This is a genomic window from Serratia proteamaculans, from assembly GCF_004684015.1.
Taxonomy (GTDB): Bacteria; Pseudomonadota; Gammaproteobacteria; order Enterobacterales; family Enterobacteriaceae; genus Serratia; species Serratia proteamaculans_F.
This window is the reverse complement of the sequence record NZ_SRIA01000019.1, coordinates 630474-739524: the sequence shown is the minus strand read 5'-3', so window position 1 is coordinate 739524 and position 109051 is coordinate 630474. Positions and strand designations below refer to the sequence as shown.

Below are 109051 nucleotides of genomic sequence, written 5' to 3'. Positions count from 1 at the left end.
ATAAAGTACGAAGCCTCATGCGAAAGCATGGGGCTTTTTGCTTTTTCCGCTATAAATAAATTGCCGCTATTCCATTCAATTTTCATACCACTCTTCAATGTGCATCACATAAATCCCGCTATATTCTTCGCCCGCTATTTGTTTTAATCGCTAACTAAATACTAACAATTAAATTACATTTAAACAGCAGGACGCCGACTTCACGGTTTATCTGGCTCGGAGAATATAAAATGACAGAAACAACCTCGGCCATTGAGGATGGAGGGGCCGCCGATCTGGCGGTTCAGGACAAAAAGAAACGTATTTTCGCGATTGTTGGGGCTTCATCAGGGAACCTGGTGGAGTGGTTTGATTTTTACGTCTATTCCTTCTGTTCTATCTACTTTGCCGCCTCGTTTTTCCCCGCCGGCAACAGCACCACCCAGTTGCTGCAAACGGCCGGTGTATTTGCCGCAGGTTTCTTCATGCGGCCAATAGGTGGCTGGTTATTCGGTTATATTGCCGATAAGCATGGCCGTAAAAACTCGATGCTGATCTCGGTCTGTATGATGTGCGCCGGATCGCTGGTGATCGCCTGTTTACCGACCTATGAGTCGATCGGCAGTTGGGCACCAGTGCTGCTGCTGGTTGCCCGCCTGTTCCAGGGGTTGTCGGTTGGCGGTGAATATGGCACCAGTGCTACCTATATGAGCGAGGTAGCTGTAAAGGGGCGGCGCGGGTTCTATGCATCATTCCAATATGTCACGCTGATTGGCGGCCAACTGCTGGCGTTGCTGGTTTTGGTGGCGCTGCAGCAAATCCTCTCTGCCGGCGAACTCAAGGCCTGGGGCTGGCGTATTCCTTTTGCGATAGGGGCAGTATTGGCCGTTGTGGCGTTATATCTGCGTCGTTCGCTGAATGAAACCTCCGATGCTAAAACCCGTAATCATAAGGATGCCGGTTCGCTGAAAGGGTTGTGGAAGAACCGTAAAGCCTTCCTGATGGTGCTGGGCTTTACCGCCGGTGGTTCGTTAAGTTTTTATACTTTTACTACCTATATGCAAAAATATCTGGTCAATACTTCGGGAATGGATGCCAAGCTGGCCAGCGCTATTATGACCGGGGCCCTGTTTATCTACATGCTGATGCAGCCGTTGGTTGGGGCATTATCGGACAAGATTGGTCGCCGTAGCTCAATGCTGATCTTTGCCTCCTTCGCCACCATACTCACAGTACCTATTCTGTTAACGTTGAAAAATGTCAGCAACCCTTATGCAGCATTTGGTCTGATCGTACTGGCGTTGTTTATTGTCAGTTTTTATACCTCGATCAGTGGGTTGCTGAAAGCCGAGATGTTCCCGCCGGAAGTGCGGGCGTTAGGCGTTGGTCTGTCTTATGCGGTGGCTAATGCGATGTTTGGCGGCTCTGCCGAATATGTCGCTCTGTCGCTGAAGTCATATGGCATAGAGAATGCCTTCTTCTGGTATGTTTCCGGCATGTGTCTGCTGGCGTTGATCGTTTCGCTCCGCTTGCATCGCAAGGGGAAAGAAATCCAACTGTGAATCAGCGGGTGACGTGGTACAGGCTATACCCCGTGGCCGCCCCCGCCACATCCCAGGCAAAATCCTTCCAGCTCCAGCCAGTGCCGCCTTCGCGACTGTCATACAGTTCTTTGGCGGCACCCAGGCCGATCGAGAACATCAGGCCAAAGCTGCGGCTGCGGGCTTCACTCCAGTTTTGATGATCGCCATAAGCGGCACCGGCGGCGGCAAAGGCAGCGGAAGAGACAAAATGCTGCGCCTTGTCTTTTCCGGTCCAGCTGTCATTTGCCCAATGGGTGCAACCACTGGTGAACAGGACAAGGGGCAGCACAAGCAGACAGTGGAGTGGGCGCATAATGAAAACATCCTGTTGTCATGGCTCATAAAAAACCCCGGCATGGGCCGGGGTCTGCGATAGCAAAATTATAGCGCGCTTACAGTATACGGCTAATCAATCGGTCGATACGGATACGGCGCAGACGACGGATCAGCTTACGCACTTTGATCGGATACTCCTGGATGCTTTGCAATTCCAGATAGTGCCCTACCACGGTGGTATGAGTACGGATGCACTCCAGCTCTTTATGCCGCTGTTCACGCATTTCCTGCTGGGGATCGTGGATCAGAATGGCATTTTCCAGATCCAACCGCCAGGCGCGTGGGTTGAGGTTATTACCGGTAATCAACTGCCATTCGTCATCCACCCACATGCCTTTCAGGTGATAGCTGTTATCGCCGTCTTTCCACAGGCGAACAATCAACTGGCCGGTATCGATATAACGCTGCAGACGGCTAAGAAAGCGTCGCAGGTTGATTTCGTACAGGTAAGGCAGCGCGCCGATAATTTTAAATGGCTGATCTTCCGGAATATAGAAGTCATTAGCGGTTTTATCACCGACAATGATTTCCACCTGCTTGCCCTGGCGTAGCAGATAGATGATATTGCGCACCAGCAGCGCCGGCAGGTTGAAGTAGGGGGTGCACAGCGTCAGTTTCTGATCGGCGCTGGACATCAGGTGGTGAATGGTTTTATTCAGAATGCTTTGTTTGCCCAGCCCAACCAGCGGAGTTACCGCCAGCTCATCGTTGCCGGCGTTGTTGCGAAACTGATAGCCGGCACGGCGAAGGCCGAAACGGAACAGGCGAGTTTCGTTTTTGATCTCAGGGCTTTTCGGGCGATCGTCACGATCCAGACGCTGTACGGCACCGGCGGTCAGCAGATGCTGCTTGATGTAATCGACCAGGGTATTGGCCAATTCACCGTTAGTGATTAGTTGGTAGCGATCGTAACGGTATTTTTCATGCTGATGCAGGTAAACGTCATTGATACTGGCACCGCTGTAAATCACGGTATCGTCGACAACAAAACCTTTCAGGTGCAACACGCCCAAGGCTTCACGGGTGTTGACCGGTACGCCGTATATCGGCACCGGCAGCCCCGGATGCTGGTCTGCCATTGAGCAGTACCAGTCGGCGTTGGTATTGGCGGCCGCGGCGCCGATGCGCCCACGCTGGGCACGATGCCAGTCGACCAAAATGCAAATCTCCAGCTCCGGACACCGCTGCTTCGCCTGATAAAGTGCGTTGAGAATATCGCGCCCGGCGTCGTCGTGCTCCAGATACAGAGCGACCAGATAAATACGTTGGGTGGCGTTAGCGATTAATTCCAGCAGGGTGGCGCGGTAATCAGACGGCGTGTACAAAGTGCGTACATCAGCTACCGTCTGAGGGAGTTTGGGCAGTTGTGCAAGGTGTTGTTGATGTTTGCTACGTTTAAATTTTGACAACATCACAGTGCGCTTCTTCTCTCATGATTAGATGGCCTGAACGCCAAATACGGAAAAACAATAAATCGAATAATCGGGCGATAATACCACTAGTTGCCTCGATTGTGCGTATGTTTTGGCGTTAAGTGGTGGATTCGTAGCGCATTGCGACACAGGTCACTGCGCTTCCTCCGCCAGCAGCGGCAGGGTCAAATTGACGATACCGTCCTCGAGCTGCACATCGATACCAAAGCCCAACCGCTGCGCCAGTCCGATCATTCCGCGGTTGTTCGGCATGGTGATACCGGTCAGACGAGTCAACCCATGGGCTCGGGCATAGGCGATCATTTTTTCCAGCAGTTGGCGTCCCAGACCGAGTCCTTTCAGGTCAGAACGCACCAGCACGGCAAATTCCGCATCGGTATTGTCCGGGTCGGACAGGGCGCGCGTTACGCCGATGATCTGTTCATCACGTACTGCGACAAAAGCCATTTCTCGATCGTAGTCGATCTGCGTCATGTTAGCCAAATCGTCATGGGTAAACTCGTTGATCTCACTGAAGTAGCGATAGTAGAGATCTTCCTTGGTCACGCGATCGATAAAGTGTTTCAGCGCCGGCTCATCTTCCGGCAGGATCGGCCGGAACAGGCATTGCGAACCGTCTTTCAACCCAATGGTTTCTTCCAGCTCATGGGGATAAGGACGGATCGCCAGCCGCGCCTGCGGGTCACCCACAAACGGGGCAAGCTGCATGGATACATCCAGCAGGGTGAACTCGCTGCCGGAAGCCAGTACCGGGTGGATGTCCAGACGAGTGATTTCCGGGCAGTCGAGGATCAGATTGGAGACTTGTACCAACAGGCGGCTCAACCCGGGAATATCCAGCGGCCTCAGGGCGCTACGCCCGCGGATTTTTCCTCCTTTTACCGCCTGCAATACCAGATAGCGCGCCAGCGCCATATTCAGCGGCGGCAGCGCCACCGCGACCTGATTTTCCTGCCGCCATTCGATGCCCCCTTCGCCCAGCATGATCAATGGGCCAAAAATGGCATCCTGTTCCACCGCAATACGCAGCTCTTGTGCCCCGGCGCGGTTGGCCATGCTCTGCACCAGCAAGCCGTGGATACGTGCCTGCGGGTAGGTGCGCTTCACCCGGTCAAGAATAGCTTCTGCGGCACGCTGCACTTCGGTCGCGGTGCGCAAATAGAGCATCACGCCCTGCACTTCAGACTTGTGGGGAATATCCGGCGAACGCAGTTTCAGGGCTACCGGGTAGCCAATTTGTTCGGCGATATGCACCGCTTCGGCGCTGTCCTCGGCAATCCAGGTTGGCAGCGTGGTCAGGTCATAGGCCTGCAGAATCGATTGCACCTCGTGGGTATCGAGTTGCGTAGCGCCTTCGGCCAGTGCCTGTTGAATCAGCCTATGAGCATCAGCGGTGTTGGCGGTCAGGCCGACCGGGAGCGCCGGGGTTTCTTTAAGCTGTTTCTGATTACGGCGGTATTCCACCATATGCATAAACGCGGTCACCGCGCCTTCCGGGGTACGATAGGTGGGGATGCCGGCTTCGGTGAACAGCCGCCGGGCTTCCTGCGAAGAATATTCACCGCACCAATTGGTGAGCAGCGTAATGCGTTTGCCACGTGGGTGTTGTCGCACTGCCTCGATAATACGTTCGGCGGTAATGGTGCCCGGAGCTGCCGCGCTTGGGGCATGGATCAGCAGCAAGGCGTCGTAGTCATGGCTGTCGAGCAACGTTTTAACCGCCACCAGATAACGTTGCGGTGTCGCGTCATCACGCAGGTCAATCGGGTTGCCCGCGAGGATAAACTCGGGCAAAGCCTCGCCAAGCTGTGCCAGGATCTCGTCCCCTAACTGCGCCAGCTTGCCATTGCGGCCCAGCAGCTCGTCCAGAGCCATAGCGGCCGGTGCGGCTCCGTTGCTGACGATCATCAGTCGCTCGCCGCGCAGTGGGTGCATATGGCTCAGGGTCTCTACTGCGGAGAACAGCTCATGGGTATCCTGCACACGCAACAAACCGGCGCGCTGAATAGCGGCATCGTAGGCGGCATCCAGCCCCTGCTGGCTGTTAAGCAATAACTGAGCCTGCTGGCTGCGGCCGCTTTTGACCACCAGAATCGGTTTGTTACGTGAGGCGCTGCGCGAGGCGGATAAAAAGCGCCGTGCATCGCTGATGTTTTCCAGATACAGCAGGATGGCGCTGGTCTTACTGTCGCGTGCCAGAAAGTCCAGCAGGTCATCGACGTCAATATCCAGACTGTCGCCCAGCGCGATAAAATAGGAGAAGCCAACCTCACGCTGTTGCGCCCAGTCAAGAATGGTATTGGCCACGGCGGCGGACTGGGAAATAAACGCCAGCTTGCCTTTGAGAATGGGAACCGGTGAGAAACTGGCGTTAATGCCTTGCCACGGCGCCAGCAGGCCCAGGCTGTTTGGGCCCAGCAGGCGCATCGAATAACGCTGCGCGCAGGCTTTCAACTCAGCGAACTGTTCCGGCGGGGAGGAGAGCACAATGGCGGTTTTACAGCCGCGCTTGCCGAGATCTTCAATCAATGCCAGGTTGCGCTGCGCATGGGTACAGAGTATCGCCAGATCGGGGCTGATGGGCAGGCTGGCGACGTCCGGGTAGGCCATCACGCCGCACACCGCCTTGTAGCGCGGGGTGACCGGCATCACCGGGCCGTTGAAACCGCCGGCCAGCAGGTTGCTCATCATCAGGTTACCGGCGCGGCCGGGCTGTTGTGAAGCGCCGAGAACGGTAATCGATTTAGGACGTAAAAGCGCTTCTAACCCTCGCTGGCTCATGCACGGCTCCTTTAGGCAACGTTACGCCTGATTCTAGGCGGTTTGCGACGGCTTTGCTGTGACCGGTGCCTCCGGGCGGGTAGGTTTTCCTGCCAGATACTGTTGACGGAAATAGTGAAAATGCTCGGCCAGCCCGTCGGCGGCGGCCAGATCCCCGGCCTGCTGCAACAGCGCTGCCGCGACTTCGGCTGTGCAGTGCTGCTCGGTGCGGCTGGCTTCGCGCAGTTGGTAATTCGAAGCGGCGGTCACATTGAGTGAAAACACCGGAAACTGATTGAGGTACGGGCTTTTACGGAACATTTTGCTCGCCTCGGTCCAGGTGCCATCGAGCATAATAAACAGCGGCGGTTTGCCACCGGCAGGCAATTCGCTGAACACCGGGCGCTCGGGCGCGGCATAGGACGCGGGAAACACCACGTAAGGCTGGCGCTCGGGATCGTTAATCGCGGCCAGCAGGGCAGGGTCAACCTCGGTGCGCGACCAAAGAAATGCCTGGGTTTCCGGCAGAATATCGGCGATCAGTCGGCCGGTATTGCTCGGTTTCAGCGGTTCTGCACCAAACATAATCAGGCAAAAACGGCTGGCGGCAGGCTGTGGCTGGATAGTGTCACACAGGCAGTTTTTATGGGGTAGCAGGCAGCCCTGACAACGCGGTACGCGGTTGCCACGCGCCAGAAAAGGGCGGGTAGAGCGTTCCAGGCGAAATTGGCGCAGGCGAAGGACGGCGTTGTCGGTCATAAAAGTCTCGGGGAAAACCGCTATTGTAACGCAGAAAAAAGCCCGACGGGAGCGTTCGGGCTGGATTGAGTCACGGCGGTGTCGCGGGCAATGGGCAACACCGCCTATTGAAAGGCGACGGGTATAGACTTTCTGCGTTAAACTAGTTCATTGAGCCAGTTATCGAACGGCGTTTTCGGCATGGCGCCGTTAAGCATATCGACCATTTTCCCTTCGCGGAACAACATGATGGTCGGAATGCTGCGGATGCGGAAACGGGCGCTCAGTTCGGGTTCCGCCTCGGTGTTGACTTTAACGAAGCGAACTTTGCCGGCGCGCTCTTCGGCGACGTCTTCAAAGATCGGGGCAAAACTGACGCAAGGGCCGCACCACGGTGCCCAAAAATCGACCACCACCGGCAGGCCATCTTGCAACAACGAGTCCAGTGTGGCAGCGGTGGCGTTGATCACCTCGCCGTCAAAGAGCGCATGGCCGCAACGGCCGCATTTCGCGCCGTCAGCCACTCGTTCTTCAGGCACGCGGTTGGTGGCATTACAAGCTGGACAAACTGTATTCATGATGACCTCGGATACGGTGAAAGCACGACATACCGCACTCGGGTTGCGGATATGTATCTTTAATGCTGCTTATTATCGTTAAAAGTAGGGCAATGAACAAAGAGGTTTGTTCGATGAATACGATAGTTGTTAGCTTTTAGCGCAAGTAGGTGGCTTAGCACCCCAACATCAGGTAATCTTCGCGCCCTGCGCGTTGGTGGAGAAGAAAATGAACGATTCATTTAGTGGCAAGAACGGTAAAGTTAAAGTGATGTACGTCCGCAGTGACGACGACAGCAACAGCGACGACCGTAACAAGAATAAGCGTCCGGCCGGCAAAGGCCGTCCGGCAGACGGTGCGCGCTCTTCGGGCCGTACCGGTCAGGACAAGCCGCGCGGTAATAACGATCGCCGTGGCTCTGGCTCTGATTCCCGCCGCAGTGAAAGCGATCGTCCTCGCCGTCCAGCGCAAACTGAAGACCGTGGCGGTTATGATTCGCCGTGGAAAACCGTGTCACGTGGCCCTGAAGAAGAGCCGGCGTTTGATCACGGCGGTATCAGCGGCAAGAGTTTTATCGATCCAGAACAGTTGCGTCGTCAGCGTGCGGAAGAAACCCGCGTTTACGGTGAAAACGCCTGTCAGGCCCTGTTTGCCAGCCGTCCGGATGCTATCGTCCGTGCCTGGTTCGTGCAGTCGGTCACGCCACGTTTTCGTGAAGCACTGCGCTGGATGGCGGCAAACCGCAAAGCCTATCACGTGGTGGATGAAGAAGAGCTGGCCAAAGCGTCCGGCACCGAACACCACGGCGGCGTCTGCTTCCTGATTAAAAAGCGTCAGGGTCTGGATGCGCAAACCTATCTGAAAGAAGCCCCGGCGAAAGACTGCGTGCTGGCGCTGGAAGAAGTAGGCAACCCGCACAACCTGGGTGCTATCGTGCGTTCTTGCGCTCACTTTGGCGTTAACGGCGTATTGTTGCAGGATCCGGCGGTGCTGGAATCTGGCGCAGCGGTGCGTACGGCTGAAGGTGGCGCGGAGCATATCAAGGCCATTAACGCCGATGACTTCCTGTCGGTGCTGGATACCTTCCGCAAGGCGGGTTACGCCATCGTCACCACTTCGAGCCACAAAGGGACTCCATTGGCGCAGGCTAAACTGCCGGCCAAAATGGTACTGGTACTGGGTCAGGAACGTGACGGTCTGAGCGACAGTGCCTGGCAGCAGGGCGACATGAACGTGTCTATCGGCGGTACCGGCAAGGTAGAAAGCCTGAACGTATCGGTCGCGACCGGTATTTTGCTGGCTGACTGGTGGCGTCAAAACCAGGCCTAATATACCCGTCGCCTTTCAAGCTGCAGCGTTGTTACCTGCTTTGGTTCTGTAGGGTGCGAATATATTCGCACCGAATAACACGGGCGCAGCATGCAGCGCCCCTACAATTCCTGGGGATGAGTGAGTTGGTCGCCTAGCTGCAACTTGAAATTCATAGGGTATAGGGTCAAGAATAAAAAAACGGGCGCCCTGGGGCGCCCGTTTTGCTTTCTAATGATTAGTGAGCGCCGCCGCCCCCACCGCCAGAGCTGAATGGCGGTTTCGCCACCCAGACCAGCGCCAGCAGGATCAGGAACACCCCAGCCGACAGCCAGAATATCTCGTTAGCCGAGATAATCAGCCCCTGCGCGGTGATCTCGTTGGCGATATAGGCCGACGCCTGCTGCTTGCTCATGCCAATCTGTTCCAACTGCCGGTACATCTCTTGCGACTGCGGGCTGTAAGGGTTCACAAATTCCGCCAGCTGCGAGTGATGCTGCGATTCACGCTGAGTCCACAGCGTGGTGGTGATCGAAGTCCCGATCGACCCCGCCAGCGTACGGGTAAAGTTCGACAGGCTCGACGCCGCGGCCATACGCTCCGGCGGCAGGCCGGACAGCGTAATGGTGGTCAATGGCATAAAGAAGCAGGCGATGGCGAAGCCCTGAACAAACTGCGGCCACGCCGAAGCGCCAAAGTCCATTCCCGGTTCAAACGTATAGGCGCGCCAGTAGAAGCACACGGCATACATAATGAAGCTGAAGGTCACCAGTCGTCGCATGTCGAGCCGGTTACCGAACTTGCCGATGATCGGCGACAGCAATACCGGTATCAACCCGATAGGTGCCGAAGCCAGCCCCGCCCAGGTGGCGGTATAGCCATACACCTCCTGCAGCAGCTGCGGCAATAGCACGATAGCGCCGAAATACAGCATATAGGCCAGGCTGATACACAGGCAGCCGACGGTAAAGTTGCGTGACTTGAACAGCGACAGATCCACCACCGGGTGGTCGTCCGTCAGTTCCCAGATAATCAGGAACACCAGCGCCACCACCGCCACTACCGTTAGCACTATTATTTCGGTGGAGTTGAACCAGTCCAGCTCCTTACCCTGATCGAGCATCACCTGCAGCGAACCAATACCGACGATCAACAGCACCAGGCCGATGGTGTCGATCGGTTTGATCTCGGTTTTGGTTTCCCTGCCTTTCAACGTCGACATCGCCACCAGGATCACCACGGCGCCAATCGGAATGTTGATGAAGAAGATCCAGCCCCAGTGATAGTTATCACTGATATAACCGCCGAGGATCGGCCCGAATATGGGCGCGACGATCACCGTCATTGACCATAGCGCCAGGGCCATCGCTCGCTTGGCGGGCGGATAGTTGTTCAGCAACAGACTTTGCGACAGCGGGATCAGTGGCCCTGCGACCACGCCCTGGATCACGCGGAAGAAGATCAGCATGCCCAGGCTGTTGGAGATGCCGCACAGCCAGGAAGCGAGCACGAACAGAGCGGTGGACCAAAGGAACAGCCGCACTTCACCGATGCGCTTCGCCAGCCAGCCGGTGATCGGGATCGAGATAGCGTTCGCCACGCCAAACGAGGTGATCACCCAGGTACCCTGCGAGTTGGAAGACCCGAGGTTACCCGCGATGGTCGGGATCGCCACGTTGGCAATGGTGGAGTCCAGCACCTGCATAAAGGTCGCCATGGCGAGCGCGACCGTCATCCAGGCGAGCTGGGCACCTTCAAGCGGTTTCTGTGCCAAGGTAGCCTCCCACGCGCTTAGCCGGCATTCGCATGGATCACGTCGGCGATCATCTGGTTAACCGGTGCCAGGTTTAACGCCAGGGCGTCGGTCTGATACAGCGGCTTGTCACGCACCACGTCAGACAGCACTCGGCCGTCCAGGTTGGTGGTGTCAACTTTCACCAGCGTCGACAGCCCGATACGCAGCGGATGATCGGCGATTTGCTTGGCATCGAGCTCAATACGTACCGGCAGGCGCTGAACCACCTTGATCCAGTTACCAGTAGCATTCTGCGCAGGCAGCAGTGAGAAGGCGCTGCCGGTGCCCATATCGATACCGACCACTTTGCCGCTGTACACCACGTCGTCACCGTAAATGTCACTGACCACGGTGGCCGACTGACCGATGCGCATATTGGCGATCTGGGTTTCTTTAAAGTTGGCGTCCACCCAAATGTGATCGGCAGGCACCACCGCCATCAGCGGGGAACCGGCGGCGATTTGCGCGCCAACCTGTACGCTGCGACGGGATACATAGCCGGTGATCGGGCTGATGATCTTGGTACGCTGCAACGCCAGCCAGGCGTCACGCATTTGCGCAGCGGACTGTTGGATAGCCGGCTGTTGCTCCAGCGGGGTGTTCAGCACCATCGCCTGGTTGGCGTTGTATTGCTGAACCGCCACTTCCAGTGCTGCTTTGGCGCTGTCGACCGCATCACGCGCATGTTGCAGTTCTTCACGGCCGATAGCGTCAAGGCTACCCAGCACCACGCGGCGCTTCAGATCGTTCTCCGCCTTGCTCAGGTCAGACTTGCGCAGGGCAATGTTGGCCTGATACTGCTTGCTGTTGATGATCAGCTGGTGGGTCTGACGCACGCTGTTGGCCAGGCCGGTTTTGGCGCGTTCAAGCGCCTGTTCGGCATCGGTCGGATCCAGCGTGAGCAGCACATCCCCCTGCTTCACGTAGTCGGTATTGTCGAAGTTGACGCTGTTAACGCTACCGTTCACCTGGGCCATGATCTGCACCTGGTTACCGGACACGTAGGCGTCGTCCGTTTCCTGATGATGACGCAACACCAGGAACCAATACACTAAATATGCCACCCCAATAACAATGAAAATAACCGTCATCAACAGCAGCCAAAACTTGCGCTGCTTCTTTTTGCCGACAGGTTGTGGCGGGGTCTGAGTCTCCGCGCTTGCGCTCATGGTGTTCTCCAAGCTCTCTATTTTATTATGCTTTTGAATCCGCAGCGACCGGGGCCTGATAGCCACCGCCCAGCGCACGGATCAGTCCTATCTTCGCCTGCAGCAAGTTGCTGTTGGCATTCAGTTCCGCCTGTTGCTGCTGCAAGAGCTGCGTCTGGCTGGTTAACAACTGGTCGCGCCCGATAATCCCTGCCTGGTATCGAGCGTTAGCGACGCGGTACACCTGTTGCATCGATTGGGACGCAGATGCCGCCTGCAGCTGCTGTTGCGCAGTGCTTTGTTGGACGGTGATGGCATCGGCAGTTTCCTGCACGGCATTCAGGATGGTTTGGTTATAGGACTCCACCGCCTGGTCATACAGCGCGGACTCCTCACCCAGCTTGCTGCGCAGCGCACCGGCGTGGAAGATCGGCAATGAAATCGCCGGTACCACGTTCCAGGCCTGGCTGGCCGCTTCAAACAGATTCGGGCTGGTGCCACTGGTGTTGGTGGTCGTCAGGCCGGCAAAGGCTGAAATGGTCAGGCTGGGGTAAAATTCTTTGCGGGCGGCGCTGACGCGTTGGTTATAAGACTCCACCAACTGACGCTGCGCAGCGATATCCGGGCGTTTGCCCAGCAGATCGGCGGTCAGTTCACCTTTTGGCGCCATCAGATTACTGGCGGGCAGCGCCACCGGACGCAGATGCTGCATCGCGTTCGGGCCCTGGCCGGCCAACGCGGCCAACTGGTGTCTTAGTTGTTCAATTTGCGATTGCAACTGCAGGATCTGCTGCTTGGCACCGTCGGCCTGCGCCTGGCTTTGTTGCGGAACATCAACGCCGGTGATACCGGCTTTATATTGTTGTTGGCGCAAATCTGTCAGGCGTTGGTTGTTGTCGACTTCCTGCTGCAGCAGTTTTTCCAGCGCGAAATTGCTCTGCAGCTGGAAATAGGCGGAGGCCACCGAGCTGGTCAGCGTCAACGCAGCCTGTTCCTGCTCGGCGCGGGCCGCATCGACCTGCGCCTTGGCGGCGTTAACCTGATTGCGGTATTTACCCCACCAGTCAAATTCATAGGCCAGGTTCAGCCCCAGCGAGTTGGAGCTCTCGTAGATCGGCTGATGTGGGTAGCCCAATCCCAGGTTGACGTTCTGCGGAATTTTCTGGCGGTTGCTGCTGGCGTTCAGATCCAGATTCGGGCCGTTGGCTGCACTGGCTTCACCCACCACGCTTTGTGCTTCGCGCACGCGTCCGGCGGCTTGTCTCAGCGTCGGTGAGCTTTGCAGCGTCTGGGTCATCAGGCTGTCGAGCTGCGGATCGTTGAGCGAACGCCACCACTGCGGGCTAACGTTCAACGAGCTGACTTTCGGCTGTGACAATTGCAGGCTCTGCGAGTCCATCAGGGTGGATTGCGGAGCAATATTGTCGGTAGAAGCGCACCCGGCTAGCAGCAATACGGCGAACAGCGGGGTGAATCTCCAGTTAAACGGGGATCGCATAGTAGGTTACCTGAACAGAAATTATTGGGATAACTGTCCTGAAACTTCCATCTGGTCCAGACGCGTTAACAGCTTGCGTGTCAGCTGTTCAAGCTGTTGCTGTTCATCATCGTTCAGCGTGGACCACAGGAAATGCAGACATTTGTGCTGCGGTGGCAGCAATTGGTTGAGAAACTCTTCGCCCTGCGGCGTCATGTGCAAATGCAGGCAGCGACGGTCATGGTCGCTTTCCCGGCGCTCAATCCAGCCGCGTTTTTCCAGTTCATCGGCAATCCGCGTGGCATTGGTGCGTGACGAGCCCAGAGCAGAGCTTAGCTCAGAAGGCTGGATGCTGTGATTCTCCTGCGCATCCAGAGTAATCAGCGCCATAAACAGTGTTTCGTTAATCCCTTGTGCCTTGAGCATTTTATTGCGATTTTCCAATAGCTTGCTTTGCATGTGCATGCACAGCCGGGTCAGCAGAATTTCCTGATAAGGAAAATCTTTCTGACGTTTTGCGCGGAAATTAAGCATTTGTTCAATGGGAGTAAACGAGCTTTCCATAATTTGGGGCCTCATTAATTTCGTTCGAGATAGTAACGATAGTGATTAATAATGTAAATCTTCAGCCGTGCGAATAATTTAGCAATTCGTGTCATTTGTAAGTTGTTTGTCAACGCCCGATCGGCGAGCAACTGCTCAGCATGGGAGTGACGGACAAAATCAAAGGCTGGCTGGAGCGAGAATCATAAGTATTTTTAACGTGATGCCAAAGGCGAGCGCACCGCTCAACGTCGACAAAATGATGCTTTTGCTACGGTAAAAGCACAGTCCCAGGGCAGCGAAGCCGACCAGCGTCGGCCAGAGCTTGTCCGGTTCACGCATCACTATCGGCGTGCTGGATACCACCAACAGTGCACAAATGGAGGCGATACCAATGCTGTCGAGCAACAGCGCGGTTTTACCGCGTTTAATGCCCGGTTGGGCACGCGCCGGTGCCAGGCGTAAGGGCAAGTAACGGAACAGGTAATTAGCACAACCGACCACCAGGCCAATCACCACCACATCAGTGTTCATCGATGGCCTCCGTTGCGGTGGGTTGGAACAGGGCGGCAATACAGCCGGCGCTGATGCCGGCCAAAATGGCGACGGGAATCGAAAACAGCACCACGCCAAGCAGCGCGCCAGCCAGTGCGGCTGCGATGGTCAGGCTTTGTGGGCGTCTGAAGGCCGCCAGCAGGAAGCTGAGGAACAGCGCAGGCAGCATAAAGGACAGCGAGGCTTCAATCACCGGGTATTGTTCCAGCGGTCCATTACCGAACAGCGCACCGATGGCAGTGCCCGCTACCCATGACAGCCAGGAGCACAGTGAAATACCGAGCATCCAGTTTTCGCTCCAGCTGCGGTTATTACGCATCAGTTTGGCGGTTGCGGCGGCAAACACCTCGTCGGTCAGGCCAAAGGCCCAGAGTGCGGTTTTACCGCGGGACATGCGTGTGACGATGCGATGGCGCAGAGCGGGGCCATACAGCAGGTGCCGTATATCCATGGCCATGACGGTCAGCGCGGAAACCCACAGCGACATGCCGGCGCTTAGCAGGGCGGTGATCACGAACTGGCTGGCACCCGCATAGATAATGCAGGAAAAGAAGATGCTTTCCAGCGGGGAGAACCCCAGCTTAACGGCGCTCAGGCCGAAAGCAAAAGCCACCGGCACATAGCCGATGACGATCGGTAAACTGTCGACGATGCCGTGGGTGAAGGTAGAACTGACGGCAGGGGGATTGAGACTTTCTGCAGCTTGGCTTTGCATTTTTATTAGTGTCGCAGGACAGAGATCAATAGTTCATCTGCAGAACATTACCAGAGAGTAAGTAATGTTTATACCCTGCGCCGCTAATAAATTCCTGAAATTACTATTCGCTTGCTAATCAGATTGCTGCCGGGCCCTGCGGATCGTGGTGCCTGCCACACCACCAGGTCAACAGATTCAGCAGGCACAAAATGCCTCCTGCAGCCGCAACGCCAACCCAGCCGGCATGTTGATAGGCAGAGGCGGACAGCAATGAACCCAGCGCCCCACCGATAAAGTAGCTGGTCATATAGCCGGCGGTCAGACGGTTGCGCGCTTCCGGCATAATGCGGTAGATCACGCTCTGATTGGTGACGTGCACGGCTTGTACGGCCAGGTCGAGGATCAGAATACCGGCGATTAATGCCCACAGGGATTGTTTAGCGAAAGCGATGGGTATCCACGAAAGCAGCAACAGCACCAGGCCCACGCTGGTGGTTAACCCGGCTTTGCCCTGATCCGCCAAATGTCCGGCACGTGAAGCTGCCAGCGCACCGGCAGCGCCGACCAGGCCGAACATACCGATCACCCCTTCGGAATAACCAAACGGCGGAGCTGCCAGCAAGAAGGCCATCGAGGTCCACAGCACGCTGAAATTGGCGAACGACAGCGCCCCGAGTATTGCGCGGGTGCGCAGCAGCGGAGTACCGCAAAACAGGGTGAAAATCGATTTCAGCAACTGCGGGTAATTCAGCCCCGAATGCTGCTTGTAGCGCGGCAGTGCGCGCCACAGGATCAGCGCCATCAGGATCATCAGTACGCTGGCAACCCAATAAATGGTACGCCAGCCACCGATTGACGCCAGCGCTCCGGCCACGGTGCGTGCCAGCAAAATGCCGAGCAGCAGGCCGCTCATGATAATGCCGACGGTTTTACCGCGTTTTTCCGGGTGTGCCAGGGTGGCGGCCAGCGGCACCAGGATCTGCGCCACCACCGAGAACAGCCCGGTAAGCGCGGTGCCGAGGATCATCATCGGCAAGGTGGTGGAACTGGCGGTGATCAGCATACCGCCCGCTGCCAGCAGCGTCATAAAGACGATCAACCCACGGCGTTCAAACATATCGCCTAGCGGCACCAGCAGCAGCAGGCCAACGGCGTAACCTAATTGGGCGGCAGTGACGATAAAACCGGCCTGATTAACCGACAGGTTAAAATTCTGGGCGATGGTTTCCAGCAGTGGCTGGGCGTAATAGTTACTGGCGACGGCCAGGCCAGTGGCAATGGCGATCAGTACGATCAGCGCCGGGCTAAGACCCGATTGTGAATGTTGTTGGCTCATGGTTTTTAATCACAGGGAGAAGTGGGGCGAAGTATCGGGCAAGACAGCGGGTTAAACCAATGTATAATTTTCATTTGATTAATCTCATTTTGCGATAGATGCCATGAACCTGAAACAGATCCGCTTTGCGTTGGCAGTGGCCGAAGAACAGAGTTTTACCCGGGCGGCACAGCGTTGCCATACGGTGCAATCGGCGCTGAGCCACCAGATAGCCAAACTGGAGGAGGAACTGGGCTGTGCATTGTTTGAGCGTACCTCACGCCGGGTCCGTCTGACCACCGCCGGGCAGGCATTTATCCAGCCGGCACAACGGTTGTTGGCAGCGAAGCAGGCGCTGGTGGAGGAGGTTGTTGCTGCCAGCGGCACGGTATCCGGCACCCTGACCATTGGCACCATTTCAACCATAAACGCGATTGATCTGACCGAGAAGTTGGGCAATTTCCATCGCCACTATCCGGCGGTGAATATTCGGCTGTATGTGGGCATGAGCGAGGAACTGCTGGAAGATGTGCGCCAACAAAAAACCGATGTGGCGTTCGTCGGCATTTGGCCGGGAGATATCGATATGCTGCCGGTGTCGCATCGCCAGCTAACCGATGAGCCGCTGGTGGCACTGGTGGCGACGCAGCATCCACTGGCCAGCCGTCAGCGGGTCAATCTGCAAACCCTGTCCGAGGTGCCGCTGGTGGATTTTTACAGCGGGACCGGTGCCAGGCGTCAAACCGACCGCGCATTTCAGGCAGCGGGCATCAAGCGGCATGTCAGTTTTGAAATTGATCATATTGAATGGCTGGAGAATTTGGTGCGGCGTGGCCTGGCGGCAGGCATTGTGCCGATCTCGACGGCGCAGCGTTTGAGTTCGCTGGTGTCGATTCCGATTGAGGACGGCCCGCGACGGCAGGTGTACTGCGTATGGCCGCCGTTGTTGTCCAGGACCGCCGAGCGATTTTTGCAATTTAGCGGGATAGATATTGCTGAATGAACAGAGCAGGGGCGCAGCGGTAGACTGCGCCCCTTTTGCGATTACTTCTTCGCGGCTTCGGCGGCGGTTTTCACCCAACCGTCAAAGGTGGCCTGATGTGCTTTGATCCAGCCATTAACATGGTTCTGGATATCGGCTTCGGACGCCTGACCTTCATGCATACGCAGGTTCTGCGCATTCACGTCGCTAATCGGCAGCTGCATGATGGCAAACAGCTTGGCGGCTGCCGGGTTGGCCTGCGCCCATTGTTTGTTGGCGACGATGCGCATCACGCTCACCGGGAAACCATAGTTGGCACCATTAGGCAACTTGGTGTCGATATCTTTCTGACTACCAGGCAGGGAGGAGAAGGGAACTTGCAGCCAAACCACATCGCGACCCGTGACCAGTACGTCACTGAGCCAATAAGGGGTCCAGGTGTAGTACAGGATGGGTTTGCCTTCCTTGTAGCGGGTAATGGTATCGGCGACCATTGCCGCGTAGTTACCCTGGTTGTGTTCGACGGTTTTATCCAGGCCGTAGGCCTTGATCTGGTGATTAATCACCGCTTCACAACCCCAACCTGGCGTACATCCGGTCAGATCGGCCTTACCGTCGTCGTTGGAGTCAAACAATTTGGCAATTTTGGGATCTTTCAACTGCGCAATGTTGGTGATGTGGTACTTATCGGCGGTTTTCTTGTCGATCAGATAACCCTGCGCGGCGTTGTTTACATAAATGCCTTCGCGATAAAATTTGGCATCACCGCCGGCGGCTTTGTATTGATCGTTGTGCAGTGGCTGCCAGTTCACGGCCATGAAGGTCGCGTCGCCAGAGGCGATTGAGGTATATGCGACGTTATAGTCCACTTCACGGGGGTCTTTGACGTCATAGCCCAGTTTTTCCAGCGCCTTGCTGACCAGCAGCGTCTGGAAGGTTTCTTCAGAGATGGTGCTTTGCACCGGCTGAACGCTAATGCCTTTACCCGGCAAGTCCGCGGCGGAAACCGCCTGTGAGCTAATCAATGTAGTGAGGGCAACCGCCCAGATTCCTGTAGTGCGCATAGTGAAATACCTTTTTATGTTATGAAGCCGGGATTTCCGGCACGTCGGGATTATTTCGCTGCCGCCGCAGCGGTGCTGACCCAGCCGTCAAAAGTGGCCTGGTGGGCTTTAATCCAGCCGTCTACGTGGCGTTGTATATCGTCGGCGCTGTTCTCACCCTTGTGCATACGCAGGTTTTGCGCATTCACATCTGCCAACGGCAGCTTCATGATGGCGAACAGCTTGGCGGCCGCCGGGTTGGCCTGCGCCCACTGCTTATTGGCGACAATATGTTCGTTATTGACGAAGAAGCCGTAATTTTTGCCGTTCGGCAACGCGGTATCCTTGTCTTTCAACGAACCAGGATTGGTGGAGAACGGCACGGTCAGCCAGACCACATCGCGACCGGGCACCAATTCGTCGCTGACCCAGTACGGCGTCCAGGTAAAGTACAGTACCGGCTTACCCTGTTTGTAGCGGGTCAGGGTGTCGGCGATGATGGCGGCGTAGTTGCCCTGGTTTTGGGTCACCGTATCGCTCAGACCATAGGCCTTGATTTGGGTGTTGATCGCACTGCCGCACACCCAGCCAGGCTCACAACCGGCCAGATCGGCCTTGCCGTCACCGTCGGCGTCAAACAGCTTGGCCAGCTTGGGATCTTTCAACTGCGAAATATCGCGGATGTGATATTGGTCAGCGGTTTTCTTGTCGATCAGATAGCCCTGTGCCGCATTAGTGATATAGGCACCCTGGCGATAAAACTTTTTGTCGCCACCGGCACTTTGGTACATGTCGGTTTGCAGCGGGTCCCAGTTCACCGCCATGTAGGTGGCGTCACCGGAGGCGATAGAGGTGTAGGCAATGTTGTATTCCACCTCGCCGGTCGGCTGGACGTCATAACCCAACTTGGTCAGGGCGCGGTTAACCAGTTCGGTCTGGAAGCTTTCTTCGGCGAGGGTGCTTTGCAAGGGTTTAACCGTGACGCCTTTGCCGGGAAGTTCGACGGCGAACGCCTGTGTGCCAAGCAATGAAGTCAGGGCCAAAGCCCAAATTCCTGTCGAGCGCATAGTGGTTCCTTCGATTTTATGAGGCTGTCGCTGCCCCCGACATGCAGGCCGGGGGCGGGGCGATTAAGGCTTTTTGATGAAAGGCCGGGCGAACAGACCGATGGGGCCATGTGCGTACCAACGGCCCATGCCCTTGCTGCGGCGATCGCGCCCCAGCGACTGGGTGAGACGGTCGAGAATAATTGCCAGGATCACAATCCCGACCCCGCCGACCGCGGCCAGTCCCATATCGAGGCGGCCAATGCCGCGCAACACCATTTGGCCCAGACCGCCCACGGCGATCATCGAGGCGATCACCACCATCGACAGCGCCAGCATCAGCGTTTGGTTTACCCCGGCCATAATGGTCGGCATCGCCAGTGGCAACTGCACTTTAAACAGCAGTTGGCGCGGACTGGCACCAAAGGACTCGGCGGCTTCGATCAGATCTTCCGGCACCTGCTTAATGCCCAGAATGGTTAGCCGGACGATTGGCGGCAGGGCGAAGATAATGGTGACCACCACGCCCGGTACGTTACCGATACCGAACAGCATGACGATTGGCACCAGATAGACGAAGGCCGGCGTGGTTTGCATGGCGTCCAGCAACGGCCTTATGACCTTGCCTGCGTGCTTGCTGCGTGCCAGCCAGATGCCGAGCGGCAAGCCGATGACGATACAGAAGAACAGGGCGGTCAATACCAGCGCCAGCGTCACCATGGCCTGCGACCAGGCACCAATCGCGCCGATGGCAATCAGCGAAACCAGCGTGGCGGCACCCATACCGAGGCTGGAAAGCTGCCAGGCAATCAGCGAGAACAGCAAAATGGCGATCGGTGCCGGCATGCCCAGCAGCAGTTGTTGAAAACCGCTGAGGATAAAGTCGACCGGGACGCGGACCCCCTGGAACAGCGGGCGAAAGTGCATTACCAGCCAATCAATGCCGTGGGTTACCCAGGAGTCAAACGGCACCCAGGTTTTGTGGAACGGATCCAGCAGGTTGAAATGCTCCGGCTGGGCCGGTGCGCTGTTTAGCCAATCGGAACCCTGAGCAGCCTGACTGGCGGCGTCATGGCTTGCCGGTGGCGGCGCGCTCGACCAGGCATCGCCGGCGGGAGCCGCTGAATTTGCAGCGTCAGTGGCCGGTGCGGCACTGGCCCCGGCGTCGGCAGGCGCAGTGGCCCATGGATCCTGGGTAGTATCACTCATTGGTTGGGCCCTCTTTATCCAGGGCCTGCAATAGCATGGCCTTGGAAATAATTCCGATATAGTTATTTTCTTCGCAGACCACAGGTACCGCGCAAGGCGCCAGAGCGACCAATGAAATCAGTTCGCTTAGCGGCATGTCGGCCGGAACCGGGGCGGGGGCTTCCAGCAGGGCGTCATCCAGCGTTTGGTTGGCCGCCAGCGCCTGCTTGAGTGAATCTACCGACACCACGCCGATAAATTTCTTTCCGCGTTCAACAACATAACCATAATCGCGGTCTTCATCGCGCAGCAGCTGCAACGCCGAGCGCGGACCAAAACCGGGGGTTTTACGAATAAGCGCTACCGGACGACGCTTGGCGATATCCTTGGCGCTGAAAACATGACTGACATCGACGCCACGGAAGAAGGTGCGCACATAATCGTTGGCCGGATTATTTAATATTTCCTCCGGCGTACCGACCTGAATCACCTCACCGCCCTGCATTATGGCAATGCGATCGCCAATACGCATAGCTTCGTCCAGATCGTGGGAAATAAAGACGATGGTACGCTGATGTTGGGCTTGTAATTTAACCAGTTCATCCTGCATTTCGGTACGAATTAATGGATCAAGTGCTGAGAAAGCTTCATCCATCAATAATATATCCGGATTATTCGCCATAGCGCGGGCTAATCCAACGCGCTGACGCATCCCACCGGAAAGTTCATCGGGATAAGAATGAGCATAATTCTCCAGCCCGACCTGACGCAGGGCCTCCAGGGCTTTTTCCTGACGTTCCTGCGGCGGAATACCGGCTAATTCCATACCGAATGCGGTGTTATTCAGTACATTCATATGTGGCATTAATGCGAATGACTGGAACACCATGCTGATCTTATTACGGCGCACGGTGCGCAGCGCGGTGTCGGATATTTTCGATATATCCTCACCATCAATCAGCACCTGCCCGCGGGTGGGTTCTATCAGACGATTGAGAAGGCGTACCAGGGTGGATTTTCCGGAACCGGAAAGGCCCATGATGACAAAAATCTCGCCTTCTTCAATGGCCAGAGAGGCGTCTTTTACGCCCAGTGATAACCCGGTTTTTTCAAACAGTTGATCTTTTGTCAGACCTTTCTCAATCAGTTTGAATGCGCGATCCGGATGTTCGCCAAATATCTTATACAGGTTCTTTACTTCGAGTTTAATTGCCATGCAATTTGCTGTTTCCTCTGATGAATTATCAAACGATAAAAAATGTCCCAATAGAAAATAATAGTCCCCTATACCCTAACACAGTGAATATCTGAGACAACCCTCAATGTCCGATGAATGGGATATTAGCGATTTACATCAACATTTCGATTGGTTATGGTAGTGGGGTGGATATTCAATTATTTGAATCTACTATTTGCCTTAAATGCTTGGTTTTAAGTAAAAATAATCCTGCTGCATTAATGCTATTATTTCCCCGCTTGGTGCTGAGTTCAGACAATAAAAAACCCGACCATAGGCCGGGTAAAAGTCATCAGTATTTCATTAATTTCAACGACAGGTGCCGATATCGAGGGGATATCGCCGCAGTCATATTATCCGCTTAATATGACAGGCAGATGTCAGATTAAACCTTGCGATACAGGCGGCGCGGATGGCCGATATTGCCGTACATCATCTCTACGCGCACGAACTGGATAGCGACGCAATATTCCAGATAACGCCGGGCGGTGGTTTTGCTGATACCCACCTGTTTGACCACGTCTTCCACCGCGTGCGCAGCCTCTGGCTGTTCGATAAACAGCGCCTGTACCAACTCCAGCGTGTTGGTTTCAATGCCCTTGGCACTGGGCTCGCTGGAGAACTGTTTGGATTGCAGGTTATACAGCGCGTCGACGTTGCTTTGGTCGATCACCTTAAAGGTACGCTGGGTTTGAACAAACTGCATAAAACGCTCCAGCGAGTTGCGCAGCCGCTTGTAGGACACCGGTTTGATGATGTAGTCGAAGGCACCGTTGCGGATCGCCTGGCTGCAGGTATTCATATCGCTGGCGGCGGTAATGAAAATCACCGAACAACCGGGGTTTTTCACCGTAGCTTCTTCCATCAGTTCGATGCCCTGGCCGTCCGGCAGAAAGTTATCCAGCAGGATCAGGCGTGGTTGGTGGGCGTTGACTTTGACCCTGGCCTCGGCCAGCGTGGCGGCATAAGCCACCACCCGCAGAGCAAAGTTCTGCTCAATAAATTCGGCGTGCAGCGTGGCCAACTGCGGCTCATCTTCCACGATCAAAACGTCCAGTGCTTCTGGTTGCATCATTCGGGTGCTCGAAACGGGTTATAAGGTTTTAGGGATAAATAAAGAAAAAATGGCCCCGTGCGGCTCGTTGTCCGACACTTCTATGCTGCCATGGGCCTGCGCCACGTGGCTGGCGACCAAATGCAAACCAATGCCGTGGTCGCCTTTATCATCTTTGGTGGTGATGCCTTGCTCGAACAGCGTGTCACGCACCTCGGCTGCGATGCCGGTACCGCGATCGGCCACCTCAATCACCAGCTCATTGCTGTTATCGCTAATATAGAGTTCTACCGCTTCGTGTGGCTCGGCGCAATGCAGCGTAGCGTCTACCGCATTATCCAGCAAATTGCCGATGATCGACATCAGTTCGGTTTCATTCAGCGCCGCCGGGATTTGCCGTAGCTGACAGGCGGGATCGAAGCGCAGCTCAACGCCTTTTTCCCTGGCGCTGGAGTACTTGCCCAACAGCAAACCACAGAGCGCCGCCGAGCTGAAACGCTGCGAAATAAAGTCGAGAATTTCTTGCGCGCCTTCCGATTGAGCTTCCACATAGCGGATTGCCTCATCGTAGCGCTGCATATGCAACAGCCCGGCCAGAGTGGCAGTCCAGTTAAGCTGCTCATGGCGCATGATGCGCAGGTTGTCCGCGTAGCGTTTGACCTGGCTGAGCTGGCTGCTCAGGGTATTGATGTCGTTCTTGTCGCGGAAGCTGATCACCCAGCCCTGCAACTCTTGTTCCTGCATGATACGTACCCGGCTGGCGATCACCCGCACGTGGTTAAAGCGACAAACCTCGTCGTGGGTGTCGTGCCCCAACTGGGAAGCGCCGAAGAAGTCCGGCTGCGACTGGATAATCTCGCCGATTTCACGGCCCATCAGAGCGGCAGCAGGTTGGCGCAGCTCCAGCAGTTCGCGCGCGGCGTGGTTAATGGTGATGATCCGCAGTTGCGGGTCGACGGCAATCACCCCTTCATAGATGGCTTCCAGCAAGGCCTTTTGCTGACGCACCAGCAGTGCGATTTCTTTGGGTTCCAGCCAGAACATCTGGCGTTTTAAATTCTTCGACAGCAACCAGGAAAAAACAAACAGAGCGATTAATAACAACACAATCGAACCGACGATTTGCGTCAGGGTTCTGGCATTCAGATTGTCGATATGGGATTTCAGATAACCAACCGAAACAATGCCGATGACGTTATTATTGTCATCCATAATCGGTGCTTTACTGCGCAATGAAATACCGATGCCGCCTTTGCGGATGGAAATAATACTTTTCCCTTCCAGCACTTCTTTATTATCGCCGCCGACCATTGGGGTACCGATGCGGTTGGCGTATTCGGAATGATAAAGGTGCCGGGTTTGCTTATCGCCGATGACGATATAGCTGGCATCGCTGCTGGCGCGTATTTTTTTCATCAGAGCGGCAATTTTCACCGGGTCGTTTTGTTCCACTGCGGTGACCAGCGAAGGGATCAGGGCAATCTCCCGAGCCTGCACCTGCGCCCGCGCGCCAAGATCGCGATGCAACTGGGCATCGAGCTGGTAGTAGGTGTAAGCGCCAATAAAGGTTAACAGCACGCAGGAGAAGGCGACCAGGCACAGGAACAGTTTGATTTGAAATGAGAGTTTGATGCGCATGGCCTGGGGTTCACCCTGAGAGTTCCTGAGCGCTTACCCTATCATGAGTCGCCGTTAATGTAATATTGCGCCGGATCAACTTGTGATCGCAGCCACGGGTTTATTCTTGGCGGGTCGCCGCATGCGTGACTGCAATAAATGTAATAAGTTTTAAAGTTAAAATAGCATTAACACCATTAAAACCGCGCTCTATTTTACATAACCTCAATTAACACCATAGAAACCATAACCACCATTAAAAACCCTTTTTTATTTTGAACAAAATCACAGCAGATAATCCGTGCGTTTCTCTATGATGGCTGAACAAACTAATAAGAGGCCAGATTATGAGCACAACCGATGATTCTTACCTCGTCGCCAAAGACAAAGCAGCTGAAATACCGCTGCGTGAAAAATGGTGGCGCATACTGGATACTTACAAAGTAGGGATTATTCCGTTGCCGTTCTTCGTTCTGGCCGGCGTGCTTATTTTACTCGATTGTCTGGAAGGGAAATTACCCAGCGATATCGTAGTGATGGTCGCTACCTTGGCCTTCTTCGGTTTTGCCTGCGGCGAGTTTGGCAAACGTCTGCCGCTGATTGGCAAAATGGGAGCCGCAGCGATCTGCGCCACCTTTATTCCTTCCGCGATGGTGCATTACGGCCTGCTGCCGGATGTGGTGGTGGAGTCGACCACCAAATTCTATAAATCGACCAATATTCTGTATCTCTATATCTGTTGCATTATCGTCGGCAGCATTATGAGCATGAACCGCCAGGTGTTGATCCAGGGATTCCTGCGCGTCTTCGCACCGATGCTGTGCGGTGAGATTGTTGGCATGCTGGTGGGCATGGCCGTTGGCATGGCTCTGGGGCTGGAACCCTTCCAGATTTTCTTCTTCCTGATCCTACCGATCATGGCCGGGGGCGTCGGTGAGGGCGCTATCCCGCTGTCGATGGGCTACGCGGCGATCCTGCATATGGACCAAGGGGTTGCACTGGGCCGCATTCTGCCAATAGTGATGCTCGGTGGCCTGACCGCGATTGTTCTCGCTGGCTTGCTGAACCAACTCGGCAAACGCTATCCGCACCTGACCGGCGAAGGCAGCCTGATGCCCAACAAGCAGGGCGACAGCGAGATGAGTGCGGTGGATAAATTCAGTGGCAAGGTGGATGTCAGCACCATTGCCTGTGGCGCACTGTTGGCTATCTTGCTGTACATGGTAGGGATGTTACTGCACCGCATGATTGGCCTGCCGGCACCGGTCGGCATGCTGTTCGCCGCAGTGGCGGTGAAGCTGGCGCACGGCGTGTCGCCACGTATTCAGGAAGGTTCGCAGGTGGTGTATAAGTTCTTCCGCACGGCGGTGACTTACCCGATTCTGTTTGCCGTCGGCGTGGCTATCACCCCGTGGCAGGAACTGGTTGATGCCTTCACTCTCCAAAATCTGGTGGTGATTGTCAGCACCGTTTGCGCGCTGGTGGCGACCGGTTTCTTCGTCGGTAAAAAAATTGGCATGCATCCGATCGACGTAGCGATTGTCTCCTGCTGCCAGAGTGGGCAGGGCGGTACCGGCGATGTGGCCATCCTGACCGCAGGTAACCGCATGTCGCTGATGCCGTTTGCCCAAATCGCCACCCGCATCGGCGGCGCGATTAACGTCTCTCTCTCTTTATTAGTCCTGGCCAAATTCTTCGTATAAACAAAAAAATCAGTTTTCTTTGCCTTTCCCCGCCCCCGCGGGGATTTTTTTTGCCTGTGTCATCGCTCTTCCGGGCAGGCTCTGGGTTTTGCGTCAATACTTAGCGCTGCCAAATTTACAATAAGGAGTCGTTATGTTCTGGAAACGTTACCTGCTGGGGGCGGCATTGGCCGTCATGTCGCTGCAAACTCTGGCCGCTGCGCCACAGGTGAAAACCCCCGCGCCGGGTTTTTATCGCATTATGCTGGGTGGTTACGAAGTCACAGTATTGTCCGATGGCATCATCCGTTTGCCGGTGGATAAACTGCTGTTGAACAGTTCGCCAAAACAGATTGAAACTGCGTTGGTCGAGCACCATCAGGGCTTACCGGTCGTCACCTCGGTCAATGCCTATCTGATCAATACCGGCAGTAAACTGGTGTTGATTGATACCGGTGCCGGCCAGTTGCTGGGGGACGGATTGGGCAAACTGATTGCCAACCTGAAGGCTGCCGGTTATCAACCGCAGCAGGTGGACGAAATTTATCTGACGCATATGCATCCGGATCATCTCGGTGGCTTGACGCAAAATGGCCGGGCGATGTTCCCGAATGCTCTGGTGCGAGTCAGTCAGCAAGACGCCGATTTTTGGCTTAGCGCGAGTCAATTAAAGCAGGCGAAGCCCGAAGACAAGGCCGGGTTCGAAAAGGTCATGGCAGCGATCAAACCTTATCAGGCTGCCGGGCACTTTAAATCTTTCGCCAGTGACGGTGAGTTGTCTCCGGGCATCAGCGCTTTTGCCGCCCACGGTCATACGCCGGGTCACAGCATTTATCAGGTGGAAAGCGAGGGTAAAAAGCTGCTGGTGATTGGCGATCTGATCCATGTAGCGGCAGTACAGCTTCCCGATCCGCGCGTTGCCATAAGTTTCGACAGCGATGCCAAAGCGGCGGTGGCTCAGCGCCTGCGAGTCTTTAGTGATAGTGCCCGACAAGGTGAATTGGTGGGCGCGGCGCATCTGTCATTCCCGGGATTGGGCTATCTGAATCAGCAGGGTGAAGGCTACAACTGGATACCGCTGGATTACGGCACCCTGTAAGTCATTGGCCGCCCTTATGGGCGGCTTTTCAGCGGTTGGCTGCGGCGAACACCTTGCTGAACCAGTCGATAAACACTCGCACCCGGGGGGACAGCTGGCGACTGCGCGGATACAACAGCGATACCGGCATCGGCGTGGAAGGGAATTGTGCTAACAGCGGCAGCAGGCTACCTCTGGCTAAGTCTTCGCGCAGATGATAGCGCGGCACCTGAATAATCCCCAATCCCATACGGGCCGCCGCCACCAGGCTCTCCGCCGCACTGACCGACACCGTGCAGGGCAATATTAGCTGCTGCGGTTGGCCTGCGACGTTAAACTCCAATGGCATGATGCTGCCGCTGGCCGAGGAGCGAAACCCCACCATACGGTGCCCTTCAAGTTCATCGATGCCAAGCGGCGTGCCGAAGCGTTGCAGGTAGCCCGGCGCCGCGCAGGTCACTTCTTCCAGCTCCCCCAACCGACGTGCCACCATGTCGCTGTCTTTGAGCTTGCCGACACGTACCACGCAGTCGATACCTTCCCGCACCGGATCCACCAGCCGATCGCCTTCGCTCATAAAAAATTCGATATCCGGATATTGCGCCAGAAAGTCGGGCAACCCCGGCAGCAGAAAGTGCCGTGCCAGCGTGCCGTGCACATCAATGCGCAGCAACCCACGCGGTTTTGCACCGGCAAAGGCCATCTCGGCATCTTCGATATCCGCCAGAATAGTCAGGCAGCGCTGATAGTAGGCCTCACCATCCAGCGTTGGGCTGACGTGGCGAGTGGTGCGCTGTAGCAGCCGCACCTGCAACCGGGCCTCCAGTTGTTTGATCGCATCGGTCACCGTCGATCGTGGCAGAGCCAGATCCTGCGCGGCCTGGGTAAAACTGCGTTGTTCTACCACGCGGGTGAACAGACGCATGGCGTCAATTCTGTCCATGAGATTGTTCGCTATATTCGAATAGTGATACCGAAGATTAGGGGATTATCCGCCATTGCGAAAGGTGCATGATGACCTCACGCCAGCAAGCCTGCCGGCGCAGCGCCGACGAGGAGAGATCAGATGAACACCACGACCCAACAAGTTGCCATCGTAACCGGCGCATCACGCGGCATCGGTGCCGCCATCGCCGAACGGCTGGCCACCGATGGTATGACCGTGATCGTCAACTATTCAGGTAACCAGGCCCTGGCCGATCAACTGGTGCGCAAAATTGAGCAAAATGGCGGTCGTGCGCTGAGCGCCAAAGCGGACGTCAGCGATGCCGCCGCAGTGGCAAAAATGTTTGACCGCGCTGAACAGGCCTTCGGCGGCGTGGATATTTTGGTGAATAACGCCGGGGTGATTGCACTGGCTCCTGTGGCGGAAATGAGCGATGCCGATGCCGACCGGTTGATCGACATTAACCTGAAGGGTACCTTCAATACCTTGCGTGAAGCGGCGAAACGTCTGCGCGACAATGGCCGCATCATCAACTTTTCCTCCAGCGTGGTCGGGCTGTTGCAGCCGAGCTACGGCATGTACGCCGCCAGCAAAGCCGCCGTCGAGGCGCTGACCAGCGTACTGGCCAAAGAGCTGCGTGGCCGAAATATCACCGTCAATGCGATTGCGCCGGGACCTACTGCCACCGGATTATTCCTGGACGGTAAAACGCCGGAGTTGATCGAGCGTCTGGCGAAAATGGCACCGCTGGAGCGTCTGGGCCAGCCGCAGGATATCGCCGCTGCAGTGTCATTCCTGGCCGGTGCCGACGGTGGCTGGATCAACGGCCAAACCCTGCGCGCCAACGGTGGCATTATCTGATGCTTACGGCCGGTTTTTCCGCCGCAGGATCGGGTATCCTGTGGCGGGAAATCCACCGTGAGGAAGCGTTTAATGGTAGGCCGTAGTAGAAGAAGGAAGGCGGGCAGCCAGATTGACGATGGCGTCCGTTCACCCTGCAATAACGTTTGCCAGATCGACACCGAAAAGGCGTGGTGCCGTGGCTGTCGGCGCACGCTGGATGAAATCGCCACCTGGTCGAGCGCCGATGACGATGAAAAGCGGGCCATCTGGCAACGCATCCGGCAGCGTGCCGGGAATATCTAAACGGTAGGGGCGCTGCATGCTGCGCCCGTTCACCGGTTATCGTTATAGGGCGAAGTTATTCGCCCCTGCTATTAACCTCAGAAATCCCAGTCGTCATCCTCGGTATTGACCGCTTTGCCAATCACGTAAGACGAACCGGAGCCGGAGAAGAAGTCGTGGTTCTCGTCGGCGTTCGGCGACAGCGCCGACAGAATCGCCGGATTGACCTCCGCCATCGACGGCGGGAACAGCGCTTCGTAACCCAGATTCATCAGCGCCTTGTTGGCGTTATAGTGCAGGAAGGTTTTTACGTCCTCGCTCCAGCCCACACCGTCGTACAGCTCTTCGGTGTAACGCACCTCGTTGTCATACAGATCCTGCAGCAGATCGAAGGCGAAGTTTTTCACCTGTTGCCGGCGGGCGGCATCGACCTTCTCCAGTCCTTTCTGGAATTTATAGCCAATGTAATAGCCGTGTACTGCCTCGTCGCGGATGATCAGACGGATCAGATCGGCGGTGTTGGTCAGTTTGGCGCGGCTCGACCAGTACATCGGCAGGTAAAAGCCCGAATAAAACAGGAAGGACTCGAGGAACACGCTGGCGACCTTTTTCATCAGCGGATCGTCACTGCGATAGTGGGCCAAAATGATGCTGGCCTTTTTCTGCAGCGCACGGTTTTCCTCGCTCCAGCGGTAGGCGTCGTCGACGTCCGGCGTTTGGCACAGCGTGGAGAAAATCGAGCTGTAGGAGCGGGCGTGTACCGCCTCCATAAAGCCTATGTTGGAGTACACCGCCTCTTCGTGCGGCGTAATGGCATCGGCGATCAACGCGGGTGCCCCGACGGTATTCTGAATGGTATCGAGCAGCGTCAGGCCGGTGAACACCCGGATGGTCAGTTGCTGTTCCTTCGGCGTCAGCGTGGCCCACGACGGAATATCGTTCGACAGCGGCACCTTCTCCGGCAGCCAGAAGTTGGAGGTCAGACGGTTCCACACCTCCAGATCCTTATCGTCTTCGATGATGTTCCAGTTGACTGCGCGCACCAGCGGCGCCGGTTTAATGCTATTCATAATTTGCCTCACAGCGCGCAGGACACGCAGCCCTGCACCTCGGTGCCTTCCAGCGCCATCTGGCGCAGGCGGATGTAATAAATGGTTTTGATGCCTTTACGCCAGGCGTAAATCTGCGCGCGGTTGATATCGCGCGTACTGGCGGTATCGCGAAAGAACAGCGTCAGCGACAATCCCTGATCGACGTGCTGGCTGGCGGCGGCATAGGTATCAATGATCTTTTCCGGTCCGATGTCATAGGCATCCTGGTAATACTCCAGGTTGTCGTTGGTCATATAGGGCGCCGGATAATACACGCGGCCAATCTTGCCCTCTTTGCGGATCTCGATACGCGACACGATCGGATGGATGCTGGAGGTCGAATTATTGATGTAGGAAATGGAGCCGGTCGGCGGCACCGCCTGCAGGTTCTGGTTGTACAATCCGTGCATCATTACCGACTGGCGCAGTGCCAGCCACTCTTCACGGCCTGGGATGGCAATATTGGCGTCGGCGAACAGGGCCCGAACCCGTTCGGTCTGCGGCAGCCAATCCCGTTCGGTGTATTTGCTGAAATACTCACCTGAGGCGTAGGTGGAATCCTCAAAGCCGCCGAAGGCGCTGCCGCGCTCGATAGCCAACTGGTTAGAGGTGCGAATGGCGTGGTAAGCGACGGTATAGAAATAGATATTGGTGAAGTCGATGCCTTCATCAGAGCCATAGAAAATGCGTTCGCGTGCCAGATAGCCATGCAGGTTCATCTGGCCCAGCCCGATGGCGTGCGAGCTGCGATTGCCTTCGGCGATCGACGGCACCGAACGAATGTCGCTCATGTCTGCCACCGCAGTCAGCGCGCGGATTGCGGTGTCGACGGCTTTGCCGAAGTCCGGTGCATCCATGGTTTTGGCGATGTTCAGCGAGCCGAGGTTGCAGGAGATATCCTTGCCCACCTGGTCATAGCTCAGGTCATCGTGGTAAGTGCTGGCGCGGTTAACCTGCAAAATCTCCGAGCACAGGTTACTCATATTGATGCGTCCGGCGATCGGATTCTCACGATTGACGGTATCTTCAAACATCATGTACGGGTAACCGGACTCAAACTGGATCTCCGCCAGCACCTGGAAGAACTCGCGCGTATTGATGCGTGATTTGCGGATACGCTTGTCATCCACCATTTCGCGGTATTTCTCGCTGACGCTGATTTCCGAGAAGGGCACGCCATACACTTGCTCGACGTCATACGGCGAGAACAGGTACATCTCTTCATTATTTTTCGCCAGTTCGAAGGTGATATCCGGGATCACCACGCCGAGCGACAGCGTTTTAATGCGGATCTTTTCGTCGGCGTTTTCGCGCTTGGTGTCGAGGAAACGCAGGATATCCGGGTGGTGAGCATTGAGATAGACCGCTCCGGCCCCCTGGCGTGCGCCCAGCTGGTTGGCGTAAGAGAAGGCATCTTCCAGCATTTTCATGATTGGAATCACACCGGAGGATTGGTTCTCAATGCGTTTGATTGGCGCACCGACCTCACGGATGTTGGTCAGCAAAAATGCTACGCCGCCGCCACGTTTCGACAGTTGCAGCGCAGAATTCACCGCCCGGCCAATCGACTCCATGTTGTCTTCAATGCGTAGCAGGAAGCAGGAAACCAGTTCGCCGCGCTGTTGTTTGCCGCAGTTGAGGAAGGTCGGCGTCGCCGGCTGGAAGCGACCGGAGATCATTTCTTCTACCAAATCCTGCGCCAGCGCGGTATCGCCTGTGGCCAGCGTCATGGCAACCATGCACACCCGGTCCTCGTAGCGTTCCAGGTAGCGTTTGCCGTCAAAGGTTTTCAGCGTGTAGCTGGTGTAATACTTGAAGGCACCGAGAAAGGTCTCGAAGCGGAATTTTTTCGCGTAGGCCTGCTGGAACAGCTGCTTGATAAAGGCGAAGTCGTATTGCGCCAGCACGCTTTGCTCGTAATAGCCTTCTTCCACCAGATAACGCAGTTTTTCTTCCAGGTTGTGGAAGAACACGGTGTTCTGATTGACGTGCTGCAGGAAGTAGTGCCGCGCCGCCAGCCGATCCTTGTCAAACTGGATGCGACCTTCGGCATCATAAAGATTGAGCATCGCGTTGAGCGAATGGTAATCCAGCGCGCTGGTGGCGGGCCTGGTCAGTTCTGTCGTTGCCAAAATGCGGTTACTCCCTGTCGAACGTTTGCAGCGTCTTGTGTGGTGCCGAGCAGTTCAAAGCGGTAAAGAAAAGGCACCTGACATTTTTTGGCGATGATGTCGCCGGCAATGCCGTACGCTGCACCAAAATTGGTATTCCCAGCGGCGATGACGCCGCGCAGGAAGGCGCGATTCTGCGGATCGTTGAGAAAGCGGATCACCTGGATCGGCACGGCTCCCACGGCGCTGCCGCCGCCATAGCTGGGTACGATCAAAATATAAGGTGTTTCCATCAGCAGTTTGCTGCGGGCGCCGGCGATCGGGATGCGCATCGCCGGCAAGCCCAGCTTTTCAACGAACCTGTGGGTGTTCTCCGAGCTGCTGGAGAAATAGACCAGCGGGTTCATGGTCGGCCTCAAGGCACCAGGGCGTGAGCCAGTGCGCCAATTTTGTCCGGGCGGAAACCGGACCAGTGATCTTTACCGGCGATAATTACCGGAACCTGCTGATAGCCAAGGGATTTAACATGGCTCAGCGCCTGCTGATCCTGGGTGAGGTCGATCACCTGATAGCCAATCCCTTGTTTATCGAATGCGCGATAGGTGGCATTGCACTGGACACAGTCCGGTTTACTGTAAATAATAATGCTCATGATTCGCATTTACCTTTTAAGTTGAAGGAAAGGCGGAAAAGTCAGATAACGGAGCATTGAACGGCGTTTCTGACGGCGTTATCGACCGCGGCATCTTCCCTGCGGTTGATGGGATAAATACTATATGTGGATATTTAATTTATCAACCACGCTATATATGGTGTTTTGGTGTGATTTTCTCGCAGGGTGCAGCGGGGCTGGAAAGGCAGGGGATAAATATTTTTTTGCAGGGAGTTATCGACGAAAACCCCACTCGCCGCGAGAGGGGTTGTGCGGTCTTATCACTGACGCATGCTGACGGCCAGGCGGTTAAAGGCATTCATGATGCTGATGGCGAAGGTCAAATCGGCAATTTCCACGTCGCTGAAGTGCGCCTGCAATGCTTCAAACGCGCTGTCCGGTGCGCCGGTCGTGGCGATCAGGGTGACGGACTCTGCCCATTCCAGTGCTGCACGCTCGCGCTCACTGAACTCGTGGCTGACGCGCCAGCCGGCCAGCTGGTCCAGTTTGGCGTTATTGACGCCGCTTTCGCGTAGCGTTTTGCCGTGCATATCCAGGCAGAAGGCACAGCCGTTGATCTGCGAAACACGCATGAACATCAGTTCAATCGTCGCTTTGTCCAGCGCACCTTTTTCCAGCGCCATCAGGGCGCTCACCATGCTTTTGTACGGCGCGGGTGAGAGTGCGGAATAGTTCAAACGTTGCTTAATCATGGTCAACCTCGGTGAGCGAATAACAGGAACATGACGCTACTTTAGCGGTGATATGGACTATGCTATAGGGCCATAAAATGATTATTTAACCAGGCCATGATGCACTGTATCCACCAGACCAACAGTATTGGGCATAAGTATGTGCGACGTTGCTCGAGTGAGCATCTCCCTCTCCTTTGGGAGAGGGCCGGGGTGAGGGGCTTTTACATCCGCGTGCTTCCCCTCACCCTAGCCCTCTCCCATGGGAGAGGGGACTATTGCGTCTTAATTTGTAGCATTAAACTTTGATGCGTCAGTTTCTTTCCTCCCTACCGCTGGACAGTCGGCTTGCCGACCCGCTGTACCGGCAGATTTATCTGCGGATTAAAGACGCCATTGCGCAGGGAACGCTGCAGGCGGGCAGTCGGCTGCCTTCGGTCCGTGGGCTGGCGAGCGATCTGGGCGTGGCACGCGCCACGGTAGAAAGTGCTTATGCCCAGCTGATTGCCGAAGGTTTTCTGCAAAGCCGGGGGCAGGCGGGGACCTATGTTTCGCCGCAGTTGCAGAACCTGCCGGTGCGTGCGGCGCTGGCGGTGGAGCCTTTGCCAGCGGTGACGGCAAATCCGCTGCACCCGAACGGCGCTACGCCGCCGTTTCAGCTGGGATTACCGGCGTTGGATGCCTTTCCTCGCGCATTGTGGCAGCGGATTGTCGGTCGTCAGTTACGCACCAGCCCACTGGCTGCTCTGGCACACCCATCGAGCCAGGGTTTACCCGAACTGCGTGCGGCGATCGTCAATTATTTACAGCTTTCGCGCGGCATCAGTTGCCGGCCGGAACAGGTGTTTATCTGCGCCGGCTATCAGGCGCTGCTGGACCTGGTGATCGCGACCCTGCTCAAACCGGACGATCAGGTATGGCTGGAGGATCCGGGCTATCCGGTGACGCTGCCGCTGTTTCAAGCCGCCGGCATGCGGCCGGTGGCGGTGCCGGTCGATGAGCAGGGCATGAATATTGCCGCCGGTATTGCCGCCGCGCCCCAGGCGCGGATGGCGGTGCTGACGCCGACCCATCAAAGTCCGTTGGGGGTCTCGCTTAGCCTGGCGCGGCGCATGGCATTGCTGGAATGGGCGCAGCAGCAGAAGGCATGGGTGGTTGAAGATGACTACGACAGTGAGGTTCGCTACCACGGCCGGCCGTTGCCGCCGCTAAAAAGCCTCGACCGTCAGGGACGGGTATTGTATGCCGGTACCTTCAGCAAAACCTTGTTCCCGGCATTGCGCATGGCGTATTTAGTGGTACCGGCAGGGCAGGTGGAAGCCTTTGGTCACAGCAGTCGGCTGCGCGGCTGCGGCTGCCCGCCGCTGTTACAGGCCAGCGTGGCGGACTTTATTGAACAGGGGCATTTCTACCGTCATTTGAAGCGCATGCGGCCAATCTACCGCCAGCGCAGGGCATGGCTGGCGCAAGCGCTGGAACAACAGTTGAGCGAGTATTTGACGGTGGCGTCGCAGGACGGCGGCATTCAGTTATTGGCTCGTTTTAAACAGGATGGACAGGATCGGCGTTTGGCTCAGGACGCCTGGCGGTGCGGTCTGTCGGTGCAGGCGCTATCGGACTGGCGAATCACAGAACCTGCAGGCAGTGGCTTGCTGATGGGGTTTGCCAACTTTACTCAGCAGGCCGAGACGGAACGTGCGGTGGCCAGATTGGCTGAGTTGTTCAACGGCAGAAATTAAACGGCCCACGGTTTCCCGTGGGCCAGACGCACATCTGTTTTATCTTTATGACTGCAAGGGGTGTTAACGCCGGGCCAGCAGTACGCCAAGGACGATGCCGACAGCGGCTCCAATCCCCACGCCCTGCCAAGGTTTATCGCGCACGTAGCTGTCGGCTTGTTCGACGGCATCGCGGGCGTGCTGTGTCAAATTGCTGGAGCCATTGAAGCGCGCACGGGCATCGCGTAAAACACCTTTTGCCTTGCTGTGCAGCTCTTTCAGTTCCTCCTTGGTCTTGTCACCGGATTCGCGTAGCACCTCATCCAGCGTATCCGCCAGCAGGGTGACGTCCTGATCGATGTCGCGTTCTACTTTTTCCGATCTCTTAAACATTCGATTCTCCGTTTCGACACATGTCTTTTAAGTGTAGACCATTATTTAAAATGTGTTGGCGATCACGGAAAAAAACGGCCATTAGATTCTGTTTTCGCGGCAGATAGCGACGTAATGGATGCCATCAGCAGCCGGCGGCAATAAAGTCGCCGTTGGCGCTAACCGGGATGACCGAACTGAACAGCACCAACGCGAATAACACCAGCAGCACGCCGCCTAAAATAACCGCCAGCCGTGACGCTTGTGCCAGGCGCTTGCCCGTCAGTTGACCATTGGCGGCGATAAACTTTTCACGCGCATGGTGTACCAAAGTCGCGAGGATCATGATCGATAGCGCAGTTCCCAGCGCCATACTCATGGCAGAGATCACGCCCCAGGTGAACATGCCGACGGCGTTGGCGAACACCAGGATCAGGATCGCACCGCTGCAAGGGCGGATACCAATGGAAACGATCAGCCACAGGGCATTGCGCCAGCCGCCGGTCAGGTCTGCAGCCTCGGGTAAATGCCGGTGGCCGCAGTCACAATCGTCTCCATGGCTGTGTTGAGTGGTTGCTGTTAACGGTCTTAGTGCTTTGAATGTCGGTGACTTGCGCCAGCGCCACCCGGTGGCGCGCAGGATCATGACCAGGCCGAAGGCGGCGATAAACAGCGCACTGCCTTTTTCCAGCCAATAACGACTCAGGCTAAGATCGCCCATCGACAGGTTCAACGACACCGCCAGCACCAATACAAACAGGATCGCCACCACGCCCTGCATCAGGCTACCGAGCAGCGTGATAAGACGGCTGGCGTTTAACTGCCTGCGGTGAGTCGCCAGATAGGTGGTGATCACAAACTTGCCGTGGCCGGGGCCGACAGAATGCAGGAAACCGTAGATAAAGCTGCACAGCGCCAGCATCATGCCGCCGCTGTACTGGTGGTTACGCTGTTGCAGCAGGTACAGCACCAGATAGCGGTGCATATAGATTTGGGCGTTGATGCAATATTGCACGAATTCCGCCCAGTGGCGGATAAACAGATAGAGCAAAGCCAGCAGCAGCAGGGCACCGGCCCCCAGACCGGCAAAATTCGCCGGGGTCACTTTCATTGATGAAGTTTTCATGGCGCTGTCAGCCTGGAGTAAAGGGGGCATCAGCTTCCAGCATAGACTTGTGTACGCAGTTCACAAGCACTGTACATTTGGTTACTCGGCGAAACCAATCACTCACGGAAGCGGCTCATCGATTCCTCTAGTATCTGCTTCAACGGCCCAACGGGGCTTACTGAAAAAACACTCTGAGGAATTAAAGATGAAAAAAGTATTAGCCCTGATCGTTGCTGCTACCATGGGTCTGTCTTCTGTTGCTTTCGCTGCTGATGCAGTAGCGCCAGCAGCTGCAGCTCCAGCGGCAACCATGACTAAAGCTGCACCAGCAGCCGCTGCTGAGAAGGCTCCAGCAAAAGCCACTCATCATAAGAAAACGCATCACAAAGCAACCAAAAAAGCCCCAGCACAGAAAGCTCAGGCTGCTAAAAAACACCACAAAAAAGCCGCCGTGCAGAAAGCTCAGGCCGCTAAAAAGCACCACAAAGCGGCCACTAAAGCCCCAGCCCAGAAAGCCCAGGCTGCTAAAACTCACCACAAAGTAAGCAAAAAAGCGCCAGTTCAGAAAGCTCAGGCTGCTAAAAAACACCACAAAAAAGCGCCAGTGCAGAAAGCTCAGGCCGCTAAAAAGCACCACAAAGCCACCAAAAAAGCAGCTCCAGCCGCTAAATAAGTGAAGTCTGCGGATACCGCAGCCTCCAGACGCTATGTAAACACCCGGTTTTTCCGGGTGTTTTCTTTTGAGGGCTAGCTCATGATGATCAATCGTTATTTATTCGAAGTGATTTTCAGCGCCGTTACCCTGTGTGGGCTGATTGTTGCCTGGGAGCTGTTCCTGGCCGACGGTTTTCTCTGATTATTGTGCCAGCGTAGTTTCATGCAGGTGCCGCCAACCCAGCCCGGTTTGGGTCTGCTCGAACACCACGGTGGAGTTGCGTAGCGTTGCCGTCTGCCCAGGCAACATTTGCTTTTCACGGTAGCTGACCACCGCGCCCGTTGGCCATTCGGCCACCAACGTCATCTCTTCTATAGTGATTTCCAGCCCCGGTTTAGCGGCACGATGTGCGTGGAAAAAAGCGCTCAGTGCGGCGAAATCCAGCCGATGGCCGTTTAGCGCGATCATACTGAATGCCGGGTCAAAACGAGCCAGCAAGGCCTGTTCTTCCCCCGCACCTTTCTCCAGCCAGTTTTCAATGGCGACATGAGCGTCGATCACTTCGGTAAAATAGCGGTTCATCAGTTTTCCTGTTGTGTATTGAGATGGCGCACGATGGCGCGGTTAGCGATGCGCAGACACAGCAGCAGTGGGATCAGCGTGCTGGCGGCGGCCAGGTAAAAACAGCTTTGGTAAGCGACGGCGGGTGAAAAATGTTCAAGCAGCAGATTTAACAGCAGGCTGAGCAGGGCGACCCCCAGGCAAAAGCTGAGCTGTCGATTGATATTCCACAGTGCGCTGGCATCCGCCAGTTGCTCATCGGCAATCTGCAGGAAAGCGCTGCTTTGCGCGGTGCTGCTGCACAGGCTGCCACCAAAGCCCATCAGGGCGAAGGCTGCCAACTGCAATCCAAAATCCCCGGCATGGGTAATTTGTGACAGCGCCAGAATGCCCAGCCCCTGCAGTAGACAACCGACGATAAACAGCGGTCGTGGGCCAAAGCGGTTAAATTTCTTGCCGGTCAGCGTAATGGCCAGGAACGAGGCCAGCGACCAGGGCAGCATCAGGCTGCCGACCTGTGCGGCGTGCATGCCCAATTGATTTTGCAGATACAGCATGGCGACCAGGCTGACGCCGATAAACAGGCCGGGGATGCATTGATAAATCATCATCGAAGTGCGCAGTAACGGATCCTGCATCAGCCGCAAATTCAGCAGCGGTTGGGCAATGCGCAGGCTGCGTCGCAGGTAATAGGCCAGCATCAGTGCTCCGGCAGCCAACAACACCATGCCCTGCGCCAGGCCATCGGCTTCACCCAGCCGGGTCAGCCCCAGCAGGATTAGCGTCAGTGCGGCGCAGGCGCTGAGCAGCCCATTGAGGTCGAGCGGTCTGCGCTGCGGATCTGGGGCCTGCGGGCGTAACCACAGGGCGGTCAGCAGCAGCGCCAGCGCTGCCAGCGGCAGGTTGGCGAAGAACACCCAGCGCCAGTCAAGGCTGTCGACAATCAATCCGCCCAGCGCCGGTGACAGCGCTGGGGCCAGCAGACCGACCAGCATAATGGCGGCGGAAAGCCCGGCACGTTCGTGGCTGCGATACAGCTGATAGGTCAGTGTTTGGCCTATCGGGATTAACAAGCCACCGCCCATGCCCTGCAACACCCGCCAACCAATCAACTCGCCAATGGAGCTGGCGTAGCCCGCCGCGGTCGTCGCCAGCATAAACAGCGTCAGTGACAACAGGAATACCCGCCGTCCGCCGATGCGCTGTGCCAGCCAGGCGCTGAGCGGGATCACCAGCGTCAGGCCGAGAATGTAACCGTTACTGACCCAGGCCAGTTCACCGACCGAAGCCTGCAGCGCATGGCCGATCGACGGGTAAGCGACATTGGCGATAAACATGTTGATCAGATCGACAAAGAATCCGAGCAGATAGACGATTGCGACTTTGATGCGATAGGGCATGGGGCCTCCGGTTGAAGGCCCGCAGTGTAGCGGGTGGGAAACCGCGGATAAATCGGCTGCTAACGATTACACTGTCAAAATAATTTTGACAATAACGGGCAGCACTATGCTTAACCTGCAGCGTTTGGCGATCTTTGTGGCGGTGGTGGATGCGGGCAGCTTCACTGCCGCAGCGGTGGCATTGGGACAAACCAAGGCGGTGGTCAGTTTCAATGTCAAACAGTTGGAAAGCGAGTTGGGTGTCTCGTTGCTGGTGCGCAGTACCCGGCGGCTGGCGTTGACCGATGCCGGTGAACGCTTTTATCAACGCTGCCTGCGGCTGCTGCAAGACGCGGAGAATGTGCTGGATGACGTGCGCCGCGATCACCACGGCCTGAGCGGGGTATTGCGTATCACCACCACGCCGGAATACGGCGCGCAGGTGGTGGTACCGGCGCTGGCGGCATTTTCCCAGTTGCATCCGCGCTTGCGCATTCAGCACGTTTCTTCTTCATATCATGCCGATTTGATTTCGGAGCGCTTCGACGTGGCGATCCGACTGGGGCAACTGGCGGATTCCAGTCATCACGCCGCGCGGCTCGACAGCTTTGCCATTTTGCCGGTCGCCTCACCGGCGTATCTGTCCCGTCATCCCGTTGACTCGCTGGCGCAACTGGCGCAGGCGCAGTGGATTGCCCACAGTCGCCTCAGTTCACCGCTGAACTGGCAGGTGATCACCCCAGAGCGGCAGGCGGTGCTGTTCAAGGTTGAAGACGCCGCCACACTGATGGGGGACAGCGCCGCCGCACTGCTGGCTTTTGCCCTGCACGGTGCCGGGGTGGCATTACTGCCCGAATGGCTGGTGCGGCCTGCCATTGCCGAAGGCAAGTTGTGCCCACTGCTGGCAGACCATCAATTTCCGACGCAAAGCATTTATGCGCTTTACCCAAACACGCGTCATGTGCCGGAAAAGGTGCGGGCGTTTATTGATTTCCTGCGGGCGCGGGTAGCCACGGGCGAATAAACGTCATTATGGCTGCCAGGGTCTTCTGGTGTACCCATTCACGCTGCGTGCGCGGTTTTCCAACTAACCGGGTGTTTGCTGCTGCTCAATGTATTGCCTGATGAGCGATATCGGCGTACCACTGCAACGACTTGCAAAATAACTCGGTGTCCACAGAACACCTTTGTAGTAATAGCGTTGGGCTATCTCTGGCCGGTTACGGCGAAGCAACCTGCTGGATACGCCTTTAAGACTGTTGACCAGATTCGATACTGCGATCTTTGGAGGGTAGTTGATCAGTAAATGCACGTGGTCGCATTCGCCGTCCATTTCAACCCGTTCAACATTGAAATCAGCGCATACGCTGGCAAAATCGCTGCGTAACTTCTCGATAGCATCCTGATCAAATACTCTGCGTCGATACCTGGTAACAGAGACCAAATGGGCATGCATCAGGAAAGTGCAATGTCAGCTTCAACGAGTATTAATTTCTTTTGTCATAGGCCAAGAGTAAAATCGGGTGAATGAAAAGACGACAAGCCTTCAAATTCCAGTTAAGACCCAATGGTCAGCAGGCGCGCGATATGCAGCGCTTCGCAGGGGCTTGTCGCTTTGTTTTTAACCGTGCACTGGCACTTCAGAATGAGAACCATGACGCGGGAAATAAATATATCTCCTACACCAAAATGGCTTCATGGCTCATTGTGTGGAAATCCGTGCCTGAAACACAATGGCTGAAAGGATCCCCCTCGCAGCCGTTGCAACAGTCACTGAAAGATCTGGAGCGCGGCTACAAGAATTTCTTCCAGAAACGCGCTGCATTCCCGCGCTTCAAAAAACGGGATCAAAACGATGCATTCCGCTACCCACAAGGCGTGAAGCTCGATCAAGTAAACAGTCGGATATCGCTTCCGAAGCTGGGGTGGATACGCTATCGCAACAGCCGAGAAATCGTTGGCGAAGTGAAAAACGTCACGGTCAGTCAGTCGCGTGGTAAATGGTACGTCAGTATCCAGACTGAATACGAAGTGGCTGACCCCGTTCACAACGCAAAGTCGATGGTCGGACTGGATGCCGGAGTCACGAAACTGGCCACGCTTTCAGATGGCACGATATACCCGCCCGTCAACAGCTTCAAAGCAAGCCAGCGCAAGCTGGCAATGCTACAGCGGCAGTTAAGCCGCAAAGTTAACTTCAGCGCTAACTGGCAGAAACAGAAAAGAAAAATCCAGCGTCTTCACTCGCACATAGGCAATATCCGGCGCGACTACCTTCACAAAATCACCAGTGAGATTAGCAAAAACCACGCGATGATCGTCATTGAGGACCTGAAGGTCAGCAACATGTCGAAGTCGGCGAAAGGTGCGACAGAGCAGCACGGACGAAACGTCAAAGCCAAATCAGGCTTGAACCGCTCGATACTGGATCAGGGCTGGTATGAAATGCGTCGCCAGCTTGAGTACAAGCAGCTCTGGCGCGGTGGTCAGGTTCTGGCGATACCTGCGGCATATACCAGCCAGCGTTGCGCCTGCTGTGGTCATACAGCGAAAGAGAACCGCTTGTCACAAAGTAGATTCGAGTGCCTTGAGTGCGGATATACCGAGAACGCCGATATCAACGGTGCTCGTAACATCTTGGCGGCAGGACATGCCGTGCTTGCCTGTGGAGGGAGGGTGCAGTCAGGCCGCCCGTTGAAGCAGGAACCCACCGAGGCGAGTCAGGCTCCGGTCTGAACGCGATAGGAGTCCCCGTCCTTTGGGGCGGGGAGGATGTCAAAACTCTCACATTTATCATCGGATCCCATCGGGGTATGCTGAGCACTGTTGCTTACCCCGTTCGATGCGAGCCACCTTCGATGACCGCAATCAGTTCCAAAGAAAACCATCTCCAACTGAATAAACGTATTTTATCGGTCGTGATGTTCACCTTCGTCTGTTACCTGACCATCGGCTTGCCGTTGGCGGTGCTGCCTGGGTTTGTGCATAACGACCTGGGCTATAACTCGGTACTGGCCGGTTTGATCATCAGCGCCCAGTATTTCGCTACCTTGTTTAGCCGCCCGCATGCCGGGCGCTATGCCGATCAACTCGGGCCGAAAAAGGTGGTGCTGTTCGGCCTGGCCTGCTGCGGTGCAAGCGGCCTGTTTTACGCCGCGGCCTTTTGGTTCAGCGGCCTGCCGTTGCTGAGTTTGATCCTGCTATGTGTCGGCCGGGTATTTCTCGGCGTCGGCGAAAGCTTTGCCAGCACCGGCTCCACGCTGTGGGGCATTGGTCTGGTAGGGCCACTGCATACCGCCCGGGTGATCTCGTGGAATGGGGTGGCGACTTACGGTGCGATGGCGGCCGGTGCGCCACTCGGCGTTTATCTCAACCAGCATTGGGGATTGGCTGGGGTGGCAGCGCTGATTGTGCTGGCGGTCGTGGTTTCGCTGTGGCTGGCAAGTGCCAAGCCCAACGTGACGATCGCCGCCGGTAATCGCATTGCCTTTAGCGCGGTGTTCGGCCGCATCTGGGCTTACGGTCTTGGGTTGGCGATGGGCACCGTGGGCTTTGGCGTGATCGCCACTTTTATCACCCTCTACTACGCTGATAAGGGCTGGAGTGGGGCCGCGCTCTCACTGACCTTGTTCAGCGTTGCCTTCGTCGGTATCCGCCTGATATTTAGCCAAACCATTAATCGCCACGGCGGCTTGAAGGTCACGCTGGTGTCGTTCCTGATCGAGATTATTGGCTTGTTGATGATTTGGCAGGCCGGCGATCCGCTGATGGTGCAGGCCGGGGCTTTGTTGGCCGGGGCCGGTTTCTCGCTGGTGTTCCCGGCACTGGGTGTGGAGGCGGTGAAACAGGTGCCGCAACAGAATCAGGGCACCGCGCTGGGGACTTATTCAGCGTTTCTCGATCTGGCGCTGGGGATCACCGGGCCGTTGGCCGGTCTGCTGATGAGCCGCATGGGCGTGCCATCAATCTATCTGGCGGCGGCGCTGATAGTGTTTCTGGGCGTGCTGTTGACGTTGCGCTTGTTGCTGCAAAACCGCCAAAATCCATAGTTAAGGATTATTCCTAAACCCACATCCATACCGAAAAATTTATTGTTTCATCTCATGATTACGGTAAGGTCGCTCAGCGGTCCAGAACGAGAGGAGAAATCGATGTATTTACGGCCGGATGAAGTGGCTAGGGTGTTGGAGAATACTGGCTTTGAGCGTGATTATGTCACCGACCAGTCTTATGGTTACCGCAAGGGTGAGCACTACGTATATGTGAATCGTGAAGCGCGGATGGGCAGAACCGCGTTGGTGATCCACCCGGCGCTGAAAGAGAAAAGCGTGCATTTTGCCACGCCGACCTCGCCGGTGCGCATCAGCAATCAGTACCTTGAATTTCCCCTGGATTTAAGCAGCGATGCCCCGAGTGCGCGTTATGGCATTCCACACGGCTTCAGCTCGCGTGATGCGCTTTCGCGCTATATCTACAGCATGTTCCAGTAATGCATCCCCCGCCAGCGGGGGACACACTCTTACCAATTGGCAATTGCTTCCTGATTAAAACGCTCATTGTAAGCGCGGCGAAACTGCGCCAGTTCGAAAGCGTCGATATCCAGATCGGCAAAGTAAAACAGCGCGGCCTCGGTGTGTTCGGCATGTAGCTCCGGCGATAGCCCGGCGCGCACCAGCGTTTCCCGCCACAGAGCTATCTGGTGGTCATCCGCCTGTTTGATAAAGGTCAGGTAGATAAACAGCAAATAGGCCGCCTGGTGCATCTCTTCGGTGTAACCGTTGTTCAGCACGCGGATAAAAGTCTGGCTATTGCGGCTGCCCATCTCCTGAATCATCGATTCAATCAGCATCGGTTTTACTTTCAGCAGGTGGGCCAGAGAGTCGATGGCTTTGCGAGTATCGGAAGTCAGAATGCGGTAACCAATAATAAATACAACGATCAGGGCAGCGATGATGATCCAGGTCATTTATGATTTATTAAACTCTCAGAACGCCAGTATTTGGCAGGAGGCGCTGCGTGACAGCGCCCGGTGTCAACGCTGTTCGCCGCTGAAATTGTCGGCTGCCCGCTGTTGATGACGCAGGTGGTGGTTAAAGGTGGCTGCATCCTTGGCCAGCGCATCCAGATGGGCGCCCAGCATTTTGATTTGCTTCACTAACGCGTGCTGTTCCGGTACTGAACTGGCGGTGCTCAGCTTGCGCACCAGCTGCTCATTTTGCATACGCAATGCGACTTCGCGCTGTTTAGCCTCTTCCAGCAACTGCTGCAGTGCCTGATAGCTGTGCTGCCATTCACGGTGCTGCTTTTCGAAGCTGGCCTGCAACTCGCTCATGGCATTTTGAAACTGGGTTTCCAGCTCGCGCATTTTCATGGGATCGATCCTTTGCGGCACTCAATAATGGTTTAGCAGTATAACGAAAACTGCACAGAACCTCACCCGTTGACGACAATTGCGGAAAATTCCCGGCTTGCAACCGGGGCAAGGCGTCTTACAATCAGGAGCATCCCCCGGCATGAAAGGCTCCGGTCTAAGAGTGGCAGAAAGATGAGCAACCAGGACAAAGACTTTTTTGAACAGGCGATGGCGGATGTCACCCCGTTATCCAACGGCCCTGCGACCTTGTACCTTAAACCGCAGGAGACGATGGATAAAAGTGCGCGACGTGAAGCACAGACGCTGCGGCAGGAAAACTTTCTCAGCACCGGCTTTCTCGAACTGATCCCTTGCGAAGTCCCGCTGGAATACAAAGGCGAGGGCATTCAGCAGGGCGTGCTGGACAAGCTGAGCCATGGCCGTTATCCGTCGCAGGCCAGTTTGAACCTGCTTAAACAACCGGTCGAGAGCTGCCGGCAAGCGCTGTTCCGTTTTATTTTGCAGGCGGAAAAGCAAAACCTGCGTTCGTTGCTGATTGTCCACGGCCGTGGCCGGGAAGAGGAGAGCCACGCCAACATCATTCGCAGCTATCTCGCCAAATGGTTGGCACAGTTTGAACAGGTGCAGGCTTTTTGCCGGGCGTTGCCACGTGATGGCGGCGACGGAGCTTGTTACGTCACGCTGCGTAAATCGGCACAGGCCAAAGTCGACAATTTTGAGCGCCACGCCAAGCGCAGCCGTTAGGAAATGGCAGCCGGCAGCATTGCCGCCGGCTGGAAGAGATTATTTATTGAAGAATTTGTAGTCCAGTGAATAACGCCCGGCCCCGGTGACTGCCAGCAGCAGCAGCCCGCCGATAATGCTGATATTTTTAAAGAAGTTTATTTCGTTGCCCATCATTTCCATGCCGGTCATTTTCCAGAACGGGTGACCGATAAAAGCGGTGCCGAGGACATAGACGGCAAAAATAACCGCAATAGGCCGGGTAAATAACCCGAGAATAAGTGCAATACCAAAAAAGAATTCAACCACCACGGCGATAATTGCCGCCAAATACGGCATTGGCGTGCCATAACCTTCCATCGCCGTGACGGTTGTGCCAAAGTTGGTCAGCTTCATCCAGCCAAAAATGATAAACAGGATCATCAACAAGATTCGAGATAGGAGAATTACGCCGTCTTTTGAGCTTTCACCCATTTTGAACTCCTTAGCCACTGTCATAATTATGTTGTGTTACTGATTAAATAATAGACTAATATCAGCTTTGTTACCTGCACTAGCTCACTCCAGTGACTGTAGGGGGCGAATAAATTCGCCCCGATTAATGTGGGCGCAGCATGCAGCGCCCCTACAATACCTGGGGATGAGCGAGCTGGGCGCCTAGCTGCAACTTGAAAGCTATAGGGTATAAATTTAAGTATTTTTAAAATGGGATAAATTTATGGATCTTGAAATTCTGTCAGACGAGAAACGTTTTTATATAAACGATCGGCAGGGAAAAATGATCGCCGAGATTTCCTTTGTGCCGAGCGGAGACAAATTAACCATTATCGATCACACTTGGGTGGATGAGGTGCTGAAAGGTCAGGGCGTCGGTAAAAAGCTGGTGGCGCTGGTGGTAGCGAAAATGCGGGCGGAAAACCGTAAAATTATTCCGCTGTGCCCGTTCGCCAAACATGAGTTTGACACTACGCCGGAATATCAGGATATCCGTGCCTGAAGGCTGTGCCATTGGTGATTTTGGGGGAGGCAACCTCCCCAATATTGGATGTGTTAAGAATTCACTGTGGCAGGGGACAACTACGCGGGTTTATGGGCGGCCAGAATAAAAATCATCGGGCGTTCTTTCTCTTCGTCCAGCGCGGGGTTTTCTGCGATTTGCTGCGCTGAAGGGCCCCATTCATTGAGATAACTCACGACGAAACCTTGCTGCACCAGCAGATTAAGGTAACTGCCGAGCATGCGGTGCTGCTTGATCACCCCTTCCGCCAACCAGTTTGAAATACGTTGACCTTCCTGCTGATAACCGTTGACCGGCCAGGATTTTTGCCCGTTCTCGTCCACCAACCAGCCCTGCTGTTTTGGTGCGGTATAAATCGGGTGTTCGGCGGTGAAAATAAACTGCCCGCCCGGTACCAGCGCCTGATAAACCGTGGCGAACAGCCGGGCCAGATCTTCGATGTAGTGCAGCGTCAGCGAGCTGTAGGCCAGATCAAAAGATGCCGTTGGCAGATGAAGCTGCTCCAGATCCTGCTGGTGGTATTCAATGCCAGCATCCTCTGTCATCGTCCGTGCCTTATCGAGCATTTTCTCCGACAGATCTAATCCCAAAACGCTGGCGGCACCCTGTTCACGCGCGCTGCGGCAGAACCAACCGTAACCACAACCCAGATCGACCACTTTTTTACCCCGCAAGTCCGGCAGGATGCTGCGGATGGTTGGCCATTCCGGTGCGCCGTTTAGCCCATTTACCGAGCGGCTGAGCTGGGCATAACCGTCAAAGAAGGCCTGATTGTCATAAATATTTTGCGTCATAACGACTCCTGTTCGAGTTAAACCGCTGCCGTAAATTTAGGCAGCGTCGTCATGTTATCCGCACATCTTGCTGATTTCCATGTTAAATAAGTGAACTTGATAGGGGCCAGCTTGCCGTCAGGCAATGGAATCCAGCGATTTGGCAATCTCTTCTGTCCAGGGCAAGTCAGGTACCGCGAGGTTTTCCCGCAGGTGAGCCACGGAGGAAGTACCCGGTATCAGCAAAATATTGGGCGAACGATGATACAACCAGGCCAGAGCGGTTTGCAGCGGCGTGGCCCCGAGGCGTTGGGCAATGTCGGATAATGCCAATGATTGGATCGGACTAAAGCCGCCGAGTGGGAAAAAAGGCACGTAGGCAATGCCTTCACGTGCCAGGCTGTCAATCAGGGCGTCATCGCTGCGGTTGATCAGGTTGTAGTGATTCTGCACGCAGACAATTCGGCAAATATTGCCTGCCTGGGCGACCTGAGCCGGGGTGACATTACTCAGGCCAATATGCTTCACCAGGCCCTGTTGCTGTAGTTCAGCTAATACCGTTAAAGGTGCTTCGATCGAACCTTCTGCTGGGCCATGGGCACTGAACATAATCCTCAGGTTAACCACTTCCAGCGTATCAAGGCCGAGATTGCGCAAGTTGTCATGCACCGCACTTGCCAATTCTTCGGCAGAAAATGCCGGCAGCCATGAGGCATCGGATCCCCGTCGTGCGCCGATCTTGGTGACGATAGTCAGGTCATCCTTGTAGGGATGTAGCGCCTTTTTAATCAGTTGGTTAGTGACATGCGGGCCGTAAAAGTCACTGGTATCAATATGATTAACACCAGACGCGACGGCTTCTCGTAACACCGCCAATGCCGCATCAGGATCTTTCGGCGGACCGAACACGCCCGGACCGGCCAGTTGCATGGCACCGTAGCCAAGTCGCTTGACGTTTCGATCGCCGAGGTTGAAGGTGTTGTGTTGATCGCGGTTGAACATAACCAGTCTCCTTAGAGGGTAAGCGGGGTTACCGCATCCATTGATAATAAGCGTTGCTGCTGACGGTGATAAGTAGCATGGCAGTGGACGGGTTGTACGAGGAAACGGACAATGAACGCTGATTTAGATGATTTACACGCCTTTCTCGCCGTGGCTCGTTCAGGGGGATTCCGCGAAGGGGCCAGAACCCTGGGACGCAGTGCATCCGGCGTGAGCGACGCCATTCGCCGGCTGGAAAAACAGCTCGGTGTCAGGTTGTTTAACCGCACCACGCGCAGCGTAACCCCCACCGCCGCCGGTAATAGCCTGCTGGAAAGGCTATTACCGGCACTGGCTGAAGTGCAGGGGGCGCTTGACGTGGTGAATGGTTTTCGCGATAAGCCTGCTGGTTTGCTAAAACTGAATGTACCAACCAGTGTGGCGCGGCTGGTGTTGCCTACACTGATCCCTGCATTTCTGGCCGCTTATCCGGATATCAGGCTGGAGGTGCAGACAGACGAGAGTTTTGTCGACGTGCTGGCCGCCGGCTGCGATGCCGGTATCCGTTATGAAGAACGGCTGGAAAAGGACATGATTGCGGTACCTATCGGCCCGCGGGTGCAACGCTTTGCCGCCGCTGCTGCGTCGGGCTATCTTGACCGCCGTGGTCGGCCTGAACATCCGCAAGATCTCTTTACCCATGCCTGTCTGCAGGGGCGTTTTCCCAGTGGCAAGACCTATCCCTGGGAGTTTGAACAACAGGATGAGAAAGTGGTTATCTACCCAGATGGCCCGCTGACAGTACAGGCCGGTGGTGCTAGCGATCTGGCCATAGACGCTGCTGTGGCTGGAGTGGGCATTATTTATTTATTTGAGGACTGGTTACGGCCATATTTGAACCGTGGCGATTTGGAACCGGTGCTCGAAGCCTGGTGGCCGCAGTTTTCCGGGCCCTACCTTTATTATTCTGATCGGCGGTTTATCCCAACCCCTTTGCGGACATTTATCGATTTTATCAAGCAGGCACAGGATAACGGCTGATTGAGCTACTGGCAGTTAGACCAATCGATGCTCATGTATTTTGATGGTCTTCATAATGCTGTCCATCATCACCTGCACCCGGTGGGGTAATACCCCGCGTTGGCGGTAAATAAGGTAGGCCTGCATATCGATGCAGCGTTCACGTTCAATGCAGGGTAGCAGCGAACCGGACTCCAGCGCCGAGGCCACCGAGTAATAAGGAGCATGAACGATCCCCAATCCTTGCTTGGCCAGTTCGATCGCCGGCAGAATATTGTCACAGATACTGCTGCCATTGACCGCCACCTGCTCCAACTGACCCTGTAAGTTATATCCGCTCCAGGTATTACGGCTGCCGCCCAACACCCGTAGGGTGATGCAGCGATGCTGTGTCAGTTCCGCCAGTTCGGTTAGAGGAGAGCGGGCAATATAATCCGGTGAGGCGAACAGCCCGACGCGAAAACGGGTCAATGGGCGGGCAATCAGGCTCTCGTTCTGTGGTGGGAACAGACTGATCAGCAAATCGCTGTCGCTGTCGAAAACCGCACCGTACTTTTTCTCACGCTCATCCGGGTTGCGGGTGACTAAATCGACAATCAGCTCAGGAGACTCGCGTAGCAGGGGCGGCAACAGATAACGGGTCAGGAACGAATGAATGCCAATCGGCGCGCCGAGCGTCACTGTGCCGTTCAGGCTTTTTTTATAGGTGCCGGACATATCGAGCAGATCGTTATGTTCATCGAGCAAGAAGGTGGCTCGACGTAAAAACTGTTCGCCAAACTCGGTCAAAGACAGCGTTCGTGGGCTGCGTAAAAAGATCTCCAGGCCAAGCCGCCGCTCCAGTGCTGTCAGGGTGCGCGACACATTGGATTGCGGCATATCCAGCAGTTGCGCTGCCTTGCTGACGCTGGCGGCTTCGGCGATGGTGCGAACGATCCTGAGCTCGTCTATCCTGAAGTCTTTTGCTTTCACAGTGCGTGCCAATCAGAGTTTGTATATCAAAAATGATATACATTTTTGCCGGTATTGTCATATGACTTATCGCTGACCCGCAGGTATTCTTCGGTCAATTATTTGCTACGCATTAAAATTGACATGGAAGATTATTATGAAAATAACCTGCGCGATAATTTTACCTGTGGCGTTAACATTGACTGCTTGTTCGTCTGCCGTCACTGAAAAAGAAAAGTACTCAACGTTTCTGCCTAATTATAATGATATTACCAAGAGCCAATCGGCCTCCGGTAAGGACGTATTATATTGGAAGGATAAGAACGTTGATTTTTCCAAATATAAATATCTGGTTTACCAGCCGATGATCTATTTCCCACGGCCAAAACCCAGCGAAATGGTGAGCCAGCAGGCGCTGGATAATATCCTCAGTTACACCAACAAGCAGTTCAAGCAGGCAATGGGCGCGCATTTTGTCCTGGAGGATGTACCACGTGAAAATACGCTGATTTTCCGTGGTGCTATCACGGCGATCGACACGCAGAAGAAGGGGCTACAGGTGTATGAGGTACTGCCGATTACGCTGTTGGTTGCCGCAACGCAAAGCGTGACCGGCCACCGCACCATGGAAAGCGCCGTTTATATGGAAGGTGAGTTTATCGACGCTTCAACCCACCAGCCGGTAATCAAAGTGGTGCGGAAGGCGTCCGGAGAAAATCTGAATAATGAAAAGTCGCAATTAAAAGTGGCCGATGTGAAAAATGCCATAGATACCATTGCCAATGATATTAAAGAATATAAGACGTCATAGACGTCGGTAATTAGTTTAGCCTTATTAACCAGGGTTTCGCATGTTTCTAGATTACTTCGCTTTAGGCGTATTGATCGCCGTGTTTTTAATTCTGTTTTACGGCGTGATCATTATCCACGATATTCCTTATCTGTTGGCCAAAAAACGCCAGCACCCGCATCAGGATGCCATTCATGTGGCGGGCTGGGTCAGCCTGTTTACCCTGCATGCCATTTGGCCACTGTTATGGATTTGGGCGACCTTATACCGGCCGGAACGGGGCTGGGGAATGAGCGACAAAGCTGAGCAACCTGAGGTGTTGCAGACACGGATTAATCAGCTCGAAAGTGAGTTGCAGCGCATGCAGATGCAGGTTGCAGATCAAAGCTTGTCGTCCAATAAAGGTTAAGTAACAGTATGGATCTCTTAATTATTCTCAGCTACGTTGCGCTGAGCTACGGCGTATTCAAACTGTTTCGTATCCCGGTCAATAAATGGACGGTGCCGACGGCGGTGCTCGGCGGTATTTTTATTGTGGGTGCCTTAATCCTGGGCATGAACTACAACCATCCTTATACCTACCGGGCGCAGAAGATCGCGATATCCGTGCCGATCGTCCCGCAGGTCTCGGGGATGATTGTTGAAGTCACCGATAAAACCAACGTGTTACTGCGCAAAGGGGACATTCTGTTTCGCCTTGATGATACCCGTTACCGCGCCCGTCTGAACAAACTGCAGGCGGAGCTTGCCGGTGCACAGGCGGATGTACGCGGACGCCAGGCGACATTGAATGAGTCTGTCGCGAATGTTCAGCGGGTAAATGCCGAGTATGAGCGTGCCCGCAAGGATTATCAGCGCTACGCCAAAGGCGCGACCATGACGGTCAACCCTTTTTCTGAGCAAGACATCAGCCATGCACAGCAACAATTCCAGGCGCAATCTGCTGCGTTGCAGGCCGCCAGGGCTCAGCATCAGCAGGCGAAGGAACAGCTTTCGGGCCATTTCAATGGTGAAGATGCCCATATTGCCAGCCTGAAGTCACAGATTGCAGAGGCTACTTATAACCTGGAACAAACCATCGTGCGTGCACCCAGTGACGGTTATGTCACGCAAGTGCTGGCCAGACCGGGCACCACCGCAGTGCGTTTGCCTTTCAAGCCGGTGATGATTTTTATTCCGCAGCAAAAACGGCAGGTGGTGGCGGTATTCCGACAAAACTCGATCCTGCGCTTAACCGAGGGTGATAAAGCCGAGGTGGTATTTAACGGCTTGCCGGGCAAAGTCTATGGCGGTTCGGTGACGCGGGTGTTGCCGGTGGTACCGGACGGCAGCTATCAGGCCAGCGGGGCATTGCAGGGGTTAAATGTCGGCGCTCAGCAGGAAGGGGTTTACGTGATGATTGATCTGGCCCCCAGCAAGGAACTCGACAAACTGCCCGATGGCGTGACGGCGCAGACAGCGGTGTATACCGAGCATTTTGAGCATCTTTCCATTATGCGCAAAGTCCTGCTGCGCATGACCAGCTGGATGCACTACCTGTATTTGGATCACTAGCCGTTAGCTGTTTTACAGACACGAAAAAGCCCGCAACGTGAATTGCGAGCTTTTTCGTTATCAGCTTTAAACCACCTCCTCAGGAGGTGGTCTTTTACTATTGCCGCCAGATCTATCATCACCTTCAGTGATGCAGCATATCGTCGACAACCTGCTGCGTTGTCAGTTGGAATGGGTAGTAAGTCGGCCAGTTATCCATTTCCGCCAGCAACGCTTCTTGGGATGTGCTTCCCATAAATATATGGAAATGAGCCGATTTGCGTGGAGCGATGGTGTGATCGCTGAATTGAACATATTTCGGCGCTTGGCTACTGGCATCCTTACATTCAAACAGGTAACGAACCCCTTTTTTGCCAGAGGTGTAGGTCAAGATTTTATATCCTACATAGTCGTACTTGCAGGAATGCTCTTCGTTGCCTCTATGGAACGCCATAACGCCGTTTTCAATCCCGATAGTCTCTATATCGCCAGCGTATCCCTTACGGTAATACTCTTTAATCTGCTCGAAGGTTTTACCCGGATCCTTTTCCGCCTTCTTCTTGAACACCGGGTCAAGGTCCCCATTCTGCAAATAAGGATAGACCGACTGCCATACACCATCCCAATCTGACAGAGTTCTATCCTTCACATTCTTATCATCGAAAACGCCAGCAGCGGCCTTTTGCTCGATTTCCGTCATAGGTTTGCCATGCGAATGGTGGCCATGGGCTGACGCGTAACCACAAACCAAAAACGCGCCCAGCACCAATGAAAGCTTGCCAATATAGCTCCTCAAAATATCACTCTCCTTAAGATCATTAAAAATAAAAAGTTACGATATAACATAACAATTAGCAGTTCAATGCCTTCATCATGCAGGGTGAGGTCTTTCTCTAATGCTTTGGCTTTTTGTACTTCGGTATGTGTGAGGGGTGTGTAGTCCACGCCATGCGGAGGGGCCTCCATAATTGGTATACCTAAACGTATACCAATAAATCCCGGATTTAGCTGGATGTTCTCGGACTATTACAGACACAAAAAAGCCCGCAATGTGAATTGCGGGCTTTTTCGTTATTGTCACTGGATCTATCTGGTATCACCGGTGACCTATTTGGTGGAGCTGGGGGGATTTGAACCCCCGTCCGGAATTACTACACCGTCGGCACTACATGCTTAGTCCAATCTTCACATTCGCCGGTCAGCTGCGGATGGACACGCCACTAACAAACTAGCCTGATTGGGTTTAACGCTTCAGCCCCAGGCAGGACATCCACGCGATCTCTTTTGGGTTTGACCTCTCTTGATCCCCGTCCTAAGAGCGGAGGCTAGGGAGAGAGGGAATCTTCAGTTTCTTAGGCTGATTAAGCTGCTAAAGCAGCAGATTCGAATTGCGAGTCGTTTGCAATTATTTTTTTTGCGGCTTTTAACGAGGCAAACCGCCCCTCGGCATGCTCCTAAGGCCTCACAATCCCGTCGAATCCAGAATCAGCCCCAAGTTACGTCGCGCAGTATAACAGAAGTTTATCCCGTTAAGCCAGTGGCTTATCGGTTGGCGTGCTTCATGATACGGGATTTAGCCGTCTGCCATTCACGATCTTTGATGTCATCGCGCTTATCGTGTTCTTTCTTACCTTTGGCTACGCCGATTTTGATCTTGGCCCAGGCATTTTTCCAATACATGGACAAGGCAACCACGGTGTAACCATCACGGTTTACACGGCCGAGCAGTGAGTCCAGCTCACGTTTTTTCAGCAGGAGTTTACGGGTACGTGTCGGATCGCAGACCACATGCGTAGAAGCTACGTTGAGCGGTGAGACAGTGGCGCCAAACAGGTAGGCTTCACCATCGCGGAAGGTCACGTAGCTGTCACTAATGTTGGCTTTGCCGGCACGCAGCGATTTGACTTCCCACCCTTGCAGAGACAGGCCCGCTTCGAATTCTTCCTCAATGGAGTATTCGAAACGTGCACGCTTGTTTTGCGCAATGGTGGCGGAGCCGGGTTTGTGTGCTTTTTTCTTTGTCATAGTGCGTTCATTATACTGGATGCGTCAGCGAAAGAAATCCTTTACCTCTCAGCACCTGCGCAATTTTTCGCATTTTTGGCCTCTGTGTTGCATAGCAGATTTTTTGTTTGCCGATAGATAAATGGTATGATTTGTACGTTTTGTGTCTCACAGGAAATGATATGCCCCAGATCAGTCGATCTGCGTTAGTGCCATTTAGCGCCGAGCAGATGTATCAGTTGGTTAACGATGTTCATTCTTATCCCGATTTCCTGCCAGGTTGTACCGGCAGCCGGGTGATTAACGCGTCCAACAACGAAATGACCGCCGCGGTAGATGTTGCCAAAGCCGGTATCAGCAAAACTTTTACCACGCGCAACACGCTGCTGGATAACCAGAGCATCAATATGCAACTGGTTGATGGTCCGTTCCGCTCCTTGATGGGGGGCTGGCACTTTACGCCGCTCAGCCCGGAAGCCTGTAAGGTTGAGCTGCACCTGGATTTTGAATTTACCAACAAACTGATCGAGTTGGCGTTCGGCAAGGTGTTTAAAGAGCTGGCGGGTAACATGGTGCAGGCATTCACCCAGCGGGCGAAAGAGGTCTACAGTGTCTGAGATACGGGTCGAGGTGGTTTACGCCTTGCCGGAGCGTCAGTATCTTCGCAATGTCACACTGGCGGAGGGCAGCAGCGTTGAACAGGCGATTGTCGCCTCCGGGCTGCTGGAACTGCGTGGTGATATTGACCTGAAAAGTAACAAGGTGGGCATCTATAGCCGACCGGCCAAGTTGGCAGATGTGCTCAACGATGGCGACCGGGTGGAAATTTATCGCCCCTTGATTGCCGATCCCAAAGAGCTGCGCCGTCAACGGGCAGAGAAGGCAAAAAAATAAGGCGCTAAGAGCGCCTTATTTTTTATCAGAATTTTATCTTCCGAGTTGCAGCCTGGTACTGTCATGAAGAACTTGACGCGTCCCTCACGGGCCGGACGATAGTTCCTGCGCGGATTACTTGGTCAGCGCCGGCTTGTTCTGAATATCGGTCAAGACACCCGCGCTGTTAAAGGTCAGCGTCAGGGTTTGCTGGGTAATATTTTCATGGCCAGGTTGCTGGCGGAACACATAGAACCACGTCTGAGTACCGAACGGGTCCTGCAGCATTGGGGTGCCCAATGTATAAGCGACCTGTTGCTGGGTCATACCTTTTTGAATTTTAGCTACGTCGGTTGACGTCAGGTAGTTCCCTTGGTTGATGTCAGGCCGGTAAACCACCTTCTCAAAAGTAGAACAGCCTGCAGTCAGCATCACAAGAACCACAGCGGCGGCAGTCAGCGTTTTACAGCGCATAGTAATCACATTCCTTTAGGGCATAGGATGCCGATGATAATAGACCTTGCAGCAGTTGGAAACCTTTACAGGGCCCCAATATGACCTCGGGAAAGTAAAAAAGTTGAGCTTTTCTATGCAGCAAGCAGTTCTTTCGCGTTTGCCAGGGTATTTCGGGTGACTTCACTGCCGCCCAAAAGGCGCGCCAATTCTTGCAAGCGGGCGCGTTTATCCAGTGGTGACATCTGTGTTTCGGTTTCTGTGCCGTCGGTCTGTTTGCTGACGAACAGATGCTGATGGCCACAGCCGGCGACCTGCGGCAGGTGAGTGACGCACATAACCTGGGTCGATTCCCCCAACTGGCGCAGCAGGCGACCGACAATGGCGGCGGTTGGGCCGCTGATACCAACGTCCACTTCATCGAAAATCAGTGCTGGCGTTTCCATCTTGCGGGCGGTAATCACCTGGATCGCCAGCGCGATGCGCGACAGTTCACCGCCAGAGGCGACTTTTGCCAGTGCCTGCAACGGTTGGCCGGGGTTGGTGGAAACGCAGAACTCGGTGCGGGTCGCGCCTTCAACACTCAAATATTGCGGTTCGAAGCGCACATCGATATTGAATTTACCGTGCGGCATGGAGAGTGCCTGCATGCTGTCGGTAATCAGCGTGGTCAGCTCAGCGGCATAATGCTGGCGTTTCTGGTGCAATTGCTCCGCCACTTGCAGCGCTTGCTGATGATGCTGCGTGACTGCCTCGTTAAGGTGTTCGTGGTCGCTTTCTTGCTGTGAAAGCAGTTGTTGTTCATCCAGCATTTGTTGGTGCAACTGCGGCAGTTCCTCTGGTGCGACGTGATGTTTACGCGCCAGGTTGATTTGCCGTGACAGGCGCTGCTCGAGTTCTTGCAGACGGTTGGGATCCAGATCCATACGATCGGCGTAGTGGCGCAGTTCATCGCTGGCTTCACTGATTTGGATTGACGCCTCTTCCAGCATATCCAGCAGGCCACTGAGCTTTTCATCCATGCCGACCAGCTCAAGCAGCAGGTGTTTGGCGGTATAAAGCTGGCTCAGCATATTACTTTCTTCGTTATCGGCCAGTAATTGCAGGGTTTGCTGGCTGATGGTCAGCAACTGGCCGCTGTTGGCCAGGCGTTTGAATTCGGTGTCGATTTGTTCAAACTCACCGGCCTGCGGTGCAAACTCGTTCAGCTCTTTCAATTGGTATTGCAGCAGTTGTTTGCGTGCGTCGCGTTCGATGGACTGTTGCTGATGATGAGCCAGTTCGCGGCAGCTTTGGTGCCAGCGCTGGTAAGCCTGCTGCATTTGCATCAGCAGGGCGGGTTCATCGGCGTAGGCGTCGAGCAGTTGTTTTTGATGCTCAGGCTTGAGCAACAACTGATGGGCATGCTGGCCATGGATTTGAATCAGGCGCTGGCCGAGTTCGCGCAGTTGCGAAAGCGGGACGGCGGTGCCATTGATAAAGCCGCGTGAACGGCCATCTGCGTTGATCACCCGGCGCAGCAGGCACTCATTGCTGTCGTCCAGCTGGTTCTGCTCGAGCCATTGCCGTGCAGAAGGGGTGTCCGCCAGTGAGAAACGGGCGCAGATATCGGCACGGGCGGCTCCCAACCGGACGACGTTACCATCGGCGCGATTACCGAGGCACAGCCCCAGCGCGTCGATGGCGATCGATTTGCCGGCGCCGGTTTCACCGGTAATCGCCGTCATACCCGGTTGAAAATCAATTTCCAACTCACGAACGATAGCAAAATTGCTGATGGTCAATTGCGCCAGCATGGGAACCTTCCTGTGTATAAACACATAACTGTAGTTTCATACAGTATAGACTGGTTTTATATACAGTAAAGAGGCTGGCGCAGTTTTTAGAATAATTTTTTTGACCAGCCCAGCTTGGTGCTTAACGTATTGAAATAGCTGTAGTCCTTTGGATGAATAAGATTCAAATGGAAATCACTACGGCGTATCAATACTTCTTCACCTTCCTGGATAGGCAGGGCGATTTGGCTATCGCAGCTGATCTCCAGATCGCTGCCAATCTGCGAAAACTTCAGCCGGATAGTGCTGTTGCCGTTGATCACCAGCGGGCGGGCCGAAAGGGTGTGCGGGAACATCGGCACCAGCGCGATGGCTTCCAGCGACGGCGTCAGGATCGGCCCGCCGGCAGAGAGCGAATAGGCGGTCGAACCGGTCGGGGTGGCGATGATCAGGCCGTCAGAGCGCTGGGAGAAGGCGAAGCGATCGTCGATATACACTTCGAACTCAATCATGTGCGCCACTTTACCGGGGTGCAACACCACTTCGTTGATCGCAGTGCTGATGCGGCACTGCTGGTTTTCCTTGTGTACGATGGTTTCCAGCAGGAAGCGCTGTTCATCGATATATTCGCCTTCCAGCACGTCGGCCAATTGCTGCAATGCGTTGTCGGGATCAAGGTCGGTCAGGAAACCAAGGTTACCGCGGTTAACGCCGATCACTTTAATATCGTAACGTGCCAACACGCGCGCTGCGCCCAGCATATTACCGTCGCCACCGACCACCACGGCCAAATCGGCCTTTTGGCCAATCTCTGCCAGGCTGCCGGTGATGGCGTCTTTCAGCCCCAAATCCTGGGCTATCTGCCGTTCAACCATCACTGAGTAGCCTCGGGCGACCAGCCAGTGAAATAACATTTCATGCGTTGCCAGCGCCGAAGGGTGACGCGGGTGGCCAACAATGCCAATACAGCCGAATTTTTTATTCATTGTTGTGATTTTCCTCACCGGGACCAGTTTATGCCCCACATTGTGACCGGTTGACTTGAAACCCCGGTTTTGATCCCCATAATAAGCCAAGTTGCGAGATTAATGCTAAAACGCGGAGATATTCATGAGTAGTAAAGAACAGAAGACGCCAAACGAGCAAGTCTCGGAAGAAATGGAACAGCAGGAAGTCTTGCCGGAAGCGGCTGAGGGCGTCGATCTGCGGGATGAGCGCATTGCTGAGCTGGAAGCTCAACTGGCCGAAGCCCAGCAGCATGAACGCGACAGCCTGCTGCGTGCCAAAGCGGAAATGGAAAACGTCCGTCGCCGCACCGAGCTGGATATTGAAAAAGCGCACAAATTTGCGCTGGAGAAATTCTCCGGCGATCTGTTGCCGGTGCTTGATAACCTGGAGCGTGCGTTGGATCTGGCGGATAAAAACAATCCGGAGCTGACGGCGATGATCGAAGGTATCGAGCTGACGCTGAAGTCCCTGCAGGACGTCGTGCGTAAGTACGGCATTGAAATTGTTGGCGACACTAACGTGCCGTTCAACCCGGAAGTGCATCAGGCGATGAGCCTGATGGAGTCTGCCGATCACCAGCCAAACCACGTAATGATGGTGATGCAAAAAGGCTATACGCTGAATGGCCGCCTGCTGCGCCCGGCGATGGTCGCGGTTTCCAAAGCCAAGGCTTAAGCGAATTAAGTAAAGAAAAGGCACCTTCGGGTGCCTTTTTTACGTCTAAATCAGCTCTGCGGCAGTTGCGGCAGCCAGTCGATAGGTTGCAACCCCTGTTGCACCAGCAGTTGGTTGGCCTGCGAGAAGTGGTGGCAGCCGAGGAAACCCCGGTGGGCAGAAAGCGGTGAAGGGTGCGGCGCTTTCAGCACGTGGTGGCGGTTGCTGTCGATAAAGTTGCCTTTCTTCTGAGCGTGAGCGCCCCACAGCAGGAACACCACGCCTTCGCGATTTTCATTCAGCGCGGCAATCACTTTATCGGTAAAGGTTTCCCAGCCCAGCTTGGCGTGTGAATGTGCCTGGCCGCCTTCCACCGTCAACACCGTGTTTAGCAGCAGCACGCCTTGTTCCGCCCAGCTTTGCAGGCATCCGTGGCTTGGCCGCTCAAAGCCCGGGATGTCGGTTGCCAGCTCTTTATACATATTCACCAGTGAAGGGGGAGCAGGCACGCCAGGCAGTACCGAGAAAGACAGACCGTGAGCCTGATTTGGGCCGTGATAGGGATCCTGACCCAGGATCACCACCTTTACATCCGCCAGTTCGGTATAACGAAAGGCGTTAAACACGTCTTTTTGAGGCGGGTAAATGGTCTTACCGGCTTGGCGTTCTGCGGCAACAAAGGCAAGCGTTTCATGAAAATAGGGCTGCTCTTTCTCCTTGCCGATGACATCATGCCAGGTGAGGGAGGTGGACATAAACGCTCTCCTTTGTTTTCGTTAACAATTCACTGGGTATAGCTTACCGTTTAGCTTCATACAGTGAAACCCGCTTTTATCCTGGCGCCTTCTCGCTCCATGCAAATAATGTTGAAAATTTACAAAAATAATTGTGAAGCGCCTCGCGGGGAAAATTGACATAAAACATAAACTTGCCCCTTGATGGCGCGTAGGGGCTCCGTGAAAATTGATTTTAATCAAAGAATTGCCCCGTCCGGACTGGTATATAGAACAACAAGACAACAATGGTTTTACCAAATGGCCGAAACCAACATTGGGTTTTTCTCGAAGTAGAATTTTTCGCCCTTGTACGGAGGCAACAACATGATTACTGGTATTCAAATCACTAAAGCGAACGACCAGGCGCTGGTGAACTCTTTCTGGCTGCTGGACGACGAAAAGTCCGAAGCACGCTGTGTTTGCGCGAAAGCCAACTATGCGGAAGACCAGGTCGTTCCGGTTAGCGAACTGGGCCAGATCGAGTACCGTGAAGTGCCGCTGGAAATGCAATCTACCGTGCGCGTTGAAGGGGGGCAGCACCTGAACGTGAACGTACTGCGCCGCGAAACGCTGGAAGATGCCGTTAAGCACCCGGAAAAATACCCGCAATTGACCATTCGTGTGTCAGGTTATGCGGTGCGTTTCAACTCGCTGACGCCAGAACAGCAACGCGACGTGATTACACGTACTTTTACAGAAAGCCTGTAATTGTTCGCGTGATTAATGAGGGAGCTTCGGCTCCCTTTTTTATTGCTGTGACCCGCCAGAAAGTGAATCCTGATCACATTCCTCGCAAAGATAATCGCTCGCATTACAGAACTGCTCCGACCTGCCGATAGCTACAGCAGCACCCATTGAGGTGCGGCATAGATAAGTCTATCGACAAGGAGTCGGCATGAGTATGTCTTTGAGTTTTACCTCTGCGGTTAGCCCTGCGGCCATTCAACCCCCGGTGGCCCGTGCGATACCGGAATCTCTGAATTCGCCACAGCCGATTGAATCCCCCACGGCTAAAGCCCCCGCGGCCACGCTTTCCCCAAACAGTCTGAATGCTCAAAACCTGCTTAATACGCTGGTGAGCGATATGTCGGCCGCTGCGCCGGTTGCCGCTAATCAGGGCGTGACGCGTGGGCAACAGTCGCAGCAGGGGGACTATACGCTGGCGCTGCTGGCTAAGGACGTTTACAGCACCAGCAGTCAGGGCGTTGGCGGTTTCACCCGCTTGAACGACAGTGCCTTGCTCGGCGCCGGTATTGATCCTGCCAGTCTGCATGACTCGGCATCGGGTTTTCAGGCCGGTATCTACAGTGATAATCAGCAGTACGTACTGGCCTTTGCCGGCACCAATGATATGCGTGATTGGCTGAGCAATGTGCGCCAGGCGACCGGTTATGATGATGTGCAGTACAATCAGGCGGTTGCGGTTGCCAAAAGCGCCAAAGCGGCATTTGGCGAGGCACTGGTGATTGCCGGCCATTCGCTGGGTGGTGGCCTGGCGGCAACGGCGGCGCTGGCGACGGGTACGGTGGCGGTTACTTTTAATGCCGCAGGCGTTTCCGATTACACGCTGAACCGTATGGGGATCGATCCGGCAGCGGCGAAGCAGGATGCGCAGGCCGGTGGCATCCGTCGTTACAGCGAACAATATGACATGCTGACCGGTACGCAGGAGTCCACTTCACTGATCCCGGATGCGATCGGGCATAAAATCACGCTGGCCAATAACGATACGCTGAACGGTATCGACGACTGGCGGCCGAGCAAACATGTGGATCGCAGCCTGACCGCGCACGGAATCGATAAGGTCATCAGTTCGATGGCTGAGCAAAAGCCATGGGAGACCAGGGCCAATGCCTGACAGACGGCGCGTACGGCAGACGTTGATTATCGCCATACTGGCGCTGACAGCGATCGCCGGTTTGCTGATGATGGCTAAGGAGCAACAGATGAATCAGGAAAACTCTCCCTTCAACGGGTACGGCAATCTGGCGCTGGCCCAGGCGGTAGCGCGCGGTGACACCAAGGGGATCCTTGAACAGGCAACGAAGAGGCGTCTGAGCGAGCAGGGTGACCGTCAGGTTACTTTGCTGCAATGGGCGATACTGTCGCAGCAACCGCAAAGTCTGGCCTTACTGCTGGAACTGGGGGCCGATGCCTCCATTCCGGGGCTGGATGGCAACAGTGCTTTGCATACTGCCGCCGCAGTGCAGGATCCGCAATATCTACGGCTGTTGCTGGAGCAGGGGGTTGCGGTTAACCCGCGTAATGCGCTGACCGGTGCTACTCCCTTGGCGGCGGCGGTGTTGGCCGGCCGGGAGGAGCAACTGCGGTTGCTGTTGGTCTCCGGGGCGGATGTTACGCTGAGCGATCGGTTGGGTGATACGCCTTTGCACCTGGCGGCAAAAATCAATGCGCCGCGGTTAGCGTTGATGTTGTTGCAGGCAGGAGCGGATGCCAAAGCCCGCAACCAGCAGGGGATGACCTTCCAGTTCTATTTCTCGCAGACACCGACGTCGTTGCAGAATGAAGAAATGCGTGATGGCTATCGTCAATTGAATGCCTGGCTAAAAGCCCATCAGCAGGCGGCGCATTACGCACAGCCGTAGCGGGCATAAAAAAACCGCCTTCAGGTTAATGGAGGCGGTTTTTATTCACTACGGCAGCATTACTTCGCGCCGTTGCTCTCAGGTTTTGCCTTTGGCTGGCGACGTTTGCCCACGTTTTTCGCATCGCGATGACGTACTTTCACCTTGGCTTTTTCTTTGTTCTTTTCTTTGTCGGCGGCGCGTTTGGCTATCACCTTCTTGGAAGGTTTGCCGTTGCTTTTCTCGCTCGGTACTTTGGTTGAAGGACGTAACTCTTCAATTACCCGCGCTTTCAACGGCTCGTTCAGGTAACGGCCCACTTTGCCCAACAGCAGGTGGTCGTGTGCCTCAACCAGCGAGATCGCGGTACCTTTACGCCCGGCACGACCGGTACGGCCGATGCGGTGCAGGTAGGTATCCGCGGTACGCGGCATGTCGAAGTTGAATACGTGGGTGATATCCAGGATATCCAGACCACGGGCAGCAACGTCGGTGGCGACCAGCACGTTGACACGGCCGTCCATCATGCGTTTTACCGCTTCGTTACGCTTGGCCTGCACCATTTCGCCTTCGAGGTAACAGGTATTGATGCCTGCTTCGCGCAGCCAGGCCGCCAGCTCATGCACGCGCTCACGCTTACGCACGAAGATCACGGATTTCTGCACATCCGGTTGTTGCAACAAATGCACCAGCAGGGCGGTTTTATGCTGAACGTCGTCGGCACGGTAGTACCACTGCAGGATCTTTTTGCGCTCACGGCGTGACGGGTCAGCCTCGACTTCTACCGGCTCTTTCAGAATGCGTTCGGCGAATTCGCGGATGGCGTCGCCTTCCAGCGTTGCGGAGAACAGCAGGGTCTGGTTACGCCAGCGGGTTTCGGCGGAAATGGTTTCGATGTCCTGCGCGAAGCCCATGTCGAGCATGCGGTCGGCTTCATCGAGGATCAGCGTTTCTACCGCGCGGCAGTCGAAGTTTTCTTCTTTAATGTATTGCAGCAGACGACCGGTGGTGGCAACGACCACGTCCTGGTTTTCGCTGAAGACTTCCGCGTGGTTCATATAGGCGACGCCACCGGTGATGGTAGCGATATCCAGCGAAGTATGAGCAGCCAGTTCACGTGCCTGATCGGCTACCTGCATCGCCAGCTCGCGTGTCGGGGTCAGGATCAGTACGCGCGGTGGGCCGGACTTCTTGCGTGGGAAGTCGAGCAGATGTTGCAATACCGGCAGCAAAAATGCAGCGGTCTTGCCGGTGCCGGTCGGCGCCGAACCCAATACGTCGCGCCCATCCATCGCAGGCGGGATCGCCTCGGCTTGAATGGCGGTTGGGCGTTCGTAGCCTTTATCACGCAGGGCGTTTATCAGGCGTTCATCGAGTTCGAGCTCGGAAAAATTGGTTACTGTCATGGTCTACCTCTACTTGGGGCGCCGATTATAGACGGGTTGGCCGCGTTCTTCACCTATTTAAGCGGAAAGCATGTCTTTTCCCAAAAATCAGATTGCCTTATGCTACGCCAGTTTTGTATTCAGGTGGTTATTGTGAGCACTCAATCGAAAGCGAATTTTACTCCGCGTCGCGGCGGTTTTACCTTCAAACAATTTTTTGTTGCTCACGATCGCTGTGCAATGAAAGTGGGTACCGATGGCGTGTTGCTCGGTGCATGGGCTCCCCTGGCGCAGGCGCAACGGGTGCTGGATATTGGCAGCGGTAGCGGATTGATCGCGCTGATGCTGGCGCAGCGTACCGCCGAGAACGTGCAGATTGACGCTGTAGAGCTGGATGAAGCCGCTGCCGCCCAGGCGCGTGACAATGTGCTGGAATCCCCTTGGTCGCCGCGCATTCAGGTACATGCGCAGGATATTCACCATTTTGCCCAGCATCATGCCGGTGAATATGACCTGATCGTCAGCAACCCGCCGTATTTCGAACCTGCTGTCGCCTGTCGCGACCAGGCGCGTCACAACGCACGTTATACCGAAACCCTGACCCACGATGTCCTGCTGGCCAGTGCGGAACAGTTAATCGCGCCGCAGGGGACCTTTTGCGTGGTGCTGCCGCATGACATTGGTGAAGCTTTCGAAAGCAATGCGCAGCTACGCGGCTGGCATACTGCGCAGCGGCTGAATGTCAGCGATCGCGCCGATACGCCGATGCACCGGGTATTGTTAGCCCTGACGCGTCAGCCCGCGGAAGATGCAACCGAGCAGAGGCTGGCGATTAAGTTGGCCGATGGCAGCTATACCGATGATTTTCGCCGTCTGATTACCGATTTCTATTTGTTCTACTGAGATGAAAAGGGCACCGCTATGGGTGCCCTGGCGATGCGATTAAGGCTGCAGGATGGTCGGCAACGCTTCCGGCAACAGATCCGGATAGTCCAGCGTATAGTGCAACCCACGGCTTTCCTTGCGCTCCATGGCGCTGCGGACGATAAGCTCCGCTACCTGCACCAAATTACGCAGTTCCAGCAGATTGTTGGAGATGCGGAAGTTGGCATAATACTCGTCAATTTCTGCCTGAAGCGTATTAATGCGGCGCAGCGCGCGTTCTAGCCGTTTGGTGGTGCGCACGATCCCCACGTAGTCCCACATAAACAATCGCAATTCATGCCAGTTATGTTGAATCACCACTTGTTCGTCGGCGTCGTCCACCCGGCTTTCATCCCACTGCGGCAGCTGTTTCGCCAGCTTGATAGACGGCAGGCGCATCATGATGTCTTCCGCCGCCGACCAACCATAGACCAGGCATTCCAGCAATGAGTTGGACGCCATGCGGTTAGCGCCGTGCAGGCCGGTATAGCTGACCTCGCCAATGGCATACAACCCATCGAGGTCGGTACGCCCGTGCTGATCGACCATCACGCCGCCACAGGTATAGTGTGCTGCGGGGACGATAGGGATCGGCTGGCGGGTCAGATCAAAGCCCAGCGTCAGCAGTTTTTCATGGATCATCGGGAAATGCTGGGTAATGAATTCAGCCGGTTTATGGCTGATATCCAGATACATGCAATCCGCACCCAGGCGTTTCATTTCGTGGTCGATGGCGCGCGCGACTACGTCACGTGGTGCCAGCTCGCCGCGTGGGTCAAAATCGGGCATAAAGCGGCTGCCGTCCGGGCGCTTCAGATAAGCCCCTTCACCGCGCAAGGCTTCGGTCAGCAGGAAGTTACGCGCCTGTGGGTGGAACAGGCAGGTCGGGTGGAACTGGTTGAACTCCAGATTGGCGACGCGGCAACCTGCGCGCCAGGCCATGGCGATACCGTCGCCGGAGGAGATATCCGGGTTGGTGGTGTATTGGTACACCTTGGCTGCACCGCCGGTAGCCAGCACCACGGTTTTGGCGCGGTAGGTTTCTACCTGCTCCAGCTCGCGGTTCCACACGTAAGCACCGACTACCCGGCGAGTGCCCGGTAAGCCGACTTTGTTCGAGGTGATCAGATCGACCGCATTACGGCGTTCCATCACGCAAATATTGGGGTGGTTGCTTGCTTTCCCCACCAGGGTGGTCTCTACTTCTTTACCTGTAGCATCAGCGGCATGCAGGATACGGCGGTGGCTGTGCCCCCCTTCCCGCGTCAGGTGGTAATGTGCTTCGCCCTGAGCGTTGACCTCAGTGTCGAACAGTACCCCCTGATCGATCAGCCACTGAACGCAGTGGCGCGCATTGCCGGCGATAAACTCAACGGCGTCTTTGTCACACAGGCCGGCTCCGGCAATCAAAGTGTCATCTACGTGTGAGGCAATGCTGTCCGTTTCATCGAAAACCGCGGCGATCCCGCCTTGGGCATAAAATGTGGCGCCTTCGTTGAGCGGCCCCTTGCTGAGTACGGTAACCTTGCAATGCTGCGCCAGACGCAGCGCCAGTGACAGGCCGGCAGCACCGCTGCCGACGATCAGTACATCGCTAACATGTTCAGATGATGGTTGCATAGCGTATGATGTGTGCAGAAGAAGAGTGAAATTCATGTTAGCCTAATTGTCCGGGCAAAAGCCACGGATGGGTGACATCAACATAAAAAACAATGGCAATACGGAACTTCGTGTTCTGTATGAACTCCAAGCGAGTGCTTGCTCAGGAAAATAATGTATGGCTGGCAGTACAATTTTACGCGTGGAGACGGATTTGGGGAGAGTTTACCTCGGATGAGCGAGCAGTTAACGGATCAAGTTCTGGTTGAGCGGGTCCAAAAGGGCGATCAGAAATCGTTTAACTTACTGGTAATTCGTTACCAGCATAAAGTGGCGAGTCTCGTTTCCCGATATGTACCGCAGGGCGATGTGCCGGATGTGGTACAGGAGTCGTTTATTAAAGCCTATCGCGCACTGGAATCATTCCGTGGGGATAGCGCTTTCTATACCTGGTTGTATCGAATTGCTGTGAATACGGCAAAAAATTATTTAGTGGCTCAGGGCCGTCGTCCGCCATCCAGCGATGTGGATGCCAACGATGCCGAAAATTACGAAAGTGCGGGTGCACTGAAAGAAATTTCGAACCCTGAGAACTTAATGTTGTCAGAAGAGCTGAGACAGATAGTTTTCCGTACCATTGAGTCTCTCCCTGAGGATCTTCGCATGGCGATTACCCTGCGGGAGTTGGATGGTCTAAGCTACGAAGAGATAGCTGCCATCATGGATTGCCCGGTCGGAACCGTACGTTCGCGTATTTTCCGCGCCAGGGAGGCTATCGATAATAAAGTTCAACCGCTGATTCAACGTTAGCAATGGCGAACACAGGAAGGGTACTTAGGCATGCAGAAAGAAAAGCTTTCCGCTCTGATGGATGGAGAATCGCTCGACAGCGAGCTGCTGAGTTCGTTGTCTAAAGACAGGGCGCTTCAACAAAGCTGGCAGAGCTATCACCTGATACGTGACACACTACGGGGTGATATCGGACAAGTCATGCATCTCGATATCGCAGATCGTGTTGCTGCTGCACTTGAGAAAGAACCTGCACGTCTGGTTCCTTCTGCAGTTCCGGAATCTCAGCCGCAACCTCACACCTGGCAGAAAATGCCGTTCTGGCACAAAGTCCGCCCTTGGGCCAGCCAGATCACTCAGATTGGTATGGCGGCCTGCGTGTCGCTGGCGGTGATTGTAGGCGTACAGCAATACAATCAACCGGCTGCACAATCTGGCGCTGCTGAATCACCGGCGTTTAATACCCTGCCAATCATGGGGCAGGCGTCACCGGTCAGCCTCGGCGTGCCGGCAGACAGTTTCTCCACCGGCAGCGGTCAACAGCAGCAGGTGCAGGAACAGCGCAAACGCATTAACGCTATGCTGCAGGATTATGAGTTGCAACGTCGTTTGCATTCTGATCAGCTGCAGCTTGAGCAAAGCACCCCACAACAGGCTGCCGTTCAGGTACCCGGAACTCAGTCTTTAGGAATGCAACAGCAGTAATGAAGCAAATTTGGTTCTCCGTCTGTCTATTGACGGGCAGCCTGCTCTACTCAAACATCGCCCCGGCGCAGCCCTCTGCGTCCGGGGCGTTGTTACAACAGATGAGCAGTGCCAGCCGTTCGCTCAATTATGAACTCGCCTATATCAGCATCAGCAAGCAGGGGATCGAATCGCTGCGCTATCGCCATGCGGTGATTGACCAGCAGCCCCTCGGCCAATTACTGCATATGGATGGCCCACGCCGTGAAGTGCTGCAGCGTGGCGAGGGGATTAGCTACTTCGAACCCGGCCTGGAGCCTTTCACGCTGTCCGGCGATCACATCGTCGATGCGTTGCCTTCCATTGTTTATGCTGATTTTGACCGCCTGGCGAAATATTACGATTTCATCTCCGTCGGTAGCACCCGCATTTCCGATCGTCCCTGCGAAGTGATCCGCGTGGTTGCCCGCGATGGTTCACGCTATAGCTATATTGTCTGGATGGATGAAGCCACCAAGCTGCCGTTGCGGGTGGATTTGATCGACCGTGATGGCGAAACGCTTGAGCAATACCGGGTGATTTCGTTTGTCGTCGGGTCGCAGGTACAAGGCGTAATGCAGGGGCTGATCAAGGCTAATCTGCCACCGTTACTGTCGCTTCCGGCGGTAGATAAAATCAAGTTGAGCTGGAGCACGGGCTGGTTACCGGCAGGGGTCGATGAAGTCGCACGTAACCGCCGCAAGTTGCCGAATGTGACCGAACCTGTTGAATCGCGGCTCTACAGCGACGGCTTGTTCAGTTTCTCGGTCAACGTCAGTCCAGCGGGCAGCGGTGCCGGCCAGCAGTATTATCGCCAGGGGCGTCGCACTATCCAGACCGAAGTCCGTAACGGCAATGAGATCACTATCGTGGGCGAACTGCCGCCGGCGACGGCCAAGCGCATTGCTGACAGCATTTCCTTCAAGGTGTCACCACAATGATGAAAGAGTGGGCCACGGTCGTTTCGTGGCAACAGGGCGTGGCGCTGCTGCGCTGTGAACCGAAAGCCGGATGTGGCAGTTGTACTGCCCGTTCTGGCTGTGGCGCGCGGGCATTGAATGAGCTGGTACCGGAAACCGAGCACCAGTTGCAGGTGCATATCGCGCAGCCGCTTGAACCGGGTCAGCGGGTTGAGGTGGGTATTGCGGAAGGCAGCCTGCTGCGTTCGGCAATGCTGGTTTATCTGACGCCGCTACTGGGCATGATGCTGGGGGGCAGCCTGTTGCAATACTGGCTGGGTACCGATGCCTCTGCCGCGCTTGGCGCACTGCTGGGCGGTGGCGCGGCCTTTATCCTGGCGCGCAGTCTGGCACGCCGCCTCGGTGAACAGTCAAATTACCAACCCATCGTTCTGCAAATTGGTTTACCGCCTGGCGCCCTGCGTCTGCAAACGGAAAACCAGCCTCTGCATTAAAACTGCTGCCGCGTCATCGCCGGGTTATGGTAGGCGGTGATGCGGGTGTAAATCATATGCTCCAGCAGCGCGATAAACAGATCGGCGCTGAGCAGCGAAAAATATCCGATAGTAAATAACGCGTTGCCCTGATTATCCAACAGGCGAATGGTGCCGCGCTGCGGATTATTTTCCAGCTCGCGGATCTGCTCAATCGGGATAGATCCTTTAGCTGTGATCAGTGCCGTCGAGCTCAGGCTCAACGTTTGGGCTGATTGTCCTTTCCGATGGCCAGGCAGCAATTGAGTCAGCCAGCGAGCGCCGCAACTGAGATAGTGAAACGACAACACTTCCCCCTGGTACAGTGCATTCAACGCCAGCGGGCCACGCTGTTGGATCTGCTGAGCGATAATGGTATCTGCCAGCCGCAAGGAATGGGAAACATTGCTGAACACCGGACACCAGGGTTGATCTGCTGACGCGCGAAACGCCATTACATCCAATACCCCCCCAAACAGACGACCGCCGCGAAAACGATAAATATCACCAATTTTTTCAAAGGGGATAAACCGTTCTTTATGACTGTGTGGGTTAATCACCCGAACACCGTGTTCGTACAGGCGATAGGTCAAGGTTGGCCGCAGGTAATGGCGCAGTGCCAGCAGGATACAGCCGAGTAAAATAGTCGCTGCGCCGGTTTTCAGTAAGGTCAGTACCTCATTTTCATCCATGTTGCTCAGCAGCGGCAGCAACAGCAGTGCCGCACCGAGAGTTAACAGCAGCGCTGCCGCTGCCAGAATGCCCCAATTGACCTTTGAAAAATCGTGCCGGCTCAGCATTTGCCCTTTATCGATCATTATGCACCTTCCAATCAACACGCAGAGATATGCTGGTGAACCCCGGTGGGCATGCCGATGTAGTGCCCTGAGTTTTGTTTTATCGCGGTGTTCCCCTCCATTTCTATAGAAGCTGCCGGGAGGCGTATATCGGGTTTTTCCTAAAGCCGGAGGGGCAAAATGCAATTCTAAGATGTTGATCCAAATATTATTTTATTAGTAATTAGGAGAGGGTTTATTGCGTTATTGGCGGTTATGTATTAATGCGGGAGCCTGCCGGTGATGGGTAAGGAAATGCGGGCGGGATTGATAGCCATAACTTCCCCTTTTGGCTGCATTGGGCTTTGTTAACATCCGCTTTCATAACCCGGGGCGCTCTGTAACATTAAAGTGTACATAATAGAATGCCTTCACTGCACCGATCGCTAGGTTTTCAGTGTTGTGGCATGTAGAATGCTGCGATTCAGGCGCAAGACGGCCGAACCCATTCACTGTCGCTTTAGGTCCATGCGGGTTTCTATAGGCGAGTAATTCAGAAATACCAAGGCAGAAAAACTTTTATAATGAAGCATATACGAAATTTCTCCATTATTGCCCACATTGACCACGGTAAGTCGACGCTGTCCGACCGTATTATCCAAATCTGCGGTGGCTTGACCGAACGTGAAATGGCCGCACAGGTGCTCGATTCTATGGATCTTGAGCGCGAGCGTGGCATCACCATCAAAGCGCAGAGCGTGACGCTGGATTATAAGGCGCAGGACGGCCAAACCTACCAGCTCAACTTTATCGACACGCCTGGGCACGTTGACTTCTCCTACGAGGTTTCCCGTTCACTGGCCGCCTGTGAAGGCGCACTGCTGGTGGTCGATGCCGGGCAGGGCGTAGAAGCCCAGACGCTGGCCAACTGCTACACCGCGCTGGATATGGATCTGGAAGTGGTGCCGGTACTGAACAAAATTGACTTGCCGGCTGCCGATCCCGATCGCGCCGCGCAGGAAATTGAAGACATCGTTGGCATCGACGCTACCGATGCGGTGCGTTGCTCGGCCAAAACCGGCGTCGGCGTACCAGAGGTGCTCGAACGCCTGGTGCGTGATATTCCGGGGCCGCAAGGCGATCCGGAAGCGCCACTGCAGGCACTGATCATCGACTCCTGGTTCGATAACTATCTGGGCGTAGTTTCCCTGGTGCGCGTCAAGAACGGCACCATGCGCAAGGGCGACAAGATCAAGGTCATGAGCACCGGCCAGACCTATAATGCCGATCGTCTGGGCATCTTCACTCCGAAACGTGTCGATCGCGACGTGTTGAACTGTGGTGAAGTGGGCTGGTTGGTCTGTGCAATTAAAGACATCCTTGGCGCACCGGTGGGCGATACCCTGACACTGGCTCGTCAACCGGCGGACAAAGCCTTGCCGGGCTTCAAAAAAGTGAAGCCACAGGTTTACGCGGGCCTGTTCCCGATCAGCTCCGACGACTATGAATCCTTCCGCGATGCGCTGGGCAAGCTTAGCCTGAACGACGCCTCGCTGTTCTACGAGCCAGAGAGCTCCACTGCGCTGGGCTTCGGCTTCCGCTGTGGCTTCCTCGGCCTGTTGCACATGGAGATCATTCAGGAACGTCTGGAGCGTGAATACGATCTGGAGCTGATTACCACCGCGCCAACGGTAGTGTATGAAGTGGAAACCACCAGCAAAGAGACTATCTACGTGGATAGCCCATCCAAGCTGCCGCCACTCAATAACATCGAAGAGCTGCGTGAACCGATCGCTGAGTGTCACATGCTGATGCCGCAGGAGTTTCTGGGTAACGTGATCACTCTGTGTATCGAGAAACGCGGTGTGCAGACCAACATGGTTTACCACGGTAACCAGGTTGCACTGACTTACGAAATTCCGATGGCGGAAGTGGTACTCGACTTCTTCGACCGTCTGAAATCCACCTCGCGCGGTTATGCGTCGCTGGATTACAACTTCAAACGCTTCCAGACCTCTGACATGGTGCGCGTCGACGTGTTGATCAACAACGAGCGCGTGGATGCGCTGGCGCTGATTACTCACCGCGACAATTCGCAGTACCGTGGCCGTGAGCTGGTAGAGAAGATGAAAGAGCTGATCCCACGCCAGCAGTTCGATATTGCCATCCAGGCCGCTATCGGGACTCATATCATCGCGCGTGCGACGGTGAAACAGTTGCGTAAAAACGTTTTGGCGAAATGCTACGGCGGTGACGTCAGCCGTAAGAAGAAGCTGCTGCAGAAACAGAAAGACGGTAAGAAACGCATGAAGCAGGTGGGTAACGTCGAGTTGCCGCAAGAAGCGTTCCTGGCCATTCTGCACGTTGGCAAGGACAAGTAAGTAACAGCGATAAAGTCGCGAAACTAGGGAGTTTGCATGGCGAATATGTTTGCCCTGATCCTGGCACTGGCCACATTGGTTACCGGGATCATCTGGGCCTTTGAGCGCTTCAGATGGGCGCCGGCCCGCCGAGCGAAAATTGCGGCGGTGAATGCACAGACTGCGGGCGCCGTAGACGATAAAACGCTGGCAAAAGTGGCGAAACAACCGGGTTGGATTGAAACCGGTGCGTCGGTTTTCCCGGTATTGCTGCTGGTCTTTGTGGTGCGTTCGTTTATTTACGAACCTTTCCAGATCCCATCTGGTTCCATGATGCCGACGTTGTTGATTGGCGATTTTATTCTGGTGGAGAAATATGCCTACGGCATTAAAGATCCTATTACCCAGACCACGCTAATTGAAACCGGTCATCCGAAACGCGGTGATATTGCGGTATTTAAATATCCGCTGGATCCAAAACTTGATTATATCAAGCGCGTGGTTGGCCTGCCGGGCGACCGTGTGAGTTACGATCCGATCAATAAGCGTGTGACCGTTCAGCCTTCGTGTAATAGCGGTCAGCCATGCAATACCGCATTGGCAGTGACTTATAACGACGCGCAGCCAAGTGACTTTGTGCAGCTGTTCAGCCGCAGCGGCATGGGGGAGGCCAGCAATGGTTTCTACCAGATCCCGCTGAGTGAAAACGTGCCGCAGGGCGGCATCCGCCTGCGTGAACGCCAGGAAACGCTGGGTAATGTTTCTCACCATATTCTGACCGTGCCGGGCACGCAGGATCAGGTGGGCGCTTACTATCAGCAGCCGGGTAAACAGCTGGCGGAGTGGGTTGTGCCGGCGGGTCATTACTTCATGATGGGTGATAACCGCGACAACAGCGCCGACAGCCGTTATTGGGGCTTCGTACCGGAGAAAAACCTGGTAGGTAAGGCCACGGCGATCTGGATGAGTTTTGAAAAGCAGGAAGGCGAATGGCCTACCGGCGTAAGATTTAGCCGCATCGGTGGAATTCATTAATCCAGTGTTTCTACCCTATGAATTTCAAGCTGTAGCTAGGCGACCAGCTCGCTCATCCCCAGGCGCTTACTCAAGTAAGTCACTGGGGGGAGCGCGTGCAGGTAACAACGCTATAGTTTGAAAGGCGACGGGTATATTAACGCAGCATTATATTTCCACTCGTTGTAGAATACCGGCTCGAGCGATAAAAAGTTGGCTCCCTGTTGGGAGCCACTGCAAACGAAACAGCTTTGGATTGGCTTTCGGCAAAGCAGGCCTGTTCCGTATGCTGCAAGTTTTTGACGCATTCTTGATCTATTGGTAACTCATGAACCCCATCGTAATAAATAGGCTACAGCGGAAGCTGGGCTACACTTTTCAACAGCAGGAGCTCTTACTGCAAGCGTTAACTCACCGTAGCGCCAGCAGTAAACACAATGAACGTCTTGAGTTTCTGGGTGACTCCATTCTCAGTTTTGTCATCGCCAATGCGCTGTTCCAGCGTTTTCCTCGCGTAGACGAGGGCGATATGAGCCGTATGCGCGCCACGCTGGTGCGCGGTAATACGCTGGCAGAGATGGGGCGTGAGTTTGATCTGGGCGAATGTCTGCGTCTAGGCCCGGGTGAGTTGAAAAGTGGTGGATTCCGCCGCGAATCAATCCTGGCGGATACGGTGGAAGCCTTGATTGGTGGCGTGTTCCTGGATAGCGACATCCAAACTGTTGAACGACTGATTTTGGACTGGTATCGCAGCCGGTTGGACGAAATCAGCCCCGGTGATAAGCAGAAAGACCCAAAAACCCGTTTGCAGGAGTTTTTGCAGGGGCGTCATCTGCCGTTACCTTCTTATCTGGTGGTGCAGGTTCGCGGTGAGGCGCACGATCAGGAATTTACTATCCACTGTCAGGTGAGTGGTTTGAGCGAGCCCGTAGTGGGAACCGGCTCAAGCCGCCGTAAAGCCGAACAAGCGGCAGCGGAACAAGCGTTAATTAAGCTGGAGCTTGAATGAGCGAAGAGAAACAATACTGTGGTTTTATTGCGATAGTCGGTCGTCCCAACGTGGGCAAGTCCACGTTGCTGAACCAACTGCTGGGGCAAAAAGTCTCCATCACCTCGCGTAAACCACAGACGACCCGTCACCGCATTATGGGTATCGATACCGATGGCGCCTATCAGGCCATCTACGTCGACACCCCGGGTCTGCACATCGAAGAAAAACGCGCCATCAACCGTTTGATGAACCGCGCGGCCAGCAGCTCAATCGGCGACGTCGAGCTGGTGATCTTCGTTGTGGAAGGGACTAACTGGACCGCCGACGATGAAATGGTGGTCAACAAGCTGCGCAGCCTGAAATGTCCGGTGCTGCTGGCGATCAACAAGGTCGACAACGTTACCGACAAATCCAAGCTGTTGCCGCATATTGCGTTCCTCAGCCAGCAGATGAACTTCCTCGATGTGGTGCCGATTTCTGCCGAAAAAGGCATGAACGTGGATACCATCGCGGCTATCGCGCGCAAGGTACTGCCGGAAGCGGAACACCACTTCCCGGACGATTACATCACCGACCGTTCCCAGCGCTTTATGGCGTCGGAAATTATCCGTGAAAAGCTGATGCGTTTCCTGGGTGAAGAACTGCCTTATTCGGTGACGGTTGAGATCGAACAATTTGTGCCGAACGAGCGCGGTGGTTACAACGTGCACGGGCTGATCCTGGTTGAGCGCGAAGGCCAGAAGAAAATGGTCATCGGCAACAAAGGCGCGAAGATCAAAACTATCGGTATCGAAGCCCGTCAGGATATGGAACAGATGTTCGAAACCAAAGTGCATCTGGAGCTGTGGGTAAAAGTGAAATCGGGCTGGGCGGACGACGAACGTGCGTTGCGTAGCCTGGGCTATACCGACGACCTGAAATAAACTATCCAATGGACGGCTGGGAGCGCGCTTTCGTCCTGCATGGACGACCGTACAGTGAAACCAGCCTGATGCTGGATATGTTTACCGAAGGTCATGGGCGGGTGCGTTTGCTGGCAAAAGGCGCGCGCAGCCGCCGTTCCAACTTAAAGGGTTGCCTGCAACCCTTTACTCCTCTGCTGGTACGCTGGGGCGGTCGTGGCGAAGTCAAAACGCTGCGTAGCGCTGAAGCGGTCTCTCTCGGTTTACCTCTTAGCGGCATGATGCTCTACAGCGGCCTGTACGTGAATGAACTGCTGTCACGGGTGCTGGAGCAGGAAGCCAACTACTCGGTATTATTCTTCGATTATCTACAATGTTTGCAGGCGCTGGCGGCAGAAGACGTTTCGCCAGAGCAAGCGTTGCGCCAGTTCGAATTGGCCTTGCTCAATCACCTGGGCTACGGTCTGGACTTCCTGCACTGCGCCGGTAGCGGCCAGGCGGTGGACGACGGCATGACCTATCGCTACCGCGAGGAAAAAGGTTTTATCGCCAGCCTGGTGGTGGACCATTACAGCTTTACTGGCCGCGAACTGCGCGCGCTGGCAGAGCGCCAGTTCCCGGATGTACAAACCTTGCGTGCCGCCAAACGTTTCACCCGCATGGCGCTCAAACCCTATCTGGGGGGCAAACCACTGAAGAGCCGCGAGCTGTTTCGTCAGTTTGTTCGTAAACAACCGGACACGCCGGTCGACGACGCCTGACCTTTTCCCCTTTTGCAGCACTGTTCCCGCGTGTAAACTACGGCCACTGAAAATCGTTTTTTAGAGGGTTGTCATGGCTGATTTGCTGCTGGGCGTCAATATCGATCACATCGCCACGTTACGTAACGCGCGCGGAACCCAATACCCGGATCCGGTTCAGGCGGCATTTATTGCCGAGCAGGCAGGGGCCGACGGGATCACCGTACACCTGCGTGAAGACCGCCGTCATATCACCGATCGCGACGTTCGCATTTTGCGCCAGACCATCCAGACACGCATGAATCTGGAAATGGCCGTGACCGATGAAATGCTGGATATCGCCATTGAGCTGAAGCCGCACTTTTGTTGTCTGGTACCGGAAAAGCGTGAAGAAGTAACCACCGAAGGCGGACTGGACGTCGCCGGGCAGCAAGACAAGATGGCGGTCGCTGTTGAGAGCCTGACGAAGGCCGGCATTCTGGTTTCGCTGTTTATCGATCCGGATCATCGACAGATCGATGCGGCGGTCGCGGTGGGCGCGCCCTACATTGAAATTCATACCGGTGCTTACGCGGAAGCCGAGGGCGAACTGGCAGTGAAAGCCGAGCTGCACCGCATTGCCGTTGCAGCGACCTACGCCGCGGAGAAAGGCCTGAAGGTCAACGCCGGCCACGGCCTGACTTACCATAACGTTCAGCCGATCGCGGCCCTGCCGGAAATGCATGAGCTGAATATCGGTCATGCAATTATCGGTCAGGCGGTGATGTGTGGGTTGCCGGCAGCGGTGACTGACATGAAGTTGCTGATGCGCGAAGCGCGTCGCTAATGGCGGTGCTGGGGCTGGGTACCGACATTGTCGAAATGGCGCGCATCGAAGCGGTCGTGGAGCGTAGTGGCGATCGTCTGGCGCGTCGCGTACTGAGCGAAGCTGAATGGCAACTGTACCAGCAGCATCAACAGCCGGTACGCTTTCTGGCCAAGCGGTTTGCGGTGAAAGAAGCGGTTGCCAAGGCGTTTGGCACCGGGATCCGCAATGGGCTGGCGTTTAATCAGTTTGAAGTGTTCAACGACGGTCTCGGTAAACCGAATATCCGCCTGCATGCTCGCGCCGCCGAACTGGCGCAGGATATGGGGGTGACCTCGATTCATGTTTCGCTGGCGGATGAACGCCGCTATGCCTGTGCCACGGTGATTATCGAAGGGTAATGGTTTTATCCGGCTACAAAACTAAAGGGCGCCTGTTGGCGCCCTTGTTGATCTTCAGAGTCGGTCGGCGTGGTGCAGCACCACAAACTTGTCCCATAGCTGTTCGTTGGTTTCGTTGTGCTGCGGATCAACCACAATGGTGTTGTCGATAGGGCACACCTGCTGGCAGGTGGGAACATCGTAATGGCCGACGCATTCGGTGCAGCGATCGGTATCAATTTGGTAGATATCATCGCCCATCGAAATGGCCTGATTAGGGCATTCGGGTTCGCACATATCGCAGTTGATGCATTTCTTGGTAATCAGCAGTGCCATGTCAGTTATCTTTTAATCGGTGCACACGAACAGGCGCGCAATCTATCATAAAACCCATTTTTCTGGGCGTTTTTTCACCTGTAGCAGCAGATGCGCTTAACCGGGCCGTCATAGTAACTCCGGCGGGTCGTTGGCCAACTGATCAAAATCAACCATTTCCTGACCATTGAAGACGTGCCTCTTGCCTTGTGCCGTTACCGCTGCAGACAATTGTGGCTTGATGATGGTAATCCCCGCCTGTTGGGCAAACAGACTGAGGAAGTCAAAGGCACTGTGCGGACCCTCAATAAGGATCCGTTGTCGGTCCGAATCCGACAGCACCAGCAGAGGGACTTCATAATTCTGCCGGATATCACCGCCATGGCGCAGGTAAAGTTTGCCATCGATCTCACGATGGGAAAGACCGTGGTCAGAGAAATAGAATAATTTAAATGGTGAGTGAGTCGCTTGCAGCATCCGATAAGCATGCTCGATGAAGCGGTCTGTCTTGCGGTAGGTGGAAAGATAACAAGCGAGCTCAGCGTTATCGCTGGTGAAAACCGGCAGTTCGTCACCGAGGCGTTCGCAAAAATCCGAGTGAGAACCCATGATATGAAGAACATACAGATTTCCCAGGGCATTATTAGCCAATGCGTCTTGCAGCAGGGGTAACAGCTCATCATCATCGGTATTACGTGACTGATAGTCCCCTTTTTTCAGGAATTGGTGCTCATCACTGAACATGGCTATTTTGGAGATAGGCGTATCAAATTCGCCAAGCAACCCTTGGTTGGAAAACCAATGGGTGTGTAATCCTGCAGCTTTCGCCAGCGTAATAATATTATCTGCAATATGACTTTTTTTCCCTTCGCTCAATGCCAACGTTCTCGGCAAAGATTCGAAGGTGTTCGGTGCAGTGGAAATATAATTACTGTAAAAGGTCCCGTTGACGTGATCCAGGAAAGGGGTCGTCGGCGTCGGATAACCGAATAATGACATATAGTCCCTGCGCATGCTTTCACCCACCACAATGACATAATTAGCCTTGTTGTTATTAGCATAATTAAGGATCCAACTGGGTTGGGAATGCGTGCTGGCATCAATTTCTGTCATTTGTTGGTTGTAGCTCTGGTACGAAGAAATTAGTGAGGAAAAGAAATCTACCAAATGAAGATTTCCAACTCCCCCACTGAGTATTCTGGCGAACAGCAAAACGATAAAAATCACCAAAAATGGCAATGTTTTTTTAGTCGGGAGTGGTCGCTGCCAGCTATAGCGAGCAAGAATAAACAATGTGAGCAGTGTGGCGCAGGGTAACAGATAGCAGCCGGCAGGTATGGCGTGCAGAAACTCGATGGCTTCCGCCTTGTTGGTTTGAAACAGGGCCGACACCACGGAGACTGAAGGCGGGCCGTAGATCACGCCGACGGGGGCATAAAGGGCACAAAATATAATGTAGGGTATAACCAGAAAATATCGAGTGAGGGGGATGACAGATAATAATAACAGGCTAAGGGAAATAAACAGGATATCAACCCCCTTGGTGCCGCCATACCCCATCGCTTTTATTAATATCAACGAAGCGACAACGAAGAGCAAAAAATTGCGGATCATTGGGGATGTTGCGAGTATGTGGGTTCTATTTAAAATTACTGTATGTGTTTTCATTAAACTCATTATCAATATATTGCTGTCCATGCCTGTTTAAATTCCGGACGGAATTTAAACAATAAACGCCACACACTCTATTTTTAGATGTGTTTTTTATATTCTGGTGTTTGTGGCATGGGCATTATACGACTCAGACGAGTTTTTTCACTAATTGTTCGCTGTGTTTTATTCTATCGCGCGCATGATCAAGATCGTGCTGAATTAAGGCCATAAACAGCAGATCGGTGAGGGCATATTGAGCGGTGCTGGAAGAAATAGCCGCGCTACGGGTATTGGGCTCTTCGGCAATGGTATATAAGCAGTGGTCGGCGCGTTGCTGCAGGCCGTTCGGCGAGAAGCTGGTCAGCGCCAGCACTTTAGCGCCGGCCAGGCGGGCTTCTTCCGCCGCCAGGTTGATTTCCCGTCGTTCGCCGCTAAATGAAATGGCCAACAGCAAATCCCGCTTGTCCAGCGCCTGAACCGTTGCCAACTGGACGTGCATATCCTGCTCGGCCACTGCCATCACGCCAATTTTAAGTAACTTATAGGAGAAGTCTTTGGCAACCAGGCCGGAAGCCCCAATCCCCAGCAAAATAACCCTTCGTGCCTGACGTAACATTTCCAGTGCCCGATGCAGGCGTTCCTCACTATTGATGTCCAGCGTGGCGCGCAGCGCTGCCTGCTTTTCTACCAACAGTTTTTCACCGACGGTTTTCAAGGCATCACTGCTGAGGATCTGGTTATGTACTGTAACTACGGGGGCAGTCTGCGGTTGGGCCAGGGTCTCGCTCAGTGCCAGTTTTAGTGCCGGGAAACCTTTGTAACCCATCTTCTGCGCAAACTTCACCACGCTCGACTGACTGATGCCCGCCAGTTGGGCCAGCTTTTGCGAGCTGAGATGGCGCGCCTGCTCGGCGTTATGCAGCAGAAAGTCCGCCAGCTTGCGGTCATTTTGAGCCAGCGTTGGATACATCTGGCGAATACGAAGAAGGGTACTCATTGATAATTCCCTGGAAACCAGACGTCATTCTGCCACGCCGAGGGCGAAAACGCGCAGTGAAAATTTTTTGTGAGCCAGTCTCTAAAATAGCAAAAAGCGCTCGCTTTGTTGAATAAAATATTCAAATAATGATTTTAGTTTGTGAATTAAAAATTCAAAGGTGAAAAAATGAACTTGGGCGCATTAGTATCAGAAACCCGCAATCCGGCCACCATGGGGCTCGACGAAATGTCGACGCTGGAGATGGTGAGCTGCTTTAACCAGGAAGACCGCAAAGTACCGGAGGCGATTGAAAAAGTATTGCCGGCCATCGCACAAGCGGTGGATCTGGCGGCGGCGGCGTTGAAGGCGGGTGGGCGGTTGATTTATCTGGGGGCCGGCACCAGCGGCCGCCTTGGGGTGTTGGATGCCTCCGAATGTCCGCCGACCTTTGGCGTGCCACATGGCATGGTGATCGGGTTGATTGCCGGTGGCCCAGGCGCACTGCTCAAAGCGGTGGAAGGCGCGGAGGATGATGCGGCGCTGGGTGAGGCTGATCTCGTCGCGCTGGATTTGACCGCCACCGACATGGTGGTAGGGCTGGCAGCATCCGGGCGGACGCCTTATGTGATTGGCGCACTGCGCTATGCCCGCCAATTGGGTTGCCCGACGGCGGCGATTTCCTGCAACCCGGATTCGCCGATCGCCCATGAGGCGCAGGTGGCGATTTCTCCGGTGGTGGGGCCGGAAGCCCTGACCGGTTCGACGCGTTTGAAGTCCGGCACTGCGCAGAAACTGGTGCTGAACATGCTGTCGACCGGGGCGATGGTCAAACTGGGTAAAGTCTATGAAAACCTGATGGTGGACGTGAAGGCCACCAACGTAAAACTGGTGGATCGCGCCTGCCGCATCGTGGTGGAAGCCACCGGTGCCGGGCGCAGTCAGGCCGAGGCGGCGCTGACGCAGACCGGTTTTGAAGTCAAACCGGCAATTCTGATGATTCTGGCCGGTATCGACGCACAAGAGGCGCAGCAGCGCTTACAACAGCATGACGGCTATTTGCGCGCGGCATTGACGCGCTAAACCACACCTGGGGCGGGCGATGGACAAGACAACGGCACTGGCGACACAGATCCTGGCGGGCATTGGTGGCGAGGGGAATATCCTCCGGCTGGAGAACTGCATGACACGAGTCCGTGTCGAGGTTAACGATGAGCAACACCTTGATCTGGTGGCGCTCAAGCAGTTGCCGGGCATTAAGGGCTATATCAAACAGGGTGAACAACACCAGTTTATCGTCGGCCCTGGGGCTGCCGCCAAGGTGGTCGATGCCATGCGTTCACTGCTCACCGGCGCACCGGCTGTTGTGGCGAGCGGAGATCATGTCGCCCGTAATAAAGCACAAGCCAAACAAAAGTATGCTGCACCAATGAGTGGCGCGCTGAAAAAACTGGCCGATGTCTTTATTCCGTTGATACCGGCGTTCATCGCCTCCGGCCTGATTACCGGCATCATCAACCTACTGAAACGGCCGGATATTGCCGGCGAGCTGGCGTTAAATTACCCCAACGTGCTGGGGCTGCTGGCGATTTTTGGCAGCGCAGTGTTCGCCATCATGAATATTCTGGTCGGGGTTAACGCCGCCAGGGTGTTTGGTGGTTCTCAGGCGATGGGCGGCGTCATGGCCGGTATTCTCTCCAGCCCGGCGTTGGCGCAAATCACCCTGTTTGGTGAGGCATTGCAGCCTGGCCGTGGCGGGGTGATTGCGGTGCTGCTGGTGGTGGCGTTGATGTGCTGGGTTGAAAAGCGCCTGCGTAATTGGCTGCCGGAGTCGATCGAGCTGATCCTCAATCCGCTGATCACCACGCTGGTGACCGCATCGTTGGCGATTGTGATCCTGCAGCCGTTGGGCGGCTATATTTCTGATGCCATCGCCCACGGCGCTAACCTGGCGATAGATAAAGGCGGTTTGCTGGTGGGCGCCGTGCTGTCCGGGCTGTTCCTGCCGTTGGTGTTGTCCGGTTTACATCAGGGTCTGGTGCCGATCCACGTCGAACTGGTGCAGGCACACGGTTCCAACCCACTGTTGCCGATTTTGGCGATGGCGGGTGTCGGTCAGGTCGGGGCGGCGCTGGCCGTATTAATGAAAACCCGTAATGCACGGCTGAAAAAGGTGATCAAGGGGGCGTTGCCGGTCGGCATTCTCGGCATTGGCGAACCTTTGATTTTCGGGGTGACCTTACCGCTGGGCAGGCCCTTTATTGCCGCTTGTCTCGGCGGCGCAGTGGGTGGGGCGCTGATCAGCTACTGGAAGGTGGCGACGGTGATCACCTTTGGTATCTCGGGTTTACCTTTGGCGTTAACCATTGTCTCGGGTAAGGTGATGTTGTATCTGACGGGGCTGGTGATTACCATTGCCGCTGGATTTATTTTCACCTGGATAATGGGATTCAACGATCCTGAGGAGTAGCGCTTGAGCGAGAAACAGAGCCAACAGGCCGCGGAAGGCCGCCGTGTGGTGTTCTTTGATCTGGACGGCACGCTGCATCAGGAAGACATGTTTGGCAGTTTCTTGCGTTTCTTGTTGCGCCATCTGCCATTGAATCTGTTGCTGGTGGTGCCGTTGTTGCCGGTTGTCGGGCTGACGCTGTTGGTGATGGGCCGTGCCGCCCGTTGGCCGATGAGTGTGCTGCTGTGGTCGATTACCTTTGGTCGTTCAGAGGCCCGCTTAAAGGCGCTGGAACAGCGCTTTGTCCGTTATTTCCGCGATAAGGTGACTGCCTTCCCGGTGGTGCAAATGCGTCTGCGCCAGTACCTTGAAGCACATGATGCGCAGGTATGGTTGATCACCGGTTCACCGGAGCGTCTGGTGGAGCAGGTGTATCAGGACTCGGCTTTTTTGCCGCAGGTTCACCTGGTAGGTAGTCGTATTGTACGGCGTTACGGCGGTTGGGTGCTGGCTCTGCGTTGCCTGGGGGTACAGAAGGTGACCCAGTTGGAACAGCGTCTCGGTACGCCGCTCAAGCTATACAGTGGCTACAGCGACAGCAAGCAGGATAACCCCTTGCTGTATTTCTGCGAGCACCGCTGGCGGGTCAGTAAGCTGGGTGAGTTGCAACAGCTGGAATAGCAAAAGGGCGGATATCCGCCCTTTGTTGTTTTTGAAGCTTACATAGCCGCGCGGAAGATGGCGACAATCTGTTCGTGGGTGGCTTGTATCGGGTTGGTGAAGCCGCAGGCATCTTTCAACGCGTTGGCCGCCAGCGTATCGAAATCCTGTTCTTTCACTTTTAAATCGAGCAGCCCAGCCGGGATGCCGACGTCTTTTGCCAGCAAACGAATGGCGGCGATACAGGCGGCTGCGCCCTGTGGATCGTTAAGGTGCTTCACATCCAGCCCCATGGCGACGGCGATGTCTTTCAGTCGTGGTGCACAAACTCGGGCGTTGAACTCCTGCACGTGTGGCAGCAGAACCGCGTTACATACCCCGTGCGGCAGATCGTAGAAACCGCCGAGCTGGTGCGCCATGGCGTGCACATAACCGAGAGAAGCATTGTTGAAGGCCATTCCGGCCAGGAACTGGGCGTAGGCCATATTTTCACGTGCCTGCATATTGCTGCCGTCGGCGACCGCATCGCGCAGCGATTCGGCAATCATGGTGACGGCTTTCAGCGCGCAGGCGTCGGTAATCGGGTTGGCGGCGCTGGAAACATAGGCTTCAATCGCGTGGGTTAATGCATCCATCCCGGTGGCGGCGGTCAGTCCTTTTGGCATGCCGGCCATCAGGTGCGGATCGTTGACCGACAGGATCGGGGTGACGTGTTTATCGACAATCGCCATTTTGATGTGGCGTGCTTCGTCGGTAATGATGCAAAAACGGGTCATTTCGGAGGCGGTGCCGGCAGTGGTGTTGATGGCAATCATCGGCAGTTGCGGTTTGGCAGAGCGATCGACACCTTCATAATCCTTGATCTCTCCGCCGTTGGTCGCGACCAGCGCGATACCTTTGGCGCAGTCGTGTGGCGAGCCGCCGCCGAGAGAAACTACGCAATCGCAGCGGTGTTCTTGCAGCAGGGCCAGACCCTGTTTCACGTTCAGGGTCGTTGGGTTAGGGTGGGTGCCGTCGTAAACGCAGCTTTCAATCTGTTGTGCGGCGAGTAACTGTTGAACCTGAGCGACCACGCCAATGTTATTGAGCACTTTGTCGGTCACGATCAATGCGTGGCGCAATCCTTGTTGCTTCATGGTGTTCGCCGCTTCGATCAGACAGCCGGAACCGATCATATTGACGGAAGGGATAAAGAACGTTGAGGCAGCCATAACTCACTCCTTGAAAAAGCTTTATTGCTTGCCTCAAACATTACCCCGCTAATTATTAAGCGTTTATGATCTATCGCAATTTCGCGCTATACCCGCTGTCTTTTAAACCACCCTGTTGTTAGCGGCGCAGCAGAAGTGGCCGGATGTTAATCATCGGTCAGGTCGTGCGGTTTGCGGCCCAGTTGCCATATTTTTTCAGCGTAGTGGCCTAATGCCCACAGGCTCAGGCCGAGCAGCACAAAGAAAATCGCCTTTGGTATCGCGCCCCAGAAAAACTCGAAAAAGCGGGTATAGAGGTTAATGCCAAGGAAAGTCAGGCCGAACCCGCGCAGCATGCCGTCGTCACGTTTCAGCCCCAGCCAAATGCAGCCGATGGCGACCAGGCCGAACAACAGGCTCCAGTGGAACAGTTCTATCTGACGAGCGTTGTACCAGCTATCGAGGTCACCATAATTGCCAAAGATTGACAGCAACCACAGAGCAATAAACAGATACAACAAGCCCATCGCCAGGGAAACTCGTTCCAGCCCGCGGCTGGCGAGCAGCGGTCGTAACAGCAAGGCCGCGGCGATCAGGACCACCCCGAAGGCGATAAAGCGCATCGGGAAGCTCATGCCCAGCCAATAAGCTCCCCAGCCGGACATATAACCGGTTTCGGCGCCGAAGGCGTTGCCGAGTGACAGCAGGGCAAACCACCACACCAGCCCGGAGCGGCTGAACCAGCCAATCACGCCATACAATAGGGCGGCGAATATCAGCAGCAGTGAAACCCGGCCGCTGCCGTTATCCAGCCAGACGCCCATCTGCCACAGGGCACAGGCAGTAAACAGCACGGCAACGAACAGCGCGGCCTCATTACCGTAGCGTTTTTCCGGATGGCGCCGACGGCGACGCAGCGCCCAGACATAACAAAGTGCGGCTACCACGGCAGCGATAGTCATGCGTACCGGCGCATCGAAGCGGAACAGTTCGCTCAAGCGGTAAAGCAGCTCGCTGTCGGCGAACAGGCTGCTGATGGCAATCACCAGTGAAGCCAGCGCGGCGAGAAACGCATAACGCGCCAGTCGTCGCCAGTCGAAGGGCTGCACTTCGACATGTTGCAGCAGCTGTTGCTGCTGTTGTGTGGTTAATGCCCCTTCACCGACCCAACCGTCCAGCGCCTTGCGCACCACGACGGCATTCTTTTTGCTGAATTTCATGTTTCCTGTCCCTGAAAAACACTGTTATTCAATCAGTATATACCCGTTGTATTTCAAGCAGCAGAGTTCAACTTTGTTCCCACCTGTAGGGGGCGAATATATTCGCCCCGGCTAACACGGGCGCAGCATGCAGCGCCCCTACTGTGTATAATGCCCGCCGCAAAGTGCACGAGGAATGATGCAATGACTGAATATAATGATGAGTACTGGATGCGTCAGGCATTGCGGTTGGCCCTGCGTGCGCAGGAAGAGGGTGAAGTGCCGGTAGGGGCACTGTTGGTGCTGGATAATCAGGTGATTGGCGAAGGCTGGAACCGGCCGATTGGCCGTCACGATCCGACGGCGCATGCGGAGATCATGGCGTTACGGCAGGGCGGGGCGGTGCTACAGAACTACCGTCTGCTGAACGCGACCCTGTATGTGACCCTGGAACCCTGTGTGATGTGTGCCGGCGCTATGGTGCACAGCCGCATTCGTCGGTTGGTGTACGGCGCGGCCGATGTCAAAACCGGTGCGGCAGGATCGCTGGTGGATATTTTACGCCACCCGGGCATGAATCATCAGGTGGAGATCCTGTCCGGCGTGCTGGCCGAGGAGTGCGCCGCTACGCTGAGCAACTTTTTCCGTATGCGTCGTGAGCAGCAAAAAGCGTTGAAACAAGCGCAGCGCAGCGATATGGATAACAAGCCGGAATAATCAGAAATTCAGAGCCAGTTCCGGCGTCACGGCCGGATAACCTTTCCCCAGTTCGGCCTGCTCGGCCGCTTCCTGCGCCGCCTTCCTCTCTTTTTCCAGCAAGTAACCCACCAAACTGACCTGATAGCGGCGAATGTTTTCCACGTAGTTATAGGCTTCGCGCCCACGCGCATAGCCGTAGGTTAATTGCGGGTAGTAGCGTTTCTGGCTGAGCATCGGCAGACGCTGTTTGACGTCGACCCAGCTGTCCGGATTGCCTTTTTGCATTTTGGTCAGCTTACGGGCATCGAGCATATGGCCCCAGCCCATGTTGTAGGCCGCCAGCGAGAACCAGATACGTTCATCTTCCGGCACGCTGTCGGGCACCTTGGCCATCAGCCTTTGCAGGTAGAGGGCACCGCCCTGAATACTTTCCTCCGGATCGAGACGGTCGTTCACCCCCAGGCCCTCGGCAGTGGCTCGTGTCAGCATCATCAGGCCACGCACGCCGGTCGGTGAGGTGGCCTGCGGGTTCCAGTGTGATTCCTGATAGGCAATGGCCGCCAGCAGCTTCCAGTCGATCTCGCTGGCATACTTTTCAAACAGCGAGCGGAAGGTCGGCAGTACCGAATCGATGGCAGACAGGAAGGTCTTGGTATCGACGTAATCGAAACTGCCTACGTGGCCGAGATATTTCTCTTCCAGCCGTGCCAGGGTGCCGTCATCCACCATCTGGCTGTAGAAATCCAGCATGGCTGCATACAGACTGTCGTCGGTGCCACGTTTCAGGTACCAGGTAACCGGTTCTTCATCGGTGACGTCGAACGCCACGGCCAATTGTGGGTGGATGCGTTGCAGCAGCGCGATGGTAACGGAATCGCCGAGGGTGTAATCCAGCTTGCCGTCGGCCACCTGCTCCAGTAGCTCTTTGGAGGTGAGATCGCTGGAGGCTTCCCAACTGAGATCCGGGAATTTACTTTGTTTGAGTTGTTTCAGGGTGCTGACGTGTGCCGAGCCGGAGGCCACCGCCAGTTTGCCTTTAATGTCGGCAAAGGTTTTCGGCCGGGCAGTACCCAGGCGATAAACCAACTGTTGAGAAACGGAATAATAAGCCGGGCCGGTGCGCGCACGGCTGAGGCGATCCTGATTGTAGATCAGACCGGCGGCCAACAGATCGGCATCGTCATCGTCCAGATCGTCAAACAGGTCATTAATGTTCTTGTGCGGGATCACCACCAGTTTCACGCCCAGGTAGTTGGCAAAGCGTTTCGCCAACTCGTAGTCGAGGCCGCTCGGCCCCTGTTTGGTGGTGAAATAGGTTAACGGCGAGTTTAGCGTACTGATACGCAACTCTCCGCGCGATTTGATCTCTTCGAGTTGCCCACCCTGGCCGCCGCGCCAGGTAATATTGGGCCACAAGGCGAGCGCCAGAAGCAAGGTAACAACACCGATTAGAATGTAATTTATTTTAAGGCGTTTCAAATAGTTATCCAGTGGTGGCACACATGCACTGCCGACGGCTGTTAAGCACTTTCTTATGGTTAAATCACCAGTGCCGGGGCATTTTGCGCAACAAAACGCCAGCGTGCAACTTTATTGACACGTTATGACAATTCGAGGGGGCGGAGAGCTTTTATTAATAATAGCTACGCAAACGGTTTCGTCGGCGGCGTAGATTCTCTATAATGGCGCGCGTTTTCCCCCTGTTGCGCCCAATGAAGTGCTGAAGTCAGTTGCTTCGAAGACGAGAGAACTTTGATTATGGAAATACTGCGTGGTTCGCCCGCTTTGTCGGCTTTTCGTGTTACCAAACTGCTGTCCCGTTGCCAGGACGCCCACCTTCCTGTCAGTGATATCTACGCCGAGTACGTCCACTTTGCTGATGTTAGCGCACCGCTAAATACCGAAGAGCACGCCAAGCTCGCGCGCCTGCTCAAGTACGGCCCCTCTCTCGCCGAACATGCCCCTGAAGGCCGCCTGCTGTTGGTGACGCCGCGTCCGGGTACCATTTCTCCTTGGTCTTCCAAAGCCAGCGATATCGCCCATAACTGTGGTTTGAAGCAGGTGCTGCGGCTGGAGCGCGGTCTGGCGTTCTACGTCAAGGCAGAGACGCTGACCGAGGCCCAATGGCAGCAGCTAGCGGTATTGTTGCATGACCGCATGATGGAAACCGTCTTCAGCAGCCTGCAGCAGGCGGAGCAACTGTTTGCCCAGCATCAGCCGGCACCTTACCAGAGGGTTGATATGCTGGGGGAAGGGCGCAGCGCGCTCGAGCAGGCTAACCTCAAGCTGGGTCTGGCACTGGCCGAGGACGAAATCGACTATCTGCTGAATGCCTTTACCGGTCTGGGGCGCAACCCGACGGATATCGAACTCTACATGTTCGCGCAGGCCAACTCTGAGCACTGCCGCCATAAAATTTTCAACGCCGATTGGATCATCGACGGCGAACAGCAACCGAAGTCGCTGTTCAAAATGATCAAGAATACCTTCGAACAGACGCCGGATTACGTGCTGTCGGCTTATAAAGACAACGCGGCGGTGATGGAAGGCTCGCAGGTCGGTCGTTTCTTCGCCGCACCGGAAAGCGGCCAGTATGACTACCATCAGGAGGAAGCCCATATCCTGATGAAGGTGGAAACCCATAACCACCCAACGGCGATCTCCCCATGGCCGGGTGCCGCTACCGGCTCCGGCGGTGAGATCCGTGACGAGGGCGCGACCGGCCGCGGTGCCAAACCCAAGGCCGGTCTGGTGGGCTTCTCGGTTTCCAACCTGCGTATTCCCGGCTTTGAACAGCCCTGGGAGCAGGATTTCGGCAAGCCAGACCGCATTGTGACGGCTCTGGACATCATGACCGACGGCCCATTGGGTGGTGCGGCGTTCAACAATGAATTCGGCCGTCCGGCGCTGGTGGGTTACTTCCGTACCTATGAAGAGCAGGTCAACAGCCATAACGGCGTGGAACTGCGCGGCTACCACAAGCCGATCATGCTGGCGGGCGGTATCGGTAACATTCGTGCCAATCACGTACAAAAAGCTGAAATCACCGTCGGTGCCAAACTGGTGGTGCTGGGTGGCCCGGCGATGAATATCGGCCTGGGCGGCGGCGCGGCATCATCTATGGCCTCCGGCCAGTCTGATGCCGATCTGGACTTCGCTTCGGTACAGCGCGACAACCCGGAAATGGAACGTCGTTGCCAGGAAGTGATCGACCGCTGCTGGCAGTTGGGCGAACAAAACCCGATTCTGTTTATCCACGATGTCGGCGCCGGTGGCTTGTCCAACGCCATGCCTGAACTGGTCAGCGACGGCGGCCGCGGTGGTCGTTTCGAACTGCGTGATATTCTGAACGACGAGCCGGGCATGAGCCCGCTGGAAGTCTGGTGTAACGAATCACAGGAACGTTATGTGATGGCGATTGCCCCAGCGCAGATGGCGCAGTTTGACGAGATTTGCCGCCGTGAGCGCGCGCCTTATGCGGTGATCGGTGAAGCCACCGAAGAACAGCATCTGACGCTGAATGACAGCCATTTCGACAACCAGCCGATCGACATGCCGCTGGACGTGCTGCTGGGCAAAACGCCGAAGATGACGCGTGACGTGACCCGTCTGCAGGCCAAAGGCCAGCCGCTGCAGCGTGACGAGATCACCCTGGCTGATGCGGTCAACCGCGTACTGCATCTGCCGGCGGTTGCAGAGAAAACCTTCCTGATCACCATTGGCGACCGTACCGTGACCGGTATGGTGGCGCGCGATCAGATGGTAGGCCCGTGGCAGATCCCGGTCGCCGACTGCGCGGTTACTACCGCCAGCCTGGACAGTTATTACGGTGAAGCGATGTCGATCGGCGAACGTGCGCCAGTGGCCCTGCTGGACTTCGCCGCCTCTGGCCGCCTGGCGGTCGGCGAAGCGCTGACCAACCTGGCAGCGACCGAAATCGGTTCGCTCAAGCGCGTGAAGCTTTCTGCCAACTGGATGGCGGCAGCCGGTCACCCGGGTGAAGACGCCGGTCTGTATGAAGCGGTGAAAGCGGTGGGCGAAGAACTTTGTCCGGCGCTGGGTATCACTATTCCAGTGGGCAAAGACTCTATGTCGATGAAAACCCGCTGGCAGGAAGGCAACGAACAGCGCGAAATGACCTCGCCGTTGTCACTGGTGATCACCGGTTTTGCTCGTGTAGAAGATGTGCGCCACACCGTGACGCCACAGCTGCGTACCGATAAGGGCGACAGCGCACTGCTGCTGATCGACCTGGGTAACGGCCATAACGCGCTGGGTGCCACTGCGCTGGCGCAGGTTTATCGTCAACTGGGCGACAAACCGGCCGACGTGCGTAACGTTGAGCAACTGGCAGGCTTCTTCAATGCCATGCAACAGTTGGTGGCCGATCGCGCGCTGTTGGCTTACCACGACCGCTCCGACGGCGGCCTGCTGGTCACGTTGGCGGAAATGGCGTTTGCAGGCCACTGCGGCGTGCAGGTGGATATCAACGCGCTGGGCGACGACGCACTGGCTGCGCTGTTCAACGAAGAGTTGGGCGCGGTGATCCAGGTCACCAATGACCAGCTTGCAGCGGTACAACAGGTGTTTGCTCAGCATGGTCTGGTGGACAATGTTCACCACATCGGCAGCGTGCAGGCCGGCGATCGCTTTGTGATCACTCAGGGCGATAAAACGGTATACAGCGAAAGTCGCGCGACGCTGCGCACCTGGTGGGCGGAAACCACCTGGCAGATGCAGCGCCTGCGTGATAACCCGGAATGTGCCGATCAGGAGCACCAGGCCAAGCAGGATGAGCGCGATCCTGGCCTGAACGTCAAACTGAGTTTTGCTCCGGAAGAAGACATTGCTGCGCCGTATATCGCCAGGGGCGCACGCCCTAAAGTCGCGGTGCTGCGTGAGCAGGGGGTTAACTCCCACGTTGAGATGGCGGCAGCATTCCATCGCGCCGGTTTTGATGCGGTAGACGTACATATGAGCGATTTGCTGGAAGGCCGTCGCGACCTGCAGGACTTCCATACGCTGGTGGCCTGCGGTGGCTTCTCTTACGGTGACGTATTGGGTGCCGGTGAAGGCTGGGCGAAGTCGATTCTGTTCAACGATCGCGTGCGTGACGAGTTCGAATCCTTCTTCCACCGTCCGCAAACCCTGGCGTTGGGCGTGTGTAACGGTTGCCAGATGATGTCGAACCTGCGCGATCTGATCCCAGGGGCCGAACATTGGCCGCGTTTCGTACGTAACCTGTCAGACCGTTTTGAAGCGCGTTTCAGCCTGGTGGAAGTGGCGGCCAGTCCGTCGCTGTTCATGCAGGGCATGGCGGGTTCCCGCATGCCGATCGCCGTTTCGCACGGTGAAGGGCACGTCGAAGTGCGTGATGCTGCACATCTGGCGGCATTGGAGCACCATAACCTGGTGGCGTTGCGCTTTGTCGATAATGCCGGTCAGGTCACGGAAACCTACCCAGCCAACCCGAACGGTTCACCGAACGGCATCACCGCAGTGACCAGCAGCAATGGCCGCGCGACGGTGATGATGCCGCATCCGGAGCGGGTATTCCGCACCGTCAGCAACTCGTGGCATCCGGAAGAGTGGGGCGAAGACAGCCCGTGGATGCGCATGTTCCGCAATGCCCGTAAGCAACTGGGCTAAGCGTGCATTTAGCGGTAGCCTGAGGGGCGCAAGAGATTGCGCCCCTTTTTATTGTTCTGCGTGCTGAAGGTTGTCTGCATTTTGCGACAGGGGCTATTTTCACTGTCTCTAAAAAGAGACACTTAAACTATTGATTTATAAGGGTGGAAAATTAATTGACTTAAGTTGTCGGTTTTTGGCGACAGGGTGGCGTTTTTTTCTTCGCCGGATAGGCTACTTATTTTATAACTCTGGCGATGGTTTTATTTTTTATTTAATAATATCAGTCAGTTAAAAATAACTTGAAAAGTTGGCACGCTAAGTGCATTATCCTCTCCAGTTGCTCATTCAACTATTTATGACGGCCCCGTATTTAGACGGAACAGTTGCCTCATAAGCCTCCGAATGATGCCAAAGAAATGGTGCCTATCGTCCAACCAAACCGATAACAGACGCGCAAGCGCTTTATCAAGCATCGGGCGACACGTGGAGTGAGGCACCGCCTGTATCCAACTGTGATGAGTGTTCATCAATTCCGGATACTTACGGATGCTATTCGTCCTGTTCGATGCCAGCCTTGCGCTACATCACCCTGGGGACGAGATTTAAGGGCATCCACACTTTCTTGCGATGGGGCAGTCCTGCCCCAGCGTCAAATCGTCAAAGTCATGTTTACCTCTCTTTCATTATCGACAGATCCAAACGCAAACTCCCTGCCCAAGGCCCACTGGCCGGTATTTTCCTGACGCTCCGCTGAACGCCGGGCTTTCCTCTCATCGGCGACTCGGTTAGCATCGAAGCAGACTAGAGACAATGAGATGATTTCGTTGAAAAGATGGCGTTTATTTCCCCGCTCGCTGCGCCAACTGGTGCTGATGGCGTTCCTGCTGGTGCTGCTGCCACTGCTGGTGTTGGCCTATCAGGCTTACCAGAGCCTGGATCACCTCAGTGCACAGGCGGCAGACATCAACCGCACCACGCTGGTGGATGCGCGACGCAGTGAGGCAATGACCAGCGTGGCGCTGGAAATGGAACGCAGCTACCGCCAGTATTGCGTACTGGTCGATCCCACCCTGGCGCGTCTGTATCAGAACCAGCGCAAACAATATTCTCAAATGCTTGATGCCCATGCGCCGATCCTGCCGGATGAACGCTATTATCAAACCTTGCGCGATCTATTGACCCAACTTGCGGCGATTAAATGTCAAAGCAGCGGCCCGGACTCGCAGGCTTCGGCGTTGCTGGAGTCATTCTCGCGTTCCAATGCCGAAATGGTGCAGGCCACGCGTGCCGTAGTGTTCTCTCGCGGCCAGCAGTTACAGCAGGCGATTGCCGAGCGCGGTCAGTTCTTCGGCTGGCAGGCATTGATGCTGTTTCTGGTCAGCGTGATGCTGGTGGTGTTATTCACCCGGATGATTATCGGCCCGGTAAAAGCTGTAGAGCGAATGATCAACCGTTTGGGGGAAGGGCGAGCATTGGGCAGTACCGACACCTTCAAAGGGCCGCGTGAACTGCGTTCGCTGGCTCAGCGCATTATTTGGTTGAGTGAACGTTTGGCGTGGCTGGAGTCGCAGCGCCATGAATTCCTGCGCCATATCTCGCATGAGCTGAAGACGCCGCTGGCCAGCATGCGTGAGGGCACCGAGCTGCTGGCGGACGAAGTGGCCGGTCCGCTAACCTCCGATCAAAAAGAGGTGGTGGCCATTCTCGACGGCAGCAGTCGTCACTTGCAGCAACTGATTGAACAACTGCTGGATTACAACCGCAAACTGGCCGATGGCCCGGCAGAGCATGAGAATGTCGAGCTGGAAGAGATGGTCGAAATGGTGGTGGCGGCACACAGTTTGCCGGCAAGGGCAAAATTGATCCGCACCGAGATCCAACTCGATGCGGAAATATGCTGGGCAGAGCCTACGCTATTAATGCGCGTACTGGATAATCTCTACTCCAATGCGGTGCACTACGGCAAGGAATCCGGTAACATTTGGATCCGCAGCCGTCAGGTTGGGCAACGGGTGCAGATTGATGTCGCCAACAGCGGCACGCCGATCCCCGAAGCCGAGAGAACCATGATTTTTGAGCCTTTTTTCCAGGGTAGTCACCAGCGAAAAGGGGCGGTAAAAGGAAGCGGCCTGGGGCTGAGCATTGCGCAGGATTGCATCCGCCGCATGCGTGGCGAACTGCAGTTGGTTGAAGTCGCCGGCACAGACGTCTGCTTCCGTATTGAATTGCCATTAACCGCCGAGAATGAATAATAATGTACACATGGTCTAAACGCCTTCGTCTCTCGCAGACCGAACGTTCACCGCGTGCCACACAGGGCACGCCGCTCGGCAAGCGTCGATTTTCCTTTTTAGGCAGCGTTCTTTTTATGCCGTTTCTGTTGGCGGGTTGCGTCGATCGTGCGGTCAGCGGTGGCCTGAATCAGCCGCAGCAGGAAGCGATCCCGGACACCAAAGTGGTGGATTACCGTATCGCAGCGTGCGACAGCCTGTGGCCGCTCGATGAAAAAGACGCGCTGAATAACTCACTTTACTGGCTGCGTGCCATGGACTGCGCCGATCGCATCGGTTCAACCCAGGCGCGTGCGCTGGCGAAAACTCTGCCCGGCAACAGTTGGGACGGTATTTTCAAGCAAAGCATCCTGCTGGGCAGTGCCGAACCGACCTCGGGCGAACGTCGCCAGATGATCGACCGTCTGAACAGTTACCGCATGGAGTTCCCAAGCTCACTGCGCCCGCTGTTGCAGCTGTGGCGTCAACAGCAGGTGCTGCAGATCACCCTGTTTGATGAAAAGGCGCGCTATCAGCACCTGCAGGAAAGCTCCGACAGCCAGATAGATACGCTGCGTCAGAGCCAGGTGCGCTTACAGGCGCAGTTGCAGGACACCTCGCGCAAGCTGGAAAACCTGACCGATATCGAACGCCAGCTCTCTTCGCGCAAGCAGATGCAGAGTGACATCCCGGACAACAGCGGAACGCAGCAAAAAACCGACGCCACGGGCAAGAAAATCGCGCCGGCCAAGGCTGCAGAACCGGATGCTGAACCTGAGAAGGGCACCGCTTTGCCGGTGGAGCCGGAAGATACCTACGCGCCGCCCCCCGCTAACAAGGAGTCTCACGCGCAATGACCGCACGCAAACCGGCCAATTTGTTATTGGTTGACGACGATCCCAGCCTGCTTAAGCTGCTGGGAATGCGCCTGACCAGCGAAGGTTTTCATGTCACCACCGCCGAAAGCGGCCAGGAAGCGTTGCGCCTGTTAGGGCGCGAGAAGATTGATCTGGTGATCAGCGACCTGCGGATGGATGAAATGGACGGCATGGCGCTATTTGCCGAAATCCAAAAGCATCAGCCTGGCATGCCGGTGATCATCCTGACCGCCCATGGCTCAATTCCGGACGCGGTGGCGGCTACCCAGCAAGGGGTGTTCAGCTTCCTGACCAAACCGGTGGATCGCGATGCGCTGTACAAAGCCATCGACGATGCCCTGTCGCTGTCACTGCCGGCCGGTGATGACAGTTGGCGTGAAGACATCGTGACCCGCAGCCCGATTATGCTGCGCCTGCTGGAGCAGGCAAAAATGGTGGCGCAGTCGGATGTCAGCGTATTGATTAACGGCCATAGCGGCACCGGTAAAGAGGTGTTGGCGCAGGCGATCCACGGTGCCAGCCCGCGCGGTAAAAAGGCGTTTATCGCCATTAACTGCGGCGCGTTACCGGAGCAGCTGCTGGAGTCCGAGCTGTTTGGCCATGCCAAAGGGGCCTTTACCGGCGCGGTCAGCAGCCGCGAAGGGCTGTTCCAGGCGGCAGCCGGCGGCACGCTGTTCCTCGACGAGATCGGCGATATGCCGCTTTCGCTGCAGGTTAAGCTGTTGCGTGTATTGCAGGAGCGCAAGGTGCGCCCGCTGGGCAGCAACCGCGATCTGGACATTGACGTTCGCATTATTTCCGCCACCCACCGCGATCTGCAAAAGGCGATGGCGAAAAACGAATTCCGCGAGGATTTGTACTACCGCCTGAACGTGGTGAACCTGAAGATCCCGGCGTTGAATGAGCGTGCCGAGGATATCCCGCTGCTGGCCAATCATCTGCTGCGCGAATCCGCCAAGCGCCACAAACCCTTTGTCCGCAGCTTCTCAACGGATGCCATGAAACGCCTGATGACCGCCACCTGGCCGGGCAACGTGCGCCAACTGGTGAACGTCATCGAGCAGTGTGTGGCCCTGACCTCTGCACCGGTGATCAGCGAAGCGCTGGTTGAGCAGGCGCTGGAAGGGGAAAATACCGCCTTGCCGACCTTTGTCGAGGCACGCAATCAGTTTGAATTGCACTATCTGCGCAAACTGTTGCAGATCACCAAGGGCAACGTGACCCAAGCCGCGCGTATGGCGGGCCGTAACCGTACCGAGTTTTATAAGTTGCTGTCGCGCCATGAACTGGACGCCAACGATTTTAAAGAATGATGTTTTCCGCCGTAGCCTGCGCATGCAGGTTCTCAACAAATGCGGCGGAATGATTTACACTCCGTTCTCTTGTTAGTGGCGTGGCCCAACACAGAGCACCATGGAACGTATTAAGCGGGATCCTAAACAATGAGCAGATCACTTTCCATCGCACTGGCCCAGCTGAATTTGCTGGTCGGTGACATTGAAGGCAACACCGAACGCATGTTGCAAACCGTGCAAGAGCAGCAGAAGGCGGGAGCCGATCTGGTCATGTTCACCGAGTTGGCGCTCTCCGGCTATCCGCCGGAAGACCTGCTGTACCGCAACGATTTTTATCAGCGCTGTGACGCACAGCTGCAGCGTCTGCAGCAGGCCTCTGCCGAAGTCGCTATCCTGGTTGGCCATCCGTGGCGCGAAGGCGACAAGCTGTATAATGCGCTGTCGCTGTTTTCAGAAGGGCAGTTGCTGGCGCGTTATTTCAAACAGCAGTTGCCGAACTACGGTGTTTTCGATGAGAAACGCTACTTCCAGGCCGGCAGTGAAACCTGCGTGGTTGAGTTGAAAGGCTATCAACTGGGCCTGCTGATTTGCGAAGATTTGTGGTTCCCGGAGCCGGTCGATGCCGCCAAGGCTGCCGGTGCCGAAATGATTTTGTCGATCAATGCCTCGCCGTACAATCGCGAAAAGCCTTACATCCGCAAGACGCTGATGGCCGGCCATTGCCAGCGTACCCATCTGCCGCTGGTGTATCTCAACCAGATTGGCGGGCAGGATGAGCTGATTTTCGACGGCTGTTCGAAGGTATTTGATGCGGCCGGCAATATGACCCATCGACTGACGGCGTTTGCCGAGCAGGTGACCCTGCTTGAGCTCAATGAGCTGGAGGTGGTGCCAATGACCGCACCGGCCGCCGAGTTGCCACAGCTGGCGCAGGTGTACGAAGCCCTGGTATTGGCGGTGCGTGATTACGTCACTAAAAACGGCTTTAAGGGCGCGGTGCTGGGGTTGTCTGGCGGTATCGATTCGGCGCTGACGTTGGCGATTGCCGTTGATGCCTTGGGCAAAGATAAAGTGCAGGCGCTGATGATGCCGTTCCGCTACACCGCGGATATCAGCATCGCCGATGCCAAAGAAGAGGCGGAAATCCTCGGCATTGAATTCGATATCGTCTCGATTGAACCTATGTTTGACGCCTTTATGGGCCAACTGACGCCAATGTTTGCCGGTACCGAACGCGATACTACCGAAGAAAACCTGCAGGCACGTTGCCGCGGCGTGGTGTTGATGGCGCTGTCCAACAAGCGCCGTAGCATCGTGCTGACTACCGGCAACAAAAGTGAGATGGCCGTAGGTTACGCCACGCTGTATGGTGATATGGCAGGCGGCTTCGACGTGCTGAAAGACGTACCGAAAACGCTGGTGTTCAAGCTGTCCGAATATCGTAATACCGTCTCTTATGTGATCCCACAGCGGGTTATCGATCGTCCACCGTCCGCCGAGCTGGCACCGGATCAGCTCGATCAGGACAGCCTGCCGCCGTATGACATTCTGGATGCGATTCTGGAAGGTTACGTCGAACGCGATAAATCGGTTGCCGATCTGGTGGCCGAAGGCTTCGACGAGGCGATCGTGCGCAAGGTTATCCGCCTGGTGGATATCAACGAATATAAACGGCGTCAGGCTGCCGTTGGGCCGCGCATCACCGCCCGCAATTTCGGCAAAGACCGCCGCTACCCAATCACATCCGGCTTTGGCCGCAAAAATTGGTAAAGGAAACAAGATGAAAAAGATCGACGCTATTATCAAGCCGTTCAAACTCGATGATGTCCGTGAAGCGCTGGCTGAGGTTGGCATTACCGGGATGACCGTCACCGAAGTGAAAGGCTTCGGCCGCCAGAAGGGCCACACCGAGCTGTACCGTGGCGCGGAGTACATGGTCGATTTTCTGCCAAAGGTGAAAATTGAGATCGTGGTGGCCGACGATATCGTCGATACCTGCGTGGAAACCATCATGCAGACCGCACAAACCGGCAAAATCGGTGACGGTAAAATCTTTGTCTTCGACGTGGCGCGCGTAGTGCGTATCCGTACTGGCGAGCAGGACGAAGAAGCGATTTGATTTATTGAGATACCCGGGCCTAGCGCACCGAGGGGCGCTCCGGCAGCTAAAGCTGCTACGACCCCTTCGGCACGCTCTCCCTAATAACAGGCTTTACCAGTCGCTTGGGGGCGCAGCATGCTGCGCCCTTGTTATATCTGCAGTCTGTTATCTCCTCCCACCGATTGATTCCTCTTTTCTGTTATTGCTGCCGTTAGCGTTCTAAAAAAGCGAATGCTGTCGCATTTTTGATAGTTTATTCGATCGCTTTCCTCGCGGCATCTTACACTCAGCCCAACTGTTTTGATTGAGGTTGTGACCCATGATGACGCTGCGCCAAATCCGCCACTTCATTGCGGTGGCGGAAACCGGATCGATCTCCGCCGCCGCGCAGGCGGTGTTTGTTTCCCAATCCTCGCTGACGCTGGCCATCCAGCAACTGGAGACCGACATTGGCGTACGGCTGTTTGATCGCCACGCCAAGGGCATGAACCTGACGCACCAGGGCCACCAGTTTCTGCGCCAGTCTTATCTGATCCTCGCTACGGTGGATAACGCCAAGCGCAGCCTGCAATTGGGCACCGAAAGCCTGACCGGCAAGCTGACTATCGGCGTGACCAGCCTGGTGGCCGGGTACTTTTTGGTCGAGCTGCTCAAGCGATTTAAATCGGCCTATCCCAATGTCACTATTCAGATGATCGAAGATGAACGCCCTTATATTGAACACCTGCTGGTGAGTGGGGAGATCGATATCGGCGTACTGATACTGTCGAATATCGAGGACCGTGATGCGCTACAGACCGAAGTGCTGATGCATTCGCCTTATCGCCTGTGGTTACCGCCACTGCATCCGCTGCTGGATCATGAAAGTATCGGGCTGGCGGATGTGGCGAAGCTGCCGCTGATCCAGCTTAACGCCGACGAAATGGACGTGCATGCACGGCGTATCTGGGCGCGTGCCGGAGTGAAACCGGAGATCGCCATGAAAACCGGTTCAACGGAGGCGGTGCGCAGCCTGGTCGCGGCGGGCATGGGCGTCTCAATCCTGCCGGACATGGCCTATCGCGCCTGGTCGCTGGAGGGCAACATGATTGAGGCCCGCAAGCTGGTGGATCTGCTGGAGCCGCTGGACATCGGCCTGGCCTGGCGACGCGGCAGTGCGCGGCCGGAACTGGTCACGCCATTCCTCACCATTGCCCGTGAGAATGGCAATATGCACGCTGCCGGGCTGAAGCATTCGATTTAATCGAACGCGGCGTTCAGTATTTAGAATTTGTTGGCTGCCTGATGCTCGCTTAGTCTGATTGAAACTAACTTATTCACATTTAGTTAACGTTTTGGTCACTTAGGGGCAATACACCATGGCAGATGTGCACCTCCTTTCAGGTTTATCCTGTCAGCAATTCATTAACGGTCAGTCGGTCGAAGGCGAAGGCCAGCAGGAGTGCATCGTTAATCCGGCCAATGGTGAAACGCTGGTTTCCATCACCGAAGCCTCATCCGCGCAGGTGGGCAGTGCGGTTAAGGCGGCACAGCAGGCTTTCGGCCACTGGTCACGTACCACACCGGCCTTTCGGGCTTCCATTTTGCTGCGCATTGCCGACGCCATCGAACGGCAGGCCCCGCGCCTGGCCGGTCTGGAGGCGCTCAACTGCGGCAAGCCACTGCATCAGGCGCTCAATGACGACCTGCCGGCCGCCGTCGACGTGTTCCGTTTCTTTGCCGGCGCGGTGCGTACCCAGCAGGGGCAACTGGCCGGTGAATATATTGAAGGGCACACCTCGATGATCCGCCGCGATCCGATCGGCGTGGTGGCCTCGATTGCACCCTGGAACTATCCGCTGATGATGGCGGCGTGGAAGATCGCTCCGGCGCTGGCGGCGGGCAACACCGTCGTATTCAAACCTTCCGAACATACCCCTCTGACCATTCTTGCGCTGGTGCCTGCGCTGCAGGACATCCTGCCGCCGGGCGTGCTGAATATCATTTATGGCGGCGGGGAAGGCGTCGGCAGCCATCTGGTTGGGCATCCGCAGGTGCGTTTGGTCTCGGTGACCGGCGATATTGTCACCGGGCAAAAAATTCTGCAAGCCGCGGCGAAAAGCGTCAAGCGTACCCACCTGGAACTGGGTGGCAAGGCCCCGGTGATTGTCTGTGACGACGCCGATCTGGATGAAGTGGTCAACAGCATCCGTACCTACGGCTATTACAACGCCGGGCAAGACTGCACCGCCGCCTGTCGCATCTACGCGCAAGCAGGCATCTATCCCAAGCTGGTGGAAGCGCTGGGCGAGGCGGTTGCCAGCCTGCGTTTTGCCCGCAAGCGCGATGAAGATAACGAAATCGGCCCGCTGATCAGCAGCCGCCAGCGCGATCGCGTTGCCAGCTTTGTCGAGCGGGCGCTCAGCCAGCCGCATATTGAATTGATCACCGGCGCCGCCGCACATTCCGGCCCCGGCTTCTACTACCAGCCGACACTGCTGGCCGGTTGCCTGCAAAGCGATGAAATCGTCCAGCGCGAGGTGTTCGGCCCGGTGGTGAGCGTCACCCGCTTCGAACATCTGGAGCAGGCGGTCAACTGGGCAAACGATTCCGAATACGGCCTGGCCTCGTCGGTCTGGACGCAGAATATTGATCGGGCACTGCATATCGCCGCGCATCTGCAATACGGCAGCACCTGGATCAACACCCATTTCACCCTGGCAAGTGAGATGCCGCACGGGGGCCTGAAACGCTCTGGCTACGGCAAAGATCTTTCCAGTGATTCACTGCAAGACTACAGCGTAGTCAGGCATGTAATGGCGAAGTTTAAAGCCAGCTTCTAATGAAAACGACAGCGGCAGCCGTTCCCTGCCGCAAACCGATACGCAACACAGGGGTCATTACGATGGGAAAAACTACCGCAGTCACCACCACAGTTTCCGCACTCTGTTTCACCGTGCTTTGCGGCCTGGCTCAGGCGGCCGACTTGCCGCAGGCGCTGGGCAAAGGCGAAGGACGGCTGGATATCATCGCCTGGCCGGGCTATATCGAACGTGGCCAGTCCGATAAAAACTATGACTGGGTCAGCCAGTTTGAAAAGCAAACCAGCTGCGCGGTGAATGTGAAAACCGCCGCTACCTCCGATGAAATGGTCAGCCTGATGGCCAAGGGGGGTTATGACCTGGTCACCGCTTCCGGCGATGCCTCGCTGCGATTGATCTTCGGTAAGCGGGTGCAGCCGATCAACCCGGCGCTGATCCCCAACTGGAAAAACATCGATCCGCGCTTGTTGAACGGTGCCTGGTACACCGTAGACGGCAAAACCTACGGCACGCCTTATCAGTGGGGGCCAAACCTGCTGATGTACAACACCAAAACCTTCCCGACGCCGCCAGACAGCTGGGCGGTGGTGTTCCAGCAACAAAATCTGCCGGACGGCAAGAGCAATCAGGGCCGGGTGCAGGCCTACGACGGGCCGATTTACATCGCCGATGCGGCGCTGTTCCTGAAGGCCACGCAACCGCAGCTGGGTATCAGCGATCCGTACCAACTGAACGAAGAGCAGTATCAGGCCGCCTTGAAGCTGTTGCGCACTCAGCATGCGTTGATCCACCGCTACTGGCATGACACCTCGGTGCAGATGAGCGATTTTAAAAACGAAGGCGTGGTGGCCTCCAGCGCCTGGCCGTATCAGGCCAATGCTCTGAAAGGGGAAGGCCAGCCGATTGGCACCGTGTTCCCGAAAGAAGGGGTTACCGGTTGGGCGGATACCACCATGCTGCACAGCGATGCCAAGCATCCGAACTGTGCTTACCTGTGGATGAACTGGTCGCTGGAGCCGAAAGTGCAGGGCGACGTTGCCGCCTGGTTTGGTTCGGTACCGGCATCGCCGGCGGGCTGCAAGGCCAGCACGTTACTGGGCGACAAGGGGTGTGAAACCAACGGCTTCAACCAGTTCGACAAGATTGCCTTCTGGAAAACGCCGCAGGCGCAGGGCGGCAAATTCGTGCCATACAGCCGCTGGACCCAGGACTATATCGCCATTATGGGCGGTCGCTAACCCGCGTGGGGCGTAGCCTGCTACGCCCGATTAACGCCTATCAGGAGCGCAGATCATGACCATTGCCGTGCAATTTATCGATGTTTCGCGGAGCTTCGGCGAGGTTCGCGCCGTAGACCGGGTTTCTATCGAAATACAAGACGGGGAGTTCTTCTCCATGCTTGGGCCTTCGGGTTCGGGCAAAACTACCTGCCTGCGACTGATCGCCGGCTTTGAACAACTCAGCGCCGGTTCTATTCGTATTCACGGCCAGGAAGCGGCCAATCTGCCGCCATATCAGCGTGACGTGAATACCGTATTCCAGGATTACGCCCTGTTCCCGCACATGTCGGTGCTGGAAAACGTCGCCTACGGTTTGATGGTGAAGGGCGTCGCCAAACGTGAACGGCTGGCGCGTGCACAGGAAGCGCTGGACAGCGTGGCGCTGGGCTTTGTCGCCGAACGTAAACCGGCACACCTTTCCGGTGGCCAGCGCCAACGTGTGGCACTGGCCCGCGCGCTGGTTAACCGACCACGGGTGCTGTTGCTGGATGAACCACTGGGCGCGCTGGATCTCAAGCTGCGTGAACAGATGCAGGGCGAACTGAAAAAGCTGCAGCGCCAACTGGGGATTACCTTTATTTTCGTCACCCACGATCAGAGCGAAGCCTTGTCGATGTCGGATCGGGTAGCGGTGTTCAACAACGGGCGAATCGAGCAGGTGGATGCGCCGCGTGAACTGTATATGCGGCCGAAAACGCCGTTTGTCGCCGAGTTTGTCGGCACCTCCAACGTGGTGCGCAGCGAGCTGGCGCAGCGCTTACTCGGCCAGACCGCCACCTTCTCGATCCGCCCTGAGCATATTCGCTTAATGGATCAGGCCGGTGCCGCGCAGGGGGAAATCCAGGTGCAGGGATTGCTGCAAGAGATCCATTATCAGGGCGCGGCCACGCGCTACGAAATTGCGTTGAGCAGCGGTGAGAAACTGCTGGTCAGCGAAGCGAATCCTCAGTGGCACGCCGCCGGGCAGCAGCATCTGATCGGTCAGCCGGTCACCGCCTGCTGGTCCCGTGAGGCAATGGTGCCACTGCTGGAGGAGAGGTGAGATGGAGATGAGCATCGACTATCCCGCGCCGCGCCGCGGTACCTTGCGCACCCTTTCGACCTTTCTCTATCGCCGGCCGACGCTGTACCTGCTGCTGTTACTGGTTCCACCGCTGTTGTGGTTCGGCGCGGTGTACCTTGGCTCATTACTGACGCTGTTGTGGCAGGGGTTTTATACCTTCGACGACTTCACCATGACGGTGACGCCGGATCTGACCTTCGATAACCTGCGGGCGCTGTTCAACCCGGCCAACTACGACATCATCCTGCGCACACTGACCATGGCGGTGCTGGTGTCGCTGGCCAGTGCGGTGTTGGCGTTCCCGATTGCCTACTACATGGCGCGTTACACCAGTGGCCGCGTCAAAGCGTTCTTTTATATCGCGGTGATGATGCCGATGTGGGCCAGCTATATCGTCAAGGCCTACGCCTGGACGCTGCTGCTGGCAAAGGATGGCGTGGCGCAGTGGTTCTTGCAGCATCTGGGGCTGGAGCCGGTGTTGGCGGCAATCCTCACCGTACCGGGCGTGGGGGGTAACACCCTGTCGACCTCCGGGCTGGGGCGTTTTCTGGTGTTTGTTTATATCTGGCTGCCGTTCATGATCCTGCCGATCCAGGCGGCGCTGGAACGCCTGCCGCCTTCGTTGCTGCATGCTTCGGCGGATTTGGGCGCACGTCCGTCGCAAACTTTCCGTTACGTGATCCTGCCGCTGGCGGTGCCGGGCATTGCCGCCGGGTCGATCTTCACCTTCTCGCTGACGCTGGGGGACTTTATTGTGCCGCAGCTGGTGGGGCCGCCGGGCTATTTCATCGGTAGCATGGTGTACGCCCAGCAAGGGGCGATCGGCAATATGCCGATGGCAGCGGCCTTTACCCTGGTGCCGATTGTGTTGATCGCGATTTATCTTTCCATTGTGAAACGTCTGGGGGCCTTCGATGCACTCTGAGCGCGCACCATTAGGGCTGAAACTGGCTGCCTGGGGCGGTCTGATCTTCCTGCATTTCCCGTTGGCGATTATCGCCCTCTACGCCTTCAACACCGAGGACGCGGCATTCAGCTTCCCGCCGAAGGGTTTTACGCTGCATTGGTTTAGCGTTGCGGCCGGTCGGCAGGACATTATCGATGCGATGCTGCTTTCCGCGCAGATTGCCGCATTGGCGACAGTGGTAGCGCTGGTGCTCGGCACTCTGGCGGCGGCGGCGCTGTACCGGCGTGATTTCTTCGGCAAGGACAGCATTTCACTGCTGCTGCTGTTACCGATCGCGCTGCCGGGCATTGTTACCGGTTTGGCGCTGCTGGCGGCGTTCAAGGCGTTGAATATCGAGCCGGGAGTACTGACCATTGTGATCGGTCATGCCACCTTCTGCGTGGTGATCGTGTTCAACAACGTCATCGCTCGTTTCCGCCGGACTTCCCATAGCCTGATTGAGGCTTCCATGGATCTCGGTGCCGACGGTTGGCAAACCTTCCGTTACGTGATGTTGCCCAACCTGGGTTCAGCATTGCTGGCCGGTGGCATGCTGGCGTTCGCGCTGTCGTTTGATGAAATCATCGTCACCACCTTTACCGCCGGGCATGAGCGCACGCTGCCGCTGTGGTTGTTGAACCAGCTCGGTCGCCCGCGCGATGTGCCGATCACCAACGTGGTGGCGCTGTCGGTAATGTTGCTGACCATGATCCCGATTTTGGGGGCTTATTACCTGACCAAGGGCGGCGAAAGCGTCGCCGGCAGCGGCAAATAAATAGCCTCTTGACCCTAATGCGTACCAGACATCTTATAAAAGGATAATCCTATGCAAAGCCAACTGTTGATTAACGGCCAACTGGTGACCGGCCAGGGCGCGTTGTTGCCGGTGTATAACCCGGCAACCGGAGAGGTAGTGGTGCAGGTGGCTGAAGCCAGTGCAGAGCAGGTCGATCAGGCGGTGCTGGCGGCCGACGCCGCATTTGAACACTGGGGGCAGACCACGCCGAAGGAGCGTGCTGAACACCTGCTGAAGCTGGCGGATTTGATCGACAGCCATGCGGAAACCTTCGCTCGTCTGGAATCGATTAACTGCGGTAAACCCTATCACTGTGTGCTGAATGATGAACTGCCGGGTGTGGCCGACGTCTTTCGCTTTTTCGCCGGAGCCAGCCGTTGTTTGAGCGGGTTGGCGGCCGGGGAATATCTGGCGGGACACACCTCGATGATCCGCCGCGACCCCTTGGGCGTGGTTGCCTCGATTGCCCCCTGGAATTACCCGTTGATGATGGCGGCGTGGAAGCTGGCTCCGGCGCTGGCGGCAGGTAACTGCGTAGTGCTTAAGCCGTCTGAGCAGACCCCGTTGACCACCTTCAAGCTGGCCGAGCTGGCCGCCGGGCTGTTCCCGCCGGGCGTACTTAACGTGTTGTTTGGCCGTGGTGTCAGCGTCGGTGACCGGCTGACCGGCCATAGCAAAGTGCGCATGGTGTCGCTGACCGGCTCAATCGCCACCGGCGAACATATTATTGGCCATACCGCATCCGGCATTAAGCGCACCCATATGGAGCTGGGGGGCAAGGCGCCGGTGCTGGTGTTTGACGACGCTGACCTGCAACAGGTGGTGGAAGGGATCCGCAGCTTTGGTTTCTACAACGCCGGTCAGGACTGTACCGCCGCCTGTCGCATTTACGCGCAAAAAGGCATTTATCCTCAGTTGGTGAAGGCGTTGGGCGAGGCCATCGGCAGCCTGAAGATTGGCCCGCCGGAAGAGGCCAGCAGCGAACTGGGCCCGTTGATTACCGCTCAGCACCTGGAGCGGGTGGTGGGGTTTGTCGAGCGAGCCAAGGCGTTGCCGCATGTGCAGGTGGTAACCGGTGGTGAGCGGGTTAACGGCCCCGGCTACTATTTCCAGCCGACGCTGTTGGCCGGTGCCCGCCAGGAGGATGAAATCGTGCAGCGTGAAGTGTTCGGGCCGGTGGTGACCGTCACGCCGTTCGACGATGAGGCGCAGGTGCTGGCCTGGGCCAACGAGTCTGACTACGGGCTGGCGTCGTCACTGTGGACCCGGGACGTGGGGCGGGCACACCGTCTGAGCGCCCGTTTGCAATATGGTTGCACCTGGGTGAATACCCATTTCATGCTGGTGAGCGAGATGCCGCACGGTGGCCAAAAGTTGTCCGGCTACGGCAAGGATATGTCGATGTACGGCCTGGAAGATTACACCGCTATCCGCCATGTAATGTTTAAACATTGATTTATCAGGTTTTATCTGCAAAATAACGCGGCTTTCAGACCGGCTCCGGCCGGTCTGATGATAATAAGAACAGAAGGAAGCCAATTATGAGCATCACCAGACGCGATTTTCTTAATGGGGTGGCGATCACCATCGCCGCCGGATTAACGCCGATGCAGATCCTGCGCGCATCGCCGCAAACCGCCAATCAAACCCTCTATTACCCGCCGACGCTGACCGGGCTGCGCGGCAACCATCCCGGCTCGTTTGAGCATGCTCATCAACTGGGGCGTGACGGCAAGGCCTTCGATTTTGCCGCAGTGCCCGCTACCGAAGAGTTCGATCTGGTGGTGGTCGGTGCCGGTATCAGCGGCCTGGCCGCGGCCTGTTTCTGGCAGCAAATGAAAGGTCAGCAACAGCGTATTTTGCTGATCGACAACCATGATGACTTCGGCGGCCATGCCAAGCGTAATGAATTCAGCAGCGAAAATGGCACCATTCTCGGCTACGGCGGCAGCGAGTCGCTGCAGTCGCCGCGCTCCAATTTCAGCCCGGTGGCGATGGGGCTGCTGCAAAAGCTGGGCGTCAGCATCGACAACCTGGAAAAAGCTTTCGATAAAACCTTCTACCCGGATCTTAACCTGAGTCGCGGCGTCTATTTCGATCGCAAAAACTTCGGCGTCGACAAAGTGGTGAACGGTGATCCTGGCCGTATGGTGGCGGATGATATTCCCCGTGACCGCCTCAATGGCCGTTCCTACGAGGCCTTTATCGGTGATTTCCCGCTGCCGGAAAGCGATCGCCAGGCACTGATCGCACTGCACACGGTGGATAAGGATTACCTGCCGGACATGAGCCAGGAGCAGAAAAGCGAATGGCTCGACAAGCACAGCTATACCGAGTTCCTGCGTGACAAGGTCGGCCTGAGTGAAATGGCGATCCGCTATTTCCAACAAACCACCAGTGACTTCCAGGCGGTGGGCATCGACGCCACTTCTTGCAGCGATGCGCGTATCTGCGATCTGCCAGGTCTGAACGGCATGAACCTGCCGCCGTTGGATGAAGAGTCACAGGCGGATCTCGACGATCCTTACGTGTTCCACTTCCCGGATGGCAACGCCACGCTGACACGTTTAATGGTCCGTCATTTGATCCCGGCGGTAGCGCCAGCCGGTAAGGACATGAATGACATCGTGCTGGCAAAGTTCGACTACAGCCAGCTGGATCGCGCAGAGTCACCGGTCAAACTGCGGTTGAACAGCACCGGATTGCACGCGGCCAACGTCGGCGACAAGGTCGAAGTGACCTACCTGACCGGAGAGAAAATGACCAAGGTGCGCGCCGGGCAGGTAGTGATGGCCGGCTACAACATGATGATCCCTTATCTGGTGCCGGAAATGTCGCCTGAACAGCAACAGGCGCTGAAGCAGAACGTTAAGTCGCCGCTGGTGTACAGCAAAGTGGTGATCCGTAACTGGCAGTCGTTTATTAAACTGGGCGTGCATGAAGTTTACTCGCCGACGGCACCTTATTGTCGTGTGAAGCTCGATTATCCGGTGAGCATGGGCGGCTATCAGCACCCGCGCGATCCGAACCAGCCGATTGGCCTGCACATGGTGTATGTGCCGACGCTGGCGGGCAGCGGGTTAAGCCCGCGTGAACAGTCGCGCAAGGGCCGTGCCTTGTTGTTGGGCACGCCGTTTGAAGTGCATGAGCAGATGATCCGCGAACAGTTGCAGGGC

General features: G+C 55.6%; 105 protein-coding genes and 1 other RNA gene (1 of these 106 running past the window's edge). 55 read left to right on the top strand and 51 right to left on the bottom strand.

The annotated features are described in order from the left end of the window. Positions 1-230: 230 nt before the first annotated feature. Positions 231-1541 (top strand): MFS family transporter, encoded by a 1311-nt coding sequence (locus E5C26_RS19135; RefSeq protein ID WP_135317701.1) that lies wholly within the window; start codon positions 231-233, stop codon positions 1539-1541. 1 nt (position 1542) lies between these two features. Here the strand turns inward: E5C26_RS19135 and E5C26_RS19130 are convergent, their stop codons facing one another. The 5 genes from E5C26_RS19130 to trxC all read right to left on the bottom strand — a co-directional run bounded on the left by E5C26_RS19130 (position 1543) and on the right by trxC (position 7407). Continuing rightward, positions 1543-1875 carry a YfiM family lipoprotein gene (locus E5C26_RS19130; protein ID WP_135317700.1) on the bottom strand — a complete coding sequence of 111 codons (333 nt, stop codon included), beginning with the start codon at positions 1873-1875 and terminating at the stop codon, positions 1543-1545. A gap of 79 nt (positions 1876-1954) precedes the next feature. After that, positions 1955-3310 (bottom strand): CDP-diacylglycerol--serine O-phosphatidyltransferase, encoded by a 1356-nt coding sequence (gene pssA, locus E5C26_RS19125; protein ID WP_167796675.1) that lies wholly within the window; start codon positions 3308-3310, stop codon positions 1955-1957. 153 nt (positions 3311-3463) lie between these two features. Then, positions 3464-6112 carry a bifunctional acetate--CoA ligase family protein/GNAT family N-acetyltransferase gene (locus E5C26_RS19120; RefSeq protein WP_135317698.1) on the bottom strand — a complete coding sequence of 883 codons (2649 nt, stop codon included), beginning with the start codon at positions 6110-6112 and terminating at the stop codon, positions 3464-3466. 33 nt (positions 6113-6145) lie between these two features. Next, a complete protein-coding gene (locus tag E5C26_RS19115; protein WP_135317697.1) occupies positions 6146-6850 on the bottom strand; it encodes a tRNA-uridine aminocarboxypropyltransferase in 705 nt (234 codons plus the stop codon). A 137-nt stretch (positions 6851-6987) separates the two neighbouring features. Further along, positions 6988-7407: a thioredoxin TrxC gene (gene trxC, locus E5C26_RS19110; RefSeq protein WP_012146452.1), complete on the bottom strand. Its 420-nt coding sequence runs from the start codon at positions 7405-7407 to the stop codon at positions 6988-6990. Positions 7408-7615: 208 nt separating this feature from the next. Between trxC and E5C26_RS19105 the strand changes: the two genes are divergently transcribed. Next, the gene (locus E5C26_RS19105; protein ID WP_135317696.1) at positions 7616-8716 is read left to right on the top strand and encodes a tRNA/rRNA methyltransferase; all 1101 of its coding nucleotides are present in this window, start codon (positions 7616-7618) and stop codon (positions 8714-8716) included. 217 nt (positions 8717-8933) lie between these two features. On the opposite strand, the gene emrB is transcribed toward E5C26_RS19105, so the two are convergent. The 7 genes from emrB to E5C26_RS19070 form a co-directional block, all read right to left on the bottom strand. Then, a complete protein-coding gene (emrB, locus tag E5C26_RS19100; RefSeq protein WP_135317695.1) occupies positions 8934-10469 on the bottom strand; it encodes a multidrug efflux MFS transporter permease subunit EmrB in 1536 nt (511 codons plus the stop codon). A 17-nt stretch (positions 10470-10486) separates the two neighbouring features. After that, complete coding sequence (emrA, locus tag E5C26_RS19095) at positions 10487-11659, bottom strand: multidrug efflux MFS transporter periplasmic adaptor subunit EmrA (RefSeq protein ID WP_135317694.1); 1173 nt, start codon at positions 11657-11659, stop codon at positions 10487-10489. 25 nt (positions 11660-11684) lie between these two features. After that, on the bottom strand, positions 11685-13136 hold the full coding sequence (locus tag E5C26_RS19090) for an efflux transporter outer membrane subunit (protein ID WP_135317693.1): 1452 nt from the start codon (positions 13134-13136) through the stop codon (positions 11685-11687). A gap of 21 nt (positions 13137-13157) precedes the next feature. After that, positions 13158-13679: a transcriptional repressor MprA gene (mprA, locus tag E5C26_RS19085; protein WP_012146447.1), complete on the bottom strand. Its 522-nt coding sequence runs from the start codon at positions 13677-13679 to the stop codon at positions 13158-13160. Positions 13680-13838: 159 nt separating this feature from the next. Then, on the bottom strand, positions 13839-14192 hold the full coding sequence (ygaH, locus tag E5C26_RS19080; RefSeq protein WP_135317692.1) for an L-valine transporter subunit YgaH: 354 nt from the start codon (positions 14190-14192) through the stop codon (positions 13839-13841). Then, positions 14182-14928, bottom strand: coding sequence for an AzlC family ABC transporter permease (locus tag E5C26_RS19075; protein WP_135317691.1), 747 nt, complete (start codon positions 14926-14928; stop codon positions 14182-14184). Before E5C26_RS19075 ends, ygaH begins: the two co-directional genes overlap by 11 nt. 118 nt (positions 14929-15046) lie before the next feature. Further along, positions 15047-16246, bottom strand: coding sequence for an MFS transporter (locus tag E5C26_RS19070; protein WP_135317690.1), 1200 nt, complete (start codon positions 16244-16246; stop codon positions 15047-15049). Between the two features lie 103 nt (positions 16247-16349). Between E5C26_RS19070 and E5C26_RS19065 the strand changes: the two genes are divergently transcribed. After that, entirely contained in the window at positions 16350-17228 is an 879-nt protein-coding gene (locus tag E5C26_RS19065; protein WP_135317689.1) for a LysR family transcriptional regulator, read from the top strand. A 41-nt stretch (positions 17229-17269) separates the two neighbouring features. Here the strand turns inward: E5C26_RS19065 and proX (E5C26_RS19060) are convergent, their stop codons facing one another. The 6 genes from proX (E5C26_RS19060) to E5C26_RS19035 form a co-directional block, all read right to left on the bottom strand. After that, on the bottom strand, positions 17270-18271 hold the full coding sequence (gene proX / locus E5C26_RS19060) for a glycine betaine/L-proline ABC transporter substrate-binding protein ProX (RefSeq protein ID WP_135317688.1): 1002 nt from the start codon (positions 18269-18271) through the stop codon (positions 17270-17272). A gap of 50 nt (positions 18272-18321) precedes the next feature. Then, a complete protein-coding gene (gene proX, locus E5C26_RS19055) occupies positions 18322-19317 on the bottom strand; it encodes a glycine betaine/L-proline ABC transporter substrate-binding protein ProX (RefSeq protein ID WP_135317687.1) in 996 nt (331 codons plus the stop codon). A gap of 63 nt (positions 19318-19380) precedes the next feature. Further along, the gene (gene proW / locus E5C26_RS19050) at positions 19381-20505 is read right to left on the bottom strand and encodes a glycine betaine/L-proline ABC transporter permease ProW (RefSeq protein WP_135317686.1); all 1125 of its coding nucleotides are present in this window, start codon (positions 20503-20505) and stop codon (positions 19381-19383) included. Further along, on the bottom strand, positions 20498-21700 hold the full coding sequence (gene proV, locus E5C26_RS19045) for a glycine betaine/L-proline ABC transporter ATP-binding protein ProV (RefSeq protein ID WP_135317685.1): 1203 nt from the start codon (positions 21698-21700) through the stop codon (positions 20498-20500). Before proV ends, proW begins: the two co-directional genes overlap by 8 nt. Before the next feature lie 406 nt (positions 21701-22106). Further along, entirely contained in the window at positions 22107-22793 is a 687-nt protein-coding gene (locus E5C26_RS19040) for a response regulator (protein ID WP_135317721.1), read from the bottom strand. Between the two features lie 21 nt (positions 22794-22814). Beyond that, positions 22815-24413 carry an ATP-binding protein gene (locus E5C26_RS19035; protein ID WP_135317684.1) on the bottom strand — a complete coding sequence of 533 codons (1599 nt, stop codon included), beginning with the start codon at positions 24411-24413 and terminating at the stop codon, positions 22815-22817. A gap of 326 nt (positions 24414-24739) precedes the next feature. Between E5C26_RS19035 and E5C26_RS19030 the strand changes: the two genes are divergently transcribed. Further along, on the top strand, positions 24740-26095 hold the full coding sequence (locus E5C26_RS19030) for a 2-hydroxycarboxylate transporter family protein (protein WP_135317683.1): 1356 nt from the start codon (positions 24740-24742) through the stop codon (positions 26093-26095). Between the two features lie 133 nt (positions 26096-26228). After that, the gene (locus tag E5C26_RS19025) at positions 26229-27173 is read left to right on the top strand and encodes an MBL fold metallo-hydrolase (protein ID WP_135317682.1); all 945 of its coding nucleotides are present in this window, start codon (positions 26229-26231) and stop codon (positions 27171-27173) included. A gap of 28 nt (positions 27174-27201) precedes the next feature. Here E5C26_RS19025 and E5C26_RS19020 read toward each other — a convergent pair whose 3' ends face one another. Beyond that, on the bottom strand, positions 27202-28095 hold the full coding sequence (locus E5C26_RS19020; protein WP_135317681.1) for a LysR family transcriptional regulator: 894 nt from the start codon (positions 28093-28095) through the stop codon (positions 27202-27204). A 123-nt stretch (positions 28096-28218) separates the two neighbouring features. On the opposite strand from E5C26_RS19020, the gene E5C26_RS19015 reads away from it, so the two are divergent. Both E5C26_RS19015 and E5C26_RS19010 read left to right on the top strand, forming a co-directional pair. Continuing rightward, a complete protein-coding gene (locus E5C26_RS19015) occupies positions 28219-28959 on the top strand; it encodes an SDR family oxidoreductase (RefSeq protein WP_135317680.1) in 741 nt (246 codons plus the stop codon). Positions 28960-29031: 72 nt separating this feature from the next. Continuing rightward, positions 29032-29244 (top strand): DUF1289 domain-containing protein, encoded by a 213-nt coding sequence (locus E5C26_RS19010; RefSeq protein WP_135317679.1) that lies wholly within the window; start codon positions 29032-29034, stop codon positions 29242-29244. A 77-nt stretch (positions 29245-29321) separates the two neighbouring features. Here E5C26_RS19010 and nrdF read toward each other — a convergent pair whose 3' ends face one another. The 5 genes from nrdF to E5C26_RS18985 form a co-directional block, all read right to left on the bottom strand. Continuing rightward, positions 29322-30293 carry a class 1b ribonucleoside-diphosphate reductase subunit beta gene (gene nrdF / locus E5C26_RS19005; RefSeq protein ID WP_135317678.1) on the bottom strand — a complete coding sequence of 324 codons (972 nt, stop codon included), beginning with the start codon at positions 30291-30293 and terminating at the stop codon, positions 29322-29324. Between the two features lie 8 nt (positions 30294-30301). Next, complete coding sequence (gene nrdE / locus E5C26_RS19000) at positions 30302-32446, bottom strand: class 1b ribonucleoside-diphosphate reductase subunit alpha (protein WP_167796674.1); 2145 nt, start codon at positions 32444-32446, stop codon at positions 30302-30304. Then, positions 32428-32832, bottom strand: coding sequence for a class Ib ribonucleoside-diphosphate reductase assembly flavoprotein NrdI (gene nrdI / locus E5C26_RS18995; RefSeq protein WP_135317677.1), 405 nt, complete (start codon positions 32830-32832; stop codon positions 32428-32430). The genes nrdE and nrdI overlap by 19 nt, the downstream gene beginning before the upstream one ends. 8 nt (positions 32833-32840) lie before the next feature. After that, positions 32841-33077, bottom strand: a complete 237-nt coding sequence (gene nrdH / locus E5C26_RS18990) for a glutaredoxin-like protein NrdH (protein ID WP_135317676.1) — start codon at positions 33075-33077, stop codon at positions 32841-32843. Positions 33078-33358: 281 nt separating this feature from the next. Then, complete coding sequence (locus E5C26_RS18985; protein WP_135317675.1) at positions 33359-33790, bottom strand: carboxymuconolactone decarboxylase family protein; 432 nt, start codon at positions 33788-33790, stop codon at positions 33359-33361. Positions 33791-34074: 284 nt separating this feature from the next. Between E5C26_RS18985 and pdxR the strand changes: the two genes are divergently transcribed. After that, complete coding sequence (gene pdxR / locus E5C26_RS18980) at positions 34075-35508, top strand: MocR-like pyridoxine biosynthesis transcription factor PdxR (protein WP_206194289.1); 1434 nt, start codon at positions 34075-34077, stop codon at positions 35506-35508. Between the two features lie 63 nt (positions 35509-35571). Here pdxR and E5C26_RS18975 read toward each other — a convergent pair whose 3' ends face one another. Beyond that, the gene (locus tag E5C26_RS18975; RefSeq protein WP_037422211.1) at positions 35572-35880 is read right to left on the bottom strand and encodes a DUF883 family protein; all 309 of its coding nucleotides are present in this window, start codon (positions 35878-35880) and stop codon (positions 35572-35574) included. 124 nt (positions 35881-36004) lie between these two features. Beyond that, positions 36005-36985: a nickel/cobalt transporter gene (locus E5C26_RS18970; protein WP_135317673.1), complete on the bottom strand. Its 981-nt coding sequence runs from the start codon at positions 36983-36985 to the stop codon at positions 36005-36007. Between the two features lie 187 nt (positions 36986-37172). Between E5C26_RS18970 and asr the strand changes: the two genes are divergently transcribed. After that, on the top strand, positions 37173-37640 hold the full coding sequence (gene asr, locus E5C26_RS18965) for an acid resistance repetitive basic protein Asr (RefSeq protein WP_135317672.1): 468 nt from the start codon (positions 37173-37175) through the stop codon (positions 37638-37640). Between the two features lie 183 nt (positions 37641-37823). On the opposite strand, the gene E5C26_RS18960 is transcribed toward asr, so the two are convergent. Further along, on the bottom strand, positions 37824-38204 hold the full coding sequence (locus tag E5C26_RS18960) for a DUF4440 domain-containing protein (protein ID WP_135317671.1): 381 nt from the start codon (positions 38202-38204) through the stop codon (positions 37824-37826). Beyond that, positions 38204-39583, bottom strand: a complete 1380-nt coding sequence (locus E5C26_RS18955; RefSeq protein ID WP_135317670.1) for an MFS transporter — start codon at positions 39581-39583, stop codon at positions 38204-38206. The genes E5C26_RS18960 and E5C26_RS18955 overlap by 1 nt, the downstream gene beginning before the upstream one ends. Before the next feature lie 106 nt (positions 39584-39689). Between E5C26_RS18955 and E5C26_RS18950 the strand changes: the two genes are divergently transcribed. Continuing rightward, positions 39690-40586, top strand: coding sequence for a LysR family transcriptional regulator (locus E5C26_RS18950; RefSeq protein ID WP_135317669.1), 897 nt, complete (start codon positions 39690-39692; stop codon positions 40584-40586). Positions 40587-40649: 63 nt separating this feature from the next. Here the strand turns inward: E5C26_RS18950 and tnpA are convergent, their stop codons facing one another. Next, positions 40650-41021, bottom strand: a complete 372-nt coding sequence (tnpA, locus tag E5C26_RS18945; protein WP_409513912.1) for an IS200/IS605 family transposase — start codon at positions 41019-41021, stop codon at positions 40650-40652. Between the two features lie 68 nt (positions 41022-41089). Here tnpA and E5C26_RS18940 point away from each other — a divergent pair, with 68 nt between their 5' ends. The 3 genes from E5C26_RS18940 to E5C26_RS18930 all read left to right on the top strand — a co-directional run bounded on the left by E5C26_RS18940 (position 41090) and on the right by E5C26_RS18930 (position 44052). Beyond that, the gene (locus E5C26_RS18940; RefSeq protein ID WP_135317667.1) at positions 41090-42298 is read left to right on the top strand and encodes an RNA-guided endonuclease InsQ/TnpB family protein; all 1209 of its coding nucleotides are present in this window, start codon (positions 41090-41092) and stop codon (positions 42296-42298) included. A 122-nt stretch (positions 42299-42420) separates the two neighbouring features. Continuing rightward, positions 42421-43611 carry an MFS transporter gene (locus tag E5C26_RS18935; protein ID WP_135317666.1) on the top strand — a complete coding sequence of 397 codons (1191 nt, stop codon included), beginning with the start codon at positions 42421-42423 and terminating at the stop codon, positions 43609-43611. A gap of 102 nt (positions 43612-43713) precedes the next feature. Next, positions 43714-44052: a DUF2002 family protein gene (locus tag E5C26_RS18930; RefSeq protein WP_012146416.1), complete on the top strand. Its 339-nt coding sequence runs from the start codon at positions 43714-43716 to the stop codon at positions 44050-44052. Positions 44053-44081: 29 nt separating this feature from the next. Here the strand turns inward: E5C26_RS18930 and E5C26_RS18925 are convergent, their stop codons facing one another. Then, positions 44082-44528 carry a DUF1198 family protein gene (locus E5C26_RS18925; RefSeq protein ID WP_037422188.1) on the bottom strand — a complete coding sequence of 149 codons (447 nt, stop codon included), beginning with the start codon at positions 44526-44528 and terminating at the stop codon, positions 44082-44084. A 66-nt stretch (positions 44529-44594) separates the two neighbouring features. Further along, entirely contained in the window at positions 44595-44933 is a 339-nt protein-coding gene (locus E5C26_RS18920) for an MbeD/MobD family mobilization/exclusion protein (protein WP_012146414.1), read from the bottom strand. 174 nt (positions 44934-45107) lie between these two features. Here E5C26_RS18920 and smrA point away from each other — a divergent pair, with 174 nt between their 5' ends. Next, positions 45108-45680: a DNA endonuclease SmrA gene (gene smrA, locus E5C26_RS18915; protein ID WP_135317665.1), complete on the top strand. Its 573-nt coding sequence runs from the start codon at positions 45108-45110 to the stop codon at positions 45678-45680. Between the two features lie 39 nt (positions 45681-45719). Here the strand turns inward: smrA and E5C26_RS18910 are convergent, their stop codons facing one another. Continuing rightward, positions 45720-46133: a DoxX family protein gene (locus E5C26_RS18910; protein WP_135317664.1), complete on the bottom strand. Its 414-nt coding sequence runs from the start codon at positions 46131-46133 to the stop codon at positions 45720-45722. A gap of 244 nt (positions 46134-46377) precedes the next feature. Here E5C26_RS18910 and E5C26_RS18905 point away from each other — a divergent pair, with 244 nt between their 5' ends. Next, positions 46378-46656 (top strand): GNAT family N-acetyltransferase, encoded by a 279-nt coding sequence (locus tag E5C26_RS18905; RefSeq protein WP_135317663.1) that lies wholly within the window; start codon positions 46378-46380, stop codon positions 46654-46656. Between the two features lie 80 nt (positions 46657-46736). On the opposite strand, the gene E5C26_RS18900 is transcribed toward E5C26_RS18905, so the two are convergent. Continuing rightward, positions 46737-47471, bottom strand: coding sequence for a class I SAM-dependent methyltransferase (locus tag E5C26_RS18900; RefSeq protein WP_135317662.1), 735 nt, complete (start codon positions 47469-47471; stop codon positions 46737-46739). 117 nt (positions 47472-47588) lie between these two features. Then, positions 47589-48452, bottom strand: coding sequence for an aldo/keto reductase family oxidoreductase (locus E5C26_RS18895; RefSeq protein WP_135317661.1), 864 nt, complete (start codon positions 48450-48452; stop codon positions 47589-47591). A 111-nt stretch (positions 48453-48563) separates the two neighbouring features. Here E5C26_RS18895 and E5C26_RS18890 point away from each other — a divergent pair, with 111 nt between their 5' ends. Next, the gene (locus tag E5C26_RS18890) at positions 48564-49472 is read left to right on the top strand and encodes a LysR family transcriptional regulator (protein ID WP_135317660.1); all 909 of its coding nucleotides are present in this window, start codon (positions 48564-48566) and stop codon (positions 49470-49472) included. Positions 49473-49487: 15 nt separating this feature from the next. Here the strand turns inward: E5C26_RS18890 and E5C26_RS18885 are convergent, their stop codons facing one another. Further along, positions 49488-50423, bottom strand: coding sequence for a LysR family transcriptional regulator (locus tag E5C26_RS18885; protein ID WP_135317659.1), 936 nt, complete (start codon positions 50421-50423; stop codon positions 49488-49490). 136 nt (positions 50424-50559) lie between these two features. On the opposite strand from E5C26_RS18885, the gene E5C26_RS18880 reads away from it, so the two are divergent. From E5C26_RS18880 to E5C26_RS18870, 3 genes are read left to right on the top strand one after another with little or no spacing between them, the layout of a single operon-like run. Beyond that, the gene (locus tag E5C26_RS18880) at positions 50560-51213 is read left to right on the top strand and encodes a DUF3313 domain-containing protein (protein ID WP_135317658.1); all 654 of its coding nucleotides are present in this window, start codon (positions 50560-50562) and stop codon (positions 51211-51213) included. Between the two features lie 40 nt (positions 51214-51253). After that, a complete protein-coding gene (locus tag E5C26_RS18875; protein ID WP_135317657.1) occupies positions 51254-51601 on the top strand; it encodes a DUF3302 domain-containing protein in 348 nt (115 codons plus the stop codon). Between the two features lie 8 nt (positions 51602-51609). Continuing rightward, a complete protein-coding gene (locus E5C26_RS18870; protein WP_135317656.1) occupies positions 51610-52746 on the top strand; it encodes an HlyD family secretion protein in 1137 nt (378 codons plus the stop codon). 124 nt (positions 52747-52870) lie between these two features. On the opposite strand, the gene zinT is transcribed toward E5C26_RS18870, so the two are convergent. The 3 genes from zinT to smpB form a co-directional block, all read right to left on the bottom strand. Then, the gene (zinT, locus tag E5C26_RS18865; RefSeq protein WP_135317655.1) at positions 52871-53521 is read right to left on the bottom strand and encodes a metal-binding protein ZinT; all 651 of its coding nucleotides are present in this window, start codon (positions 53519-53521) and stop codon (positions 52871-52873) included. A 316-nt stretch (positions 53522-53837) separates the two neighbouring features. Then, positions 53838-54218: a transfer-messenger RNA gene (gene ssrA, locus E5C26_RS18860) on the bottom strand. Between the two features lie 49 nt (positions 54219-54267). Next, positions 54268-54750, bottom strand: a complete 483-nt coding sequence (smpB, locus tag E5C26_RS18855) for an SsrA-binding protein SmpB (protein WP_135317654.1) — start codon at positions 54748-54750, stop codon at positions 54268-54270. A gap of 161 nt (positions 54751-54911) precedes the next feature. Between smpB and E5C26_RS18850 the strand changes: the two genes are divergently transcribed. Next, positions 54912-55346, top strand: coding sequence for a type II toxin-antitoxin system RatA family toxin (locus E5C26_RS18850; protein WP_012146395.1), 435 nt, complete (start codon positions 54912-54914; stop codon positions 55344-55346). Next, a complete protein-coding gene (locus E5C26_RS18845; RefSeq protein WP_135317653.1) occupies positions 55339-55623 on the top strand; it encodes an RnfH family protein in 285 nt (94 codons plus the stop codon). The genes E5C26_RS18850 and E5C26_RS18845 overlap by 8 nt, the downstream gene beginning before the upstream one ends. A gap of 114 nt (positions 55624-55737) precedes the next feature. On the opposite strand, the gene bamE is transcribed toward E5C26_RS18845, so the two are convergent. The 3 genes from bamE to nadK form a co-directional block, all read right to left on the bottom strand. Next, on the bottom strand, positions 55738-56076 hold the full coding sequence (gene bamE, locus E5C26_RS18840) for an outer membrane protein assembly factor BamE (RefSeq protein WP_012146393.1): 339 nt from the start codon (positions 56074-56076) through the stop codon (positions 55738-55740). A 113-nt stretch (positions 56077-56189) separates the two neighbouring features. Continuing rightward, complete coding sequence (gene recN, locus E5C26_RS18835; protein ID WP_167796672.1) at positions 56190-57851, bottom strand: DNA repair protein RecN; 1662 nt, start codon at positions 57849-57851, stop codon at positions 56190-56192. An 86-nt stretch (positions 57852-57937) separates the two neighbouring features. After that, on the bottom strand, positions 57938-58816 hold the full coding sequence (gene nadK, locus E5C26_RS18830) for an NAD(+) kinase (protein WP_135317652.1): 879 nt from the start codon (positions 58814-58816) through the stop codon (positions 57938-57940). A gap of 124 nt (positions 58817-58940) precedes the next feature. Between nadK and grpE the strand changes: the two genes are divergently transcribed. Beyond that, positions 58941-59513, top strand: coding sequence for a nucleotide exchange factor GrpE (gene grpE / locus E5C26_RS18825; RefSeq protein ID WP_017893731.1), 573 nt, complete (start codon positions 58941-58943; stop codon positions 59511-59513). A gap of 50 nt (positions 59514-59563) precedes the next feature. On the opposite strand, the gene ung is transcribed toward grpE, so the two are convergent. Further along, positions 59564-60247 carry a uracil-DNA glycosylase gene (gene ung, locus E5C26_RS18820; RefSeq protein WP_135317651.1) on the bottom strand — a complete coding sequence of 228 codons (684 nt, stop codon included), beginning with the start codon at positions 60245-60247 and terminating at the stop codon, positions 59564-59566. Positions 60248-60592: 345 nt separating this feature from the next. On the opposite strand from ung, the gene grcA reads away from it, so the two are divergent. From grcA to E5C26_RS18805, 3 genes are all read left to right on the top strand, one after another. Further along, the gene (grcA, locus tag E5C26_RS18815) at positions 60593-60976 is read left to right on the top strand and encodes an autonomous glycyl radical cofactor GrcA (protein WP_012146388.1); all 384 of its coding nucleotides are present in this window, start codon (positions 60593-60595) and stop codon (positions 60974-60976) included. A gap of 187 nt (positions 60977-61163) precedes the next feature. Further along, positions 61164-62126 carry a DUF2974 domain-containing protein gene (locus E5C26_RS18810; protein ID WP_135317650.1) on the top strand — a complete coding sequence of 321 codons (963 nt, stop codon included), beginning with the start codon at positions 61164-61166 and terminating at the stop codon, positions 62124-62126. After that, complete coding sequence (locus E5C26_RS18805) at positions 62119-62874, top strand: ankyrin repeat domain-containing protein (protein ID WP_135317649.1); 756 nt, start codon at positions 62119-62121, stop codon at positions 62872-62874. The genes E5C26_RS18810 and E5C26_RS18805 overlap by 8 nt, the downstream gene beginning before the upstream one ends. A gap of 59 nt (positions 62875-62933) precedes the next feature. On the opposite strand, the gene srmB is transcribed toward E5C26_RS18805, so the two are convergent. Continuing rightward, on the bottom strand, positions 62934-64259 hold the full coding sequence (gene srmB, locus E5C26_RS18800; protein ID WP_135317648.1) for an ATP-dependent RNA helicase SrmB: 1326 nt from the start codon (positions 64257-64259) through the stop codon (positions 62934-62936). Positions 64260-64358: 99 nt separating this feature from the next. Between srmB and trmN the strand changes: the two genes are divergently transcribed. Next, a complete protein-coding gene (trmN, locus tag E5C26_RS18795) occupies positions 64359-65141 on the top strand; it encodes a tRNA(1)(Val) (adenine(37)-N(6))-methyltransferase TrmN (RefSeq protein ID WP_135317647.1) in 783 nt (260 codons plus the stop codon). Positions 65142-65180: 39 nt separating this feature from the next. On the opposite strand, the gene nadB is transcribed toward trmN, so the two are convergent. Further along, positions 65181-66782, bottom strand: coding sequence for an L-aspartate oxidase (gene nadB, locus E5C26_RS18790; RefSeq protein ID WP_206194287.1), 1602 nt, complete (start codon positions 66780-66782; stop codon positions 65181-65183). 213 nt (positions 66783-66995) lie between these two features. Between nadB and rpoE the strand changes: the two genes are divergently transcribed. From rpoE to rseC, 4 genes are read left to right on the top strand one after another with little or no spacing between them, the layout of a single operon-like run. Beyond that, on the top strand, positions 66996-67571 hold the full coding sequence (gene rpoE / locus E5C26_RS18785; protein ID WP_012146382.1) for an RNA polymerase sigma factor RpoE: 576 nt from the start codon (positions 66996-66998) through the stop codon (positions 67569-67571). A gap of 30 nt (positions 67572-67601) precedes the next feature. Further along, complete coding sequence (gene rseA / locus E5C26_RS18780; RefSeq protein WP_012146381.1) at positions 67602-68255, top strand: anti-sigma-E factor RseA; 654 nt, start codon at positions 67602-67604, stop codon at positions 68253-68255. Next, complete coding sequence (gene rseB / locus E5C26_RS18775; protein ID WP_135317645.1) at positions 68255-69214, top strand: sigma-E factor regulatory protein RseB; 960 nt, start codon at positions 68255-68257, stop codon at positions 69212-69214. The genes rseA and rseB overlap by 1 nt, the downstream gene beginning before the upstream one ends. Next, on the top strand, positions 69211-69687 hold the full coding sequence (rseC, locus tag E5C26_RS18770) for a SoxR-reducing system protein RseC (protein ID WP_135317644.1): 477 nt from the start codon (positions 69211-69213) through the stop codon (positions 69685-69687). Before rseB ends, rseC begins: the two co-directional genes overlap by 4 nt. Here rseC and E5C26_RS18765 read toward each other — a convergent pair. After that, positions 69684-70523, bottom strand: coding sequence for a hypothetical protein (locus E5C26_RS18765; protein ID WP_135317643.1), 840 nt, complete (start codon positions 70521-70523; stop codon positions 69684-69686). The two genes, rseC and E5C26_RS18765, sit on opposite strands and share 4 nt — an antisense overlap. A gap of 542 nt (positions 70524-71065) precedes the next feature. On the opposite strand from E5C26_RS18765, the gene lepA reads away from it, so the two are divergent. From lepA to acpS, 7 genes are all read left to right on the top strand, one after another. Then, on the top strand, positions 71066-72862 hold the full coding sequence (gene lepA, locus E5C26_RS18760) for a translation elongation factor 4 (protein ID WP_135317642.1): 1797 nt from the start codon (positions 71066-71068) through the stop codon (positions 72860-72862). A gap of 36 nt (positions 72863-72898) precedes the next feature. Continuing rightward, positions 72899-73876, top strand: a complete 978-nt coding sequence (lepB, locus tag E5C26_RS18755; RefSeq protein WP_135317641.1) for a signal peptidase I — start codon at positions 72899-72901, stop codon at positions 73874-73876. A 307-nt stretch (positions 73877-74183) separates the two neighbouring features. Beyond that, entirely contained in the window at positions 74184-74864 is a 681-nt protein-coding gene (gene rnc / locus E5C26_RS18750) for a ribonuclease III (RefSeq protein ID WP_012146375.1), read from the top strand. After that, positions 74861-75769, top strand: coding sequence for a GTPase Era (gene era / locus E5C26_RS18745; RefSeq protein WP_012146374.1), 909 nt, complete (start codon positions 74861-74863; stop codon positions 75767-75769). Before rnc ends, era begins: the two co-directional genes overlap by 4 nt. A gap of 8 nt (positions 75770-75777) precedes the next feature. Further along, positions 75778-76509, top strand: coding sequence for a DNA repair protein RecO (recO, locus tag E5C26_RS18740; RefSeq protein WP_135317640.1), 732 nt, complete (start codon positions 75778-75780; stop codon positions 76507-76509). A 73-nt stretch (positions 76510-76582) separates the two neighbouring features. Then, on the top strand, positions 76583-77314 hold the full coding sequence (pdxJ, locus tag E5C26_RS18735; RefSeq protein WP_135317639.1) for a pyridoxine 5'-phosphate synthase: 732 nt from the start codon (positions 76583-76585) through the stop codon (positions 77312-77314). Further along, the gene (acpS, locus tag E5C26_RS18730; RefSeq protein WP_135317638.1) at positions 77314-77694 is read left to right on the top strand and encodes a holo-ACP synthase; all 381 of its coding nucleotides are present in this window, start codon (positions 77314-77316) and stop codon (positions 77692-77694) included. The genes pdxJ and acpS overlap by 1 nt, the downstream gene beginning before the upstream one ends. A 54-nt stretch (positions 77695-77748) precedes the next feature. Here acpS and E5C26_RS18725 read toward each other — a convergent pair whose 3' ends face one another. The 3 genes from E5C26_RS18725 to E5C26_RS18715 all read right to left on the bottom strand — a co-directional run bounded on the left by E5C26_RS18725 (position 77749) and on the right by E5C26_RS18715 (position 80638). Continuing rightward, positions 77749-78009 (bottom strand): YfhL family 4Fe-4S dicluster ferredoxin, encoded by a 261-nt coding sequence (locus tag E5C26_RS18725; protein ID WP_135317637.1) that lies wholly within the window; start codon positions 78007-78009, stop codon positions 77749-77751. Between the two features lie 108 nt (positions 78010-78117). Further along, complete coding sequence (locus E5C26_RS18720; RefSeq protein WP_240776083.1) at positions 78118-79686, bottom strand: phosphoethanolamine transferase; 1569 nt, start codon at positions 79684-79686, stop codon at positions 78118-78120. Positions 79687-79789: 103 nt separating this feature from the next. Beyond that, on the bottom strand, positions 79790-80638 hold the full coding sequence (locus E5C26_RS18715; RefSeq protein WP_135317636.1) for a MurR/RpiR family transcriptional regulator: 849 nt from the start codon (positions 80636-80638) through the stop codon (positions 79790-79792). A gap of 168 nt (positions 80639-80806) precedes the next feature. On the opposite strand from E5C26_RS18715, the gene murQ reads away from it, so the two are divergent. From murQ to yfhb, 3 genes are read left to right on the top strand one after another with little or no spacing between them, the layout of a single operon-like run. Beyond that, complete coding sequence (gene murQ / locus E5C26_RS18710) at positions 80807-81700, top strand: N-acetylmuramic acid 6-phosphate etherase (protein WP_135317635.1); 894 nt, start codon at positions 80807-80809, stop codon at positions 81698-81700. 19 nt (positions 81701-81719) lie between these two features. Further along, on the top strand, positions 81720-83087 hold the full coding sequence (locus E5C26_RS18705) for a PTS transporter subunit EIIC (protein ID WP_135317634.1): 1368 nt from the start codon (positions 81720-81722) through the stop codon (positions 83085-83087). Between the two features lie 3 nt (positions 83088-83090). Further along, positions 83091-83747 (top strand): phosphatidylglycerophosphatase C, encoded by a 657-nt coding sequence (yfhb, locus tag E5C26_RS18700; RefSeq protein WP_135317633.1) that lies wholly within the window; start codon positions 83091-83093, stop codon positions 83745-83747. A 38-nt stretch (positions 83748-83785) separates the two neighbouring features. Here the strand turns inward: yfhb and yiaY are convergent, their stop codons facing one another. Then, positions 83786-84937: an L-threonine dehydrogenase gene (gene yiaY, locus E5C26_RS18695; protein ID WP_135317632.1), complete on the bottom strand. Its 1152-nt coding sequence runs from the start codon at positions 84935-84937 to the stop codon at positions 83786-83788. Between the two features lie 146 nt (positions 84938-85083). Then, on the bottom strand, positions 85084-86136 hold the full coding sequence (locus E5C26_RS18690) for a DUF2157 domain-containing protein (protein WP_135317631.1): 1053 nt from the start codon (positions 86134-86136) through the stop codon (positions 85084-85086). A gap of 150 nt (positions 86137-86286) precedes the next feature. Between E5C26_RS18690 and tadA the strand changes: the two genes are divergently transcribed. Next, positions 86287-86832, top strand: a complete 546-nt coding sequence (tadA, locus tag E5C26_RS18685; RefSeq protein ID WP_409513911.1) for a tRNA adenosine(34) deaminase TadA — start codon at positions 86287-86289, stop codon at positions 86830-86832. On the opposite strand, the gene mltF is transcribed toward tadA, so the two are convergent. Next, positions 86833-88293, bottom strand: coding sequence for a membrane-bound lytic murein transglycosylase MltF (gene mltF, locus E5C26_RS18680; protein WP_135317629.1), 1461 nt, complete (start codon positions 88291-88293; stop codon positions 86833-86835). Positions 88294-88569: 276 nt separating this feature from the next. Between mltF and purL the strand changes: the two genes are divergently transcribed. The 14 genes from purL to E5C26_RS18610 all read left to right on the top strand — a co-directional run. Continuing rightward, positions 88570-92463, top strand: coding sequence for a phosphoribosylformylglycinamidine synthase (gene purL / locus E5C26_RS18675; protein WP_206194292.1), 3894 nt, complete (start codon positions 88570-88572; stop codon positions 92461-92463). Between the two features lie 797 nt (positions 92464-93260). Further along, positions 93261-94697, top strand: a complete 1437-nt coding sequence (locus E5C26_RS18670; protein ID WP_135317627.1) for a sensor histidine kinase — start codon at positions 93261-93263, stop codon at positions 94695-94697. 2 nt (positions 94698-94699) lie between these two features. Continuing rightward, a complete protein-coding gene (gene qseG, locus E5C26_RS18665) occupies positions 94700-95572 on the top strand; it encodes a two-component system QseEF-associated lipoprotein QseG (protein ID WP_135317626.1) in 873 nt (290 codons plus the stop codon). Then, positions 95569-96906 (top strand): two-component system response regulator GlrR, encoded by a 1338-nt coding sequence (gene glrR / locus E5C26_RS18660; RefSeq protein WP_012146357.1) that lies wholly within the window; start codon positions 95569-95571, stop codon positions 96904-96906. The genes qseG and glrR overlap by 4 nt, the downstream gene beginning before the upstream one ends. 129 nt (positions 96907-97035) lie before the next feature. Further along, positions 97036-98658 carry an NAD+ synthase gene (locus E5C26_RS18655; RefSeq protein WP_135317625.1) on the top strand — a complete coding sequence of 541 codons (1623 nt, stop codon included), beginning with the start codon at positions 97036-97038 and terminating at the stop codon, positions 98656-98658. Positions 98659-98668: 10 nt separating this feature from the next. Then, positions 98669-99007, top strand: a complete 339-nt coding sequence (glnB, locus tag E5C26_RS18650; protein WP_004847623.1) for a nitrogen regulatory protein P-II — start codon at positions 98669-98671, stop codon at positions 99005-99007. A gap of 301 nt (positions 99008-99308) precedes the next feature. After that, positions 99309-100232, top strand: coding sequence for a LysR substrate-binding domain-containing protein (locus E5C26_RS18645; RefSeq protein ID WP_012146355.1), 924 nt, complete (start codon positions 99309-99311; stop codon positions 100230-100232). Positions 100233-100347: 115 nt separating this feature from the next. After that, on the top strand, positions 100348-101811 hold the full coding sequence (locus E5C26_RS18640; RefSeq protein WP_135317624.1) for a gamma-aminobutyraldehyde dehydrogenase: 1464 nt from the start codon (positions 100348-100350) through the stop codon (positions 101809-101811). Positions 101812-101873: 62 nt separating this feature from the next. Next, the gene (ydcS, locus tag E5C26_RS18635) at positions 101874-103028 is read left to right on the top strand and encodes a putative ABC transporter substrate-binding protein YdcS (RefSeq protein WP_135317623.1); all 1155 of its coding nucleotides are present in this window, start codon (positions 101874-101876) and stop codon (positions 103026-103028) included. A 55-nt stretch (positions 103029-103083) separates the two neighbouring features. Continuing rightward, positions 103084-104112 carry an ABC transporter ATP-binding protein gene (locus E5C26_RS18630; RefSeq protein WP_012146352.1) on the top strand — a complete coding sequence of 343 codons (1029 nt, stop codon included), beginning with the start codon at positions 103084-103086 and terminating at the stop codon, positions 104110-104112. A gap of 7 nt (positions 104113-104119) precedes the next feature. Continuing rightward, positions 104120-105058, top strand: coding sequence for an ABC transporter permease (locus E5C26_RS18625; protein ID WP_370452814.1), 939 nt, complete (start codon positions 104120-104122; stop codon positions 105056-105058). After that, entirely contained in the window at positions 105048-105854 is an 807-nt protein-coding gene (locus tag E5C26_RS18620; protein WP_135317622.1) for an ABC transporter permease, read from the top strand. The genes E5C26_RS18625 and E5C26_RS18620 overlap by 11 nt, the downstream gene beginning before the upstream one ends. Positions 105855-105905: 51 nt before the next feature. Then, positions 105906-107330, top strand: a complete 1425-nt coding sequence (gene patD, locus E5C26_RS18615) for an aminobutyraldehyde dehydrogenase (RefSeq protein ID WP_135317621.1) — start codon at positions 105906-105908, stop codon at positions 107328-107330. 86 nt (positions 107331-107416) lie between these two features. After that, positions 107417-109051, top strand: partial view of an NAD(P)-binding protein gene (locus E5C26_RS18610; protein ID WP_135317620.1) — the 5' portion only. 282 nt of this gene lie beyond the right edge of the window; the window shows 1635 of its 1917 coding nt (coding positions 1-1635); the start codon lies at positions 107417-107419; its stop codon lies off the right edge, out of view.

Coding starts and splice junctions, on each gene's coding strand:
- ygaH (WP_135317692.1), bottom strand. CDS start 14,192: ATGAACACTGATGTGGTGGTGATTGGCCTGGTGGTCGGTTGTGCTAAT.
- E5C26_RS18925 (WP_037422188.1), bottom strand. CDS start 44,528: ATGACCTGGATCATCATCGCTGCCCTGATCGTTGTATTTATTATTGGT.
- nrdF (WP_135317678.1), bottom strand. CDS start 30,293: ATGAATAGCATTAAACCGGCGCCGCTGGTGCGCGCAGTCAACTGGAAC.
- E5C26_RS18705 (WP_135317634.1), top strand. CDS start 81,720: ATGGACAAGACAACGGCACTGGCGACACAGATCCTGGCGGGCATTGGT.
- E5C26_RS18920 (WP_012146414.1), bottom strand. CDS start 44,933: ATGAAAATGCGCGAGCTGGAAACCCAGTTTCAAAATGCCATGAGCGAG.
- acpS (WP_135317638.1), top strand. CDS start 77,314: ATGGCGGTGCTGGGGCTGGGTACCGACATTGTCGAAATGGCGCGCATC.
- E5C26_RS18670 (WP_135317627.1), top strand. CDS start 93,261: ATGATTTCGTTGAAAAGATGGCGTTTATTTCCCCGCTCGCTGCGCCAA.
- E5C26_RS18630 (WP_012146352.1), top strand. CDS start 103,084: ATGACCATTGCCGTGCAATTTATCGATGTTTCGCGGAGCTTCGGCGAG.
- E5C26_RS19035 (WP_135317684.1), bottom strand. CDS start 24,413: ATGCGCATCAAACTCTCATTTCAAATCAAACTGTTCCTGTGCCTGGTC.
- E5C26_RS18985 (WP_135317675.1), bottom strand. CDS start 33,790: ATGATTAAGCAACGTTTGAACTATTCCGCACTCTCACCCGCGCCGTAC.
- E5C26_RS19120 (WP_135317698.1), bottom strand. CDS start 6,112: ATGAGCCAGCGAGGGTTAGAAGCGCTTTTACGTCCTAAATCGATTACC.
- proX (WP_135317688.1), bottom strand. CDS start 18,271: ATGCGCACTACAGGAATCTGGGCGGTTGCCCTCACTACATTGATTAGC.
- E5C26_RS18810 (WP_135317650.1), top strand. CDS start 61,164: ATGAGTATGTCTTTGAGTTTTACCTCTGCGGTTAGCCCTGCGGCCATT.
- E5C26_RS18640 (WP_135317624.1), top strand. CDS start 100,348: ATGGCAGATGTGCACCTCCTTTCAGGTTTATCCTGTCAGCAATTCATT.
- nrdI (WP_135317677.1), bottom strand. CDS start 32,832: ATGAACCCGCTGGTCTATTTCTCCAGCAGCTCGGAGAACACCCACAGG.
- recO (WP_135317640.1), top strand. CDS start 75,778: ATGGACGGCTGGGAGCGCGCTTTCGTCCTGCATGGACGACCGTACAGT.
- rseB (WP_135317645.1), top strand. CDS start 68,255: ATGAAGCAAATTTGGTTCTCCGTCTGTCTATTGACGGGCAGCCTGCTC.
- smrA (WP_135317665.1), top strand. CDS start 45,108: ATGAGCAACCAGGACAAAGACTTTTTTGAACAGGCGATGGCGGATGTC.
- grpE (WP_017893731.1), top strand. CDS start 58,941: ATGAGTAGTAAAGAACAGAAGACGCCAAACGAGCAAGTCTCGGAAGAA.
- E5C26_RS19025 (WP_135317682.1), top strand. CDS start 26,229: ATGTTCTGGAAACGTTACCTGCTGGGGGCGGCATTGGCCGTCATGTCG.
- E5C26_RS19115 (WP_135317697.1), bottom strand. CDS start 6,850: ATGACCGACAACGCCGTCCTTCGCCTGCGCCAATTTCGCCTGGAACGC.
- tadA (WP_409513911.1), top strand. CDS start 86,287: ATGCCCGCCGCAAAGTGCACGAGGAATGATGCAATGACTGAATATAAT.
- E5C26_RS19065 (WP_135317689.1), top strand. CDS start 16,350: ATGAACCTGAAACAGATCCGCTTTGCGTTGGCAGTGGCCGAAGAACAG.
- E5C26_RS19030 (WP_135317683.1), top strand. CDS start 24,740: ATGAGCACAACCGATGATTCTTACCTCGTCGCCAAAGACAAAGCAGCT.
- E5C26_RS19015 (WP_135317680.1), top strand. CDS start 28,219: ATGAACACCACGACCCAACAAGTTGCCATCGTAACCGGCGCATCACGC.
- E5C26_RS18875 (WP_135317657.1), top strand. CDS start 51,254: ATGTTTCTAGATTACTTCGCTTTAGGCGTATTGATCGCCGTGTTTTTA.
- trxC (WP_012146452.1), bottom strand. CDS start 7,407: ATGAATACAGTTTGTCCAGCTTGTAATGCCACCAACCGCGTGCCTGAA.
- qseG (WP_135317626.1), top strand. CDS start 94,700: ATGTACACATGGTCTAAACGCCTTCGTCTCTCGCAGACCGAACGTTCA.
- ydcS (WP_135317623.1), top strand. CDS start 101,874: ATGGGAAAAACTACCGCAGTCACCACCACAGTTTCCGCACTCTGTTTC.
- E5C26_RS19075 (WP_135317691.1), bottom strand. CDS start 14,928: ATGCAAAGCCAAGCTGCAGAAAGTCTCAATCCCCCTGCCGTCAGTTCT.
- E5C26_RS19090 (WP_135317693.1), bottom strand. CDS start 13,136: ATGCGATCCCCGTTTAACTGGAGATTCACCCCGCTGTTCGCCGTATTG.
- grcA (WP_012146388.1), top strand. CDS start 60,593: ATGATTACTGGTATTCAAATCACTAAAGCGAACGACCAGGCGCTGGTG.
- nadB (WP_206194287.1), bottom strand. CDS start 66,782: ATGCAACCATCATCTGAACATGTTAGCGATGTACTGATCGTCGGCAGC.
- E5C26_RS18950 (WP_135317669.1), top strand. CDS start 39,690: ATGCTTAACCTGCAGCGTTTGGCGATCTTTGTGGCGGTGGTGGATGCG.
- rnc (WP_012146375.1), top strand. CDS start 74,184: ATGAACCCCATCGTAATAAATAGGCTACAGCGGAAGCTGGGCTACACT.
- E5C26_RS18895 (WP_135317661.1), bottom strand. CDS start 48,452: ATGTTCAACCGCGATCAACACAACACCTTCAACCTCGGCGATCGAAAC.
- era (WP_012146374.1), top strand. CDS start 74,861: ATGAGCGAAGAGAAACAATACTGTGGTTTTATTGCGATAGTCGGTCGT.
- E5C26_RS18900 (WP_135317662.1), bottom strand. CDS start 47,471: ATGACGCAAAATATTTATGACAATCAGGCCTTCTTTGACGGTTATGCC.
- E5C26_RS18930 (WP_012146416.1), top strand. CDS start 43,714: ATGTATTTACGGCCGGATGAAGTGGCTAGGGTGTTGGAGAATACTGGC.
- E5C26_RS18655 (WP_135317625.1), top strand. CDS start 97,036: ATGAGCAGATCACTTTCCATCGCACTGGCCCAGCTGAATTTGCTGGTC.
- E5C26_RS18975 (WP_037422211.1), bottom strand. CDS start 35,880: ATGTTTAAGAGATCGGAAAAAGTAGAACGCGACATCGATCAGGACGTC.
- proV (WP_135317685.1), bottom strand. CDS start 21,700: ATGGCAATTAAACTCGAAGTAAAGAACCTGTATAAGATATTTGGCGAA.
- smpB (WP_135317654.1), bottom strand. CDS start 54,750: ATGACAAAGAAAAAAGCACACAAACCCGGCTCCGCCACCATTGCGCAA.
- ung (WP_135317651.1), bottom strand. CDS start 60,247: ATGTCCACCTCCCTCACCTGGCATGATGTCATCGGCAAGGAGAAAGAG.
- E5C26_RS18910 (WP_135317664.1), bottom strand. CDS start 46,133: ATGGGTGAAAGCTCAAAAGACGGCGTAATTCTCCTATCTCGAATCTTG.
- pdxJ (WP_135317639.1), top strand. CDS start 76,583: ATGGCTGATTTGCTGCTGGGCGTCAATATCGATCACATCGCCACGTTA.
- emrA (WP_135317694.1), bottom strand. CDS start 11,659: ATGAGCGCAAGCGCGGAGACTCAGACCCCGCCACAACCTGTCGGCAAA.
- bamE (WP_012146393.1), bottom strand. CDS start 56,076: ATGCGCTGTAAAACGCTGACTGCCGCCGCTGTGGTTCTTGTGATGCTG.
- E5C26_RS19070 (WP_135317690.1), bottom strand. CDS start 16,246: ATGAGCCAACAACATTCACAATCGGGTCTTAGCCCGGCGCTGATCGTA.
- E5C26_RS19105 (WP_135317696.1), top strand. CDS start 7,616: ATGAACGATTCATTTAGTGGCAAGAACGGTAAAGTTAAAGTGATGTAC.
- E5C26_RS18850 (WP_012146395.1), top strand. CDS start 54,912: ATGCCCCAGATCAGTCGATCTGCGTTAGTGCCATTTAGCGCCGAGCAG.
- E5C26_RS18905 (WP_135317663.1), top strand. CDS start 46,378: ATGGATCTTGAAATTCTGTCAGACGAGAAACGTTTTTATATAAACGAT.
- recN (WP_167796672.1), bottom strand. CDS start 57,851: ATGCTGGCGCAATTGACCATCAGCAATTTTGCTATCGTTCGTGAGTTG.
- E5C26_RS18935 (WP_135317666.1), top strand. CDS start 42,421: ATGACCGCAATCAGTTCCAAAGAAAACCATCTCCAACTGAATAAACGT.
- patD (WP_135317621.1), top strand. CDS start 105,906: ATGCAAAGCCAACTGTTGATTAACGGCCAACTGGTGACCGGCCAGGGC.
- E5C26_RS19135 (WP_135317701.1), top strand. CDS start 231: ATGACAGAAACAACCTCGGCCATTGAGGATGGAGGGGCCGCCGATCTG.
- E5C26_RS18880 (WP_135317658.1), top strand. CDS start 50,560: ATGAAAATAACCTGCGCGATAATTTTACCTGTGGCGTTAACATTGACT.
- mprA (WP_012146447.1), bottom strand. CDS start 13,679: ATGGAAAGCTCGTTTACTCCCATTGAACAAATGCTTAATTTCCGCGCA.
- asr (WP_135317672.1), top strand. CDS start 37,173: ATGAAAAAAGTATTAGCCCTGATCGTTGCTGCTACCATGGGTCTGTCT.
- E5C26_RS19010 (WP_135317679.1), top strand. CDS start 29,032: ATGGTAGGCCGTAGTAGAAGAAGGAAGGCGGGCAGCCAGATTGACGAT.
- rpoE (WP_012146382.1), top strand. CDS start 66,996: ATGAGCGAGCAGTTAACGGATCAAGTTCTGGTTGAGCGGGTCCAAAAG.
- glrR (WP_012146357.1), top strand. CDS start 95,569: ATGACCGCACGCAAACCGGCCAATTTGTTATTGGTTGACGACGATCCC.
- nrdH (WP_135317676.1), bottom strand. CDS start 33,077: ATGAGCATTATTATTTACAGTAAACCGGACTGTGTCCAGTGCAATGCC.
- E5C26_RS19020 (WP_135317681.1), bottom strand. CDS start 28,095: ATGGACAGAATTGACGCCATGCGTCTGTTCACCCGCGTGGTAGAACAA.
- proX (WP_135317687.1), bottom strand. CDS start 19,317: ATGCGCTCGACAGGAATTTGGGCTTTGGCCCTGACTTCATTGCTTGGC.
- rseA (WP_012146381.1), top strand. CDS start 67,602: ATGCAGAAAGAAAAGCTTTCCGCTCTGATGGATGGAGAATCGCTCGAC.
- yiaY (WP_135317632.1), bottom strand. CDS start 84,937: ATGGCTGCCTCAACGTTCTTTATCCCTTCCGTCAATATGATCGGTTCC.
- E5C26_RS18765 (WP_135317643.1), bottom strand. CDS start 70,523: ATGATCGATAAAGGGCAAATGCTGAGCCGGCACGATTTTTCAAAGGTC.
- E5C26_RS18690 (WP_135317631.1), bottom strand. CDS start 86,136: ATGAAATTCAGCAAAAAGAATGCCGTCGTGGTGCGCAAGGCGCTGGAC.
- E5C26_RS18725 (WP_135317637.1), bottom strand. CDS start 78,009: ATGGCACTGCTGATTACCAAGAAATGCATCAACTGCGATATGTGCGAA.
- murQ (WP_135317635.1), top strand. CDS start 80,807: ATGAACTTGGGCGCATTAGTATCAGAAACCCGCAATCCGGCCACCATG.
- E5C26_RS19130 (WP_135317700.1), bottom strand. CDS start 1,875: ATGCGCCCACTCCACTGTCTGCTTGTGCTGCCCCTTGTCCTGTTCACC.
- rseC (WP_135317644.1), top strand. CDS start 69,211: ATGATGAAAGAGTGGGCCACGGTCGTTTCGTGGCAACAGGGCGTGGCG.
- E5C26_RS18960 (WP_135317671.1), bottom strand. CDS start 38,204: ATGAACCGCTATTTTACCGAAGTGATCGACGCTCATGTCGCCATTGAA.
- pssA (WP_167796675.1), bottom strand. CDS start 3,310: ATGTTGTCAAAATTTAAACGTAGCAAACATCAACAACACCTTGCACAA.
- E5C26_RS18890 (WP_135317660.1), top strand. CDS start 48,564: ATGAACGCTGATTTAGATGATTTACACGCCTTTCTCGCCGTGGCTCGT.
- E5C26_RS18940 (WP_135317667.1), top strand. CDS start 41,090: ATGAAAAGACGACAAGCCTTCAAATTCCAGTTAAGACCCAATGGTCAG.
- E5C26_RS18870 (WP_135317656.1), top strand. CDS start 51,610: ATGGATCTCTTAATTATTCTCAGCTACGTTGCGCTGAGCTACGGCGTA.
- srmB (WP_135317648.1), bottom strand. CDS start 64,259: ATGACAGTAACCAATTTTTCCGAGCTCGAACTCGATGAACGCCTGATA.
- E5C26_RS18805 (WP_135317649.1), top strand. CDS start 62,119: ATGCCTGACAGACGGCGCGTACGGCAGACGTTGATTATCGCCATACTG.
- E5C26_RS18720 (WP_240776083.1), bottom strand. CDS start 79,686: ATGGACAGCAATATATTGATAATGAGTTTAATGAAAACACATACAGTA.
- E5C26_RS18970 (WP_135317673.1), bottom strand. CDS start 36,985: ATGAAAACTTCATCAATGAAAGTGACCCCGGCGAATTTTGCCGGTCTG.
- E5C26_RS18715 (WP_135317636.1), bottom strand. CDS start 80,638: ATGAGTACCCTTCTTCGTATTCGCCAGATGTATCCAACGCTGGCTCAA.
- E5C26_RS19040 (WP_135317721.1), bottom strand. CDS start 22,793: ATGCAACCAGAAGCACTGGACGTTTTGATCGTGGAAGATGAGCCGCAG.
- proW (WP_135317686.1), bottom strand. CDS start 20,505: ATGAGTGATACTACCCAGGATCCATGGGCCACTGCGCCTGCCGACGCC.
- lepB (WP_135317641.1), top strand. CDS start 72,899: ATGGCGAATATGTTTGCCCTGATCCTGGCACTGGCCACATTGGTTACC.
- trmN (WP_135317647.1), top strand. CDS start 64,359: ATGCTACGCCAGTTTTGTATTCAGGTGGTTATTGTGAGCACTCAATCG.
- E5C26_RS18625 (WP_370452814.1), top strand. CDS start 104,120: ATGAGCATCGACTATCCCGCGCCGCGCCGCGGTACCTTGCGCACCCTT.
- E5C26_RS18955 (WP_135317670.1), bottom strand. CDS start 39,583: ATGCCCTATCGCATCAAAGTCGCAATCGTCTATCTGCTCGGATTCTTT.
- lepA (WP_135317642.1), top strand. CDS start 71,066: ATGAAGCATATACGAAATTTCTCCATTATTGCCCACATTGACCACGGT.
- nadK (WP_135317652.1), bottom strand. CDS start 58,816: ATGAATAAAAAATTCGGCTGTATTGGCATTGTTGGCCACCCGCGTCAC.
- glnB (WP_004847623.1), top strand. CDS start 98,669: ATGAAAAAGATCGACGCTATTATCAAGCCGTTCAAACTCGATGATGTC.
- E5C26_RS18620 (WP_135317622.1), top strand. CDS start 105,048: ATGCACTCTGAGCGCGCACCATTAGGGCTGAAACTGGCTGCCTGGGGC.
- E5C26_RS18645 (WP_012146355.1), top strand. CDS start 99,309: ATGATGACGCTGCGCCAAATCCGCCACTTCATTGCGGTGGCGGAAACC.